This is a genomic window from Streptomyces sp. NPDC000134, from assembly GCF_042899225.1.
GTDB lineage: Bacteria > Actinomycetota > Actinomycetes > Streptomycetales > Streptomycetaceae > Streptomyces.
In genome coordinates this window covers 1-113,078 of record NZ_JBIAZN010000006.1, presented here as the reverse complement: position 1 = coordinate 113,078, position 113,078 = coordinate 1, and the positions used below count along the sequence as shown (strand labels likewise).

The 113,078-nt window shown below is 71.3% G+C and carries 103 protein-coding genes (1 of these 103 running past the window's edge); 44 read left to right on the top strand and 59 right to left on the bottom strand.

The window, feature by feature from the left end:
• Positions 1-1,463: the 3' portion of an alpha/beta hydrolase gene (locus ACFY32_RS11185; protein ID WP_390673977.1), read on the top strand. The gene continues 40 nt to the left of window position 1, outside the view; only the last 1,463 of its 1,503 coding nucleotides appear in the window; its start codon lies off the left edge, out of view; its stop codon occupies positions 1,461-1,463.
• A 65-nt stretch (positions 1,464-1,528) separates the two neighbouring features.
• Here ACFY32_RS11185 and moeZ read toward each other — a convergent pair whose 3' ends face one another.
• From moeZ to ACFY32_RS11150, 7 genes are all read right to left on the bottom strand, one after another.
• Positions 1,529-2,707: an adenylyltransferase/sulfurtransferase MoeZ gene (moeZ, locus tag ACFY32_RS11180; RefSeq protein ID WP_359196644.1), complete on the bottom strand. Its 1,179-nt coding sequence runs from the start codon at positions 2,705-2,707 to the stop codon at positions 1,529-1,531.
• A 63-nt stretch (positions 2,708-2,770) separates the two neighbouring features.
• On the bottom strand, positions 2,771-2,914 hold the full coding sequence (locus ACFY32_RS11175; protein WP_390673976.1) for a hypothetical protein: 144 nt from the start codon (positions 2,912-2,914) through the stop codon (positions 2,771-2,773).
• Positions 2,902-3,969, bottom strand: coding sequence for an NAD-dependent epimerase/dehydratase family protein (locus ACFY32_RS11170; protein ID WP_390673975.1), 1,068 nt, complete (start codon positions 3,967-3,969; stop codon positions 2,902-2,904). The genes ACFY32_RS11175 and ACFY32_RS11170 overlap by 13 nt, the downstream gene beginning before the upstream one ends.
• 252 nt (positions 3,970-4,221) lie before the next feature.
• The gene (locus tag ACFY32_RS11165) at positions 4,222-5,622 is read right to left on the bottom strand and encodes a hypothetical protein (RefSeq protein WP_390673974.1); all 1,401 of its coding nucleotides are present in this window, start codon (positions 5,620-5,622) and stop codon (positions 4,222-4,224) included.
• The gene (locus ACFY32_RS11160) at positions 5,619-7,343 is read right to left on the bottom strand and encodes a DUF3492 domain-containing protein (RefSeq protein WP_390673973.1); all 1,725 of its coding nucleotides are present in this window, start codon (positions 7,341-7,343) and stop codon (positions 5,619-5,621) included. Before ACFY32_RS11160 ends, ACFY32_RS11165 begins: the two co-directional genes overlap by 4 nt.
• A 261-nt stretch (positions 7,344-7,604) precedes the next feature.
• The gene (locus ACFY32_RS11155) at positions 7,605-9,116 is read right to left on the bottom strand and encodes a DUF3152 domain-containing protein (protein WP_390673972.1); all 1,512 of its coding nucleotides are present in this window, start codon (positions 9,114-9,116) and stop codon (positions 7,605-7,607) included.
• An 8-nt stretch (positions 9,117-9,124) separates the two neighbouring features.
• The gene (locus ACFY32_RS11150; protein ID WP_390673971.1) at positions 9,125-10,165 is read right to left on the bottom strand and encodes an alpha/beta fold hydrolase; all 1,041 of its coding nucleotides are present in this window, start codon (positions 10,163-10,165) and stop codon (positions 9,125-9,127) included.
• A 229-nt stretch (positions 10,166-10,394) separates the two neighbouring features.
• Here ACFY32_RS11150 and ACFY32_RS11145 point away from each other — a divergent pair, with 229 nt between their 5' ends.
• The 4 genes from ACFY32_RS11145 (at position 10,395) to ACFY32_RS11130 (ending at position 12,326) form a co-directional block, all read left to right on the top strand.
• Positions 10,395-10,619 (top strand): hypothetical protein, encoded by a 225-nt coding sequence (locus tag ACFY32_RS11145; protein ID WP_359196662.1) that lies wholly within the window; start codon positions 10,395-10,397, stop codon positions 10,617-10,619.
• Between the two features lie 196 nt (positions 10,620-10,815).
• Positions 10,816-11,460 carry a TetR/AcrR family transcriptional regulator gene (locus ACFY32_RS11140; protein WP_359196665.1) on the top strand — a complete coding sequence of 215 codons (645 nt, stop codon included), beginning with the start codon at positions 10,816-10,818 and terminating at the stop codon, positions 11,458-11,460.
• Between the two features lie 177 nt (positions 11,461-11,637).
• Complete coding sequence (locus tag ACFY32_RS11135) at positions 11,638-11,865, top strand: DUF3107 domain-containing protein (RefSeq protein WP_359196668.1); 228 nt, start codon at positions 11,638-11,640, stop codon at positions 11,863-11,865.
• Positions 11,866-12,056: 191 nt separating this feature from the next.
• Positions 12,057-12,326 carry a hypothetical protein gene (locus tag ACFY32_RS11130; protein WP_359196671.1) on the top strand — a complete coding sequence of 90 codons (270 nt, stop codon included), beginning with the start codon at positions 12,057-12,059 and terminating at the stop codon, positions 12,324-12,326.
• Between the two features lie 76 nt (positions 12,327-12,402).
• On the opposite strand, the gene ACFY32_RS11125 is transcribed toward ACFY32_RS11130, so the two are convergent.
• Positions 12,403-13,155, bottom strand: coding sequence for a ferritin-like fold-containing protein (locus ACFY32_RS11125; RefSeq protein ID WP_359196674.1), 753 nt, complete (start codon positions 13,153-13,155; stop codon positions 12,403-12,405).
• Positions 13,156-13,670: 515 nt separating this feature from the next.
• On the opposite strand from ACFY32_RS11125, the gene ACFY32_RS11120 reads away from it, so the two are divergent.
• Positions 13,671-16,196, top strand: a complete 2,526-nt coding sequence (locus tag ACFY32_RS11120; protein WP_390673970.1) for a DEAD/DEAH box helicase — start codon at positions 13,671-13,673, stop codon at positions 16,194-16,196.
• A 203-nt stretch (positions 16,197-16,399) separates the two neighbouring features.
• Positions 16,400-17,266 carry an alpha/beta hydrolase gene (locus ACFY32_RS11115; RefSeq protein WP_359196680.1) on the top strand — a complete coding sequence of 289 codons (867 nt, stop codon included), beginning with the start codon at positions 16,400-16,402 and terminating at the stop codon, positions 17,264-17,266.
• Here the strand turns inward: ACFY32_RS11115 and ACFY32_RS11110 are convergent.
• On the bottom strand, positions 17,263-18,159 hold the full coding sequence (locus ACFY32_RS11110; RefSeq protein ID WP_359196683.1) for an NYN domain-containing protein: 897 nt from the start codon (positions 18,157-18,159) through the stop codon (positions 17,263-17,265). The two genes, ACFY32_RS11115 and ACFY32_RS11110, sit on opposite strands and share 4 nt — an antisense overlap.
• 248 nt (positions 18,160-18,407) lie before the next feature.
• Between ACFY32_RS11110 and ACFY32_RS11105 the strand changes: the two genes are divergently transcribed.
• Complete coding sequence (locus ACFY32_RS11105; protein ID WP_359196686.1) at positions 18,408-18,560, top strand: hypothetical protein; 153 nt, start codon at positions 18,408-18,410, stop codon at positions 18,558-18,560.
• 63 nt (positions 18,561-18,623) lie between these two features.
• On the opposite strand, the gene ACFY32_RS11100 is transcribed toward ACFY32_RS11105, so the two are convergent.
• The 3 genes from ACFY32_RS11100 to ACFY32_RS11090 form a co-directional block, all read right to left on the bottom strand.
• Positions 18,624-19,229 carry a MarC family protein gene (locus ACFY32_RS11100; protein ID WP_359196689.1) on the bottom strand — a complete coding sequence of 202 codons (606 nt, stop codon included), beginning with the start codon at positions 19,227-19,229 and terminating at the stop codon, positions 18,624-18,626.
• Positions 19,230-19,282: 53 nt separating this feature from the next.
• Positions 19,283-20,140, bottom strand: a complete 858-nt coding sequence (locus ACFY32_RS11095; RefSeq protein ID WP_390673969.1) for a PHP domain-containing protein — start codon at positions 20,138-20,140, stop codon at positions 19,283-19,285.
• A gap of 83 nt (positions 20,141-20,223) precedes the next feature.
• A complete protein-coding gene (locus ACFY32_RS11090; protein WP_359196695.1) occupies positions 20,224-20,865 on the bottom strand; it encodes a DUF6758 family protein in 642 nt (213 codons plus the stop codon).
• 179 nt (positions 20,866-21,044) lie between these two features.
• Here ACFY32_RS11090 and ACFY32_RS11085 point away from each other — a divergent pair, with 179 nt between their 5' ends.
• Positions 21,045-22,295, top strand: coding sequence for an MFS transporter (locus tag ACFY32_RS11085; protein WP_359196698.1), 1,251 nt, complete (start codon positions 21,045-21,047; stop codon positions 22,293-22,295).
• A 30-nt stretch (positions 22,296-22,325) separates the two neighbouring features.
• Here ACFY32_RS11085 and ACFY32_RS11080 read toward each other — a convergent pair whose 3' ends face one another.
• Positions 22,326-22,910, bottom strand: coding sequence for a suppressor of fused domain protein (locus ACFY32_RS11080; protein ID WP_359196701.1), 585 nt, complete (start codon positions 22,908-22,910; stop codon positions 22,326-22,328).
• Between the two features lie 500 nt (positions 22,911-23,410).
• On the opposite strand from ACFY32_RS11080, the gene ACFY32_RS11075 reads away from it, so the two are divergent.
• Both ACFY32_RS11075 and ACFY32_RS11070 read left to right on the top strand, forming a co-directional pair.
• Positions 23,411-24,526 carry a magnesium and cobalt transport protein CorA gene (locus ACFY32_RS11075; RefSeq protein ID WP_359196704.1) on the top strand — a complete coding sequence of 372 codons (1,116 nt, stop codon included), beginning with the start codon at positions 23,411-23,413 and terminating at the stop codon, positions 24,524-24,526.
• Between the two features lie 22 nt (positions 24,527-24,548).
• Entirely contained in the window at positions 24,549-25,061 is a 513-nt protein-coding gene (locus tag ACFY32_RS11070; RefSeq protein WP_359196707.1) for a hypothetical protein, read from the top strand.
• 201 nt (positions 25,062-25,262) lie between these two features.
• Here the strand turns inward: ACFY32_RS11070 and ACFY32_RS11065 are convergent, their stop codons facing one another.
• A complete protein-coding gene (locus ACFY32_RS11065; RefSeq protein WP_390673968.1) occupies positions 25,263-26,009 on the bottom strand; it encodes a hypothetical protein in 747 nt (248 codons plus the stop codon).
• A 222-nt stretch (positions 26,010-26,231) separates the two neighbouring features.
• On the opposite strand from ACFY32_RS11065, the gene ACFY32_RS11060 reads away from it, so the two are divergent.
• Genes ACFY32_RS11060 through ACFY32_RS11050 form a run of 3 tightly spaced genes read left to right on the top strand, consistent with a single transcriptional unit; the run spans position 26,232 to position 29,311 of the window.
• Positions 26,232-27,533, top strand: coding sequence for a magnesium transporter MgtE N-terminal domain-containing protein (locus ACFY32_RS11060; protein ID WP_359196712.1), 1,302 nt, complete (start codon positions 26,232-26,234; stop codon positions 27,531-27,533).
• The gene (locus tag ACFY32_RS11055) at positions 27,523-28,134 is read left to right on the top strand and encodes a DUF1003 domain-containing protein (protein ID WP_390673967.1); all 612 of its coding nucleotides are present in this window, start codon (positions 27,523-27,525) and stop codon (positions 28,132-28,134) included. The genes ACFY32_RS11060 and ACFY32_RS11055 overlap by 11 nt, the downstream gene beginning before the upstream one ends.
• A gap of 43 nt (positions 28,135-28,177) precedes the next feature.
• Complete coding sequence (locus ACFY32_RS11050) at positions 28,178-29,311, top strand: Mrp/NBP35 family ATP-binding protein (protein ID WP_390673966.1); 1,134 nt, start codon at positions 28,178-28,180, stop codon at positions 29,309-29,311.
• Positions 29,312-29,359: 48 nt separating this feature from the next.
• Here ACFY32_RS11050 and ACFY32_RS11045 read toward each other — a convergent pair whose 3' ends face one another.
• The 5 genes from ACFY32_RS11045 to sigE form a co-directional block, all read right to left on the bottom strand.
• Positions 29,360-30,031: a hypothetical protein gene (locus ACFY32_RS11045; protein WP_359196720.1), complete on the bottom strand. Its 672-nt coding sequence runs from the start codon at positions 30,029-30,031 to the stop codon at positions 29,360-29,362.
• Positions 30,032-30,247: 216 nt separating this feature from the next.
• Positions 30,248-30,679, bottom strand: coding sequence for a sec-independent translocase (locus ACFY32_RS11040; RefSeq protein ID WP_390673965.1), 432 nt, complete (start codon positions 30,677-30,679; stop codon positions 30,248-30,250).
• Between the two features lie 147 nt (positions 30,680-30,826).
• Positions 30,827-32,671 carry a trypsin-like peptidase domain-containing protein gene (locus ACFY32_RS11035; RefSeq protein ID WP_390673964.1) on the bottom strand — a complete coding sequence of 615 codons (1,845 nt, stop codon included), beginning with the start codon at positions 32,669-32,671 and terminating at the stop codon, positions 30,827-30,829.
• 94 nt (positions 32,672-32,765) lie between these two features.
• The gene (locus ACFY32_RS11030) at positions 32,766-33,752 is read right to left on the bottom strand and encodes an anti-sigma factor family protein (RefSeq protein WP_390673963.1); all 987 of its coding nucleotides are present in this window, start codon (positions 33,750-33,752) and stop codon (positions 32,766-32,768) included.
• Positions 33,749-34,534 carry an RNA polymerase sigma factor SigE gene (gene sigE, locus ACFY32_RS11025; protein WP_359196732.1) on the bottom strand — a complete coding sequence of 262 codons (786 nt, stop codon included), beginning with the start codon at positions 34,532-34,534 and terminating at the stop codon, positions 33,749-33,751. Before sigE ends, ACFY32_RS11030 begins: the two co-directional genes overlap by 4 nt.
• Positions 34,535-34,647: 113 nt before the next feature.
• Between sigE and ACFY32_RS11020 the strand changes: the two genes are divergently transcribed.
• Positions 34,648-35,346: an O-methyltransferase gene (locus tag ACFY32_RS11020; RefSeq protein ID WP_359196934.1), complete on the top strand. Its 699-nt coding sequence runs from the start codon at positions 34,648-34,650 to the stop codon at positions 35,344-35,346.
• 102 nt (positions 35,347-35,448) lie between these two features.
• On the opposite strand, the gene ACFY32_RS11015 is transcribed toward ACFY32_RS11020, so the two are convergent.
• Positions 35,449-35,616, bottom strand: a complete 168-nt coding sequence (locus ACFY32_RS11015; RefSeq protein ID WP_003966491.1) for a DUF3117 domain-containing protein — start codon at positions 35,614-35,616, stop codon at positions 35,449-35,451.
• 376 nt (positions 35,617-35,992) lie between these two features.
• Here ACFY32_RS11015 and ACFY32_RS11010 point away from each other — a divergent pair, with 376 nt between their 5' ends.
• Positions 35,993-36,796, top strand: coding sequence for an enoyl-CoA hydratase-related protein (locus tag ACFY32_RS11010; protein ID WP_359196735.1), 804 nt, complete (start codon positions 35,993-35,995; stop codon positions 36,794-36,796).
• A 3-nt stretch (positions 36,797-36,799) separates the two neighbouring features.
• Here the strand turns inward: ACFY32_RS11010 and ACFY32_RS11005 are convergent, their stop codons facing one another.
• Positions 36,800-37,384, bottom strand: coding sequence for a DNA-3-methyladenine glycosylase I (locus tag ACFY32_RS11005; protein ID WP_359196737.1), 585 nt, complete (start codon positions 37,382-37,384; stop codon positions 36,800-36,802).
• On the bottom strand, positions 37,381-37,737 hold the full coding sequence (locus ACFY32_RS11000; RefSeq protein ID WP_359196937.1) for a DivIVA domain-containing protein: 357 nt from the start codon (positions 37,735-37,737) through the stop codon (positions 37,381-37,383). The genes ACFY32_RS11005 and ACFY32_RS11000 overlap by 4 nt, the downstream gene beginning before the upstream one ends.
• Positions 37,738-37,882: 145 nt before the next feature.
• On the opposite strand from ACFY32_RS11000, the gene folP reads away from it, so the two are divergent.
• Positions 37,883-38,743, top strand: coding sequence for a dihydropteroate synthase (gene folP, locus ACFY32_RS10995; protein ID WP_359196739.1), 861 nt, complete (start codon positions 37,883-37,885; stop codon positions 38,741-38,743).
• A gap of 193 nt (positions 38,744-38,936) precedes the next feature.
• On the opposite strand, the gene ACFY32_RS10990 is transcribed toward folP, so the two are convergent.
• Together ACFY32_RS10990 and dapE are read right to left on the bottom strand one after the other, a co-directional pair.
• Positions 38,937-39,695 carry a TIGR00730 family Rossman fold protein gene (locus ACFY32_RS10990; RefSeq protein ID WP_359196742.1) on the bottom strand — a complete coding sequence of 253 codons (759 nt, stop codon included), beginning with the start codon at positions 39,693-39,695 and terminating at the stop codon, positions 38,937-38,939.
• Between the two features lie 110 nt (positions 39,696-39,805).
• Positions 39,806-40,885, bottom strand: coding sequence for a succinyl-diaminopimelate desuccinylase (gene dapE, locus ACFY32_RS10985; RefSeq protein WP_390673962.1), 1,080 nt, complete (start codon positions 40,883-40,885; stop codon positions 39,806-39,808).
• A gap of 84 nt (positions 40,886-40,969) precedes the next feature.
• Here dapE and ACFY32_RS10980 point away from each other — a divergent pair, with 84 nt between their 5' ends.
• Positions 40,970-41,974: a heavy metal transporter gene (locus tag ACFY32_RS10980; protein WP_390673961.1), complete on the top strand. Its 1,005-nt coding sequence runs from the start codon at positions 40,970-40,972 to the stop codon at positions 41,972-41,974.
• A 313-nt stretch (positions 41,975-42,287) separates the two neighbouring features.
• Positions 42,288-42,728, top strand: coding sequence for an ATP-binding protein (locus ACFY32_RS10975; protein WP_359196750.1), 441 nt, complete (start codon positions 42,288-42,290; stop codon positions 42,726-42,728).
• A 70-nt stretch (positions 42,729-42,798) separates the two neighbouring features.
• On the opposite strand, the gene ACFY32_RS10970 is transcribed toward ACFY32_RS10975, so the two are convergent.
• Complete coding sequence (locus ACFY32_RS10970) at positions 42,799-43,890, bottom strand: bifunctional succinyldiaminopimelate transaminase/glutamate-prephenate aminotransferase (RefSeq protein WP_390673960.1); 1,092 nt, start codon at positions 43,888-43,890, stop codon at positions 42,799-42,801.
• A 108-nt stretch (positions 43,891-43,998) separates the two neighbouring features.
• Positions 43,999-44,319 carry a ferredoxin gene (gene fdxA / locus ACFY32_RS10965; RefSeq protein ID WP_003973842.1) on the bottom strand — a complete coding sequence of 107 codons (321 nt, stop codon included), beginning with the start codon at positions 44,317-44,319 and terminating at the stop codon, positions 43,999-44,001.
• A gap of 141 nt (positions 44,320-44,460) precedes the next feature.
• Here fdxA and ACFY32_RS10960 point away from each other — a divergent pair, with 141 nt between their 5' ends.
• Positions 44,461-45,525, top strand: a complete 1,065-nt coding sequence (locus tag ACFY32_RS10960) for a GNAT family N-acetyltransferase (protein ID WP_359196756.1) — start codon at positions 44,461-44,463, stop codon at positions 45,523-45,525.
• Positions 45,526-45,555: 30 nt separating this feature from the next.
• On the top strand, positions 45,556-46,410 hold the full coding sequence (locus ACFY32_RS10955; protein ID WP_359196759.1) for a transglutaminase-like domain-containing protein: 855 nt from the start codon (positions 45,556-45,558) through the stop codon (positions 46,408-46,410).
• Between the two features lie 242 nt (positions 46,411-46,652).
• Here the strand turns inward: ACFY32_RS10955 and ACFY32_RS10950 are convergent, their stop codons facing one another.
• From ACFY32_RS10950 to ACFY32_RS10935, 4 genes are all read right to left on the bottom strand, one after another.
• Positions 46,653-48,842: a hypothetical protein gene (locus ACFY32_RS10950; RefSeq protein WP_390673959.1), complete on the bottom strand. Its 2,190-nt coding sequence runs from the start codon at positions 48,840-48,842 to the stop codon at positions 46,653-46,655.
• A gap of 155 nt (positions 48,843-48,997) precedes the next feature.
• Complete coding sequence (locus tag ACFY32_RS10945) at positions 48,998-49,420, bottom strand: DUF6113 family protein (RefSeq protein WP_359196764.1); 423 nt, start codon at positions 49,418-49,420, stop codon at positions 48,998-49,000.
• Positions 49,417-50,280: an N-acetyl-1-D-myo-inositol-2-amino-2-deoxy-alpha-D-glucopyranoside deacetylase gene (mshB, locus tag ACFY32_RS10940; protein WP_390673958.1), complete on the bottom strand. Its 864-nt coding sequence runs from the start codon at positions 50,278-50,280 to the stop codon at positions 49,417-49,419. Before mshB ends, ACFY32_RS10945 begins: the two co-directional genes overlap by 4 nt.
• Positions 50,281-50,334: 54 nt before the next feature.
• The gene (locus ACFY32_RS10935) at positions 50,335-50,529 is read right to left on the bottom strand and encodes a hypothetical protein (RefSeq protein ID WP_189872779.1); all 195 of its coding nucleotides are present in this window, start codon (positions 50,527-50,529) and stop codon (positions 50,335-50,337) included.
• 188 nt (positions 50,530-50,717) lie between these two features.
• Here ACFY32_RS10935 and ACFY32_RS10930 point away from each other — a divergent pair, with 188 nt between their 5' ends.
• Positions 50,718-52,871: a prolyl oligopeptidase family serine peptidase gene (locus tag ACFY32_RS10930; RefSeq protein ID WP_390673957.1), complete on the top strand. Its 2,154-nt coding sequence runs from the start codon at positions 50,718-50,720 to the stop codon at positions 52,869-52,871.
• A 172-nt stretch (positions 52,872-53,043) separates the two neighbouring features.
• On the opposite strand, the gene ACFY32_RS10925 is transcribed toward ACFY32_RS10930, so the two are convergent.
• The 5 genes from ACFY32_RS10925 to ACFY32_RS10905 are packed head-to-tail and all read right to left on the bottom strand — an operon-like array spanning position 53,044 to position 58,604.
• Entirely contained in the window at positions 53,044-54,102 is a 1,059-nt protein-coding gene (locus tag ACFY32_RS10925; RefSeq protein ID WP_390673956.1) for an ABC transporter ATP-binding protein, read from the bottom strand.
• Positions 54,095-55,069, bottom strand: coding sequence for an ABC transporter ATP-binding protein (locus ACFY32_RS10920; RefSeq protein WP_359196777.1), 975 nt, complete (start codon positions 55,067-55,069; stop codon positions 54,095-54,097). Before ACFY32_RS10920 ends, ACFY32_RS10925 begins: the two co-directional genes overlap by 8 nt.
• Positions 55,070-55,075: 6 nt before the next feature.
• Positions 55,076-56,053 carry an ABC transporter permease gene (locus ACFY32_RS10915; RefSeq protein WP_390673955.1) on the bottom strand — a complete coding sequence of 326 codons (978 nt, stop codon included), beginning with the start codon at positions 56,051-56,053 and terminating at the stop codon, positions 55,076-55,078.
• Positions 56,046-56,969, bottom strand: coding sequence for an ABC transporter permease (locus tag ACFY32_RS10910; RefSeq protein ID WP_359196783.1), 924 nt, complete (start codon positions 56,967-56,969; stop codon positions 56,046-56,048). Before ACFY32_RS10910 ends, ACFY32_RS10915 begins: the two co-directional genes overlap by 8 nt.
• A 6-nt stretch (positions 56,970-56,975) precedes the next feature.
• Positions 56,976-58,604, bottom strand: coding sequence for an ABC transporter substrate-binding protein (locus tag ACFY32_RS10905; protein WP_390673954.1), 1,629 nt, complete (start codon positions 58,602-58,604; stop codon positions 56,976-56,978).
• Between the two features lie 451 nt (positions 58,605-59,055).
• Here ACFY32_RS10905 and ACFY32_RS10900 point away from each other — a divergent pair, with 451 nt between their 5' ends.
• The 5 genes from ACFY32_RS10900 to ACFY32_RS10880 all read left to right on the top strand — a co-directional run bounded on the left by ACFY32_RS10900 (position 59,056) and on the right by ACFY32_RS10880 (position 65,160).
• The gene (locus tag ACFY32_RS10900; RefSeq protein ID WP_359196788.1) at positions 59,056-60,084 is read left to right on the top strand and encodes an ABC transporter permease; all 1,029 of its coding nucleotides are present in this window, start codon (positions 59,056-59,058) and stop codon (positions 60,082-60,084) included.
• Between the two features lie 79 nt (positions 60,085-60,163).
• Entirely contained in the window at positions 60,164-61,927 is a 1,764-nt protein-coding gene (locus ACFY32_RS10895; RefSeq protein ID WP_390673953.1) for an ABC transporter substrate-binding protein, read from the top strand.
• A gap of 98 nt (positions 61,928-62,025) precedes the next feature.
• A complete protein-coding gene (locus ACFY32_RS10890; protein WP_359196794.1) occupies positions 62,026-63,006 on the top strand; it encodes an ABC transporter permease in 981 nt (326 codons plus the stop codon).
• Between the two features lie 46 nt (positions 63,007-63,052).
• The gene (locus ACFY32_RS10885; protein ID WP_359196796.1) at positions 63,053-64,090 is read left to right on the top strand and encodes an ABC transporter ATP-binding protein; all 1,038 of its coding nucleotides are present in this window, start codon (positions 63,053-63,055) and stop codon (positions 64,088-64,090) included.
• Positions 64,091-64,116: 26 nt separating this feature from the next.
• Positions 64,117-65,160, top strand: coding sequence for an ABC transporter ATP-binding protein (locus ACFY32_RS10880; RefSeq protein WP_390673952.1), 1,044 nt, complete (start codon positions 64,117-64,119; stop codon positions 65,158-65,160).
• A gap of 141 nt (positions 65,161-65,301) precedes the next feature.
• On the opposite strand, the gene ACFY32_RS10875 is transcribed toward ACFY32_RS10880, so the two are convergent.
• The 7 genes from ACFY32_RS10875 to ACFY32_RS10845 all read right to left on the bottom strand — a co-directional run bounded on the left by ACFY32_RS10875 (position 65,302) and on the right by ACFY32_RS10845 (position 76,609).
• Positions 65,302-66,417: an ABC transporter ATP-binding protein gene (locus ACFY32_RS10875; protein ID WP_390673951.1), complete on the bottom strand. Its 1,116-nt coding sequence runs from the start codon at positions 66,415-66,417 to the stop codon at positions 65,302-65,304.
• Between the two features lie 10 nt (positions 66,418-66,427).
• On the bottom strand, positions 66,428-67,489 hold the full coding sequence (locus ACFY32_RS10870) for an ABC transporter ATP-binding protein (protein WP_359196805.1): 1,062 nt from the start codon (positions 67,487-67,489) through the stop codon (positions 66,428-66,430).
• A 14-nt stretch (positions 67,490-67,503) separates the two neighbouring features.
• On the bottom strand, positions 67,504-68,481 hold the full coding sequence (locus ACFY32_RS10865) for an ABC transporter permease (protein ID WP_359196808.1): 978 nt from the start codon (positions 68,479-68,481) through the stop codon (positions 67,504-67,506).
• 100 nt (positions 68,482-68,581) lie between these two features.
• Positions 68,582-70,375 (bottom strand): ABC transporter substrate-binding protein, encoded by a 1,794-nt coding sequence (locus ACFY32_RS10860; protein ID WP_359196810.1) that lies wholly within the window; start codon positions 70,373-70,375, stop codon positions 68,582-68,584.
• 39 nt (positions 70,376-70,414) lie between these two features.
• On the bottom strand, positions 70,415-71,458 hold the full coding sequence (locus ACFY32_RS10855) for an ABC transporter permease (RefSeq protein WP_359196813.1): 1,044 nt from the start codon (positions 71,456-71,458) through the stop codon (positions 70,415-70,417).
• A 681-nt stretch (positions 71,459-72,139) separates the two neighbouring features.
• On the bottom strand, positions 72,140-74,056 hold the full coding sequence (gene typA, locus ACFY32_RS10850; RefSeq protein WP_359196816.1) for a translational GTPase TypA: 1,917 nt from the start codon (positions 74,054-74,056) through the stop codon (positions 72,140-72,142).
• Positions 74,057-74,179: 123 nt separating this feature from the next.
• Entirely contained in the window at positions 74,180-76,609 is a 2,430-nt protein-coding gene (locus tag ACFY32_RS10845; RefSeq protein WP_390673950.1) for an ABC transporter substrate-binding protein, read from the bottom strand.
• A gap of 308 nt (positions 76,610-76,917) precedes the next feature.
• Between ACFY32_RS10845 and ACFY32_RS10840 the strand changes: the two genes are divergently transcribed.
• The 4 genes from ACFY32_RS10840 to ACFY32_RS10825 are packed head-to-tail and all read left to right on the top strand — an operon-like array spanning position 76,918 to position 80,772.
• Positions 76,918-77,208 (top strand): hypothetical protein, encoded by a 291-nt coding sequence (locus ACFY32_RS10840; protein WP_390673949.1) that lies wholly within the window; start codon positions 76,918-76,920, stop codon positions 77,206-77,208.
• Positions 77,209-77,228: 20 nt separating this feature from the next.
• Positions 77,229-78,062, top strand: a complete 834-nt coding sequence (locus tag ACFY32_RS10835; RefSeq protein WP_390673948.1) for a hypothetical protein — start codon at positions 77,229-77,231, stop codon at positions 78,060-78,062.
• Entirely contained in the window at positions 78,062-80,002 is a 1,941-nt protein-coding gene (locus tag ACFY32_RS10830; protein WP_390673947.1) for a fumarate reductase/succinate dehydrogenase flavoprotein subunit, read from the top strand. Before ACFY32_RS10835 ends, ACFY32_RS10830 begins: the two co-directional genes overlap by 1 nt.
• The gene (locus tag ACFY32_RS10825; protein WP_390673946.1) at positions 79,999-80,772 is read left to right on the top strand and encodes a succinate dehydrogenase/fumarate reductase iron-sulfur subunit; all 774 of its coding nucleotides are present in this window, start codon (positions 79,999-80,001) and stop codon (positions 80,770-80,772) included. Before ACFY32_RS10830 ends, ACFY32_RS10825 begins: the two co-directional genes overlap by 4 nt.
• On the opposite strand, the gene ACFY32_RS10820 is transcribed toward ACFY32_RS10825, so the two are convergent.
• From ACFY32_RS10820 to ACFY32_RS10790, 7 genes are all read right to left on the bottom strand, one after another.
• Positions 80,750-81,970 (bottom strand): hypothetical protein, encoded by a 1,221-nt coding sequence (locus ACFY32_RS10820; protein WP_390673945.1) that lies wholly within the window; start codon positions 81,968-81,970, stop codon positions 80,750-80,752. The genes ACFY32_RS10825 and ACFY32_RS10820 overlap by 23 nt on opposite strands.
• Positions 81,971-82,064: 94 nt before the next feature.
• The gene (locus tag ACFY32_RS10815; RefSeq protein ID WP_390673944.1) at positions 82,065-84,743 is read right to left on the bottom strand and encodes a SpoIIE family protein phosphatase; all 2,679 of its coding nucleotides are present in this window, start codon (positions 84,741-84,743) and stop codon (positions 82,065-82,067) included.
• 280 nt (positions 84,744-85,023) lie between these two features.
• The gene (locus tag ACFY32_RS10810) at positions 85,024-85,431 is read right to left on the bottom strand and encodes an ATP-binding protein (protein ID WP_390673943.1); all 408 of its coding nucleotides are present in this window, start codon (positions 85,429-85,431) and stop codon (positions 85,024-85,026) included.
• Positions 85,432-85,653: 222 nt separating this feature from the next.
• Positions 85,654-86,079, bottom strand: coding sequence for a (deoxy)nucleoside triphosphate pyrophosphohydrolase (locus ACFY32_RS10805; RefSeq protein WP_390673942.1), 426 nt, complete (start codon positions 86,077-86,079; stop codon positions 85,654-85,656).
• 10 nt (positions 86,080-86,089) lie between these two features.
• Positions 86,090-86,293 (bottom strand): SPOR domain-containing protein, encoded by a 204-nt coding sequence (locus ACFY32_RS10800; RefSeq protein WP_390673941.1) that lies wholly within the window; start codon positions 86,291-86,293, stop codon positions 86,090-86,092.
• 337 nt (positions 86,294-86,630) lie between these two features.
• Entirely contained in the window at positions 86,631-87,383 is a 753-nt protein-coding gene (locus tag ACFY32_RS10795; protein WP_359196847.1) for a GntR family transcriptional regulator, read from the bottom strand.
• 162 nt (positions 87,384-87,545) lie between these two features.
• Positions 87,546-88,646 (bottom strand): DUF4190 domain-containing protein, encoded by a 1,101-nt coding sequence (locus ACFY32_RS10790; protein WP_390673940.1) that lies wholly within the window; start codon positions 88,644-88,646, stop codon positions 87,546-87,548.
• A gap of 385 nt (positions 88,647-89,031) precedes the next feature.
• Here ACFY32_RS10790 and ACFY32_RS10785 point away from each other — a divergent pair, with 385 nt between their 5' ends.
• Complete coding sequence (locus tag ACFY32_RS10785; protein WP_359196852.1) at positions 89,032-89,493, top strand: DUF3237 domain-containing protein; 462 nt, start codon at positions 89,032-89,034, stop codon at positions 89,491-89,493.
• A gap of 9 nt (positions 89,494-89,502) precedes the next feature.
• On the opposite strand, the gene ACFY32_RS10780 is transcribed toward ACFY32_RS10785, so the two are convergent.
• Positions 89,503-89,928: a MarR family winged helix-turn-helix transcriptional regulator gene (locus ACFY32_RS10780; RefSeq protein ID WP_359196855.1), complete on the bottom strand. Its 426-nt coding sequence runs from the start codon at positions 89,926-89,928 to the stop codon at positions 89,503-89,505.
• 180 nt (positions 89,929-90,108) lie between these two features.
• Between ACFY32_RS10780 and ACFY32_RS10775 the strand changes: the two genes are divergently transcribed.
• The 6 genes from ACFY32_RS10775 to ACFY32_RS10750 all read left to right on the top strand — a co-directional run bounded on the left by ACFY32_RS10775 (position 90,109) and on the right by ACFY32_RS10750 (position 96,384).
• Positions 90,109-91,020, top strand: a complete 912-nt coding sequence (locus ACFY32_RS10775; protein ID WP_390673939.1) for an SDR family oxidoreductase — start codon at positions 90,109-90,111, stop codon at positions 91,018-91,020.
• Position 91,021: 1 nt separating this feature from the next.
• Complete coding sequence (locus tag ACFY32_RS10770; protein WP_390673938.1) at positions 91,022-91,906, top strand: amidohydrolase family protein; 885 nt, start codon at positions 91,022-91,024, stop codon at positions 91,904-91,906.
• A 14-nt stretch (positions 91,907-91,920) separates the two neighbouring features.
• Positions 91,921-93,435 carry a long-chain fatty acid--CoA ligase gene (locus ACFY32_RS10765; RefSeq protein ID WP_390673937.1) on the top strand — a complete coding sequence of 505 codons (1,515 nt, stop codon included), beginning with the start codon at positions 91,921-91,923 and terminating at the stop codon, positions 93,433-93,435.
• 15 nt (positions 93,436-93,450) lie between these two features.
• Positions 93,451-93,909 (top strand): MaoC family dehydratase, encoded by a 459-nt coding sequence (locus ACFY32_RS10760; RefSeq protein ID WP_390673936.1) that lies wholly within the window; start codon positions 93,451-93,453, stop codon positions 93,907-93,909.
• Between the two features lie 204 nt (positions 93,910-94,113).
• The gene (locus ACFY32_RS10755) at positions 94,114-94,977 is read left to right on the top strand and encodes a DUF1963 domain-containing protein (RefSeq protein ID WP_390673935.1); all 864 of its coding nucleotides are present in this window, start codon (positions 94,114-94,116) and stop codon (positions 94,975-94,977) included.
• Between the two features lie 285 nt (positions 94,978-95,262).
• Complete coding sequence (locus tag ACFY32_RS10750) at positions 95,263-96,384, top strand: FAD-dependent oxidoreductase (protein ID WP_390673934.1); 1,122 nt, start codon at positions 95,263-95,265, stop codon at positions 96,382-96,384.
• 74 nt (positions 96,385-96,458) lie between these two features.
• Here the strand turns inward: ACFY32_RS10750 and ACFY32_RS10745 are convergent, their stop codons facing one another.
• Positions 96,459-96,818, bottom strand: a complete 360-nt coding sequence (locus ACFY32_RS10745; RefSeq protein WP_359196875.1) for a helix-turn-helix domain-containing protein — start codon at positions 96,816-96,818, stop codon at positions 96,459-96,461.
• A gap of 98 nt (positions 96,819-96,916) precedes the next feature.
• Between ACFY32_RS10745 and ACFY32_RS10740 the strand changes: the two genes are divergently transcribed.
• Positions 96,917-97,756, top strand: coding sequence for an enoyl-CoA hydratase/isomerase family protein (locus ACFY32_RS10740; RefSeq protein WP_390673933.1), 840 nt, complete (start codon positions 96,917-96,919; stop codon positions 97,754-97,756).
• Positions 97,757-98,040: 284 nt separating this feature from the next.
• Here ACFY32_RS10740 and ACFY32_RS10735 read toward each other — a convergent pair whose 3' ends face one another.
• Both ACFY32_RS10735 and ACFY32_RS10730 read right to left on the bottom strand, forming a co-directional pair.
• On the bottom strand, positions 98,041-99,225 hold the full coding sequence (locus tag ACFY32_RS10735) for a tyrosine-type recombinase/integrase (RefSeq protein ID WP_390673932.1): 1,185 nt from the start codon (positions 99,223-99,225) through the stop codon (positions 98,041-98,043).
• On the bottom strand, positions 99,200-99,766 hold the full coding sequence (locus ACFY32_RS10730) for a hypothetical protein (RefSeq protein ID WP_390673931.1): 567 nt from the start codon (positions 99,764-99,766) through the stop codon (positions 99,200-99,202). The genes ACFY32_RS10735 and ACFY32_RS10730 overlap by 26 nt, the downstream gene beginning before the upstream one ends.
• A 121-nt stretch (positions 99,767-99,887) precedes the next feature.
• On the opposite strand from ACFY32_RS10730, the gene ACFY32_RS10725 reads away from it, so the two are divergent.
• The 3 genes from ACFY32_RS10725 to ACFY32_RS10715 all read left to right on the top strand — a co-directional run bounded on the left by ACFY32_RS10725 (position 99,888) and on the right by ACFY32_RS10715 (position 101,124).
• The gene (locus tag ACFY32_RS10725) at positions 99,888-100,049 is read left to right on the top strand and encodes a helix-turn-helix domain-containing protein (protein ID WP_390673930.1); all 162 of its coding nucleotides are present in this window, start codon (positions 99,888-99,890) and stop codon (positions 100,047-100,049) included.
• Positions 100,050-100,165: 116 nt separating this feature from the next.
• A complete protein-coding gene (locus ACFY32_RS10720) occupies positions 100,166-100,324 on the top strand; it encodes a hypothetical protein (protein ID WP_390673929.1) in 159 nt (52 codons plus the stop codon).
• Positions 100,325-100,461: 137 nt separating this feature from the next.
• Positions 100,462-101,124, top strand: coding sequence for a hypothetical protein (locus ACFY32_RS10715; protein ID WP_390673928.1), 663 nt, complete (start codon positions 100,462-100,464; stop codon positions 101,122-101,124).
• 532 nt (positions 101,125-101,656) lie between these two features.
• Here the strand turns inward: ACFY32_RS10715 and ACFY32_RS10710 are convergent.
• The 5 genes from ACFY32_RS10710 to ACFY32_RS10690 all read right to left on the bottom strand — a co-directional run bounded on the left by ACFY32_RS10710 (position 101,657) and on the right by ACFY32_RS10690 (position 111,302).
• Positions 101,657-103,651: an ATP-binding protein gene (locus tag ACFY32_RS10710; protein WP_390673927.1), complete on the bottom strand. Its 1,995-nt coding sequence runs from the start codon at positions 103,649-103,651 to the stop codon at positions 101,657-101,659.
• 170 nt (positions 103,652-103,821) lie between these two features.
• Positions 103,822-104,544: a M48 family metallopeptidase gene (locus ACFY32_RS10705; RefSeq protein ID WP_390673926.1), complete on the bottom strand. Its 723-nt coding sequence runs from the start codon at positions 104,542-104,544 to the stop codon at positions 103,822-103,824.
• Positions 104,531-107,644 (bottom strand): type I restriction endonuclease subunit R, encoded by a 3,114-nt coding sequence (locus ACFY32_RS10700; RefSeq protein ID WP_390673925.1) that lies wholly within the window; start codon positions 107,642-107,644, stop codon positions 104,531-104,533. The genes ACFY32_RS10705 and ACFY32_RS10700 overlap by 14 nt, the downstream gene beginning before the upstream one ends.
• Complete coding sequence (locus ACFY32_RS10695; protein ID WP_390673924.1) at positions 107,641-108,873, bottom strand: restriction endonuclease subunit S; 1,233 nt, start codon at positions 108,871-108,873, stop codon at positions 107,641-107,643. Before ACFY32_RS10695 ends, ACFY32_RS10700 begins: the two co-directional genes overlap by 4 nt.
• Positions 108,870-111,302 (bottom strand): type I restriction-modification system subunit M, encoded by a 2,433-nt coding sequence (locus tag ACFY32_RS10690; protein ID WP_390673923.1) that lies wholly within the window; start codon positions 111,300-111,302, stop codon positions 108,870-108,872. Before ACFY32_RS10690 ends, ACFY32_RS10695 begins: the two co-directional genes overlap by 4 nt.
• Positions 111,303-111,675: 373 nt before the next feature.
• On the opposite strand from ACFY32_RS10690, the gene ACFY32_RS10685 reads away from it, so the two are divergent.
• Entirely contained in the window at positions 111,676-112,050 is a 375-nt protein-coding gene (locus tag ACFY32_RS10685) for a hypothetical protein (RefSeq protein WP_390673922.1), read from the top strand.
• Between the two features lie 243 nt (positions 112,051-112,293).
• Positions 112,294-112,566: a hypothetical protein gene (locus ACFY32_RS10680; protein WP_390673921.1), complete on the top strand. Its 273-nt coding sequence runs from the start codon at positions 112,294-112,296 to the stop codon at positions 112,564-112,566.
• On the opposite strand, the gene ACFY32_RS10675 is transcribed toward ACFY32_RS10680, so the two are convergent.
• Complete coding sequence (locus ACFY32_RS10675) at positions 112,559-112,849, bottom strand: hypothetical protein (RefSeq protein ID WP_390673920.1); 291 nt, start codon at positions 112,847-112,849, stop codon at positions 112,559-112,561. The genes ACFY32_RS10680 and ACFY32_RS10675 overlap by 8 nt on opposite strands.
• Positions 112,850-113,078: the final 229 nt, after the last annotated feature.

The window sequence follows — 113,078 nt, the reverse complement described above, 5'->3', positions numbered from 1 at the left end:
CGGCACTGCTGACGGCGGGCTGCGGCGGCGGCTCCTCCGACGACGGGAAGGACCGGGGCGGGGACGACGGGCCGCTGACGGCCCAGCGGCTCGACTGGGGGCGCTGCGAGGCCACGACGGACGCCCCCGCGCCGGGCGGCGACTGGCAGTGCGCCACGCTCGACGTGCCGGTGGACTGGGCCGAACCGGACGGCGAGCGGATCGGCCTGGCCCTGATCCGCGCCAAGGCCCGCGGCGAGCGGCGCGAGGGCTCGCTGCTGTTCAACTTCGGCGGCCCCGGCGGCTCGGGCGTCTCGACGATGCCGTCGTACGCCGGCACCGTGTCCTCCCTGCGCGAGCGGTACGACCTGGTGAGCTGGGACCCGCGCGGCGTGGCCGCCAGCGAGGGCGTCCGCTGCCGCGGCGACAAGGAGACGCAGGCCGCCGAGTCGGTCGACGTCACTCCGGACACCCCGGCGGAGGAGCGGGCGTTCCTGAGGGACGCCGCCGACTTCGCCAAGGGCTGCGAGCGGTCCGCGGGCAGGCTGATGGCGCACGTCTCGACCACGGACACCGCCCGCGACATGGACCTGCTCCGCCAGGTGCTGGGCGACCGGAAGACGCACTACTTCGGCATCTCCTACGGCACCGAACTCGGCGGGGTCTACGCCCACCTGTTCCCGGAGAACGTGGGGCGGATGGTCCTGGACGCGGTCGTGGACCCGACCGCCGACACCATCGGGCACGCCGAGCACCAGGCGAGGGGCTTCCAACGGGCGCTGGACGACTACCTGCGCTCCACCGGCCAGGACCCCGAGCGGGGCTCGCGGAAGATCGCCGGCCTGCTGGACCGGATCGACGCGGAGCCGCTGCCCACCTCGTCCTCGGGGCGGGAGCTGACCCAGACGCTGGCCCTCACCGGGATCGTGCTGCCCCTCTACAGCAAGGAGAGCTGGCCGGCCCTGACCAGTGCGCTGGCGGCCGCCGAGGACGGCGACGGTTCGGAGCTGCTGGCGCTGGCCGACGGCTACAACGAGCGGGACCCCTCGGGGCACTACGGCACGACGACCCACTCCCAACGGGTCATATCGTGCCTGGACGACAAGCAGCGGCCCACCGTGGAGGAGACCAGGAAGCTGCTGCCCGGGTTCGAGCGGATCTCCCCCGTGTTCGGCGCCTTCCTGGGCTGGGACACGGCCGGCTGGTGCCACGACTGGCCGGTGCCCGGTCAGTACGAGACGCCCGAGGTGAGCGCGCCGGGCGCGGCCCCGGTGCTGGTGGTCGGCAACACGGGCGACCCGGCGACCCCCTACGAGGGGGCCCGCAGGATGGCGGACGAGCTGGGCGAGGACGTGGGCGTGGTGCTCACCTGGAAGGGCGAGGGGCACGGTGCCTACGGCAGCGGGAGCGACTGTGTCGACTCCACGGTCGACGCCTATCTGCTGGACGGGACCGTGCCGGAGGACGGCAAGATCTGCTCATGACGACGGCGGGGGCCGCCGGCGCCCGTGGCACCGGCGACCCCCGTCCGCGGAGCGGAGCCGTGGTCTCAGTAGACCGGCTTGTCCGGCTCGATCTGGTTGACCCAGCCGATCACGCCGCCGCCGACGTGGACGGCGTCCGAGAAGCCGGCCGACTTCAGGACCGCGAGGACTTCCGCACTGCGGACGCCCGTCTTGCAGTTCAAGACGATCTTCTTGTCCTGCGGGAGGCTCTCCAGCGCGGTGCCCATGAGGAACTCGTTCTTCGGGATCAGCCTGGCGCCCGGGATGGACACGATCTCGAACTCGTTGGGCTCGCGGACGTCGATCAGCTCGAGGTTCTCGCCTTCGTCGATCCACTCCTTGAGCTGCTTGGGAGTGATCGTGGAGTCGGCGGCCGCCGCCTGGGCCTCGTCGGAGACGACGCCGCAGAAGGCCTCGTAGTCGATCAACTCGGTGACGGTCGGGTTCTCGCCGCAGACCGCGCAGTCGGGGTCCTTGCGGACCTTGACCTGGCGGTACTGCATCTCCAGGGCGTCGTAGATCATCAGACGGCCGACCAGCGGTTCGCCGATGCCCGCGAGGAGCTTGATGGCCTCGTTGACCTGGATGGAGCCGATGGACGCGCACAGCACGCCCAGCACGCCGCCCTCGGCGCAGGAGGGGACCATGCCGGGGGGCGGGGGCTCCGGGTAGAGGCAGCGGTAGCAGGGACCGTGCTCCGACCAGAAGACGGATGCCTGTCCGTCGAACCGGTAGATCGAGCCCCAGATGTACGGCTTGTTCAGCAGCACGCAGGCGTCGTTGACCAGGTAGCGGGTCGCGAAGTTGTCCGTGCCGTCGATGATCAGGTCGTACTGGCCGAAGATGTCCATCACGTTGTCGGCCTCGAGCCGCTCTTCGTGCAGGACCACGTCCACGTACGGGTTGATGCCCTTGACGGTGTCGCGGGCGGACTCGGCCTTGGAGCGGCCGATGTCGGACTGGCTGTGGATGATCTGGCGCTGCAGGTTCGACTCGTCGACCTCGTCGAACTCCACGATGCCGAGGGTGCCGACGCCCGCGGCGGCGAGGTACATCAGCGCCGGCGAACCCAGGCCGCCGGCGCCCACACAGAGCACCTTGGCGTTCTTCAGCCGCTTCTGCCCGTCCATCCCGACGTCCGGGATGATCAGGTGGCGGGAGTACCTGCGGACCTCGTCTACGGTGAGCTCAGAGGCTGGCTCGACCAGGGGTGGCAGCGACACGGGGACTCCGTTGGTCGGTCAATCATTACGGTTGTTCTCCCCGTAACACTGCCACGCGCTTTTTCATTCCGAGACACCCGTCCCGACCTGCGAGACGATGTCGTCCCAGTAGCCGGGCACCGCCTGTCTTTTGGGCAGGGCGTTCCGGCCGGGGGCGCCGAGGCCGGTGCGGGCGACGGCCGTCCTGGTGCCGGTCAGAGACGGCACGCGGCCTCCATCCAGATGTCGGCGAGGGATTCCTCCAGGTTGATGCGGGGGCGCCAGCCGAGCCGGTCGCGGGCGGTGCGCACGTCGGCCTGCTGCCAACTGCCGCAGCCGTCCGGGTACGGGTACGCGACCGGGATGACGTGCTCGGGGTCGGCGCGGTGGCCGAGGGCGTCCATACGGTGGTGGCCCATGCCGTCGACCCGGTGGCCCATGCCGTCGACGCGGTGGCCGAGGCCGTCGGTGCGGTGGCCGGCGGATTCGCCGCGGGGGTGGCCGATGGTGGGCCGGAGGGCGCCGGGCGGGTTGTCGAGTTCGTGCAGGGCGCCGCCGTAGCCGGCCACGCGGGCGAGGGTGGTGGCGGCGTCGCGGAGGCGGACGGCACGGCCGGAACCGATGTTGATCACGCCCTGGGCGGCGGAGAGGGAGGCGGCGTGCACGGCGCGGGCCACGTCGCGGACGTCGACGAAATCGCGCTGGGCGCCGAGGCCGCCGAGGCGGAGTTCGCCGTCGCCGGACTGCATGGCGCGGCGCATGGCCTCGGCGAGCCGGCCCAGCGGCGAACCGGCGGGGGTGCCGGGGCCGGCCGGTGAGAAGACGCGGAGGACGACGGCGTCCAGGCCGGAGCCGAGGACCAGTTCGGTGGCGGCGAGTTTGCTGACGCCGTAGGGGCCGCCGGGGCGCGGGACGGCGTCCTCGGCGGTGGAGGAGCCGGGCTGGCTGGGGCCGTACTCCGAGCTGCAGCCGATCTGCACCAGGCGGGCGCCGCAGCGGCTGCGGCGCAGGGCCTCGCAGACGGTGGCGACGGCGACGGTGTTGTGCCGGGTCAGTTCGCGGGCACCGCCCCGGGTGGTGCCCGCGCAGTTGATGACGACGCCGGGGTGGACCGCGTCGAGGAAGCGGGTGAGGGCGCCGGGGCTGCCACTGGCGAGGTCGAAGCGGACGTCGGCGTCGTCGCCGCGGCCGAGGGCGGTGAGCTGGACGGCGGGGTCGGCGAGCAGACGGTCGGCGACGAAGCGGCCGATGTAGCCGTTGGCTCCGATCAGCAGGACTCTCATCGGACGGCTCCCGGGGCCGAGGTTTCGGGTCGGGAGGTGGTCATGTGGGGTTCTCCTTCAGGGGAGTGATGCGGGGTTCGTCGGCACGGGGGCCGGGCTCGGGAGGGGGTGGGCAGGTTGGGGCGGGTGCGGCCCGGCGCGGAAGGGCGAGTGCGGCCCGACGCGGAAGGGCAGGCGCCGTCCGGCGCGGAAGGGCGGGTGCCGTCCGGCGCGGAAGGGCAGGTGCGGCCCAGCGCGGAAGGGCGGGGCCGGTCACGGTCCGGGCTCCGGTCGCGCGTGGGCCGAGGCTCTGGTGAGGCGCCGGGCCGCGTGGCCCAGCAGGACAAGGGCCCCGGCACCGCAGGCGGCGGTCGGGACGCTGCCGGGGCCCCAGGCGGTGACGAGCGCCTCGACGGGGATGGCCAGCGGGCCGCAGTGCGGGAGGCGGCCGGCGAAGAGACAGGCCAGGGCGGTGGCCTCGGCTGCCGCGGCGGCGGTGAGGACGAGTGCGGGGGCGCGGACGAAGCCGTGCGCGGCGAGCAGACGGGCCGCCAGCAGGAGGGCGCCCAGGGTGAGGACCTCCGGGTAGGCGGGCTCCTCGCCGAGGACGGCACCGGTCAGGGTGAGGAGGGCGGCCAGGGCGCCGAGGAAGAGGACGAAAGTGCCGAACAGCAGGGGCCGTACGGAGGCGGCGAACTCTTTCAGGCCGCGGCTCGTCGCCAGTTTGCGGCGGGCGCCGGTGGTGAACAGGTGGGCGCACCAGATCGCCGGCGCGCAGGCCGCGGCGAGGGCCGGCACGGGGGCGACGGTGACGGGCCAGGGTCCGTCGGCGGCGCCGGTCGGCAGACCGTCGGGGCCGCCGCCGAGGGCCGCGTCGAGGAGTCCGTCACCGAGGGCGGCGTACGCGGCGAGCCAGCAGACCCAGAGCCCGGTGTGGTCGTCGGTGCTCCGCAGCGGCCCGCGTCGGAGCGCCGCGCGCAGAGCCAGCAGGACGGCGAGCGCACCGCCGACGGCGGTGCAGAGGCGGAGCTGCCCTTGGGTGAGGCGCAGTCCGGCGACCGTCGCGGCGCACAGCAGTCCGGGGAGGAGGGACAGGACGGCCCAGGCGGCACGCGGGGGCGCGGGGTGGTCGGAGTCCGCCGAGGGCCCGCGGGTTCCCGGGGCCGCCGGGGTGTCGGCGCCGCGCGGGGCACGGGCGTACATCTCCTCCGCGAGGGAGAAGACGTCCCGGTGGCGGAAGCGGTTGGCGGTCCGGTCGGTGATGCCGTGCGCCTCCAGGCCGGCCGCGATCTCCAACGGGTCCACGGCCCGTTCGCACAGGTCACGGTGCCGGTGCAGCAGCGCCTTCACGGGGTCCGCGCCGAGTCGATGGACGGCCCCGGGCCGCCGCGTCCCGGCGTCCCGCGCCGCCACGTCGGGACGACCGGGAGCCCACGCTGCCGCGTCGGGACCGGCACCGGTGTTCGCGTCCGGCCCAGGCTTCACCGCCGGAACCACCTCCCGCGCCACCCCCGGCCCCGAGTCGGCGAAGGAGTGCGGACCCCGGCCCGCGACCGGGCCCGAGCCCAGGTCCGAACCCCCGTCGAGATACGCCCGCGACCGCTCGTCCCACGCGCCGGGGCTGCTCGGGGCGCCCGGCCGGTCGACGTCACCGAACCCGCCGCCTCCGCTCACCGGACCGCCTCCGTAGCGGAGACCGGGTCCGTCGGCCGGACCGGCGGGTCCATGGCCCAACCGGGGCTGCTCCGGGGAACGAGAGGGTTCGTCGGCTCGGTCCAGCGGCCGGGGAGGTGGGCCTCGGCGGGCGCGGCGAACGGAACGGGTTCGCCGGTGGCGTCGAGGAGGGCGCGGCGGATCGGGGTGCGCGAGAGGATCTCCAGGTAAATGCCGTGAAAGGCCGCGATGTTCTGCTCGACGGTGAACAGTTCGAGGGCGCGGGCGCGGGCGGCGGCGCCCAGTCGCGCACGGCGCGCGGGGTCGCGCAGCAGCGATACGCACGCCTGCGCGAGCGCCCTCGGATCGCGCGGCGGTACGACGAGCCCGGTGCCGCCGATCACCTCCACCACCGCGCCGACGTCCGTGGACACCGTCGCCCGGCCGCAGAACATGGCCTCGACCAGGCCGACGGGGAAGCCCTCGACGACGCTGGAGAGGACGACCAGGGCGCCGGCGGCGTACGCGTCGGCGGCGGACGGCAGTTCCGGGCCGCCGATCTCCTCGAAGGACACCGGGCTGCGGCCGACGGTGTGCGGGCCGCCGGCCTCGTCGGGGAAGAGCCGCGCGGCGAGCGTCCGGCAGTGGGCGAGGTAGGCGGCGCCCTCGGGACCGTCGGGGGCGCCGACGATCCGCAGGCGGGTCCCGGGTCGCGCCTTGCGGATCTCGGCGAAGGCGTGCAGGAGGGACACCAGGTCCTTGGCGGGTCCGACGCGGCCGACCCACACGAGGGCGTCCGGGTAGGCGGCGCTCTCCTGGGCCTCCCCCACCTCGGCGAAGGGGGCCGCGTCCATCCCCGGGTAGACGGTGCGGAGCTTGGCGCGGTCGGCTCCGCAGCGTTCCTGCCAGCGGCGGGCGTGCCCGTTGCCGGGGGTGACGACGGCGGCCCGCCGGTAGGTCTCGGCGGCGAGCCGGCCGTGGAAGGCGGCCAGCAGCGCGCGTACGGCGGGGGTGGTGCGGGGCGCGGTCAGGTAGTGCGCACGGAGCCGCACGCCGTACTCGGTGACCAGCAGGGGGACGCCGAAGAAGTGCCGGGCGAGCAGGCCGGGCAGCGCCGCCGGGCCGCCCGAGGCCGCGTGGCACAGGTCGACCGCGCCGAGGCCGGCGTCGTCGTACCAGTCGAGGGAGAGGGGGCGCAGGGCGCGTTCGAGGTGCGCGGCGACGGCGAGCAGGTCGGGGACGCGCGCCTCGCGTGCCGGGCGCTGGGCGCCGGGGGCGCGACAGGCGCGCTCCAGGGCGCGTACGGCTGTCTCGGAGCGGAGCGCGCCGACCAGGCCGCCCTCGTCGCGGGCGAGTTCGGCGAGCCCGTAGAGGGCGTTGGCGAAACGGTCCGCCTCTACGGCCGACGCGTCCCCCGCGACCCCGGTGGGGCCCGCCGGGCCGGTCGCCGCGGTTCCGCAGAGGACGGCGGCCAGGTCGCCGTAGCACTCGGTGAAGCGCCGGCGTGCGCGCCGGCCGTACCCGACCCCGTCCTCCTCGGCCGTCCACAGCGGCGCGGTGCGCACCCGGCTGACCTGCGGCGGCAGCGGGACCCAGCCTTCGTCCTCCTGGCGCTCACCGCGGCTGAGCGCGTAGACGTCGAACTCGTGCCGGTCGAGCCCGCGCACGAGCCGGTCGCACCAGAGTCCGGCGTCACCGCTCACATACGGATAGCCACCCTCGGTAATCAATCCGATGCGCACGCGTGCACCCCCGATCTCCCGTATGGAAAGCCGCCGTTGGTCCGGCGACTCGCAGCGGGACGAACGTAAGCGGACATGGCGGGGGCGTGCTGGACGGTTGTCCGTCGCACCACCGGAAGGGGTGAACGGTCGTGACTTTCCGGCGCGGAGCGCGTTCGGCCGCGCTAGGCAATCACACAGTCACCGGACGTGACGTTCCGGCCAGGGCATGGGCCGCGCACCGCCCTGGCACCAGCCCGGCCCGGCCCGGCGCGCGGCGGCTCAGTTGTTCGGATACGGCCAGGGGTTGGCGCGGCAGCGGACCCCGTCGTACTCCAGGAACTTGGTCTGCTGCTGCATGACGGGCGCGAGATCGCCGTCCTTGTCGCAGGTCACGTGGTTGTGGCCGAGACGGTGACCGACCTCGTGGTTGATCAGCATCTGGCGGTACGCGTAGATCTTCGCGTCGCCGTACGTCTTGGCGCCCCGCGCCCACCGATAGGCGTTGATCATGACGCGTTCGGTGGCGGCCGAGTCACAGGAGACGTTGTCGACGGTGGTGTCCAGCCCGGACTTGGCGCACCAGTCGGCGGTGGTGCCCGGACTCGCGAGCGTGATCACGAAATCGGGGTGCCCGGAGTGGACGCGCTCGAACGTACGGGCGCCGCTGTGGGCCCAGCTCCGGTCGTCGTTGAGCGTGTCCTGCACGGCACGCGCGAAGAGTTGGCCGTCCAGGCCGAGCCCCTGTTCCACGTCCACGCGGTAGGTGAACTTCTGCCCCTTCCCGGGCGCCTTGGCGATCCCGGGGACCGCGTCGAACTTCCCCGGGCCCTTCAGACCGGCGCTGAGCGGGTAGGTCCGGCTCATTTTCTGCGCGTACGTCAGCGGTGCCTCGGCGCCGGTCGCGCCGGGCCCGGTCACCGCGGACCGGCTCACGCCCGGCGCGGGGACGTGGACGTCGCGCGCCTGGCCGGGGGTCGTCCGGGACCGTACGCCGTCGGCGCGCCCGTCGGTGACCTGTCCGGCGACGACGATCGCCAGCACGGTGGTGACGGCGGCGGCCGCGATGCCGGTGAAGGTACGCGCCTTGCCGCCCTTGTCCGCGTTGGGTGCTCCCGCGTACGCCCCCGCGGGCGGCGCGTCACCGGCGCCGCGCGCCGTGCCGCGGGTGCGGACGGCGTCTTCGGCGGCGCTCCGGTCGGTGGCGGTGGTGCGGGGGCCGGTGGGGGCGCGCGGGGGCGTGCGGGTCGCGAAGGCGTCGTCGTCCGCCCCGAAGGCGTCGAGGTAGTCCTGCCGGGGCACGCCCGGTACGGGCGCCCGCCGCTGCCGCGGAACCGGCGCGCCGGTCGCCTGGCCCGCTCCCGCGTCGGCCCGCCCCCTCAACTCGCCCCAGCCGCCGCCGGTCTCGCGCTGCTCCGGATGCCCGCCGCGCACCTGCGGCACCCCACGCGCGGGGGTACCGTCCGGGAATCTCGGCGCCCCGTGCGGCGGAGTGCCGTCCGGCATCCGCGGCATCCCCCGCGCCGGAGTGCCGTCCGGCACCCGCGGAACCCCCCGAACGGGGGAACCGTCAGCCCTCCGAGGCGCGCCGGTCGCACCAGGCGCGCCAGCCGTGCCAGTTGCCCCAGGAGCACCGGGCCTACCCGGTCCCCCACGAGCAGCCGGCGTCCCCTCGGGTCCCCCCGCCCCCCGTCGCTCGCGTGGTGCGGGAGTGTCCGCGGTGTCGCCGCCCTCGGCCCCCCGGGAGGTCCTGGAGACCTTCGGGGCCGGTCCGCGGCGGCTGTGGCGTCCCACGTCGCGCCTCAGCCTCCTGTGCTGTCGTCGGCGTACCTGTCGTCGGCGTGCCTGTCGTCGGCGTGCCTGTCGTCGGCGGCGGCGGTGTCCGCCGATTCGCCGACGTCCGCGAGGAGTTCGCGGAACGCCGTGGCCACCGTACCGGGATACTCCATCATCGCGACGTGCCCGGCGTCCGGCAGGGTCAGCAGCCGCGAGTCGCGGAAGGCGCGGGCCGCCCGCTGGGCCATGCGATGGCCGACGAGCTTGTCCCGGCCACCATAGATGAGCAGTGTCGGCGCGAGAACCCGCCCGGCCTGGCGCCACAGCCCGTGCTGGCCGCCGACCGTGTAGGCGTTGACTATCCCCCGCGCGGAACGTGCCATCGCGTCCCAGAAGTACGGCAGCCGCTGCCGTCGTTCCATCTCCTCGACCGCGTGCCGGATGCTCTCCTCGGGCACCCGTCCGGGGTCGCCGTAGCACAGGGCCAGCACGCCGCGGACTCGCTGCTCGGCGGTCCAGTCCCGGCTGATCCGGGTGAACAGCGGCACCACCCCGGGCAGCGCCAGCAGCCCCGTCGGCACGGCGGTGCGCTGCACCCGTATCTCCGGGAGGGCGGGCGAGACCAGGGTCAGTGTCCGCACCAGGTCGGGGCGGACCGCGGCCACCCGGGTCACGACCGCGCCGCCGAGCGAGTTGCCGAACAGGTGCACGGGTCCGCGTCCCGACGCGTCGAGGTAGCGGATCACCGCACGCGCGTGTGCCGTGATCGAGTAGTTGCCGTCGTCCGGCGGCGGGGAGTCGCCGAAGCCGGGCAGGTCGACGGCCTCGTTGTCGAGGACGTCGTCCAGCAGGGGCATCAGCGCCGACCAGTTCTGCGAGGAACCGCCGAGGCCGTGCACGTACAGGGCGGGCGGCAGTCCTTCGCGGCCCGGTGTTCTCGACCGCACCGTCAGGGTGATGCCGGGCAGGCGCACCGACCTCAGCCGCTCGCCCTCCGCGATCCGGACGGCCGCGGCCCGCGGCAGCACGGCGTCGGGCGGCACGGACGGCAGCTCAGTCGAAGACATACGAAAATATTACGAGACGATCACGCACTTGGTTCACGTGTTCGACATCACAACGGTGGTGCCGAGTGGCGCCGGGCGGGTACTGAGGGTCACACACGCGCCCGCCGGTCCCGATGACATGGCGTCCGGACCGCATGGCATCCGGATCGGGTGTCTCCTAGGCTCGGACAGAGGGCACCCGCGTGTGGTCCCTGCATTCCCAGGGACGTTCGCATGAAAGGAGCCCAGCATGGCCATCGACCCCACCGACCCCGACACCTTCCGGGACGACGCGGCACAGGAGCCCCCGGAGGTCGGCGTCGAGGCGCCCGACGCCGACGCCGCGGAGCAGCAGGCGGACATCGCGCCGGACCGCGACGACCCGCTGACCGGTGTGGACCCCGACCGCGCCAGCGAGGCCGACCTCGCGGAGCAGGCCAGGGTCGTCACCCTCGACGAGGACGACTACCGCTGAACCGCCCGCGGAAGGCGCCGCCCGTCGCAAGAAGAGGCCGATCACTGCCCGGCGTGGACCGACCTGAAACCAATTGGGTGGCTATCGCCGCCGTCCGGTCCGTGAAATTCTGCGCTCGCACCGCGCGCACCAGGGTTACCGAAAAGTACGATGGCGGCGCGGCGCACACCGCACTTGGACGACTTTGGGAGGCGGCGTGACAGCCATCGAGCAGACAGAGGCGGTACGCCCGCGGGGCACACGCCTGCCGCGCCGTGCCCGACGCAACCAGCTTCTGGGCGCCGCGCAGGAAGTCTTCGTGGCCCAGGGCTACCACGCGGCCGCGATGGACGACATCGCCGAGCGCGCCGGGGTCAGCAAGCCGGTGCTCTACCAGCACTTCCCGGGCAAGCTCGACCTCTACCTCGCGCTGCTGGACCAGCACTGCGAGTCGCTGATCCAGTCCGTGCGCAACGCGCTGGCCTCGACGACCGACAACAAGCAGCGCGTCCGCGCCACGATGGACGCCTACTTCGCGTACGTCGAGGACGACGGCGGCGCCTTCCGCCTGGTGTTCGAGTCGGACCTGACCAACGAGCCCGCCGTGCGCGAGCGCGTCGACAAGGTGACCAACGAGTGCGCCGAGGCGATCTGCGAGGTCATCGCCGAGGACACCGGCCTCTCCCGCGCGGAGTCGATGCTGCTGGCCTCGGGCCTCGGCGGGCTCGCGCAGGTGGTGGCCCGCTCCTGGCTGCACAGCGACCGCAGCGTGCCGCGCGACCAGGCGGTGCAGTTGCTCGCCTCGCTGGCCTGGCGGGGCATCGCCGGCTTCCCGCTGCACGGGACCGACCAGCCGCACTGAGCCTCCGGAGCCGTCAGCCGCACCGAGCCCACCGGAGCCGTCCGGCCGGTCTGTTCCCGCCGGCTGTTCGCTCGTGGCGTTCTCGGGCGGAGCGTGTACGTCCCCTCACCGGGCTAATGTGTGCTGGGTACGGCGCGGAAGGTCGCGCACTTCACTGACCGTCGGAGGGACATAGCCGTGGAGGTCAAGATCGGCGTGCAGCACGCGCCGCGCGAGATCGTTCTGGAGAGCGGTCAGAGCGCCGATGAGGTCGAGCACGCGGTGGCCGAAGCGCTGGCCGGCAAGTCGCAGTTGCTGAGCCTCGTGGACGAGCACGGCCGCAAGGTGCTGGTCCCCGCCGAGCGCCTCGCGTACGTCGAGATCGGTGAGCCGGCCCCGCGCAAGGTGGGCTTCGGCGCGCTGTAGCAGTCGCGTCATCGGACGGGAAGGGCCCGGCGGTCGAGCACCGCCGGGCCCTTCCGTCTGCTTCGCGGCGCCGCCGTCCGCTTACACGAACGGGGCACAACTCCCCCACAGGGGATGATTGCATTCCGCAGGTCAGGGGTATGACGACTGGGACCGTTCGGGCAGGCCGGCCGCGTGGGAGGGACCCCGACATGCTCCTGGAAGTGCTCTTGGCCGCGATGCTCGGCCTGGCCCTCGCCTGGGCCGCCGTCCACCGCCTGCCGCACCGTCTCCCGGCCCGCGTCCTCGTCCTGCCGACGGGCGTCGCCGGGGCCCTGTTCGGGGCGTTCGTCACGCACAGCGCGCTCGGTGCGGGCAGTCTGCTGGTGGTCCTGCTGGGCTCGGCGGTCGTCTCCTCGGCCTCCCTGTCGCTCCTGCTGCGCCCCGCGGGCAGGCTCCGCGGCCGATCGGCCACCGCCTGACCGGCCGCGGGCCCCCGTCCGACCGAGCATCCGCCGGAAGGCCCGCACCGCACACCGGTCCGGGCCGCGCCTTTCCTCAGGCCGCGAGGCCCAGGGCCGCCATCCGCTTGGTGTGGGCCTCGGTGATGCGGGAGAACATGCGGCCGACCTCCGCCAGGTCGAAGCCGTCCGCGACCCCGCCCACCAGCATCGTCGACAGGGCGTCCCGGTCGGCGACCACCCGCTGGGACTGCGACAGGGCCTCGCCCATCAGCCGCCGCGCCCACAGCGCCAGCCGCCCGCCCACGCGCGGCTCCGCGTCGATCGCCGCCCGCACCTTCTCCACGGCGAAACCGGCGTGCCCGGTGTCGTCCAGCACCGCCAGCACCAGCTCGCGGGTGTCGGTGTCGAGCCGGGCCGCGACCTCCCGGTAGAAGTCGCTGGCGATGGAGTCGCCGACGTACGCCTTGACGAGCCCCTCCAGCCAGTCCGAGGGGGCCGTCTGCTTGTGGAAGCCGTCGTAGGCGGCGACGAAGGGCTCCATCGCGCCCGTGGGCTCCTCACCGATCTCGGCGAGCCGGCCGCGCAGCCGCTCGAAGTGGTGGAACTCCGCCGACGCCATCTTCGCCAGCTCCGCCTTGTCCGCCAGCGTCGGCGCCAGCTTGGCGTCCTCCGCGAGCCGTTCGAACGCCGCCAGCTCGCCGTAGGCCAGCGCGCCGAGCAGATCCACGACCGCGGCGCGGTACTGCGGGTCGGCGGAGGCGCTCGCCCAGTCCCGGGCGGCGACCCCGGTCCGCGGGGCGGGGGCGGAGGCTTCGGCGGCGGTGCCAGGCTTGTCAGAGCTCGTCATGCAGCGCACAATAGCCCGCCCGTCGCGGGACGGAAGGGCCTGGTCAACCACTGGTCGGCCACTCGCCGGCCGGTGTGACGACGACTACGTGACGAATTCGGCCATCGCGTGTGCGCGAATCCGGGGTATGGTGGTAATGCGCCTGCCGAGTATGTGACGTACGGGTACGTGACGTCTTCGACGGGCCGCAAGCATGAGGATGCCCGGTCGGAGGCCCGATCGGCTCCGACCCGACAGCCCTCCCGGCCGTCCACCACGGTGTGGACGGCAGCCCGGAGGGGGACCCTCAGCGGTTCGAGCGCTAGAGCGTCGGCAGAGGTCCCGTGTCCACGGCTGGCCCCTGAGGCAAGCCGACGTCCCCGGCACGGTCCGGCACGACCCCCGCGCTCGCCTCGCACCGCGCACACAGAAGAGGCAGCACCCTGACTACGACGTTCCGATCCCTCGGAATTCTCCCCGAGACCGCCGAAGCCCTCGAAGCCGTCGGCATCGTCAACCCGTTCCCCATCCAGGAGATGACGCTCCCCGTGGCCCTGACGGGCACGGACGTCATCGGCCAGGCCAAGACCGGCACCGGCAAGACGCTGGGCTTCGGCCTGCCGCTCCTGGAGCGCGTCACCGTCCCCGCCGACGTCGAGGCCGGCCGCGCCGCCCCCGAGGCGCTCACCGACGCCCCCCAGGCCCTCGTCGTCGTGCCCACCCGCGAGCTGTGCCAGCAGGTCACCAACGACCTGCTGACCGCCGGCAAGGTGCGCAACGTGCGGGTCGTCGCGATCTACGGCGGCCGGGCGTACGAGCCCCAGGTCGAGGCCCTCAAGCAGGGCGTCGACGTGGTCGTCGGCACCCCGGGCCGGCTGCTGGACCTGGCGGGCCAGAAGAAGCTGAACCTGAAGCACATCAAGTCGCTCGTCCTGGACGAGGCCGACGAGATGCTCGACCTGGGCTTCCTGCCCGACGTCGAGAAGATCATCAACATGCTGCCGGCCAAGCGCCAGACCATGCTGTTCTCGGCGACCATGCCGGGCGCGGTCATCGGTCTCGCCCGCCGCTACATGTCGCAGCCCACCCACATCAGCGCCACCTCGCCGGACGACGAGGGCACCACGGTGGCGAACACCAAGCAGTTCGTCTACCGCGCGCACAACATGGACAAGCCCGAGATGGTCGCGCGCATACTGCAGGCCGAGGGCCGGGGACTGGCCATGGTCTTCTGCCGCACCAAGCGCACCGCGGCCGACCTCGCCGACCAGCTCCAGCAGCGCGGGTTCGCGGCCGGCGCGGTCCACGGCGACCTCGGCCAGGGCGCCCGCGAGCAGGCGCTGCGCGCCTTCCGCAACGGCAAGGTGGACGTGCTCGTCTGCACCGACGTCGCCGCCCGCGGCATCGACGTCGAGGGCGTGACCCACGTCATCAACTACCAGTGCCCGGAAGAGGAGAAGACGTACCTGCACCGCATCGGCCGCACCGGCCGCGCGGGCGCGAAGGGTACGGCGATCACGCTGGTCGACTGGGACGACATCCCCCGCTGGCAGTTGATCAACAAGGCGCTGCGGCTCGACTTCAACGACCCGCCGGAGACGTACTCCACCTCCCCGCACTTCTACGCCGAACTCGGCATTCCCGACGGCACCAAGGGCCTGCTGCCCCGTGCCGAGCGCACCCGCGCCGGGCTGGCGGCCGAGGAGCTGGAGGACCTGGGCGAGCCCGGTGGCCGCGGGGCGCGTGGGCGCGGTGGCCGGGGCGGCCGGGACGAGTCCCGTCCCGCCGACCGCGAGCGTCCGGCCCGTACGCCGCGCAGCCGCCGCCGTACGCGCGGCGGAGCCCCGCTGGACGCGGCGCCGGCCGAACCGACCGCCGCCGCTGCCGCTCCGGTGGAGGAGGCGGCCGACGCGCCGCGCACCCTGCGCCGCCGCCGTCGTACGCGCGGCGGAGCCCAGCCCCAGGCCCAGTCGCCGGTGACGGCCGCGACGCCGGCCGACTCTCCCGCGCCGGAGGCCGCCGAGGCGGCTCTGGCCACGGCGGAGGGTTCGGTTCCGGAGTCCGTCGAGGTCGCCGAGGCGAAGCCGCGCCGCCGCCGTACCCGCAAGTCGGCGGAGACGCCGGCCGAGGCACGGGAGACGGCACCGGTCCTGGACGAGGCCCCGGCCGCCGAGGTCGTCGCGCCGGTCGGGGAGGCGCCCGTCGCCGCCCCGCGCCGCCGCACCCGCAAGGCGGCGGCGGAAGCCGCCGTCGACACGGCCGAGGGCACGACCGCCGAGGCTCCGGAGCCCGCGCAGCCGCGCCGCACCCGGAAGAAGACGGCCGCCGCGCCGGCCACGACCGAGGCCGCCGCCGACGCGGTGGACACGGCCGAGGGCGCGGAGACCAAGCCCAGGACCCGCCGCACCCGCAAGACCGCCGCCACCGCCGAGACGGCCACCGCCACGGCGGAGACGGCCACCGTCACCGCGGAGACCACCGCCGGCATCCCGGCGCAGGCCGCGCAGGAGCCGGAGGCCGCCCCGCGCCGCCGCACCCGCAAGGCCACGGCCACCGCCGAGGCGGCTGTCGACACGGCCGAGGGCACGGAGGCCAAGCCCAAGGCCCGCCGCACCCGCAAGGCCGCGGCGGCCCCGGAGACGGCGGCGGACACCGCAGCGGACACGGCGACCGCCGAGGCCAAGCCGCGCCGCACCCGCAAGGCCACCGCCACCGCCGAGGCGGCTGTCGACACGGCCGAGGGCACGGAGGCCAAGCCCAAGGCCCGCCGCACCCGCAAGGCCGCCGAGGCCCCGGAGACGGCGGCGGACACCGCAGCGGACACGGCGACCGCCGAGGTCAAGCCGCGCCGCACCCGCAAGGCCACCGCCACCGCCGAGACGGCGGCCGGCATCCCGGCGCAGGCCGCGCAGGAGCCGGAGGCCGCCCCGCGCCGCCGCACCCGCAAGGCCACGGCCACCGCGGCGGAGGCGGCCACCGAGGGCGCGGAGGCCAAGCCCAAGGCCCGCCGCACCCGCAAGACCGCGGCGGCCCCGCAGTCCACGGACACCGTGGAGGACTGACCCGGGGAGCCCCTCTCCCACCCGTCGGCCCGGTTCCGCCCCCAGCGGAGCCGGGCCGACGGCGTTCTCCGCTCCCCCGCGCGAACCCCCGAGCGAACCCGCGAGCGTCACCGCCCGGCGCCCCTCACCAGGCACTCCAACGCGCCCGCCCCTCCCCCCAACCCGCCCCTCCCCGCCCGATTCCCGCCCGATACGCTCACCCCGTGAGCAGTAACGCCGCCTTCGCCCCGCCGCCCGACGCGCGTGCGTACCCGCTGCGGACCGCCCGGGGTGAGTTCGCCGTCGTCGATTCGCCCGTGGCCGACGGGGTGGAGGCGCGGGGGACGGTGCTGATGCTGCCCGGGTTCACGGGGAGCAAGGAGGACTTCACGCTGCTGCACGAGCCGCTCGCGGCGCGCGGGTACCGTACCGTCGCCGTCGACGGGCGCGGCCAGTTCGAGTCCGGCGGGCCCGAGTACGACGAGTCCGCGTACGCCCAGCCGGAACTGGCCCGGGACGTGCTCGCGCAGGCCGCCGCGCTCGGCACCCCGGTGCATCTGCTCGGGCACTCGCTCGGCGGGCAGATCGCCCGCGCCGCCGTACTGCTCGACCCGGCGCCCTTCCGGTCCCTCACCCTGATGTCCTCGGGCCCGGCGCGGATCTCGGCCTCCCAGCGACAGCGCGTGAAGCTGCTGCGGGACGCGCTCGCGGTGATGACGATGGCCGAGGTGCTGGAGACGGTGCGGGCCATGGGTCCGCCCGAGGAGGTCGGCGGCCCCACCCGGGGACCGGACGAGGAGGAGCACCTGCGGCGCCGCTGGCTGGGCACGAAACCCGCGCAACTGCTCGCCAGCGGACGCCAGTTGTGCACCGAGCCCGACCGCGTCGCCGAACTGGCCGCCGTACCACTGCCCATGCACGTGCTGTCGGGCGAGCGTGACGAGACCTGGCCGGTGCCGCTGCTGGACGACATGGCCGTACGCCTCGGCGCGCGCCGGAGCGTCATCGCCGGCGCCGAGCACTCCCCCAACACGGACCGGCCGCTGCCGACCGCCGCCGCCCTCGCCGACTTCTGGGACGACAGGCCCTAGTACTGCGTCTGCACGTACTCCCAGAACCCGTCCCGCAGCGCGCGCCGCAGGTCGGCCTGGCCGCGCAGGGAGTACTGGAGCAGCCCCTCGGCCTCGACCAGCAGGTCCTGGTCGACCGAGCCGGGCAGGTAGGGGTGGCCGGGGAGGAGTTCGGCGAGGGCCTCGCGGCCCCGGGCGGCCAACCACTTCGCGCCGATCTGCGCGCCGACGAAGCGGACGTCCTCCCGGGCCGGCCGGGCCAGGCCGGTGCCCTCGTACGCGGCGACGGTGCGCCGGGAGACGTACGGCTTGAAGAAGTCCAGGTCGAAGGTGCGCTGGCTGTCGACCTCCCAGAGCAGCGGGTCGGCCTGGTTGCGGCCCTCGGGGGCCTCGACGCCCCAGAGGTGGACGCGGGCGCCGTACCCCTGGGCGGCCTCGACGGCGGAGACCAGGTCCTCGTCGCCGCCGAGCAGGGCCGCGTCGCTGATGGCGCGGTGCCGGGCGAGGGACTCCAGGTCGGAGCGGATGAGGGAGTCGACGCCCTTCTGCTGGTTGTTGGCGTTGAGGTTGCCCAGCCGGACCTTCACGTCGGGCAGTTCGGCGATGGACTGCTGCTCGGCGGTGTGGATGCGGCGCCGGGCGCCGTCGTACCAGTAGACGCGGAGCAGTCTGCTGTCCGCGAAGATGGTGCGGGCCTTGTCGATGAGGGCCTCGATGAGTCCCTCGGCGTCCAGGTCGAAGGCGCGCCGGTCCTCGGTTCCGGCGACCAGCCGTCCCGCCGCCGCGTAGAGGTATCCCGCGTCGACGAAGATCGCGTGGGTCGAGGGCGTCTTCGCCACCTCGGCGAGCATGCGCTGGAGCAGCTCGTTGGTGTGGTCGATGCGGGCGCGCAGGGACGCGAGGTCGTCGTTCATTGCCTCCTATTGTCCCGGTGGTCACGCTGCGAACACAACCGGTCCCGGTCGGTCTTGATCGAATGGGACAGCACACCGCGCGGGCTGTACTTACCCGTTAGTAGTTAGACGTTCGAAAAATTTCTTTAGCGTAGGGAATGTTCGTAACACGAACCCGGTTGACTACGTACGTGCACCCCGGGCACCGATGATCCGGGCGCGCACCCAGTAGTTCTCCTCAGGAGGATGACCAGAACAAGGGAGAGGCCATGCGCTTCGAAATCATGCGACTCGACGATGTCGACGGAACGCCCGTGGACACCACCGTCGTGGACGCCGCCTCTGTGAACCGCATCGTTCAGCAGGCCGCCGCCGTCGGGCAGCGCCTGTGGATCCGCCCGGCCGGGACCTCGGCCTCGTAGCGCGGACCGCCCGCACCCGTACCGGGACCCCCGCACGCGCCTCGCGTGCGGGGGTCCCGTGCGTCAGGCGCCCTGGATCACCTGCGTGATCCCGTTGATGATCTGCTGCACGGCGATCGCGGAGAGCATCATGCCCGCGAGCCGGGTCACCAGCACCACACCGCCGTCCTTGATGACGCGGATGATCAGCAGCGAGTACCGCATCACCAGCCAGAGCACCACGTGGATGGCGAGGATCGCCGACCAGACCGACACCTGGGTGGTGACGCTGTGGGCCTTCTGCACGGCGAGGATGACCGAGACGATCGCGCCGGGCCCGGCGAGCAGCGGCATGCCCAGCGGTACGAGGGCGACGTTGACGTCCTTGGTCTGCTTCGGCTCGTCGGTCTTGCCGGTGAGCAGGTCCAGCGCGATCAGCAGGAGGAGCAGCCCGCCCGCGATCATCAGGGCGGGCACGGAGACGTGCAGGTAGTTCAGGATCTGGTGGCCGAGGAGCCCGAACACGGTGATCACGCCACCGGCCACGCAGACGGCCTGGAGGGCCATGCGCCGCTGTACCGCGCCGGGCCGGCCGGCGGTCAGGGCGAGGAAGATCGGGGTGATCCCCGGGGGGTCCATGATGACAAAAAGGGTCAGGAAGAGTGAGCCGAAGACGGCGACGTCGAACATGAGTGAGCTACTGGCCTTGCGGTGGTACGGGTGCGAACGGGCGGGGCGGGGTCTCAGGCTCCGCCGGCTCCGGGCACCGGGAAGGCGCCGAACGCCCGCCGCGTGATCTCCCCGTACACCTCGGGGTCGGTCGTGTACTCGCCGAGGACGCAGGTCTTGCGGCTGCCGTGGTAGTCGCTGGACCCGGTGACCAGCAGTCCCAGCTCCTTGGCGAGGCCGCGCAGCCGCGCCCGGGTGTCGGGGTCGTGGTCCATGTGGTCGACCTCGATGCCGTCCAGCCCGGCGGCGGCCAGCTCGGCGATCCTCGGCTCCGGGACCGTACGCCCGCGCTTGGCGGCGGCCGGGTGGGCGAAGACGGCGACGCCGCCCGCGCCCTTGATCATCCGGATGGCGTCGAAGGGGTCGGTCTCGTGCTTCTCCACGAAGGCCCGGCCGCCGTCGGCCAGCCAGTCCTCGGTGAAGGCGTCGCCCACGGTGGGGACGACGCCGAGTTCGACGAGGGCCGAGGCGACGTGCGGCCGCCCGACCGAACCGTCCCCGGCGATCCGGGCGACCTGCTCCCAGGTGACCGGCACGCCCAGTTCGTTGAGCTTGGCGACCATGCCCCGGGCGCGCGGCACCCGGTCGTCCCGGACCAGCTCGCGCTCGGCGAGCAGCGTCGGCTCCTCGGGGTCGAAGAGGTAGGCCAGCATGTGCATGCTGACGCCGTCGATCCGGCAGGACAGTTCGGCGCCGGTGACCAGCGTCAGCCCCTCGGGCAGCGCGGCGATCGCCTCGGCGTGCCCGCGGGTGGTGTCGTGGTCGGTCAGCGCGACGACGTCCAGCCCGGCCGCGGCGGCGTTGCGCACCAGCTCGGCCGGGGTGTCCGTCCCGTCGGACGCGGTGGAGTGGCAGTGCAGGTCGATGCGCACGGCGGACTCCAGAGGACGACGGGGGGAACGGGACGCTCAAGGATAACCGGACAACCGCACTGCCCAACTGTCCGGCGAGGGCGCTACGGCTCCAGCAGCCTCGGCGACAGCGCCCCGCACGGCACCAGCTCCACCTCGGCCCCGGCGTCCCGCAGGTCCGTCAGCACCAGTTCGTCGTACATCAGCAGTCCCGACTGCTCGGGCCAGACCACGGCCCACAGCCACATGCCGAGCGCCTCGCCGGCGAAGACGGCCCGGTCGGGCGGGGCGCCGGAGACGTGCCAGAGCGGGGTGGGGCGGCCGGCGGCGAGGACCTTGGCCTGGGGCGGCTTCTCGACGTCCATGCAGGGGCCGGGGTCGGGGCCGTCGATGCCGGCGTACCGGGCGCCGAGGCCGACGCCGAGTTCCTCGGCGACCAGGATCAGCTCGCCCATGCCGCCGACGGGACCGGGGCCGGAACAGGCCACCGCCGTCGCGCGTCCGCCGCTGCGGTCGTCGCCCGCGCAGGCCACGCCCGTGAAGAGCCAGCCGACCGGCAGCGGCCAGGGCATCCACACCGGTACCTGGGTGCGGTGCACCACGACGTCCAGGGCTTCGACACTGGGCGGTATCACGGGCTGGACCGGATGCACACCGCCGTGCAGGTCGCAGTGCCAGGCATCGGCGAAGAGACCGGGAGCCCTGACCCGGCCACCGCACTTCGGGCAACTGGGTTCGCCCCTCATAGCGCCCCACGGTCCTACCCCGGCTTCCTCCCGTCAAGGACGATCACCCATCCGGGCGGCGGCCCCGGTCGGCCGCCGACCGGCGGGAACTAGATGCATCTTGCACTAATTAGTCGATCTAACTTATCGTGTGCAAATACCAACCATCTCCCCGCCGGAACGTCCCGATTGGAGCCAGCATGGACCCCTTCGACGCCGGGGCGGGCAGCATCCTGCGGCAGCCCAAGGCCGTGTGGGCGACGGCCGGCGCGTCCGTCGTCGCCTTCATGGGCATCGGACTCGTCGACCCGATCCTGCCGTCCATCGCCGAGGGCCTGGACGCCACCGCCAGTCAGGTCTCCCTCCTGTTCACCTCCTACTTCCTGATCACCGCCGTCGCGATGCTGGTCACCGGGTTCGTCTCCAGCCGGATCGGCGGCCGGAAGACCCTGCTGCTCGGCCTCGCCTTCGTCGTGGTCTTCGCGGGCCTGGCGGGCACCTCCGACACGGTCGGCCGGCTCGTCGGCTACCGGGCCGGCTGGGGCCTGGGCAACGCGCTGTTCGTCTCCACCGCGCTCGCCGTCATCGTCGGCGCGGCGGCGGGCGGCAGCGCCGCCGCGATCCTGCTGTACGAGTCCGCCCTCGGCCTCGGCATGGCCTGCGGCCCGCTGCTGGGCGCGCTGCTGGGCGACGCCAGTTGGCGCTACCCCTTCTTCGGCACCGCGTTCCTGATGGCCGTCGGCTTCCTGTGCATCACGGCGTTCCTCAAGGAGCAGCCGAGGCCCGCCCGGAAGACCTCGCTGCTCGACCCGCTCAGGGCGCTCGGCCACGGCGGCCTGGCCTCGGCCGCGGTCTCGGCGTTCTTCTACAACTACACGTTCTTCACCGTGCTGGCCTTCACGCCGTTCGTGCTGGACATGACGCCGTACAGGTCCGGTGCGGTGTTCTTCGCCTGGGGTGTGCTGCTCGCCGTGTTCTCGGTGCTGGTGGCGCCGCGGGCGCAGGCGCGGTACGGCTCGCTGAGGGTGCTGGGCGGCTCACTGGTGCTGCTCGCCGCGGACGTGCTGGTCCTCGGCTACGGCGGCCACACCGCGGCCGTCGTCTGCACGATCCTGTCCGGCGCCTTCATCGGCGTGAACAACACCGTCTACACCGAGCTGGCCCTCGGCGTCTCGGACGCCCCGCGTCCGGTGGCGAGCGCCGGCTACAACTTCGTGCGCTGGTTCGCCGCCGCGGCGGCCCCGTACTTCGCGCCGAAGATCGAGGAGTGGACCGACGTCCACGTCCCGTTCGTGGTGGCGGCGGTCACCGCGGTGCTGGGCGCGCTGGTGGTCCTCGTACGGCGCCGGGCCCTCACCCTGCGGGCCGAGGAGCTGGAGCCGGGGCACGCGGCCGAGGACGGGGTCACGGTCTTCGCCGACCGGGCCGGCGCGGCCGGGCGCGTCAACTGACCGGCCTCCACCGGCCGTTGGTGACCTGCGTCACTCCAGCGGTACGGACCGGCGGACGGGGTCGCGCAGGTCCGTGCCGTGGCTCAGCCAGCGCTCCTGGAGGGCCGCCGCGCCGTGCACCCGCTTCCAGGCGGCCTCGTTGGGCGTCATCGGCAGCAGCGGCAGGAACCGCACGGGGTCCAGCGGCGCGGCCAGCTCCAGGTCCTCGACCAGGCCGCCCGGCTCGGCCACCAGCACCGAGGTGAACGGGGCGCCCGGCCACAGCGGCTCACCGACGTCCAGCGAGGCACCGGGAGCCACGACCACGCCCTCGACCTGCGGGGACGCGGCCAGCACGGCGAGCGGGCGGAGCACCTTGTCGGTGTCGGCGCGCCCCGCGCGGACCGTCAGGACCAGCTCGGCGCGGGGCCCGGCGACCGGGTCGGCGAGGAGCGCGGCGGGGTCGGCCATGGGAGCGGCGGACATGCCGAGGGTGGCGTACCGGACGAGTTCCCCCTCGCCGAAGCGGAGCACCTCGATGCGGTCCGTGCCGAGGAAGGTGACCGCCGCCCGCGCGTCCGGCTCGCCCAGCGCGCCGCGCAACCGGGCCTCGACCAGAGGAAGAACATCAGCCATGCGGCGAGCATAGAACTCGTCGTGAAGAGGCAAAGCGGCGCCTTGACACACGGAGCGGCTGATACTCTGAGCCGGTGGTTCGGGGCAGCACGCAGAAGCGTCCTGATCAAGCCCCGACGCTGTGAAGAAGACTCCCCTACGGGGAACCCCGCTAAACGAGGGGGAATCAACCGTCCCTCACGAGGGACCGGCCGGAGGAGGTGGGGCTGGCATGGACCGAAGTCGACCGTGCAGTACCACCCGCTCTTCCGGCCGCTGACGCGCCGCACCGCGTTCCCCGGTTCCCCCGGTTTTTCCCCGGTCGCGGCCTCAGGTCAGTCGCGCGCTTTCCCGCGGAAGAGCACTTCGTCTCGTAGTGAACCAGCAGCGAAGCCCGCCACCGCGACGGTGGGGTGCTCCCCGCTTTGTGGACGCGCCAACAGCGTGGTCTGGACGTCCTCATTCCGGGTGGTTCCACCCGTCGCCGGCGCCGTTCGCTGCCCGTAGCGAAGGAGCCTGCCATGTCGATGATCCGTGACCTGCGCGCCGCGGTCCGCCCGTCCCGCGTCTCCCTGCGCAAGGACACCGGTGCCTACGACACCACCCGCGACCCGGCGACGGCCTCCGCCGTCGTCGACTGCGCCGTCTACCGCGACGGCCGGCGCCTTCGCACCGAGGCGCCGCTCGGACCGCACGAGGCGATGCGCCTGGTGCGCCGCGACGGCGGGTTCGTCTGGATCGGCCTGCACGAGCCGACCGAGGACGAATTCGCCGGTATCGCCCGGGAGTTCGGGCTCCACCCGCTGGCCGTGGAGGACGCCGTCCAGGCCCACCAGCGGCCCAAGCTGGAGCGCTACGACGACTCCCTGTTCACCGTCTTCAAGACGATCCACTACATCGACCACGACCGGCTCACCGCCAACAGCGAGGTGGTGGAGACCGGTGAGGTCATGTGCTTCACCGGCCGGGACTTCTTCATCACCGTCCGGCACGGCGGGCAGGGCTCCCTGCGCGCCCTGCGCCACCGCCTCCAGGACGACCCCGAGCTGCTGCTCAAGGGTCCCTCGGCGGTGCTGCACGCCATCGCCGACCACGTCGTCGACGGGTACATCGCGGTCGCCGACGCCGTGCAGGACGACATCGACGAGGTCGAGACCGAGGTCTTCTCGCCGGGCCGCAAGGGCAGCCCGCGCGGCACCGACGCCGGGCGGATCTACCAGCTCAAGCGCGAGGTGCTGGAGTTCAAGCGGGCGGTGTCGCCGCTGCTGCGGCCCATGCAGTTGCTCAGCGAGCGGCCGATGCGGCTGATCGACCCGGACATCCAGAAGTACTTCCGGGACGTCGCCGACCACCTCGCCCGGGTCCAGGAGCAGGTCGTCGGCTTCGACGAACTGCTGAACTCCATCCTCCAGGCCAACCTCGCCCAGGCGTCCGTCGCGCAGAACGAGGACATGCGGAAGATCACCTCATGGGCGGCGATCATCGCCGTACCGACGATGGTGTGCGGGGTGTACGGCATGAACTTCGATCACATGCCCGAACTGCACTGGCGGTTCGGCTATCCGGTGGTCCTCGGCGTCACCGTCGCCATCTGTGTCGGCATCCACCGCGCGCTCAAGCGCAACGGCTGGCTGTGAGCCGCCTCGCTAGGCTGGGCCCATGACAAGCGAGCTGCTCCAGCGGGCCCTGATCGAGGAGGCCACCAAGAAGTCCGGTCTCGTCTGGGTCGGGGCCCCCGGCGTCCCGGCCCGCGCGCTGTGGCACGTCTGGCACGAGGGCGCGGCCTGCGTGGTCGGCGACGGCCCCGGCGAGCAGCCGCTGCCGGGGCTGGCCGACGGCGGTACCGCCGAGGTCACCGTGCGCAGCAAGGACAAGGGCGGCCGGCTGGTCACCTGGCCGGCGCGGGTGGTGGAGCTGGTCTCGGGCTCCGAGGCATGGCAGGCGGCGGTCGCGGAGCTGAAGGGCAAGCGGCTCAACGCCCCCGACGGCGAGGCGGCGGTGCGGCGCTGGGCGCGGGAGTGCCGGGTGCTGCGGCTGGAGCCGGCCGGCGCGACCGCGCCGCTGCCCGACGGGTCGCTGGCCGAGGCCCCGCTGCCGACCCCGGCGACGACCCGCGCCCCGGTCCCGGCGGCCCTGCCGAAGCTCCTGTTCAAGCGCCGCGGACGCGGGTAGCCGGCCGGCGTCCAGAACCTGTCGTTCGGATCGGGTCGCAGGGAATCCGCTGCGCCTCGTCATGCATGCCGGTGAACGGGGCCAGGTGCGTGCGGATGCGAGGCGGAGGCGGGCGGCGACGCGGAGCGTCGACAACCGACGACAACGCCGCGGACGCGCGTGCCGGGCCCCGCGTCCGCGGGCTGATCCGAACGACAGACCCTAGGACGTCGGCAGTTCCTTGCCGTAGTCCAGGGTCTCGTCCTGGGGCGGCTCGGCCAGGCGGAAGTCCTTGTTCCACTCCGAGAAGCGCAGCGTGCCCGCGCTGCCCGCGCGCACCAGCTTCAGCGGGTACGGCGTGCCCTCCAGGGAGACGTCCAGCGAGCCGCCCGAGCCCTGGCCGCCGCTGATCCGGACGGTGCGCACGCCCGCCTGCTCGTGCCGCCCGTCCGTCTTGACCGTGCCGTGCAGCGTCAGCAGCCCGTCCAGGAGGACGTCCTTGTCCGTGAACCCGCTGAACTTCTGGTACGAGGGGTCGCCCTGCGGCACCTTCACGTACTTGCCGGCCAGCTTGTCCGCCGCGGCGGCGTCCGCGTCCCCGGCGTCATGGCTCCAGAAGCCGGCGTCGGCCTTGAGGAAGAGCTGCTCGCCGATCCGCAGCAGCCGGAACGTCGCCCCCTTGGAGGTGACCGACCCGGTGCCGCCGTCGGACTTCAGCCGCATGTCGAGCGTGTACGTGCTGCCGCGGGTCGACACCGTGCCGTGCAGCCGGACCGCGTCGGCGGCGTCGGCGGCGGCCCGGGTCTTCGCCTGGATCTCGGCGGCGGACAGCTTGCCGACGCCGTTGGTGCCCGCGTCCGGGTCCTCGCCGCCGCCGCATCCCGTCAGGCCCGCTCCCGTCACGGCCAGCGCGCACGCCACGCCCGCCAGAGCGGCCCTGGGGGTTCGGCGCCGGGAAGTCGCAGTCACAGGTGGGGCTGCCTTTCTGACGGAGGTCCGATGCGGCGTACGGCAGCGTACCGGTGCCGTGAGCGGCCGGCGGTGCGGGTCCGTCCGGACCGGCCGCCAGGGCGGACCCGTACGGTACGGGCTAGCCTGAAGGCCGTCCGAGCGGGCAATTCGGTAAAGGGACACCACACGCACCAGCCCTAACGCGTCACGCGTGACCGTCAGAGAAAAGGAGCCGCGGCCATGGCAGCGGGCGCCCCCCGGATCTTCGTCTCGCACCTCGCCGGCGTCGCCGTCTTCGACCCCAACGGCGACCAGGTGGCCCGGGTGCGCGACCTGGTCGTCATGCTCCGCGTGGGACGCAAGCCCCCGCGGCTGCTGGGCCTGGTCGCCGAAGTCGCCACCCGGCGCCGCATCTTCCTGCCCATGACCCGGGTCACCGGCATCCAGTCCGGGCAGGTCCTCAGCACCGGCGTGCTCAACGTGCGGCGCTTCGAGCAGCGGCCCACCGAGCGGCTGGTCTTCGGCGAACTCCTGGACCGCCGGGTGACGCTCACCGAGACCGGCGAGGAGGTCACCGTGCTGGACCTGTCGGTGCAGCAGTTGCCGGCCCGCCGGGACTGGGAGATCGACCGGGTCTTCGTCCGCAAGGGCCGCGGCGGCGCCTTCCGGCGCAGCAAGGGCGAGACGCTGACCGTGGAGTGGTCGGCGGTCACCGGGTTCTCGCTGGAGGAGCACGGGCAGGGCGCCGAGAACCTGCTGGCCACCTTCGAGCAGTTGCGCCCCGCCGACCTGGCCAACGTGCTGCACCACCTGTCCGCCAAGCGCCGCGCCGAGGTCGCCGCCGCCCTCGACGACGACCGCCTGGCCGACGTCCTGGAGGAGCTGCCCGAGGACGACCAGATCGAGATCCTCGGCAAGCTGGCGGAGGAGCGGGCCGCCGACGTCCTGGAGGCGATGGACCCCGACGACGCCGCCGACCTCCTCGGCGAACTGCCGGAGCAGGACAAGGAACGGCTGCTGAGCCTGATGAAGCCGTCCGACGCCGCCGACATGCGGCGGCTGATGGCGTACGAGGAGCACACGGCCGGCGGTCTGATGACGACCGAGCCGATCGTGCTGCGCCCCGACGCCACCGTCGCCGACGCCCTCGCCCGCATCCGCAACCCCGACCTGTCCCCGGCGCACGCGGCCCAGATCTACGTCTGCCGGCCGCCCGACGAGACCCCGACCGGCAAGTATCTGGGCACCGTCCACTTCCAGCGGCTGCTGCGCGACCCCCCGTACACCCTGGTCGGCTCGATCATGGACGACGGCCTCCAGCCGCTGGCACCGGACGCGGCGCTGCCGGTGGTCGCCGGGTTCTTCGCCACGTACGACATGGTCGCGGCGCCCGTGGTCGACGAGTCCGGGTCGCTGCTGGGCGCGGTCACCGTGGACGACGTACTGGACCACATGCTGCCCGACGACTGGCGGGAGACCGAGTACCACCTGGACGAGGCGGACGGCGGGACGGACGGGGAGGTGCGTGCCGATGGTGCCTGAGCGGGAGACGGCCGCGCGGGAGCGGGCGGTGTCGGGGGCGACGGCCGCCTCGCGCCACCGCGGCCTCCGGCTCGACCAGCCCCGGGCGCCGCGCCGCAGGCTGCTGCCCGAGTGGGACCCGGAGGCGTTCGGACGGCTGTCGGAGCGGATCGCGCGGTTCCTGGGCACCGGGCGGTTCATCGTCTGGATGACGGTCGTCATCATCGTCTGGGTGGTGTGGAACATCGCCGCCCCGGCCGAGCTGCGGTTCGACGAGTACCCGTTCATCTTCCTGACGCTGATGCTCTCGCTCCAGGCCAGCTACGCGGCCCCGCTGATCCTGCTCGCGCAGAACCGGCAGGACGACCGGGACCGGGTCAACCTGGAGCAGGACCGCGCGCAGAACGAGCGGTCCATCGCGGACACCGAGTACCTGACCCGCGAGATCGCCGCGCTGCGCGCCGGGCTCGGCGAGGTGGCGACCCGGGACTGGATTCGCTCGGAGCTGCAGGATCTGGTCAAGGAGCTGGAGGCCCTGCGGGAGGAGCACCGCCCGGGAAACGCAACATTCCCGGCGGACCCGGCGCAACGGCCGCGGGGACGTGACGCAGACGACCGCTGACGGGCTTACCGGGGCCCGCACCGGGCGCCGTACCATCGTCCTTATGGCTACGGAAGACGCGGTGCGCGAAGCACTGGCGACGGTGAACGACCCCGAGATCAACCGGCCCATCACCGAACTCGGCATGGTCAAATCGGTGGAGATCGGCGCGGACGGGGCGGTCGCGGTCACCGTGTACCTGACGGTCTCCGGCTGCCCGATGCGGGACACCATCACCCAGCGGGTGACCGAGGCCGTCTCGCGGGTCGAGGGCGTCACCCGCGTCGACGTCACGCTGGACGTGATGAGCGACGAGCAGCGCCGCGAGCTGGCCGCCGCCCTGCGCGGCGGGCAGACCGAGCGCGAGGTGCCCTTCGCCAAGCCCGGCAGCCTGACCCGGGTCTACGCGATCGCCTCCGGCAAGGGCGGCGTCGGCAAGTCCTCCGTCACCGTGAACCTGGCGGCGGCGATGGCGGCCGACGGCCTCAAGGTCGGTGTCGTCGACGCCGACATCTACGGCCACAGCGTGCCCCGGATGCTGGGCGCCGACGGGCGGCCCACCCAGGTCGAGAACATGATCATGCCGCCTTCGGCCAACGGGGTGAAGGTGATCTCCATCGGCATGTTCACCCCGGGCAACGCCCCGGTGGTGTGGCGCGGCCCGATGCTGCACCGCGCGCTCCAGCAGTTCCTGGCCGACGTGTACTGGGGCGACCTCGACGTCCTGCTGCTCGATCTGCCGCCCGGCACGGGCGACATCGCCATCTCGGTGGCCCAGTTGGTGCCCAACGCCGAGATCCTGGTGGTGACGACGCCTCAGCAGGCGGCGGCCGAGGTGGCCGAGCGGGCCGGCGCGATCGCCGTGCAGACCCACCAGAAGATCGTCGGCGTGGTGGAGAACATGTCGGGGCTGCCCTGCCCGCACTGCGGCGAGATGGTCGACGTCTTCGGCACCGGCGGCGGCCAGACGGTCGCCGACGGCCTGACCCGCACCACCGGCGCCTCGGTCCCGGTCCTCGGTTCCATCCCGATCGACGTGCGCCTGCGCGAGGGCGGCGACGAGGGCAGGCCGGTCGTCCTGTCCGACCCGGACTCCCCGGCGGGCGCGGCCCTGCGCGCGATCGCCGGCAAGCTGGGCGGGCGCCAGCGCGGGCTGTCGGGCCTGTCGCTGGGGATCACTCCGCGGAACAAGTTCTAGGAATGTGCTCGGGGGCGCGGGCCCGTTGCGACGCCGGCGCCCCTCACCTCACGCGTACGCCCCGATGTCCTTCACCACGGCGAACGCCAGCCCGTACGCGCTCATGCCCCGCCCGTACGCCCCGAGGTGCACGCCCTGCTCCGTGGACCCGGCGAGCACCCAGCCGAACTCCGACTCCCGGTAGTGGAACGGCGTCGGCACCCCGTCCACGGGCAACGACAGCGTCGTCCAGTCCGGTCCGTCGAGGTCGTCGGCGAGCACCCACGCCGTCTCCGTCTGCTGCTCCAGCCAGTCGTCCCGCAGCGAGTGGTCCATCTGCCCCGGCCAGGTGAACGACAGCAGCCCGACCCCGGCGAGCCAGGCCGCCGAGGACACCGAGGTGGCCTCCAGCAGCCCCGTGCCGTCCGGGCTGCGCCGTACGGGGTGGGCGGCGACCGTGACGACGACCGCGAACTTCTCCTTGGCCTCCTGCTCACCGCCGGCCGTGTGCTCGTTGCGCACCGAAGGCTCGTCACCGTGGCCGATCGCCCCGTGCTCCACGGCCCCGTCGGCCGCCGTTCCGACCTGCATCAGCCAGCGCGGCCCGGTGAACGCCTCGTCGAGTCCGTACCAGGGGAAGGGCGCACGCAGGTAGCCGTCGACCGTGCGCCGGGCGGAGGGGGACTGTTCTCCGCCCTCCGCGGCCGGCGTCTGCGCGACTGCCCGACTCGTCGTCTCCATGTGCCCGGACGCCTCCTCGCTCTCGTCGGACCTGGCACGGCCCGCCCCCCTTCGGGCGACTCGTCCGGTCCGCACAACAACTCGGCAGCATAGCCACCCCGGCGCGGGCAACCGGGAAACCGCCCGGCGCGTGGGTCGCGCGGGCGGCGTGTTCCGGCCGTGTACGCCCCGACCTGGGCGTGACGCACGTCACACCGACTGGGCCGGGGGGTGAGGTCAGGTGGCGTCCGCGTCGAAGGGCGGGCGGTCGTCGGGGGCGGGGCTCTCCGGCTTCTTGACCATGTCGACCCGGCCGCCGGAGGAGGCGGCGGCGGAGGTGTCGGAGTCGCGGCCCTGGACGGCGTCGGCGACCTCGGCCATCTCCTTCTTCAGGTCGAAGCCGTTACGGATCTCCTTGAACCCCAGGTCGTCGTTGTCCAACTGCTTGCGGATGAACGTCCTGGGGTTGAGGTCCTCGAACTCGAAGTCCTTGAACTCGGGACCCAGCTCCTGCCGGATGTCCTGCTTGGCGCTCTCCGAGAACTGACGGATCTTGCGGATGGTCCGCGTCACGTCCTGGATGACCTTGGGGAGCTTGTCCGGACCGAACACGAGCACGGCGAGGACGATGAGCGTCACCAGCTCTAGCGGTCCTATGTCATTGAACACCTGAAGCTCCTTGGGATGTCCGGGCCGCATCCACGGTACCCGCCCGTGCCGTCCCACCGGTACAGTCGCGCCCCGCCCATGTGCGTGTACGCGGCCGCTTTCCGGATTGTTTGCCTTTCCGGCCTCTTGCGTTGCTCGCGGAGCCGGTCAGTCGCCGTCCGCGGAGCCGAGCACCAGGGAGACCTTCCTCACCTCGCCGTCCCGCTCCAGGGTCAGCTCCAGGCGGTCGCCGGGGCGGTGGGCGCGGGTCCGGACGATCAGTTCCTCCCCGTTGTGGACGCGGCGGCCGTCGACCGCGGTGATCACGTCGCCCGCCCGCAGGCCGGCCCGGTCACCGGGGCCGCCCTCGGTGACCGGCGGGCCGCCGTCGCCGCCCCGGGCGCCGACGCGGGCTCCGTCGCCGGTGTAGCCCATGTCGAGGGTGACGCCGATGACGGGGTGGGTGGCGTGACCGGTGTCGATCAGTTCCTCGGCGACGCGCTTGCCCTGGTTGACGGGGATGGCGAAGCCGAGCCCTATCGAACCGGCCTGGCCGCCCTCCGGGTCGGCGCCGCTGTCGGCCGAGCGGATCGCGGAGTTGATGCCGATGACGCGGCCCCGGGAGTCGAGCAGGGGGCCGCCGGAGTTGCCGGGGTTGATGGGGGCGTCGGTCTGGAGGGCGTCGACGTAGGACACGTCGCTGCCGTCGGCCTCCTCGCCGCCCGCCGTGATGGGCCGTTCCTTGGCGCTGATGATCCCGGAGGTGACCGTGTCCGCCAGGTCGAAGGGGGCGCCGATGGCGACGACCGGGTCACCCACCTGGACGTTGTCGGAGTTGCCGAGCGGCACCGGGGTGAGGCCGCGCACGCCGCTCACCTTGACGACGGCGAGGTCGTACCCGCTGTCGCGGCCGACGACGGTGGCCTCGGCGGTGTCGCCGCTGTGGAAGGTCACGGATATCTCGCCGCCGGTGCCGGCCGGCGCCACGACGTGGTTGTTGGTGAGGATGTGGCCCCGGGTGTCCAGCACGAAGCCGGTGCCGGTGCCCGCTTCCCCGGCGCCGCTGACGTGCAGGGTGACGACGCCCGGCAGGGCTCTGGCGGCGATCCCGGCGACGCTGTCCGGGTCCCGCCCGGCGGGCTCCTTCCCGGCCTGCGGCAGCTCCACGGCGCCGAGCCCGCCGTTGCGCTCCAGGTAGGCGCCCACCAGGCCGCCGACGGCCCCGGAGACGAGCGCGAGCAGCACGGCGAACCCGGCGATCGTCTTCCGCGTCCGGCCCCGCCCACGCGGCGCCGCCGGCGTGCCGCTGTACCCCGGGGACCCCGCGGCGGCCACGGCCCAGGGGTCGTACCGCCGCCAGGGGTCGGGGGCCGGGGGTACGCCGGGCGCCGGGGGCGGGCCCGGGGCGGGGGGCACCTCGGCGGGCAGCGGCGTCCCCCGCGCCGGGAGCCCGTCGGCGGGCGGGGGCGTGGTGGGGTGCTGGACCGGCGGCGCGGGGGCCCAGGGGCCCGGTTCGCCGTACGGCGGGGTGCCGTAGGGGTCGGGGTCGTGCAGCGGACGGGGGCGGCCGTCTCCGCCCGGCACGCCGGTACGCGCCTCTTCCGCGACGGGCGGGGCGTCGGTACGCGCCTCGGCGGCGGTCGGGGCCTCGACACGCGCCCCCTCCACGCCGGCCGGGGCTTCCGTACGCGCCCCCTCGCCCACGGGCGGGGCCCCAGTAGGCGCCCCCTTCACGTCGGCCGATGCCTCCGTACAGGTCCCCTCCACGCCGGCCGGGGCTTCCGTACCCGCCCCCTCCACGCCGGCCGGAGCTTCCGTACGCGTCCCCTCCCCGCCGGTCGGCGTCTCCGTGCCCGCGTCCTCCCCGGCGGACGGGTCCGGGCCGGCCAGGCGGAAGTCGGTGTCCGTCTCGGGCGGGCGGGGACGGGCCAGTGCGAAGTCGCCCTCGGGGTCGGTGCCGTCCGGGCGGGGACGGCTCCACCACTTCGCCTTCGGGGGCTTCTCCTCGTTCATCTTCTCCCCAGACCTGGCCGCGGCACGGCTCGTCGACTGCGCGCCCGATTCAATCAGGTCGGGCCGCCGCCGCGCAGCGCCGCGCAGCGCCTGATCAGGAGGCGGACGGCGACGGCGACGCGGGCGGAGCGGAGACGGTCGCCCCGAGCAGGCGCGGCGGCCTGAGGTCGGGATCGGCGAACCAGGACGAGGTGACGGCGATCGGCGGCACGGCCTCCAGCGGACGTATCAGCGGGGACATCGCGACCGCGCCGGCCATGACGGGCGCCGTCAGGGTGCGTACGGTCCGCTCGTCGCGGCCCCCGGCGGGCGACGGCACGCCCGGCAGCAGCGGCGCGGACACCTCGGTCGGGGCCACGGCGGCCTCGCCCAGCGCCTGCTGACCGCCCTGGGCCTGCCCGAGCAGCGGGCCGACCCCGCGGCGCCGCTGGCTCTCCGGTGCCGTGGCCGCCCCGGTGCCCTGGGTGCGGGCCGGGACGACATTGCTGCCGGTCCCGGAGCCACCGCGGGCCTCCGCGGTGGAGTCCGGCGGGCCGGCGGTGACCCCGCCGAGGGCGATCGCCGCCAGCGACACCGCGCCGGCCGCGGCGAACGCGAACCGCAGCCCGCGCGAGGCCGACCGCTCGGACTCGTGCCGCCCCACGTCGTGGAACCGGAAGCCGCGCGCCGGGGAGGCGGGCGGCAGCACGGGCGGATGCGCCCGCGAGGGCACGTAGTCGAAGGCGAACCGGTCGCCCCGCCTGGCCTCGAACGCGCCGGAGCCGCCGAACCGGCCGGACAGGTCCGGCAGCCCGGACAGCCCGTCGCCGTCGGACGAGGAGCCGCCGTCGCCGCCGCCGGGGAGTCCCTGGAGGCGGGCCAGCAGGCTCTCGGAGGGGGCGGGCGGGGCGGCCTCCGCGAAGACGTTCTTCAGCCGGCGCTGGGCGTCGACCTCCGCCTTGCACTTCGCGCAGGTCGCCACGTGCGCCAGTACGCGCTCACGCGCGTCATGACCGAGCTCGCCGTCCACCAGGGCGGAGAGTCGGTCTCCCAGATGCTGCTCTGCGAGGTGTCCCTCGGATTCCGGCCGTGAACCGCTCACGCGCTCGCGCCCCCTCCTCCCAGTGCCGGGACGCGGGCCACGAAGGAGCGGCGTTCGGCGCGCGCCTCGGGGGAGCGGTGCGCGAGTGCCTTGCGCAGTTGGGAGCGGCCGCGGTGAATCCGGGAGCGGACGGTGCCGAGCTTCACGCCGAGGGTGGCGGCGATCTCCTCGTACGACAGTCCCTCGATGTCGCACAGGACGACGGCGGCGCGGAACTCGGGCGCGAGGGTGTCCAGCGCCTGCTGGACGTCGGCGTCGAAGTGCGCGTCGTTGAAGACCTGCTGGGGGGAGGGCTCCTTGCTGGGCAGCCGCTCGGCGGCGTCCTCGCCGAGGGCGTCGAAGCGGATGCGCTGCTTGCGGCGGACCATGTCCAGGAACAGGTTGGTCGTGATGCGGTGCAGCCAGCCCTCGAAGGTGCCCGGCGTGTACGTCGACAGGGAGCGGAAGACGCGGACGAAGACCTCCTGGGTGAGGTCCTCGGCGTCGTGCTGGTTGCCCGTCAGACGGTAGGCGAGCCGGTAGACGCGACCGCTGTGGGTGCTGACGATCTCCTCCCAGGTGGGCGGAGTCCACGCCTGCCCGTCCGCGTCGGTGGAGAAGGTCGCGGTCCGGTCCTGACCGGCCCGGTGGCCGGCGGCGTGGCTGTGGTCAGCAGCGGTGTCGTTCACGGATTTCGGCCTGCCCGCCGATCCGAGGAAGCGCCTGAGCACTCCGCCCCGATCCACAGGAACGGCCGCACCTCCCCTTTTGGCTCCGGTGGTGTCCAGTGGAGCCCCTACCATAGCCACCTCGCCCGTTAGCTCCGGATAAGCGGTTTTACGGGAATTTGATCTGGACCGGTCCGGCTCGTGCCGACCCGGGCCGCTTTCCCCGCACTCCCTAAACGACCGGTCCCATCTGCGGGTTCCCGACGCCAACGGATACAGTCACGCCGAGGCAACCACGGGGACAGGAGAGGGTCATTACCGGCAACCGGCAGACGAGCTGGGCGTTCGCCGACGCCTATGTCGCCGAGGACGACGCGCTGTCCTGGGCCCGCGACCGGGCCCGCGAGGCCGGCCTGCGCTCGGTGGCGCCGGGCACGGGCGCCGCGCTGCGGCTGCTCGCCGCCGCCGTGGACGCCAAGGCCGTCGCGGAGATCGGGACCGGCTGCGGTGTCTCCGGTATCCATCTGCTGCACGGCATGCGGCCGGACGGGGTGCTCACCACGGTCGATCCGGAGCCGGAGCACCAGCAGTTCGCCCGGCAGGCGTTCCGGGCCTCGGGGTTCGCCAGCAACCGGGCCCGGTTCATCCCGGGCCGCGCGCTGGACGTGCTGCCCCGGCTGGCCGACGCCGGGTACGACCTGGTGTTCTGCGACGGCGACCGCCTGGAGTACCTCGACTACCTCGCCGAGTCACTGCGGCTGCTGCGGCCCGGCGGGCTGGTGGTGTTCGAGGGCGTCTTCGCCAACGGGCGGACCATCGACTCCGGTCCGCAGCCCACCGAGGTGCTGCGGCTGCGCGAACTGCTGCGGGCGGTGCGGGAGAGCCAGGAGCTGGCGCCGTCCCTGCTGCCGGTGGGCGACGGACTGCTCTGCGCGGTCAAGCGCTGATCCCCTGGCGTCAGCCCCCTGACCAGGGGCGATGCCGGAATGACAGGCGCCCCGGCACCGCGTGGGCACCGGGGCGACTGAACCTGTATGGTCGCTTGCGCGTCAGCCGACGACCTTCTTGAGGGCGTCGCCGAGCGCGTCGGCCTCGTCAGGGGTCAGCTCCACGACGAGCCGACCGCCGCCTTCGAGCGGAACGCGCATGACGATGCCCCGCCCCTCCTTGGTCACCTCGAGCGGGCCATCACCCGTCCGCGGCTTCATGGCCGCCATGCTCGTTCCCCTTCCTGATACCAGCTCATCGTCAAGGCCGACGGCCCGCGAGGGCACGCGCTCCCGCACGGGGGACACGCGACACCGGCATCGAACACATTGCTCCAGGCCATTATCCCGCATCGCAGGACCCGATGACCAACATCGGTCGGCATCGCTTGGGCAACGCACGCGTGCAAAACCACTCAATTCGGCGATGTGGCTGCGATACTGCCCGCCCGCGCTCACTTCTGCCGAATGACTGCGGACCGGAATTCTTTGACGCAGCTCACACCCGCGCCCCCGCGCGTTCCCGGTGATCTCCGTCATGCTGTCCTCCAGACAGGGACGTACCGACGGGTACGTCCGCGCATCTGCGACGCGGAGGGGATACGCCATGGCCGACACCGTGCTCTACGAGGTGAGCGACGGGCTCGCGACGATCACGCTGAACCGCCCGGAGGCGATGAACGCGCTGAACGTCGAGACCAAGGTCGCCCTCCGGGACGCGGTGCGCGCCGCGGCGGCGGACGAGGCCGTGCGGGCGGTGCTGCTGACCGCGGCCGGGGACCGGGCGTTCTGCGTGGGCCAGGACCTCAAGGAGCACATCGGGCTGATGGCCGGGGACCGGGAGCGGGGCTCGGGGCGGACCATGAGCACGGTGCGGGAGCACTACAACCCGATCGTCCGGGCGCTGGCCGAGGCGCCCAAGCCGGTGGTCGCCGCGGTGAACGGGGTGGCGGCCGGGGCGGGCTTCGGGTTCGCGCTCGCTGCGGACTACCGGATCGTCGCGGAGACGGCCGCGTTCAACACCTCCTTCGCCGGGGTGGCGCTCACCGCCGACTCCGGCGTCTCCTGGACGCTGCCGCGGGTGGTCGGCCCCGGCCGCGCCGCCGATCTGCTGCTCTTCCCGCGCAGCATCAAGGCCCAGGAGGCGTACGACCTGGGCATCGCCAACCGTCTCGTGCCCGCCGCCGAGCTGCGCGCCGAGGCGGAGAAGACGGCCCGCGCGCTGGCCGAGGGCCCCACGGTGGCGTACGCGGCACTGAAGGAAGCGCTGGCGTACGGGCTGACGCACTCCCTGGCCGAGACCCTGGAGAAGGAGGACGAGCTGCAGTCCCGGGCGGGCGCCTCCGAGGACCACGCGATCGCGGTGCGGGCCTTCGTCGACAAGCGGCGGCCGAAGTACCTGGGCCGCTGAGCCTCACGCCCGGCGGGCCACGCACTCCGCCAGGTGGTCGTCGACCAGACCGCAGGCCTGCATCATCGCGTACGCCGTGGTCGGGCCGACGAAGCGCAGGCCCCGCTTCTTCAGCGCCTTGGACAGGGCGGTCGACTCGGGCGTGACCGCCGGGACGTCGGCGAGGGTCTTCGGCGCCGGGCGGGCGGCCGGGTCCGGGGCGTGGGACCAGATCAGCTCGTCCAGCTCGCCCGGGGCCCAGTCGGCCAGCACACGCGCGTTGGCGAGGGTCGCGTCGATCTTGGCGCGGTTGCGGATGATCCCGGGGTCGGCGAGCAGCCGTTCGCGGTCGGCGTCGGTGAAGGCGGCCACGGCCGCGATCTCGAAGTCGGCGAAGGCGGCGCGGAAGCCGGAGCGGCGGCGCAGGATGGTGATCCAGGACAGCCCGGACTGGAAGGCTTCCAGGCTGAGCCGCTCGAACAGGGCGTCGTCGCCGTGGACCGGGCGGCCCCACTCCTCGTCGTGGTAGGCGACGTAGTCCTCGGTGGACAGGGCCCAGGGGCAGCGCGCGGCGCCGTCCGGACCGGTGAGGGCGGTTGCCGTGCTCATCGCTGCTCCTCCTGGCTCTGCGGCTGCTCCACGGGCCCGGCGTGGACGGCGGCGCGGGCCCCGGCCAGCGCGGACTCCAGGTCGGCGATGCGGGCGTCGCGTTCGGCGAGTTCGGCGCCGAGCCGGGCGAGGGCGTCGTCGACGTCCGCCATACGGTAGCCGCGCACGACGAGCGGGAAGCGCAGGCTCTCCACGTCGGCGCGGGAGACCGGGCGGTCGGGGGAGAGCGCGTCCTGGAGCCGCTCGGGGTCGGCGTCGGGCAGCGGTCCGCTCTCGCCGCCGCCGATCACGGCGAGGGTCACCGCGGCGACCACGACGGCGAGCGCGACGACCAGGAACAGGAACATAACCATCGCTGGGGCCCCCACGGTCGGATGATCGAATGGATCGGAGTCGGGTGTGTCAGGTCGATCGTGCCATGCGAGTCTGACAGCCGGGGCCGGCAGGCGGCCCCGGGCGGGACGCCCGCACAGGACGTACGAGAAGAGGTCTCAGGGGATGCTCAGGCTGGGCAGGCGCGAGTTCGCGGCGCACGAACCGGTGATCATGGCGATCGTCAACCGGACCCCGGACTCCTTCTACGACCAGGGCGCCACCTTCCGCGACGAGCCGGCCCTCGCGCGGGTGGAGCAGGCGGTCGCCGAGGGCGCCTCGATCATCGACGTCGGCGGGGTCAAGGCCGGGCCCGGCGACGAGGTGAGCGCCGAGGAGGAGGCGCGGCGCACGGTCGGCTTCGTCGCTCAGGTGCGGCGGCGCTTCCCGGACGTCGTGATCAGCGTGGACACCTGGCGGCACGAGGTCGGCGAGGCCGTCTGCGAGGCGGGCGCGGACCTGCTGAACGACGCGTGGGGCGGCGTCGACCCCAAGCTCGCCGAGGTCGCGGGACGCCACGGGGCGGGCCTGGTCTGCACCCACGCCGGCGGCGCCGAGCCGCGCACCCGGCCGCACCGGGTGACGTACGACGACGTGATGGCCGACATCCTGGAGGTGACGGTGGGACTGGCCGAGCGGGCGGTGTCGCTGGGCGTGCCCCGGGAGTCGGTGCTGATCGACCCGGGGCACGACTTCGGGAAGAACACCCGGCACAGCCTGGAGGCGACGCGGCGGCTCGGGGAGATGGTGGACACCGGCTGGCCGGTGCTGGTCTCCCTGTCGAACAAGGACTTCGTCGGCGAGACGCTGGACAAGCCCGTCAAGGAGCGGGTGCTCGGCACCCTGGCCACGACGGCGGTCTCGGCGTGGCTCGGCGCGCGGGTCTACCGGGTGCACGAGGTGGCCGAGACCCGGCAGGTGCTGGACATGGTGGCGGCCATCGCGGGCCACCGCCCGCCGGCGGTGGCCCGGCGGGGGCTGGCCTAGGGCCTGTCGTTTGGATCAGGTCGCAGGGAATCTGCTACGCCTCGTCGTGCCGGTGAGCGGGGCCTGGTGCGTGCAGATGCAAGGCGGAGGAGGGCGGCAACGCGGAGCGTTGACAACCGACGACAACGCCGCAGATGTGCGTGCCAGGCCCCGCGTCTGCGGGCTGATCCGAACGACAGGCCCCAGGACCGGGTCAGCGTCCGGCTTCCTTGGAGACCAGGGCGACCGCCTCGTCCACGTCGTCCGTCAGATGGAACAACAGCAGGTCCTTCTCGGCCGCCTTGCCCTGCGCGATCAGGGTGTTCTTCAGCCAGTCGACGAGTCCGCCCCAGTACTCCGTGCCGAACAGGACGATCGGGAAGCGGGTCACCTTCCGGGTCTGCACCAGGGTGAGCGCCTCGAAGAGTTCGTCGAGGGTGCCGAGGCCGCCGGGCAGGACGACGAAGCCCTGCGCGTACTTGACGAACATCATCTTGCGGACGAAGAAGTACCGGAAGTTCAGCCCGATGTCGACGTACTTGTTCAGGCCCTGCTCAAAGGGCAGTTCGATGCCGAGGCCGACCGAGATGCCCTCGGCCTCGCAGGCGCCCTTGTTGGCCGCCTCCATGGCGCCGGGCCCGCCGCCGGTGATCACCGCGAACCCGGCCTCCACCAGGCCCCGGCCGAGCCGCACCCCGGCCTCGTACTCGGGGCTGTCCGCCGGCGTGCGGGCGGAGCCGAACACGCTGATGGCCGGCGGGAGTTCGGCGAGCGTGCCGAAGCCCTCGATGAACTCGGACTGGATGCGCAGCACCCGCCAGGGGTCGGTGTGCACCCAGTCCGTGGACTCCCGCTCGTCCAGCAGCCGCTGGTCCGTGGTGCTCGCCTGCACCTGGCCGCGCCGCCTCAGGACCGGACCCAGGCGCTGCTCGTCCGGCGGCTGCTGCTTTCCTGCGGGGTTGCCGGTGGCCATGGCTGCTCCCTGTCCTCGTGCGGTCGTTCCACCTCAGCGTAGATCTCCGCGGGTTACGTACGGGGGTCCTCAGCATGTCCCCCGGGCAGCGGTCCAAACCAGCGGCGCGCTTACGCGGTCAGCCAGGCCCGCAGCCGCTCCTCCCCGGCCAGCACCTTGGCCACCTCCACGCGCTCGTCCCGCTTGTGCGCCAGGTGAGGGTTGCCGGGGCCGTAGTTGACCGCGGGGACGCCGAGGGCGGAGAACCGGGAGACGTCCGTCCAGCCGTACTTGGGCTGCGGGGTGCCGCCGACCGCCTCGATGAAGGCCGCCGCCGCCGGGTGGGAGAGGCCGGGCAGGGCCGCGCCGCTGTGGTCGTCCACCACGAACTCCGCCACCTGGCAGTCCGCGAACACCTCGCGGACGTGGGCGAGGGCGTCCTCGGGCGTGCGGTCGGGCGCGTAGCGGAAGTTGACGGTGACCGTGCACTCGTCGGGGATCACGTTGCCGGCCACTCCCCCGGTGATGCCGACCGCGTTGAGGCCCTCGCGGTACTCCAGGCCGTCGATCACCGGGCGGCGCGGCTCGTAGGCGGCCAGCTTGGCGAGGACCGGGGCGGCCGCGTGGACGGCGTTGGCGCCCATCCAGCTCCGCGCGGAGTGCGCCCGCTCGCCGGTGGTCCTCAGCAGTACCCGCAGCGTGCCCTGGCAGCCGCCCTCGACCTGCCCGTCGGACGGTTCGAGGAGGACCGCGAAGTCGCCTTCGAGCCACTCCGGACGGGCCTCGGCGACGTGCTTGAGGCCGTTGAGGTCGGCGGCGACCTCCTCGTTGTCGTAGAAGACGAAGGTGAGGTCCCGGTTGGGGTCCGGGACGGTGGCCGCGATCCGCAACTGCACGGCGACGCCGGCCTTCATGTCGCAGGTCCCGCAGCCCCACAGCACCCCGTCGTCGTCCAGCCGCGAGGGCACGTTGTCCGCGATCGGCACGGTGTCGATGTGCCCGGCGAGGATCACCCGCTCGGCGCGCCCGAGGTCGGTGCGGGCCACGACGTTGTTGCCGTACCGGTCGACCGTGAGGTGCGGCAGGGCGCGCAGCGCGTGCTCGATCGCGTCGGCGAGCGGCTTCTCGGAGCCGCTGACGGAGGGGAAGTCGACCAGCCGGGCGGTCAGCCCGGCGGCGTCCAGCGTGAGGTCAAGCGGGGTGTCGGCCATGGCGTCGACCCTAGCGCCCTGCCCTTGCGGGCACGGCTCACGCCCTGCGCGCCGGGAAGGCTGCCCTCCAGTACCTTGTTACGCGTGCTTCAGCCGTCCCCCACCCGCAAGAAGCCCGGCCGGCTCCTCCGGTTCGCGTCGGCCCTCGTGGTCCTGCTCGCGGTCGCCGGCTACCTCGTGGTGCAGTACGTCACCGGAGGCGCGGCCCGTACCCGCTGCACGGTCGTCTCCGCCGGCGACGACGGCGTGCGCCACGAGTTCACGCCGGAGCAGGCGGTCAACGCGGCCACCATCACGGCCGTCGGCACCACCCGCGGCCTGCCCGAGCGGGCCATAACCATCGCCCTCGCCACCGCCCTGCAGGAATCGGCGCTGCGCAACATCGGCCACGGCGACCGCGACTCCCTCGGCCTGTTCCAGCAACGGCCCTCGCAGGGCTGGGGCCGCCCGGCACAGATCATGGAACCGACGTACGCGGCGGGGAGGTTCTACGACCACCTGGTCAAGGTGCCCGGGTACACGAAGCTGCCGCTGACCGTCGCGGCCCAGCGCGTGCAGCGCAGCGGCTTCCCGGACGCGTACGCCAAGCACGAGCCGGACGCCGCGCTGCTCGCCGCCGCCCTGACCGGCCGCTCCGCCGCCACCCTGACCTGCACGGGCCTGCCCGCCACCAGCACCCGGGCGAAGGGCCCGGACGCCGTACGGGCCGCGCTGGTACGGGACTTCGGGCGCGAGGTGCTCCAGCCGGCCGGGGCCGAGGTGAGCGGGCAGGCGACGGCGGCGCCCTCCCCGTCGGCCTCCCCGTCGGCCTCGCCGGGCGGCTCCGTCGGGCGGGTGGTGACGCTGCCGGTCGCCGCGGGCCGGGGCGCGGAGTCCGCGGCCGAGGTGCGGCGCCGGGGCTGGCAGTTGGCGCACTGGGCGGTGGCCAACGCCTCCGCGCTGCACATCGAACGGGTCGCGTACGCCGGCCGCGAGTGGACCGCCGGGAGCACGGGCACCCGGTGGCGTACCGCGCCGGCCACCGGCTCCGGCGCCCAGGGCGCGGAGCGGGGCACCGGATCGGTCCGGATCATCACCGCCCGGCAGTAGTTCAGCCGTACGACGTATCACTCTTCCGCATGACGCGCCCGGCGGGCCGGCGCCGGGCCGCGCGGGATTTCGTGCCGCCGCTCGCGAATCCGCCGAATCCCTTGGAAACAGCGGGCTGTAAGGATTCGGCGGACTTTCCGACCGGTAGCCATTTGCCCGTTTTTCCGGGCACCCGATAATGCGACGCATTGCCAACTCTTTACCTTGTCGCGCCGCAACCTTCGCGGACTTCGAGCGGTAGTCACTGCGTCCGGGCCGGGCCGGTCGAGCACGGCAGGACCTCACCACGTTGACTTCCCGTCGAAGGAGCATCATGTCCCTCCCCCTGACCCGCCGGATCGCCCGTGCCGCGCTGCTCGTCGCTGCGGGAGCGGCCGCCGGGGTCGGTGCGGCCGGCTCCGCCAGCGCGGCCCCGGAGCTGCCGGCCACCCCGAACCTGGCCGGACTGACCGCCCTGGACGGTGCGAACGTCGGCGCCACCGTGGACTCGGCCGCGCAGAACGTCACCAAGACCGCGGGCGAGACCGGTGGCAACGCCGTGAAGAAGGCGGTGCCGGCCGCGGGCAAGACCGGTGGGTCGGTCGTGAAGCAGACGACGCCGGCCGCGCAGAAGGCGGCGGGCGACGCGGCGGGGGCGGCCGGGGACATCGTCGGCGACACCGCGAAGACGGCCACGAAGGGCGGGCTGCCGACGGACGCCGTGGGCAAGGGGCTGCCGGGGTCGCTGCCGGTGCAGGGGCTGCCGCTCGGCTGATCCTCTTGTCGCGGCGGGGTCCGGGGTGCTTCCCGGGCCCCGCCGCCGTGTGTTCCCGCCCCGGCGGCGGTCAGAGGCGGGAGGCCGCCGCCGTCACGCGTTCGTCCGTCGCCGTGAGGGCCACGCGCACGTGGCGGGCGCCCGCCGGGCCGTAGAAGTCGCCGGGGGCCACCAGGATGCCCAGCTCGGCGAGGCGGGCGACGGTGTCCCAGCAGGACTCGTCGCGGGTGGCCCACAGGTAGAGGCTGGCCTCGCTGTGCTCGATGCGGAAGCCGTGCCGCAGCAGGGCCGCGCGCAGGGCGGTGCGGCGGGCCGCGTACCGCTCGCGCTGGACGCGGACGTGCTCGTCGTCGCCGAGGGCCGCCACCACGGCCGCCTGGGTGGGCGCGGAGGTCATCATGCCGCCGTGCTTGCGGATCTCCAGCAGCGGGCCGAGCACCGCCGGGTCGCCGGCGAGGAAGGCCGCGCGGTAGCCCGCCAGGTTGGACCGCTTGGACAGGGAGTGGACGGCGACCAGGCCGTCGTAGGAACCGCCGTTGACGTCCGGGTGCAGGACCGAGACCGGGTCGGCCTCCCAGCCCAGCTCCAGGTAGCACTCGTCGGAGAAGACCAGGACGCCGTGCTCGCGGGCCCAGGCGACGATCCGGGTCAGCTCGGCCCGGGAGAGCACCCGGCCGGTCGGGTTGGACGGGGAGTTGAGCCAGAGCAGCCTCAGCCCGGCCGGGTCCAGCTCGGTCGGGTCGTCGTATGCCACGTACTCGGCGCGGGCCAGCCGGGCGCCCACCTCGTACGTCGGGTAGGCCAGGCGCGGGAAGGCCACCCGGTCGCCGGGGCCGAGGCCCAACTGGACCGGCAGCCAGGCGACGAGTTCCTTGGAGCCGACGATCGGCAGCACGTGCCGGTGGGTGACGTCCCGGGCGCCCAGGCGGCGCCCGACCCAGTCGGTGATCGCGTCGCGCAGTGCCGGGGTGCCCCACACGGTCGGGTAGCCCGGCGAGTCCGCGGCGTCGACCAGGGCCTTCTGGATCAGCTCGGGGACCGGGTCGACCGGAGTGCCGACCGAGAGGTCGACGATGCCGTCCGGGTGGGCCTCGGCGGTCGCCTTGTAGGGCGCCAGCTTGTCCCAGGGAAAGACGGGGAGACGGTCGGTGACTGCGGACACGGTTACTGGCTCACTTTCCTCGGTACGGCAAACGCCTCGGTCCCGCCCGGCACCGATCGGGGTCGATCGGGCCGGGCGGGACCGAGGCGGCGCGTGTGCGGGCCGCTCTTACTGGTTCTGCGGCGGCAGGGCCGCGACGAAGGGGTGGTCGCGCTCGATCAGCCCCAGCTTGCTGGCACCACCGGGCGAGCCGAGCTCGTCGAAGAACTCGACGTTCGCCTTGTAGTAGTCCTTCCACTCCTCGGGAGTGTCGTCCTCGTAGAAGATCGCCTCGACCGGGCAGACCGGCTCACAGGCACCACAGTCGACGCATTCGTCCGGGTGGATGTACAAGGACCGCTGGCCCTCGTAGATGCAGTCGACCGGGCACTCCTCGATGCACGCCTTGTCCTTGACGTCGACACAAGGCTGCGCGATGACGTAGGTCACGCTGTCGTTCCTCCTCGATACGGGCGCTGGCGGGCCTCCTCAGGCTCCGCCGCCTGGCGCGCGGGAGCGCGGCGTCGTCGATGCCCGCACCTAGTATCTCCGTTCTTGGGCACGATCCGAACAGGAGGGGTGGACAGACCTGTGGAAATCTCTGCCGCCGGCCGTCTCGAAGTCCGTATCAGCGCCGCTGACGTGGGCAAACGGGTGTCGGTGCGGCGGTTGGCCGCGCCGGACGCGCCGGGCGGGAAGTTCACCGACACGGTCGGCGTTCTCACATCCTGGGACGACGGTGTGCTGCTGATCACACGCAAGGACGGCGAGACGGTACGGATCGAGGCGTCCGCGCTGGTCGCGGGCAAGGTCGTGCCGTCCGCGCCGGCCCGCCGCCGGGGTCCGGCCGCCTCCTACGAGGAACTCGCGCGGGTCGCCGCGCGGGGCTGGCGGCCGGTGGAGAGCGAGCGGCTCGGCGAGTGGGAGCTGCGGGCCGCGGCCGAGCCGGTGCCGCAGGGGGCGGGTGCGCGGCGGGCGGCGGCCGGGCGGCGGGCGGGCTTCACCCGGCGGGCCAACTCGGTGCTGCCGCTCGGTGATCCGGGCCTGCCGCTCGACGACGCGCTGACCGCCGTACGCCGCTGGTACGCCGAGCGCGGGCTGCCCGCGTACGTCCAGACCGCCACCGGCGCGGCGGGCACCCAGGAGTGGCTCTGCGTGGAACTGGAGCGGCGGGGCTGGACGCGGGAGGTGAGCGCCGAGCTGTGGACCGGCGCGCTGGCGCCGGTCGCGGACCGGGCCGAGGCGGCCGGGGTCGTACTGTCCCGGACGGCGGACGAGGCGTGGCTGGCGCGCTACCGGCGCACCGGCGTGAGCGAGGTGGCCCTGCGGGTCCTGGGCTCCGGTCCTTCGGTGTGGTTCGCGAGCGTACCCGGTGCGGCGGGGGCGCCCGCCGCGATCGGCCGGTGTGTCGTGGACGGGCGGTGGGCCGGGTTCGCGGCCGTCGAGGTGGCGCCCGAGCGGCGCCGCGCGGGGCTGGCGACCGCGGTGATGGCCGCGCTGGCCCGGCGGGCGCTGGACGAGGGCGCCTCGGCGGCCTGGCTCCAGGTCGAGACGGACAACACCGGGGCCCGGGGCCTGTACGCCGGGATGGGCTTCGCCGCGCACCACGCGTACCACCATTACCGCCAGCCGGACGACGCCCGGACGGACCGCTGACCGATCGTCGCGAAAGGGCACGACCCAGCCATGTGTTCCCCCTGTCCCCCGCCGCCCGAGCGCGCCGCCGAGGTGCGGCGCCGGTTCGCCGAGGAGGCCCGGTCCGAACGGCCCGATCTGGCCGCGCTGTGCCTGCTGATGGGCGCGGCGGCGGACGGGACGCTGGACGACGCCGGCATCGACGCCGCGCAGATGGAACTGGACCGGCTCGCCGGGCAGGTGCCGTACCGGCCGGGCGGGGCGCGGGAGTGGGCGGTGGCGGTCCGGGAGGTGCTCGGCGACCGGGGCGGGTTCCACGGCTCGGCCGCGGACTACCGGAAGCTGGAGTCGTCGCTGCTGCACCGGGTGCTGGAGCGGCGGCGCGGGCTGCCGATCCTGCTGTCGGCGGTGTGGATGGAGGTGGCCCGGCGGGCCGGGGCCCCGGTGCACGGGGTGGCGCTGCCGGGGCACTTCGTGGTCGGGTTCGGGGCGACCGCCGCCGAGCGGGTGCTGGTGGACCCGTTCGACGGGGGCCGGGTGCTGACCGGGACGGACGCGGAGCTGCTGGTGGCGCAGGCCACCGGGGCGCCGCTGGACGCGTCCGCGCTCACGCCGGCCGATCCGCTGGACGTGCTGCTGCGGATGCTGAACAACGTCCGGGCGTGGGCGGCGGCGCGGCCGGAGCGGTCGGACGTGGCGCTGTGGGCGCTGGAGCTGGCGCTGCTGCTGCCCGCGCATCCGGCGCGACTGCGGTACGAGCGGGCGCGCCTGCTGGTGCGGCGCGGGGACTTCCTGGCGGGGGCGGCGGAGCTGGAGGCGTACGCGGAGGTCGTGGCGGCGGTGGACCCGGCGGCCGGGCAGCGGGTGCGGCGGGAGGCGTTCGCGGCGCGGGCGATGCTGAACTGACGGGCCCGGCCGGGGGTCCGGGCGCGGGCTGGTCGGGGGGGGGGGCCCCGCCCCCCCGGGGGGGGGGGGGCCCCCCCCCCCCCCCCCGCCGGGGGGGGGGGGGGGCCGCGCCGCCCCCGGGGGGCGGGGGGGGGGGGGGGGGGGGGGGCGGGGCCGCGGGGGGGGGGGGGGGGGGGGGGGGGGGGGGGGGGGGGGCGGGCGGCCGCGGCGCGGGGGGGGCCCCCCCCCCCCCCCCCGGCCGCTCAGCTCGGGTCGGTGTCGATGATCGCCACGCGGTCGGTGGTGCTGATCAGGGCCTGCCGGAGGGCGGCGTAGACGTCCTGGGGGGTGACGGGGGTCTTCTCGCCGTTGGCGCGGGCGATGGTGACGCCGTCGAACGTCTGGCCGTACAGCTCCTCCAGGGCGTCCAGGTCCGGCTTGTCGACCAGCTTGCCGTCGACGGCCGTCACCCGGAGGAACTTCCACAGCGACTTCTGCGGGCTCATCAGGATCGTGTGCGCCGCGTCGGTCTGCACGGTCACGGGGGCCGACATCGCCGGTTCGGCGAACTCCTTCATCATCCGGTCGACCTCGGCCTTGGTGACCTCGGGCTGCTGGGCGGTGGTCGGCAGGTCGACCGGGCCGGCCGCGCCGGTCTCGACCTGGCCGCGGTACGCCTCCTCCACCGCGTCGGTCGACCTGGCCACGTCGATGCCCTTGCCCGCCTTCGGGTACACGGGCACCGCCCGGCCGGACTCGAACCTGATCGTGCCGTCGGCCATCGAACCGGAACCGCCGGACGCGTCCTGGAGGGCGGCGTGCAGCTTCTCCTCGTCGACCGGCATGACCGGGTCGACGACGCGGTGGTTGCCGAAGAGGGAGCCGATCACGGAGACCGGGTTGTAGTCGCTCCTGGCGGCCGCCGCGACGGTGGCCTGCGTGTCGAACTGGAGGCCCGCCTGGTCCGGCTTGAGCGCGACGCTGTCGCCGTCCACCGAGAGCTTCAGCGGCTTGTCGACCCGGCCCTCGAAGGCGGTGTCGAGCTTCTCGACGGCGTCGTCCCGGGTGCTGCCGCCGATGTCGACGCCGAGCACGGTGGTGCCCTTGGGCACGTCGGAGTGGTTCATCAGCAGGCCCGCGCCGTAGGCCAGGCCGCCCGCCAGGACCAGGGCGCCGACGAGCAGGGGGAGCTTGCCGCGGCCCTTCCTCTTCACCGGCTTCACCGGCTTCGCGGGGCTGGCCGGGGGCGGCGTGACGGGCTCCGGAATCCTCGGCGGCGCCGGGGCGAGCGGGCCGCCGGTCGCCGGGCCGCCCCGCGACGGCGTGTTCCGGTCGGTCGGTACGACGGGGATGCCGCTGGTCAGGGTGTCCCCGGAGACGTTGCCCGGGGTGCCGTAGGCGACCCCGCCCGGCGGCTCGGGGACCGGCTGCTGCGGGGTGAGGATCGCGGTGTCGTCGCTCAGGCCGCCGCTCGGGGGCGGGGTCAGCCGTCCGGTCCCGGTGGCCGGGCCGCCGGTGGGGCCGGCCGGGGCCTGGGGGCCGCCGTACGCGCCGGTCGGGGTGCCCGGTCCGTTCTCGGCGAAGTACGGCAGGTCGTCGTGGCGCGGCCCGGGTCCGCCGTCGGGGCCCGGACGGTTGCCGGGGCCGGTGCCGCCGGGGCCGACGCCGTTGCCGCCGACGCCGTTGCCGTTGCCGCCGCCCAGCGGGCCGGCGGACAGGGCCTCGGTCACGTCGAAGGAGCCGGTGCCGCCGCCGTGTCCGGGCGCCACGGGTCCGCCGGTCGCGCCGGGGAGACCGGCGCCGTTGGTGCCGCCGGGCCGGGAGCCGCCCGGCATGTTCATGGAGCCGACGACGCCGCCGGGCCGCGCCCCACCGGCCGCGCCGGCACCGGGAACACCGGGTGCACCCGGAGCGCCGGCAGCCGGTCCGGCGGGCCCACCGGCCGCACCGGTCCCACCGGTCCCGCCCGGCACACCGAGCGCGCCGGCACCGGACGTCCCCGCCGGGCCGGAACCCCCGCCGGGGGCCGTCCCGTTCGCGGTCCCGGGGGCGCCGCCCTTGGCCGGGGCGGACCTGCGGGGCGCGAACCAGTCGCTGGTCGGCTTCTCCTCCGCGTGGCGCGCGGGCTCGGCCGGCGTCTCGGCGGTGCCCGCGGGCGTGTCCTCGCCGGGCGGGGGGGTCTCGGGCTCCGGGTCGCCCGCGCCGCCCTCCCCTTCACCGACCGGCTTGCGCATCACGACGGGCGGGATGGGCCGGGACCCGGGGATGTTGATCCGGATGCGGGTGGTCAGCGTCGTCTCGGTCTTGCGGTCCTCCGGCCGGGTGGCCGAACGGCCCGCGTCCGTACCGGTGTCGGAGCCCGCCGGCGTCCCGTAGGGCGGGGTGCCCGACGGGTAAGCGGCTCCACCGCGTCCGTGGGGTCCGGAGGACGGACTGTCAGTTTCACGACTCAAGGCAGGTTCTCCCGGTTGGCTCCGCCGCCCGTCACACCTGAAAGCGGGCGGCTCGGCGGCGCGCACCACCATACTGGCCACTTCTGACGCTTATCCCATGACCGCTGGGGAAACACCCCCCGGTCCCGCGTACCCGCGCCAGGGCAAGTGGTGCGTCACTTGGCAAGTCGGACGGCGTCGTCGTTCGGTTGCCGCACCGGCGCGAGGGTGGCGCACATCACAGCCACGGCGATGCCGCCGAGCAGGAAGAGATACGAGCCGCTTCCCGCGGCGAAGACGAAGTCGCCCTCGGGGCGGCTGGTGGTGAGCAGCACCACGACGAGGGCCCAGCCCGCGGCGGGCGCGACGGCGGCGCCCCGGCGGCCGAAGGCCCGCGCGGCGCCCAGGCAGAGCCCGGCCTCGGCGGCCAGGGCGAGCAGCAGCCCGCCCGGGAACCAGCCGGGCTGCACGAGCGCCCCGGCCACGCCGGTGACGGCGCCGAGGACGAGGAGGGCGAGGTACAGGACGGCCCGGCCGGCGGACGGCGGCCGGAACGGCCTTGCCGGCGCCGGGGTTCCCGCGGTGCCGCGGGCGCTCACGACGCCTCCTCGATCCCGGCGAACAGGTCGCTCCCGCGGGCGTCGGGGGCGGGGGCGCCCACCAGTTCGTAGTACTCGGTGGTGAACAGCGGCTGGGCCAGGTGGTTGGAGAGCGCGAAGTACGGTTCGGCGACCTCGATCTGGGTGGCGTGGGCGCGCATCGCGGCGGCCTTGGCGGCGGCGTACGGGGTGCCGTCGGCGACGATCTGCACGGCGATCCGCTCCTCGCCGACGACGCCGGGGACGTCGTCCACGGTGGCGGCCTCGGGGAAGGGCAGGCCGGGCAGGTCCTCGCCGAGCCGGGCGAAGGCGGCGGCGGCCACCGGGCGCGGGACGCGGTTCCAGTAGATCCGGGCGATGCCGCAGCCCGCCTCGGCGGCGAGTCCGGCGGCGCGCATGGCGACGCGGTGGGCCTGGATGTGGTCGGGGTGGCCGTAGCCGCCGTCCGGGTCGTAGGTGACGAGGACCTGCGGGCGCACCTCGCGGATCACGTCGAGCAGCAGGGCGGCGGCCTCGTCCACGTCCGCCTGCCAGAAGCAGGCCGGGTCGTCGTTGTCGGCCAGGCCCATCATCCCGGAGTCGGCGAACCGGCCGGGCCCGCCGAGCAGCCGTACGTCCGCCACGCCGAGCGCGCCCATCGCGGCCCGCAGCTCGCCCAGGCGGTGCTGCCCGAGGGCGGCCCCGCCGAGGTGCGCGAGGGCGGGCGGGACGACCTCGCCCCGTTCGCCGAGGGTGCAGGTCACCAGCGTCACCTGGGCGCCCTCGGCCGCGTACCGGGCCATGGTGGCGCCGTTGACGATCGACTCGTCGTCCGGGTGCGCGTGCACCAGCAGCAGACGCCGGGCGGGCTGTTCCTTCATGGTCCCCACCCTACGAGGCGCCTTCCGCTTCCCCCGAACCCGGCGCGACGTCCGTCAGAAGTTGATGCTCCCGATCATCCCCGCGATGTTCGACGTCAGCTCACTGATCGTGGGCGCGATCGTCGACGAGGCGAGGTAGAAGCCGAGCAGCATGCAGACGATGGCGTGGCCCGCCTTCAGCCCTGACTTCTTGATCAGCAGGAAGACGATGATCGCCAGCAGCACCACCGCCGAAATCGAGAGTGCCACGGCGGCTCACCTCCAAATAGCCCGGGGACAACGGGGGGTCTGACGCGGTCGAAACCTTGGGGCAGATAAATCCGCACAGCGAGCAGCAGGTTGATACCCACTGTGCGCTAGTGATCATAACTATCCGTACGCGCGCATCGATCGGCGCACAGCCGCACAAGGGGGCGCATGGCCAATATGGTCAGGGCATGACGACCGAGGCTGACTCCTTCCCCAAACGGCACGCCCGCACCCAGCGGTTCACGCTCGGCGCGCCGCGTTCGTACACCGTGGCGCCCGACGGTTCCCGTGTCGTTTTCCTGCGTTCCGCTTCGGGCACGGACCGGGCGAACGCGCTGCTGGTACTGGACCCGGCGGACGGCACGGAGCGGGTGGCGGCCGACCCGCGCGCCCTGTTGGGCGGCGCCGAGGAGCATCTGCCGCCCGAGGAGCGGGCCCGGCGCGAACGCAGCCGGGAGGGCGGGGCCGGCATCGTCGGCTATGCCACCGACGCGGCCGTGGAGTTGGCGTCTTTCGCCTTGTCAGGGCGGCTTTTCACGGCCGGGCTGCGGGCCGGGACGGCGCGTGAACTCCCCGTCGCCGGACCGGTGGTCGACCCGCGCCCCTCCCCCGACGGACGGCATGTCGCGTACGTCGCGCGGGGCGCCCTGCGGGTGGTGGGCGCCGGCGGCGGGGGTGACCGGGCGCTGGCCGAACCGGAGGCGGAGGGGGTGTCGTACGGGCTGGCGGAGTTCATCGCCGCCGAGGAGATGCGGCGCGACCGGGGGTTCTGGTGGGCCCCGGAGTCGGACCGGCTGCTGGTGGCGCGGGTGGACGACACGCCGGTACGGCGGTGGTGGATCGCCGACCCCGCCCACCCCGAGCGTGATCCACACCACGTCGCGTACCCGGCGGCGGGGACCGCCAACGCCGAGGTCCGGCTGTTCGTCGTCGGCCTGGACGGCACGCGCGTGGAGGTCGGCTGGGACCGGAAGCGGTACCCCTATCTGGCGCGAGTGCACTGGTCAGCGGCGGGTGCGCCGCTGCTGCTCGTACAGACGCGCGACCAGCGTGGCCAGGTGTTCCTGGCGGTCGACCCGGAGTCCGGCGGCACCCGGATGGTGCACGCGGACGAAGATCCAACTTGGCTTGAACTGTTCCCCGGAGTGCCCTGCTGGTCCCCCTCCGGACAGCTCGTCCGGATCGCCGACGAGGGCGGCGCACGGGTCCTCGCGGTCGGCGAACGCCCGCTCACCGGAGCCCAGTTGCACGTCCGCGCGGTGCTGGACGTCGGCGAGCACGACGTGCTGATCTCGGCGTCCGCCGGCGAGGAGGCGGCCGAGCCGGAGATCGGCGAGGTGCATGTGTACCGGGTCAACGAGCTGGGAGTGGAGCGCGTCTCGGCGGAACCCGGCGTGCACTCGGCGGTGCGCGCCGGCGGCGTGACCGTACTGGTGTCGGCCACGCCGGACCGGCCGGGCGCGCACGCCCGGGTGCTGCGCGAAAACGTCCGAAAGGAGACGGGTGCGCCGCCGGCCGGGGGCCGGGGGACGGCGGTGACCGTCACCTCGTACGCCGAGGACCCCGGCATGTCCCCTCGCGTGACCTTCACGACGGGGGGCGCACGGCATATTCCGTGCGCCGTGCTTATGCCAACGGACTACCACGGTGACACCCTCCTGCCCGTGCTGATGGACCCCTACGGTGGCCCGCACGCCCAGCGGGTGGTCGCCGCGCACAACGCCCACCTCACCTCGCAGTGGTTCGCCGACCAGGGCTTCGCGGTGGTCGTCGCCGACGGCCGGGGCACGCCGGGCCGGTCGCCCGCCTGGGAGAAGGCCGTCCGGGACGACATCGCCGCGGTCGTCGTCCAGGACCAGGTCGACGCGCTGCACGCGCTCGCCGCCGACTTCCCGCTCGACCTGGGCCGGGTCGCCATCCGGGGCTGGTCCTTCGGCGGCTATCTGGCCGCCCTCGCCGCGCTGCGCCGCCCGGACGTCTTCCACGCGGCGGTGGTGGGCGCCCCGGTGACCGACCTGCGCCTGTACGACACCCACTACCAGGAGCGTTACGTCGGCCTCCCGGACGAGCAGCCCGAGGTGTACCGCCGCAACTCGGTGATCGACGACGAGGGCCTGGTGGACGCCGCCGAGCCACACCGCCCGATGATGATCATCCATGGCCTGGCCGACGACAATGTGGTGGTCGCCCACTCGCTGCGGCTCTCCTCGGCCCTGCTGGCCGCCGGCCGGCCGCACGAGGTGCTCCCCTTGTCCGGGGTCACCCACATGACCCCGCAGGAGACGGTCGCGGAGAATCTGCTGCGACTCCAGGTCGACTTCCTCAAGCGCTCCCTGGCGTAGCCGCTCCGGTCCCGGGCCCGGCTCCGCCCCCGGGCCCGGCAAAGCGGTTCAAACCCGGACGAACTTCGTTAACACACCGGCAACTTGGCGGAAGCGGTACCGATATACGGACGCGACAAGCTGTGCAGCGTACGGCCGTGCGGGTGCCGTAAACGGGCCGGGGTGCGCCATGTCACCCCGGCCCGTTGCCGTGTCCGCCGGCCCCCTCGGTCGGCACGATCCGCTTCTCCTCCGCGAAGTGGCAGGCCGAGTCGTGCGCCGCGGGCCCGCCGCCGGGCCGGAACACGGCGGGCACCGCCAGCTCCGGCACCTCCAGCGCGCAGCGCTCCCGCGCCTTGAAGCAGCGGGTGCGGAAGCGGCACCCGGAGGGAATGCTGGTCGGCGAGGGCACGTCACCGGTGAGGATGATCCGCTCCCGGTACTCCCGCGCCTCGGGGTCGGGCACGGGGACGGCGGAGAGCAGTGCCTGGGTGTAGGGGTGGGTGGGGTGGTCGTAGATCTCGGTGTCGCGGCCGGTCTCCATGATGCGGCCGAGGTACATCACGGCGACCCGGTCGGAGATGTGCCGGACGATGGACAGGTCGTGGGCGATGAAGACGTAGGAGAGGTCGAATTCGCTCTGGAGCCGGTCGAGCAGGTTGATGACCTGCGCCTGCACCGAGACGTCGAGGGCGGAGACGGGTTCGTCGGCGACGATGATCTCGGGGCGCAGGGCGAGACCGCGGGCGATGCCGATGCGCTGGCGCTGGCCCCCGGAGAACTGGTGGGGATAGCGGTTGACGTACTCGGGGTCGAGGCCGACCACGTCGAGCAGTTCCTGGACCCGGCGGCGCCGGTCGCCCTTGGGGGCCACCTCGGGGTGGATGTCGTACGCCTCGCCGATGATGTCGCCCACGGTCATACGGGGGTTGAGGGAGGTGTAGGGGTCCTGGAAGACCATCTGGATGTTGCGGCGGACCGCCTTCAGGGCCTTTCCCGACAGGCGGGTGATGTCCTCGCCCTTGTAGCGGATCTCGCCGGCCGTCGGCCGTTCCAGGTTGACCAGCATCTTGGCCACCGTGGACTTGCCGCAGCCGGACTCGCCCACGATGCCGAGGGTTTCGCCGCGGTCGAGGTGGAAGTCGACGCCGTCGACGGCCTTGACCTCGCCGACCTGCTTCCTGAAGAGGACGCCGCTGGTGAGGGGGTAGTGCTTGACCAGGCCGCGCACGAGGAGGATGGGCTCAGTCATCGAGGCACTCCCTCCAGAAGTGGCAGGCGCTGCCCCGGGCGTCGTTCACCTCGTACAGCGGGGGGACGTCGGTGCGGCAGACGTCCCTGGCCATGGGGCAGCGGGGGTGGAAGGCGCAGCCGGGCGGGATGCGGGTGAGGTTGGGCGGCAGGCCCTTGATGGCGTACAGCTCCCGGCCCTTGTGGTCCAGGCGGGGGATGGATTCGAGCAGGCCCCGGGTGTACGGGTGCGCGGGGGCCTTGTAGATGTCGTGGACGGGGGCGCTCTCCACGATCCGGCCCGCGTACATCACCGCGATCCTGTCGGCGACGTCGGCGACCACGCCGAGGTCGTGGGTGATGAGGATCAGGCCCATGTGGAACTCCCGCTGGAGTTCCGCGAGCAGCTCCATGACCTGGGCCTGGACGGTGACGTCCAGGGCGGTGGTCGGTTCGTCGGCGATGATCAGCTTAGGTTCCAGGGCCATCGCCATGGCGATCATGATGCGCTGGCGCATCCCGCCGGAGAACTGGTGCGGGTACTGCTTCACCCGCTCCCCGGCGCCGGGGATGCGGACCCGGTCCATCAGCTCGACGGCCCTGGCGCGGGCGTCCTTCCTGGACATGCCCCGGTGCACGGTGAACATCTCGCCGAGCTGGTCGCCGACGGTGAGGACCGGGTTCAGCGAGGACAGCGCGTCCTGGAAGATCATCGCCATCTCGGCGCCGCGCACCCTGCGGCGCTGCTCCTCCTTGAGCCTCAGCAGGTCGCGGCCCTCGAACAGGACCTCGCCGCCGGTGATCCGGCCGGGCGGGGTGTCGAGGATGCCCATGACCGTCTGGGCGGTGACGGACTTGCCGGAGCCGGACTCGCCGAGCACGGCGAGGGTCTCCCCCGCGTCCACGCCGTAGGAGACGCCGTTGACGGCCCTGGCCACGCCGTCCCGGGTGTGGAACTCCACGTGCAGGTCACGCACTTCGAGCAGCATGGCGGCTCACCTCAGCTTCGGGTCGAGGGCGTCGCGCACCGCGTCGCCGAGCATGATGAACGCCAGGACGGTGATCGCGAGGGCTCCGGAGGGCCAGAGCAGGGCGTGCGGGGCGTTGCGGATGTAGGGCGCGGCGGCGGAGATGTCGATGCCCCAGGAGACGCTGGGCGGCTTCAGGCCGACGCCGAGGAAGGACAGGGTCGCCTCCAGCGAGATGTAGGTGCCCAGCGCGATCGTCGCCACGACGATGACCGGGGCGACCGCGTTGGGGGTGATGTGCCGCAGCAGCAGCCGGGAGTTGGAGGCGCCGAGCGCGCGGGCGGCCTGGACGTAGTCGTGCTGCTTGGCGGTGATCACCGAGCCCCGGGCGATCCGGGAGATCTGCGGCCAGCCCAGCAGCACGATGAAGCCGATCACCGGCCAGACCGTGTTGCTGGTGATGACGGAGAGCAGCACCAGGCCGCCGAGGACGACCGGGATGGCGAAGAAGACGTCGGTGATCCTCGACAGCACCGAGTCCCAGAAGCCGCCGAAGAACCCGGCGAGCCCGCCGAGCACGCTGCCGAGGACCGCGACCCCGAGCGTGGACAGGACGCCGACCGCCACCGACGTACGGGCGCCGTAGACGGTGCGGGTGTAGACGTCGCAGCCCTGGCCGTCGTAGCCGAAGGGGTGGCCGGGCCCGGGACCGTCCTGGGCCCTGGCGAGGTCGCACTGCAGGGGGTTGCCCGAGGCGATCAGGGACGGCCACAGGGAGATGACGAGCAGGAACAGGATGACCAGGGCGGAGATCAGGAAGACCGGGTTGCGGCGCAGGTCGTGCCAGGCGTCGGACCAGAGGCTGCGGGGCCGCTCCCGCGGGCCGCCGGTCCCCTCGGGGCCCGCCGGGGTCAGGGTCGCCGCCTCGCTCGCGCCGAGGTCCATCTGCCCGCCCATGCCGGTGCCGGCCACGGCGCGCTCCGGTTCGTAGGGCTGCTCAGGCATAGCGGACCCTCGGGTCGAGTACGGCGTACAGCAGGTCGACGAGGAGGTTGGCGACGAGGAAGACCAGGACCAGGACGGTGACGAAGCCGACCACGGTCTGCGTGTTCTGGCGCAGGATGCCCTGGTAGAGCTGGTAGCCGACGCCGTGGATGTTGAAGATGCGCTCCGTCACGATCGCGCCGCCCATCAGCGCGCCCACGTCGGTGCCGATGAAGGTGACGACCGGGATGAGGGAGTTGCGCAGCAGATGCCGGACGACGACCCGGCGGCGCGGCAGGCCCTTGGCGATGGCGGTGCGCACGTAGTCGGCGCGCCGGTTCTCCGCGATGGAGGTCCGGGTGAGGCGGGTGACGTACGCCAGTGAGACCGAGGCCAGGACCAGGCCGGGGACGATCAGCTCGTCCAGCGGGGCGTAGGAGGAGACCGACGGGCGAATCCACTCCCACTTCACGCCGAGGAGGAGCTGGAGCAGCAGCCCGGTGACGAAGGTGGGCACGGAGATGACGACCAGGGTGAGGACCAGCACGGCGGTGTCGACCGGCCGGCCGCGGCGCAGTCCGGTGATCACACCGAGGACGATGCCGATGACGATCTCGGCGACGATCGCCACCACGGTCAGCCGGATGGTGACCGGGAAGGCCGTGCCCATCAGCTCGGTGACCGGCTGGCCGTTGAAGGCGGTGCCGAAGTCGCCGGTGAAGACGTTGCCCATGTAGGTCAGGTATTGCCGCCACACCGGCTTGTCGAGGCCGAACTCCCTTCTGAGCTGGGCGGCGGTGGCCGGGTCGCACTCCCGGTCGCCGCAGAGCCCCGCGATGGGGTCGCCCATCACGTTGACCATGAGGAAGATCAGCAGGGTGGCCCCGATGAACACCGGGACCATCTGGAGCAGGCGTCGGATCACATACCGGCCCACGGCGGATCAGCTCACCTTGATCTCGTCGTACACCGGGACGCTGAACGGGTTGAGCTTCACGTCGGAGAGCCGGTCCGAGTAGCCGGCGCTGCCGTTCTGGTACCAGAGCGGGATGGCGGCCATGTTGTCCCGGACGACCTCCTCGGCCTGCTGGAAGGTCTTGATCGCCTTTCCGGTGTCGGTCTCGGAGTTGGCCTTGTCGACCAGGTCGTCGAACTTCTTGTCCGACCACTTGCCGTCGTTGGAGGAGGCGTTGGTGTAGTACAGCGGCTGGAGGAAGTTCTGGATGAGCGGGTAGTCCATCTGCCAGCCGGCCCGGAAGGGGCCGCTCATCTTCTTGCCGGTGATCTGGTTGCGGAAGTCCGCGAAGGTGCCGACGGGGTTGCCGACGCACGCCTTGTCGTTGCCGAGGGCGTTGTTGATGGAGTTGCAGACCGCGTCGACCCACTGCTTGTGGGAGCCGGTGTCCGAGTTGTACGTGATCTTGACCTGGCCGCCGGGGAGTCCGCCGCCGTCCCGGATCAGCTTCTTCGCCTCGTCGGGCTTGTAGGCGCACGCGTCGCCGCACAGCCCGTCCTGGAAGCCGCCGTCCTTGCCGAGCACGGGTGAGGTCCAGTCGGTGGCCGGGGTGCGGGTCCTGTGGAAGATCGTCTCGGTGATCTGCTCGCGGTCGATCGCCATGGACAGGCCCTTGCGGACCTTCGCCGAGCCGCTCTTGTTCCACTCGCGGTCGTAGAACGGGAAGGCGAGGGTCTGGATGATGCCGGCCGGGGCGTTGATGTACCGGTCGCCGAGGTCGTTCTTGACGTTCTTCAACTGGGCGGCGGGGACGTCGTCGACGAGGTCGAGGTTGCCGGCCATCAGGTCGGTGTAGGCGGTGTTGTTGTCGGTGTAGACCTTCAGGTCGACGCCGCCGTTGCGCGCCTTGTCGTCGCCCGGGTACTGCTCCCACTTGCGCAGGGACATCTGCGAGCCGCGGGCGTAGCTGTCGACCCGGTACGGGCCGTTGCCGACCGGTTTCTTCAGCCAGTCGTCGTGGTGGTCGAAGAAGGCGCGGGGCAGCGGTGCGTACGCCGGGTAGCCGAGGGTGTCGGGGAAGGTCGAGAACTTCTGGTTGAGCTTGACGGTGAAGGTGCGCGGCCCGGTGGCCTTCAGCCCGGAGAGGGTGTCGGCGCTCTGCTTGCCGCCGTCCTCGGGGTGGGCCTTGTCGTAGCCGTCGATGTAGCTGAAGAAGTAGGCGTTGCGCTGGTTGTTCTTCAGACTCGCGCCGTAGTTCCAGGCGTCCACGAAGGAGCGGGCGGTGACCTTCTCGCCGTTGCTGAAGGTCCAGCCGTCCTTGACGGTGACGGTGAAGTTCTGCGAGTCGGAGGTCTCGATCTTCTCGGCGAGCATGTCCTTGGCCTCGCCGGTGTCCGGGTCGTACCGCTGTAGGCCCCGGAAGATCATGTCCAGGACCTTGCCGCCCTGCACCTCGTTGGTGTTGGCCGGCTCCAGCGGGTTCTGCGGGTCGCCCCAGGAGGAGCTGAGCACCGCGCCGCTGTCGCCGCCGCCGTCACCGCCGCCCCCGCAGGCCGTCACCGCGAGGGCTGCCGCCGCCGCGGTGACGGCCCATCCGGCGTGCGTCGCTCCGCGCATGGGGTGCCTCCTCGTCCGCTGATCCCTTACCGGCCAATATCACGCCAAAGGGTGCATGCCGCACACCCACGGGGTCCTTTGGAGGAACCCGCCAGTGGAAGGAGCGGCTCCGCGGGGGCGCCGAAGCGGAGGCTCGCCGTCCGAAGGGAACGATCTTGGACTTCCGCGCAACAGATCAACGCGATCCGATGCCGAACCGTTGGATTGTTACCCCAAGGTGTACACATTTCGACACCTCGGCGTCCGCATAACGAACGTCTCGCCGGAATCGTCCAGTTGGTCCGACTTAAGACACAGGAGCATCACAGTGCGCTACACGCGTAGCTACGGAATCACCAAGCAAAGGCAAAGAAGGTAAAGAGAAACTCAAGGTGACCTAGTTTTTATTGACCTTGAACGAATTGCGTTGAAAAAGTCCGCTCATCAGACCCTCCCCTGGGCCAGGAGCACCATGACCCCCCCAACTCCATCAGCGGCTGCCCCGCTCGAGGTGACCGACGAGAGCGCTCCCGCGTCGCCCGCGCCCGCCACCCCCAAGGGCAACGAGAGCCGCTCCCCCGGGCGCCTGGCCTGGACCCGCTTCAAGCGAGACAAGACGGGCGTCGTCTCCGCATGCATCGTGATCTTCTTCTTCGTGATCGCGCTCGCGGCCCCGCTCATAGCCAAGCTCTACGGCAAGGACCCGTACACCACGTACGCCAGTCAGCGCCCGGAACTGCTCAACGCCTTCTCGTACCCGGCCGGAGCCAACGGCGGGATGAGCTCGGAGTTCTGGTTCGGCATCGAGCCCCAGCTCGGCCGGGACGTCTTCACCTTCCTGCTCTACGGCATCCGCACCTCACTGGGCATCGCCCTGGCGGCCACCCTGCTGACCTGCCTGGTGGGCGTGGTGGTCGGCATCACGGCGGGCTACCTCGGCGGCCGGACGGACTACTTCGTCGGCCGGGTCATCGACATCCTGCTGTCGTTCCCGTCGACCCTGTTCTTCATCGCGTTCATGCCGGTCGTCTACGGCCTGTTCGTCGCGGACGACGAGAACATCCCGACCTCGCTGCGGGCCGTCTCGCTCATCCTGGTGCTGTCGGTCTTCGGCTGGGCCTCCCTGGCCCGCCTGCTGCGCGGCCAGGTCCTCGGTCTGCGCGAGCGGGAGTTCGTGGAGGCGGCCAAGGTGACCGGCGCCTCCCCGTGGCGGATCGTCTTCAAGGAGCTGCTGCCCAACCTGTGGACGCCGATCATCATCCAGTCCACGCTGATGCTCCCGGCGTTCGTGACCGCCGAGGCGGGCCTGGCCTTCCTCGGGGTCGGCATCATCGACCCGACCCCGGACTGGGGCGTCATGATCCAGCGCGGCGCCCAGTTCTACACCGAGGACATCACCTTCATGCTCTTCCCGGGCCTGTCCATGGTGATCTTCGTCCTCGCCTTCAACCTCCTCGGCGACTCGGTGCGCGACGCCCTCGACCCGAAGTCCAAGCGCTGACCTCTCCGCTCCATCCGGCTCGTTCGACGCCGTCCGGCCGGCCGTCCCGTTCCCTTTGCCCTCTTCTGGCAGGTGCCCTATGTCTTTCTCCCGTAGAAATTTCCTCATCGCCACCGGTGTGGTCGCGGCCTCGTCCTCGGTCCTGACCGCCTGCGGCGGTGGCGGTGGCGGTGGCGGCGGCTCCGCGTCGGACACCCCCAAGGTGACCGGCTCCAAGACCATGGAGATCCCGGTGGGCACCAAGGCGGACTCCACCGGCCCGGCCCCCGAGGTCAAGGGCGCGGTCAAGGGCGGGACGATCTACTCGCTCGAACAGTTCGACATGGACCACATGGACCCGGCGCAGATCTACGTCTCCACCGAGGCCGCCATCACCGTGCCGATCATGCGCGGTCTGACCGGCTACAAGATCGACGACAAGGGCGGCGTCACCCTGGTCGGCGACGCGGCCACCGACCCGGGCACCCCGAAGGACGGGGGCAAGACGTGGGTCTTCACCCTGAAGGACGGCCTGAAGTGGGAGGACGGCTCCGACGTCACGATGGATGACGTCCGCCACACCTTCGAGCGCCTCTTCGCCTCGTTCGTCACCGAGGGCCCGCGCTACGTCCAGCAGTGGCTGGTCGGCGGCGACAAGTACAAGGGCCCCTACGAGGGCAAGCACCTCGACTCCATCGAGGTCGACGGCAAGACCATCACCTTCCGCCTCAACGAGCCGCGCGGCGACTTCAACTACACGCTCGCGATGCGCGGCTACGCCCTGGTGCCCGAGAAGCAGGACACCAAGGAGAAGTACGACAAGCAGCCGTTCTCCTGCGGCCCGTACCGCATCGAGAGCCGCAGCGTGGGCAAGTCGCTGACGTACGTGCGCAACGAGCACTGGGACCCGGCCACGGACCCGATCCGCAACGCCTACCCGGACAAGTTCGCCTTCTCCTTCGGCTTCCAGCCGCTGGCGGCGACCGACCGCTACATCGCGGACAAGGGCAACGACCAGTACGCGGTGCCGATCTTCAACGAGGTCGCGGCCGAGCGCGTCGCCCAGGTGCTGACCGACGCCGAGCTGAAGAAGCGCGTGCTGACGGCGGTCGACACGGTCACCTACTACTGGCCGATCAACACCACCCGGGTCACGGACGTCAAGGTCCGCCAGGCCATCAACTGGGCCTGGCCGCACCAGCAGCTCCAGACCATCCGCGGCGGCGCGTCCGTCACCGAGATCGCCACCACGATCCTCAGCCCGGTCACCCCCGGTTACGAGAAGTTCGACCTGTACGGCACCACCAAGAAGCCCGGCGGCGACCCGGCCAAGGCCAAGGCGCTGCTGAAGGAGGCCGGAAAGCTCGGCCAGAAGCTGGTCATCGCCTACCAGCAGTCGGACAACTCGGTGAAGCAGGCCGTCGCGATCAAGAACGCCCTGGAGGAGGCCGGCTTCACGGTCGTCAACAAGCAGGTCGACAAGTCGACCTTCTACACCCAGATCGGCAAGATCGACAACGGTTACGACGTGTTCGCGGCGGGCTGGAGCCCGGACTGGCCGAACGGCTACTCCGTCTTCTACCCCTGCTGGAGCGGCGAGAACATCGGCAACGGCCGCAACAACTACGCCCAGTTGGACGACACCGGCGTCAACAAGGCGATCGACGCCGCCTCGGCGATCACCGACCCGGAGAAGGCCAACAAGGCGTGGGCCGCCATCGACCGCCAGATCATGGAGCTGGCCGCCGTCGTGCCCGACTACCACTCCATCCGCAACTGGATGTACGGGTCCAAGGTCGGCAACGTCGTCTACGACGCCGGCAACACCTGCGTCGCGCTCTGCAAGCTCTACGCCAAGAAGTAGCGCGCCCCCACGGGGGCGGCCGTCCCGCACGGCCGCCCCCGTGGCCCACCCCCCTCCAACACCCCGGCGACGGCGCCCCGTCCGGAAAGTCACGCCCCATGCTCCGCTTCCTAGTCCGCCGAGTCTTTGGCGCGATGGTCATCCTGCTGATCATCAGCGCCGTCACCTTCTGGCTCTTCTACGCAGTTCCGCGTGACCCCGCGATGATGTCCTGCGGCAAGAACTGCACGCCGGAGAATCTGGAGCAGATCCGGAAGAACCTGGGCATCGACGAGTCGATCATCATGCAGTACTGGCACTGGCTCGTGGGCATCTTCGCCGGACGCGACTACGGCGGGTACGGCTTCTGCGACGCGCCCTGCCTCGGCTACTCGTTCGCCAACAACGAGCCGGTCTTCGGCACGATCATGAACCGGATGCCGCTGACCCTGTCGCTGGCCTTCGGCTCCGCCGCCTTCTTCCTGCTCATCGGTGTCGGCGCGGGCATGCTCGCCGCGCTGAAGCAGGGCAAGTTCCTGGACAAGTTCGCCAGCTCCGTGTCGCTGCTCGGCTCCTCGCTGCAGATCTACTTCGTCGGCTACATCGCGATGTTCTTCCTGGTCTCGCAGCTCGGCATCTTGAGCCAGCCGTCGTACACGCCGCTCACCGAGAACCCGGCCGCCTGGGTCTCCGGGCTGCTGCTGCCGTGGCTGGTGCTGTCCATCATCTTCACCGCGAACTACACCCGTATGACCCGCTCCCAGATGGTGGAGCAGCTCAGCGAGGACTACGTCCGCACCGCCCGCGCCAAGGGGCTGTCCCGCGCCAACGTCTTCTTCCGGTTCGCCTGGCGCGGCGCGATGGGTCCGATCGTCACCCTCTTCGGCATCGACCTCGGCACCCTGATCGGCGGCGCCATCATCACCGAGTCCGTCTTCTCCCTCCAGGGCGTCGGACGGCTCGCGGTGCAGGCCGTGGACCAGAGCGACCTGCCCATGCAGTTGGGGGTCACCGTCCTGGCGGCCGGCGCGATCGTGTTCTTCAACATCGTCGTCGACGCCGTGTACGCCCTCATCGACCCGCGTATCCGGCTCGCCTGACCTCCGCCGGCAGTTCCCCACCCCCCGCATCATCTGGAGCGTCCCCGTGACGAGCACCGATCAGCAGCCCTTCCTCTCCGTCAAGGACCTCAGGGTCCACTTCTCCACCGAGGACGGCATCGTCAAGGCCGTCGACGGGCTCTCCTTCGACATCGCCAAGGGCAGGACGCTCGGCATCGTGGGCGAGTCGGGTTCCGGCAAGTCCGTCACCAACCTGACCATCCTCGGCCTGCACGACCGGCGCAGCACCGCGATCGAGGGCGAGATCGTGCTCGACGGCAAGGACCTGCTGACCGCCTCCGAGCGGGAACTGGAACGCCTGCGCGGCAACAAGATGTCCATGATCTTCCAGGACGCGCTCGCCTCGCTGTCGCCGTACCACACCGTCGGGCGGCAGATCGGGGAGACGTACCGCAAGCACACCGGGGCGTCGAAGAAGGAGGCCCGGGAGCGGGCGGTGGAGATGCTGCGGCGGGTGGGTATCCCGCAGCCGGACGTGCGGGTGGACGACTACCCGCACCAGTTCTCCGGCGGTATGCGCCAGCGCGCGATGATCGCCATGGCGCTGGTCTGCGACCCGGAGCTGCTGATCGCGGACGAGCCGACCACCGCGCTGGACGTGACCGTGCAGGCCCAGATCATGGACCTGCTCAAGGACCTCCAGCAGGAGTTCGGCACGGCGATCGTCTTCATCACCCACGACCTCGGGGTCATCGCCGACATCGCCGACGACGTGCTGGTGATGTACGGCGGCCGGTGCGTGGAGCGCGGGACCAAGGAGGAGGTGCTGCGCGACCCGCAGCACCCGTACACGCTGGGCCTGATGAGTTCCATGCCGAGCCTGGACGGTCCGGTCGACGTGCCGCTGTCGCCGATCCCCGGTTCGCCGCCCTCGCTGCTCAACCCGCCCTCCGGCTGCCGCTTCCACCCGCGGTGCCCCTTCGTGGAGCAGGTGCCGGGCGGGCGGTGCGCCACCGAGCGGCCGCTCCTCGAGGTGGTGGACGGGCGGGGTTCGGCCTGTCACCTCACGCCGGCGCAGCGCCGGGACCTCTTCGCCGACTACGCCGGAACCCGGCACAACTGACGTACACGAGACGGGACTTCACCATCATGAGCAACGCGACACCGCTCCTGGACGTCAGCGGTCTGACCAAGCACTTCCCGATCAAGGGCGGCTTCCCGATCCCGCGTACGGTCGGTGCCGTGCGGGCCGTCGACGGGCTGGACTTCCAGGTCGGCGAGGGCGAGAGCCTGGGCCTGGTCGGCGAGTCCGGCTGCGGCAAGTCGACCACCGGGCGGCTGATCACCCGGCTGCTGGAGCCGACCGCCGGGTCGATCACCTACCGGGGGCGGGACATCACCCACGCCGGCCGCAAGCAGCTCGCGCCGGTCCGGTCCGAGATCCAGATGATCTTCCAGGACCCGTACGCCTCCCTCAACCCCCGCCAGACCGTCGGCAAGATCATCTCCGGGCCGATGGAGATCAACGGGATCAACCCGTCCGGCGGCCGGGAGAAGCGGGTCCGGGAGCTGCTGGAGATCGTCGGTCTCAACCCCGAGCACTACAACCGCTTCCCGCACGAGTTCTCCGGCGGCCAGCGCCAGCGCATCGGCGTGGCGCGGGCGCTCGCGCTGGAGCCGAAGCTGATCGTGGCCGACGAGCCGGTCTCCGCGCTCGACGTGTCGATCCAGGCGCAGGTGGTCAACCTGCTCCAGAAGGTGCAGCAGGACCTCGGGATCGCCTTCGTCTTCATCGCCCACGACCTGGCCGTCGTGCGGCACTTCTCGCAGCGCGTCGCGGTGATGTACCTCGGTAAGATCGTGGAGATCGCCGACCGCGACGACCTGTACGGCAACCCGCGCCACCCCTACACGCGGGCCCTGCTGTCCGCCGTGCCCGAGGCCACGGTGGACGACACGCCCCGGGAGCGCATCCGGCTCGTCGGTGACGTGCCCTCGCCGATCAACCCGCCGTCGGGCTGCCGGTTCCGCACCCGCTGCTGGAAGGCGACGGAGAAGTGCGCGAGCGAGGCGCCCCCGCTGGTGCGGGTGGAGGGCAACCGGCCCGGTCACCTGACCGCGTGCCACTACCCCGAGACGCCGGAGACCGTGCCCGGTCCCCGGCTCGCCAAGGACCCCGAGGCGGCGGCCTGACAACACCCCTTTTCCGTCGGCCGCCTCCTTTGCGGAACGGACTTTCACCGGCCCATTGACCCGAGCCCATGAACGTCCGCTCCGGGGGAACGAGGGCCCGCGCCTTTCCGGCGCGGGCCCTCTTTTCATGCCCTCGCGTCCTCAGTTCCTGTCCGTCTGCTCCAGCGCCGCCAGCGCCGGGTCCAGCACGATGTCCTCCCTGCGGTCCGTGATCGTCGGGTCCTCCGGGAAGTGGCAGGCCGTCAGGTGCCCCTCCCGGTTGCCCTCGATGCGGACCAGCGGGGGCACCTCGGCAGCGCACTTGTCCTGCGCCTTCCAGCAGCGGGTGCGGAAGCGGCAGCCCGAGGGCGGCGAGACCGGCGAGGGCACGTCGCCGGCGAGCCGGATGCGCTCCCGGTTCCGCTCGGCGCCCTCGGTCAGCGTGACCTCGGGGACCGCGGACAGCAGGGCGTGGGTGTAGGGGTGCCGGGGCCGGGTGTAGATGGAGTCGCGGTCGCCGATCTCGATGATCTTGCCGAGGTACATCACCGCGACGCGCTGCGAGAAGTGCCGTACCACGGCCAGGTCGTGGGCGATGAACAGGAACGCGATGCCCAGTTCCCGCTGCACCTTCTGGAGCAGGTTGACCACCTGCGCCTGGATCGACACGTCGAGCGCGGAGACCGGCTCGTCGGCCACGATCAGCTTGGGGTCCAGCGACAGTGCGCGGGCCACGCCGATGCGCTGGCGCTGGCCGCCGGAGAACTCGTGCGGGAAGCGGTTGTAGTGCTCGGGGTTGAGGCCGACGATCTCCAGCAGCTCCCGGACCCGCTTCTCCCGGCCGCCGGGCGGGTTGATCCCGTTGATCTCCATCGGCCCGGAGATGATCTTGCCGACGGTCTGGCGCGGGTTCAGCGAGGAGTAGGGGTCCTGGAAGATCATCTGGATCTCGGACCGGACCGGCGCGAGCTGCTTGCGGCCCGCGTGCGTGATGTCCCGCCCCCGGTAGGTGATCGACCCGGCGGTCGGCTCCAGCAGCCGGGTGATCAGCCGCCCGGTGGTCGACTTGCCGCAGCCCGACTCCCCCACCAGGCCGAAGCTCTCGGCGACGCCGATGCTCAGGTCGATGCCGTCGACGGCCTGCACCTGGCCGACCGTCCGCTTGACCGGGAAGCCTCCCCTGACCGGGAAGTGCTTGGTCAGGCCGCTGACTTCGAGCAGGGGTTCCCGCTCCCCCGTGGTCCCGCGCGGGGCGGGGAGGACGAGGTCTTCCTTCATGTCTCCTCCTTCAGCCCAGCCGGGGCTTGATCTCTTCGACGAAGATGGTCCGCTTCTGCTCGGCCGTGAGATGGCACGCCGAGGAGCGGTCCGGGCCGAGCAGCGGGCGCTCGGTGACGCAGCGGTCGCCCTCCACCCGGTCCCGGAAGACGCAGCGCGGGTGGAAGCGGCAGCCGGAGGGCGGGTCGAGCAGCGAGGGCGGGGTGCCCGGGATGGGCGCCAGCGGGGCGCTGAGGTCGGAGTCCAGCCGGGGCATGGAGTTCAGCAGGCCCCAGGTGTACGGGTGCCGGGGCGAGTGGAGCACCTCCTCGACCGTGCCGCGCTCCACCGCGCTGCCCGCGTACATCACCATGATGTCGTCGGCCATGTCGGCGATGACGCCGAGGTCGTGGGTGATGAAGACGATCGCGGAGCCGAACTCCTGCTGGAGGTCCTTGAGCAGGTCCAGGATCTGGGCCTGGACGGTGACGTCGAGGGCGGTGGTCGGCTCGTCGGCGATCAGCAGGTCGGGGTCGCAGACCAGGGCCATGGCGATCATCGCGCGCTGGCGCATACCGCCGGAGAACTGGTGCGGATAGTCCTTGGCGCGCTGCGCCGGGTTGGGGATGCCGACCTTGCCCAGCATCTCCACCGCCCGCGCCCAGCCCTCCTTCTTGGAGGCGCCGGTGTGCTTGATGAACGGCTCGGCGATCTGCCGGCCCACCGTGTAGTACGGGGACAGCGCGGTCAGCGGGTCCTGGAAGATCATCGCGACCTTGTTGCCGCGCAGCCTCTCCATCTCCTTCTCGGTGGCGGTGACGAGTTCCTTGCCGTCCAGGACGATCTCGCCGTCGATCGTGGTGGTACGCGGGTTGTGCAGGCCCAGGATGGTCAGGTTGGTCACGGACTTGCCGGAGCCGGACTCGCCGACGATGCCCAGGGTCCGGCCGCGCTCGACGTCGAAGGAGAGACCGTCGACCGCCCGGACGACCCCGTCCTCCGTGGCGAACCGCACGCTCAGGTCCCGGACCGAGAGGAACCCCTCCGGCCCGGTCCCGGCCGGCACTCCCTCGGCCTTGGTCACTGTGGTCACGGTGGTTCCTCTTCCTAGGAAAGCCGGACGCGCGGGTCGATCCAGGCGTACGCGATGTCGGTGAGGATGTTGAGGATCAGGATGGCGAAGGCGCCGACGAGCATGACGCCCATGGTCATCGGCAGGTCCTTGTGGACCGCCCCGTCCACCGCGAGCCGCCCGATGCCCTGGAGGGAGAAGGTCAGCTCGGTGACGACCGCGCCGCCGAGCAGGCTGCTGAGGTCGATGCCGAGGATGGTGACGATGGGGATCAGCGACCCGCGCCAGGCGTAGCGGAAGAAGACGTACCGCTGGGACATGCCCTTGGCGCGGGCGGTGCGCACATGGTCCTCGGCCAACTGCTCGATCAGCGAGGCGCGCGCCATACGGGTGTACTGGGCGGTGAAGATGGTGGCCATCACGACCATCGGGATGGAGAGCCCGACCAGCCAGCCGACCGGGTCCTCGGTCAGCGGGACGTACTTGGGGTCCTCCATGATGCCCGAGCCGTAGACGAAGATCATCAGGGCGATCGGGCCGAGGAAGTAGATCTGGAACGAGCTGAGGACCATGGAGGCGCCGGTGGCCACCTTGTCCACGGACGACCCGCGGCGGAAGGCGGCGAGCATGCCCGCCCCGAGCCCGACGACCAGGAAGACGACCGTCGCGCCGACGGTCAGCGACAGGGTCAGCGGGAAGCGGTCCTTGATGGTGTCCCACACCAGGTCGCTGGAGTAGAAGGACTGGCCGAGGCAGGGCGCCGGGCAGTGCTCCCCGGGGAAGTCGCGGCCCACCACGATCCCGGACATGAAGTCCCAGAACTGCTGGGCGAGGGGCAGGTCGAGGCCGAGCGCCTGGCGGATGTCCTCCAGCCGCTGGGGGGAGCAGTCCTTGCCGCAGGACAGGGACGCGTAGTCGGACGGCGCGGCGACGAACAGGAAGAAGGTGGCGGCACCGATCAGGAACAGGGTGACGGCGGCTCCGACCGTACGCCGGATGATGAACTGAAGCATGGCGGGTGGGCTGCTCTCTGCGGAGGTGGTCGGGGGAGGTAGCGGAACCCCGGGGGTGCGCTCCGCCTGGTGCGCACCCCCGCCAGTCAGCCGTGCGGCGTTACGACTTCAGGAAGAGCTGGTTGACGTCGATGTAGCTGGACTCGGTGCTGTACCGCGCGCCGCCGATGTTCGAGCCGTAGAGCTGGAACTGCTTCGTGTACCACAGCGGAGCGCCCGGGTTGACCTGCTCCAGGAGGTAGTGGTGCGCTTCCTTCCAGGTGGCCTCGGCCTCCTTCGGCTCCTGGACGAGCGCCTTCTTGATCAGTTCCTGGACCTTGGGGTCGTCGACGTGCGAGTAGTTCGGCGACCCGTCGGCGACCTGGTCACCGTCGTAGATCGGCGTGACGACCGTGCCGGGCGACGGCCAGTCCTGGCCCCAGCCGGTGATGTAGACGTCGTAGGGGTTGTCCAGCTTGCCGATCTGCTCGTAGAAGCTCGCCGAGTCGACCTCCTTGGAGACCACGTCGAAGCCGGCCTTGGTCAGCGCGTCCTCGATGGCGACCTTGTGCTTCTGGCCCGCCTCGTTGTTGCGGTAGGCGTGCACGATCTTCTTCTCGGCGGCCGGGACGTCCTTCAGGAGTTCCTTGGCCTTCGCCAGGTTGCCCGCCGGCGTCTTCAGCCGGCCGTACGGGTCGTAGTCGGCCTCGTAGCCCGGCAGGGTCGGGGCGAACAGGTTGGGGGCGACGTCACCGCCGTACGCGCCGCCCTCGCCGGCGATCAGCGACTTGGAGTTGACCGCGTAGGTGATGGCGTCGCGGACCTTCTTGTTCTTGACCCGGTCCAGGTTGAAGCTGAGCGCCATGACGTAGGGCTGGTAGCCCTTGATGGTGCGCTTGTTGACGGCCGGGTCGCCGACCACGTCCTGGATCTGGGTGGACTCCACCGCGCCGGTGAGCTGGATGGCGTTCTTGGAGTCGCCCTGGTCGGATATGAGCCGCTTGGTCTGGGTGGACTCGGTGACACCGAAGTCGAAGTCGTACCCGTCCACGTACTGGTGGCGCACCGAGTCGGTCTTGGGGTCCCAGTTCTCGTTCTTGACGAGCTTGAGGGACTTGCCGACCTTGTACTCCGAGATCTTGTACGGGCCGGTGGCGACGGGCGCCTTGTCGTACTTCTCCTTGGTGTCGCCCTCCTCCGGCACCACGCTGTAGCCCGGCATGGCCAGGGTCTGCGGCAGGTCGGGGCGGGCGGTGTCGAAGTGGAAGACGATCGTCTTGTCGTCCGGGGTGTCCAGGACCGAGTCCGGCAGGTGCTTGTCGCCGAAGCCGCCGTCGGGCAGCGCCTTGCGGTAGTCGGCGCCGCTCAGCCAGGTCTGGAGGTAGGTCGGGCCGTCGAAGATGAACTTGGCGTACTGGCGCTCGATGGTGTGCCGGATGTCGGCGGACGTGATCGGGTTGCCGTTCTGGTCCTTCACCCCGTCCTTCAGCGTGAACGTCCAGGTCTTGCCGCCGTCGGAGGACTTGCCGGAGTCGGTGGCGAGGTCGCCGACGACCGAGACGTTGCCCTTGCCGTCCTCCTGGAAGTTGGTCAGGCCCCGGAACAGCAGGTTGGCCACCTGGCCGGCGTCGGAGACGTAGATCTGCCCCGGGTCCAGGTGGGTCAGGCCGGCCTCCTGGTAGACCTGGATGATGCCGCCGCTCTTGGCGCCCGGCACCTCCTCGGCCGGACCGGTGGAGGCGGCGGCGTCCTCGTAGGCGACCGCCTTGGACTGGACCGCGGCCTCCTTCTGGTCCTTCTTGGAGTCCTTGCCGGAGCTGCCGCCCTTGTTCTCCGAGCATCCGGTGAGCACGAGCGAGCCTGCCGCCAGCGCGACCAGCACGGCTCGCGCGCTGCGGGAGTTGAGCGTGTTCATGTGGTGATGCACCTGCCTGTCGGAGTAGTTGACCACGTCTTACCGTCCTGACTTGGGGTCGAGCGCGTCCCGTACGGCGTCTCCGAGGAGGTTGAAGCACAGGACGAACACCACCAGGGCGACACCCGGGAAGAACATGAACGCCGGGTCCTGCTCGGCGACCTTGGCTCCGGTGGCGAACATGCGTCCCCAGTCGGGGGTCGGCTCGACGAAGCCGACGCCGGCGAAGGAGAGGAACGCGATGGTGAGGATGGTGTTGGGAAGCTGGTACGTGAACTGCACCAGGATCGGTGAGACCACGTTCGGCAGGATCTCCTTGCGGACGATCCGCCAGGGCGAGGCGCCGGCGACCTTGGCCGCCTCGACGAACTCCCGCTCCCGCAGCGACAGCACGGTGGACCGCACCAGGCGGGCCATGGACATCCAGCCGAGCAGCCACAGCACGATGAGGATCGCCAGCGCCCGGAAGTAGGTCGGCGTCTCGTCCCGGGGATCGACGAAGAACGCGGTGACCACCGGCATGAAGGCGATGAAGAACAACTGCTGCGGGAAGGAGAGGAAGAAGTCGGTGATCCGGCCGAGGAAGAAGTCGGTACGGCCGCCGAAGTAGCCGCCGACCAGGCCGATGACGACGCCGGTCGTCATCAGCAGGGTGCTCACGCCCAGCGCCATGTAGAGCGAGGTGCGCATGCCGTAGAGCAGCATGGTGAACACGTCCCGGCCGAACTGCGGCTCGACGCCGAACCAGTGCTCCCCGGAGACCCCGCCGAAGTAGCCGAGCGGCAGCCCGAAGTCGTCCAGGACCGGGTTGCCGTTGACGTACTCGGGGTCCTGCCCGTACAGGGTGTACGGGTCCTTGCCGTAGAGCGCGGAGATCACCGGGGCCAGCGCGGCGATCACGAAGTAGCCGAGGACCACCCAGGCGCAGATGACACCGGTCCGGTCGCGCTTGAAGCGCAGCCACATCAACTGCCCCGGAGAGCGGCCTTCCAGCTTCTTGGCCTCGCCCTTCGTCTCCGGCTCCGGTGCACCGTCCACGACGGCCGACGTCCCGCCGCCCTCGATGTCGATAGGACTTGTCACAGTTCGCCCATTTCACAGGTGTGGGTGTGCCGAACCGGCGGCCCGCGCGGCAACGCGCGGTCGCGGAACGGATCGTGAGAAAGCGTCAGGGCGCCCCGAGGAAGGCGGGGAAACCCGCAGCCGGACGCGCGTAGCCGGAAGGCCGCACGCCCACGGCCGGACGAGAACTCAGGGACGGTCGCCGTGACAGCGTGTACGGACGGCGAGGGCGGAACGCGACCGGGTGTGCGACTGTGACCGTATGACCCACCGGGCGTGCATGGCACCGCGCATGGGACTCCTCCTCGTGACTTCACGTGTTCACCGACGGGAGGGGGCACACGTCCCGCTTCCGACACCCCTGACGGAAGACCGGACACCCCCTGGTGCTCGTGAGTCGGCGCTGTCCCCACAGCGCGAGACCCATTGACCCGAGCGCTACGCGGCTAACTATCTGCCATGAGCAGAAGAAGCGACCACCGTCTTTAAATCTCAATTCAGTCACAGCTCACGGCTGGATCTTCCAAAATCTGGACAAACTGTTCGTGACGAGAAGGCCGCGAAACGGACGTGTTACATGGCTATCGGGCGCCGTTCACCGGATGCCGGACGCCCGCTCCCGCAAGGGGGTCGAGAAAAGGGGTTGCGAAAAGCCCGGGTGCCCCCGCAGTGGGGGCACCCGGGCTTTTCGGGCGGTACGGATCAGTTGTGCTTGGCGCGGCTCGCGGCGCGGGCCCGCTCGCGGGCGTCCAGGTTCACCTTGCGGATGCGAACGGCCTCCGGGGTGACCTCCACGCACTCGTCGTCGCGGCAGAACTCCAGCGACTGCTCCAGCGAGAGCTTGCGCGGCGGGACGATCGACTCGGTCACATCGGCCGTGGACGACCGCATGTTGGTGAGCTTCTTCTCCTTGGTGATGTTGACGTCCATGTCGTCGGCGCGCGAGTTCTCGCCGACGATCATGCCCTCGTACACCTCGGTGCCGGGCTCGACGAAGAGCACGCCGCGCTCCTGGAGGTTCGTCATCGCGAACGCGGTGACGGCGCCGGACCGGTCGGCGACCAGCGAGCCGTTGTTCCGCGTGGTCAGGGTGCCGAACCAGGGCTCGTGGCCCTCGTGGATGGAGTGCGCGATGCCGGTGCCACGGGTCTGGGTCAGGAACTCGGTGCGGAAGCCGATCAGACCGCGGGAGGGGACGACGAACTCCATGCGGACCCAGCCGGAGCCGTGGTTCGACATGTTGTCCATCCGGCCCTTGCGGACGCCCATGAGCTGGGTGACCGCGCCCATGTGCTCCTCGGGGACGTCGATGGTCATGCGCTCGACCGGCTCGTAGGTCTTGCCGTCGACCTCCTTGGTGACGACCTGCGGCTTGCCGACCGTCAGCTCGTACCCCTCGCGGCGCATCTGCTCGACCAGGATGGCCAGCGCCAGCTCGCCGCGGCCCTGCACCTCCCAGGCGTCGGGGCGGTCGGTGTCCAGGACGCGGAGCGAGACGTTGCCGATCAGCTCGCGGTCCAGGCGGTCCTTGACCTGGCGGGCGGTGACCTTGCGGTCCTTGACCGCCGCCTTGTTGTCCGCGCCCTTGCCGGTGGCGCCGCGGCCGACCAGCGGCGAGGTGTTGGTGCCGATGGTCATGGAGATCGCGGGCTCGTCCACCGTGATCAGCGGCAGCGGAATCGGGTTCTCCGGGTCCGCGAGGGTCTCGCCGATCATGATGTCGGGGATGCCGGCGACCGCGCAGATGTCACCGGGGCCGGCCTTCTCGGCGGGCTTGCGGGTGAGCGCCTCGGTCATCATCAGCTCGGAGATCCGCACGTTCTGCGTGGAGCCGTCGCGCTTGAGCCAGGCGACCGTCTGGCCCTTCTTCAGCTCGCCCTGGTGCACGCGCAGCAGCGCGATACGGCCGAGGAAGTTGTCGGCGTCCAGGTTGGTGACGTGCGCCTGGAGCGGGGCGCCCTCCTCGTAGGTGGGGGCGGGGATGTGCTCCAGGATGGTGGAGAAGAACGGCTCCAGGCTGGTGGAGTCGGACGGGACCGTGCCGTCCTCCGGCTTGGTCAGCGAGGCGACGCCGTCCCGGCCGCAGGCGTAGACGATCGGGAACTCGATCTGCTCCTCGTCGGCGTCCAGGTCGAGGAAGAGGTCGTAGGTCTCGTTGACCACCTCGTCGATCCGGGAGTCCGGGCGGTCCGTCTTGTTGATGCACAGGATGATCGGCAGCCGCTGCTGGAGCGCCTTGCGGAGCACGAAGCGGGTCTGCGGCAGCGGGCCCTCGGAGGCGTCGACGAGGAGGACCACGCCGTCCACCATCGACAGGCCGCGCTCGACCTCGCCGCCGAAGTCGGCGTGGCCGGGGGTGTCGATGATGTTGATGGTGATGACGTCCCCCCCGTCCTTCGGGTGGTACTTCACCGCCGTGTTCTTCGCCAGGATCGTGATGCCCTTCTCACGCTCCAGGTCGTTGGAGTCCATCATGCGGTCGTCGACGGCTTCGAGCTGGTGCGCGGCGAAGGCACCGGCCTGCTTGAGCATTCCGTCGACGATCGTGGTCTTGCCGTGGTCGACGTGGGCGACGATGGCGACGTTGCGGATGTCGTGACGCGTAACGGACACAGCCATGGTGCGGCGTACTCCCGGAGTGGTGAGGACGGCCAGGTCGCTGCGCTGGCCTCGCCGGGCTGCTGACGCCTCGGCCTTTTCCCCTCCATGGTACGGGGCCGGGAGCAGTGGGGGCCCGCACCCCTAGGCGGCCGGGCTTCCGGAGCCCTCCCGGGGCCCCGGTCCCCGGGCGCCCTTCTTGCGGAAGCCCAGGTCCTCGTAGGCCGGCGTCGCGAAGCCGAAGGCGCCCGCGTTGGCGAGGTCCTCGCGGGCGACGGTGAGCTGGGGGCGCTGGTAGAGGGGGAGGGAGCCGGCCGCCGCCCAGATCCGGGAGTCGGCCTTGCGCAGCAGGGTGCGGGCCTCCTTCTCGTCCAGCGTCCCGATGGCTTGATCGAACAACTGGTCGACCTGGTCGGTGCCGACCCGGGTGTAGTTCTGCTCGACGTTCAGGGAGCCGTCGGCGGCCGGGACGGGCTTGGCGTAGATCGGCCGGGCGTCGGTGGCGGGGAACGGCGAGGCGGGCCAGGAGTACAGGGCGAGGTCGTAGGCGCCGGAGGCGATGTGGTCCTTGAAGTAGCTCTCGTCGGACACCTTGCTGATCTCGGTGCGGACGCCGATCCGCGCCAGCATGCCGTCGATGCGGTCGGCGACCGTGCGCAGCGTGCCGGAGCCGGGGCCGGAGGGCAGCACGAAGCGGAGGGTGAGCGGCTTGCCGTCCTTGGCCAGCGGGGCGGCGGCCGGGCCGCCCGGGGCGGCGGTGCCCCGGGGGGCGTAGGCGCCGGGGGCACCGCCGCCCCGCGCCTCGGTCTGCTCCCCGCTCTGCCGTTCGCCCTCGCGCTTCTCGGCGCTCTTGCGATCGTGCCGGTCGGCTCCGCGGCCGCGGCCGCCCTCGCGGTCGCTCTTACCGCCGTCGCGGCCGCCCTCGCGGTCGCTCTTACCGCCGTCGCGGTCGCCCTCCCGGCCACCCTTACCGCCGTCGCGGTCGCCCTCCCGGGCACTCCCGGCGCCCTCGGCCTTGCCCGCGCGGTCGCCCTCGTCCTTGCCCGTGCGGTCGCCGTCGTTCTTGTCGTCGTCCTCGCCGACGATATACGTCCCGTCGTCGCCGCCCGGGGAGTTCTCGTCGGCGCGTTCGGCGCCGGCCGCCTTCTCCCCCTTCTTCCGTTCCCGCACCGGGCCCCCGGGGACCCAGCCCGCGTCGGCGAGCAGGGCGCGGGCCTCCTTGACGTCCGGTTCGCCGAGCGCGCCGCTGCCGTCGGCGTAGCCGGGCTGCCCGGCGAGCGCGAGGTGGCTGCCCAGCGGCTCGGCGGGCAGGCCGAGCGGGCCCAGGACCGTCTCGGCGAGCTTCTCGCGGTCCACCGCGCGGGCGACGGCCCGGCGGACCCGTTCGTCGGCGAGCGGCCCGCCGGCGCCGTTGAGGGCGAGCTGGGTGTAGGCGGGCTCCAGCGACTTGCGGACCTCGAAGCCGCGCAGGGCGGCCCGCCGGCGTTCGGTGCGGGCCCACGCCTCGCTGCGCTCGGCGCGGGCGAGCGTCTCCTCGTAGGCGGCCTCCTCGTCGGAGCCGTGGGCGACGGCCCAGGAGCGCAGGGCGTCGGCGGAGGACCGCCCGCCGGGGCCGGGCAGCGGCGCGCTGCCGGGACCGGACAGGGGCGCGCCGCCGGGTCCGGCCAGGGGGTTGCCGGCGGCGGCGTGCGGCGGCGCGCCGGCCCGGCCGACCTCGCGGGCGGTCTCCGGGTCCACCTCGGCCAGGTCGAGGGTGCCCGCGGCGAGCGCGGCCAGCCGCTTCCCGCGCGGCACCGCCCGCAGCACGATCGAGGACAGCTTGGCCGGCTCGCCCCACCAGCGGGGGTTGCGGGCCAGGACGATCTCGTCCTCGTCGCGGTCGGTGCGCTGCACGGCGAACGGCCCGGCGGTGACCTCCAGCTCGCGCCGGGCGCGGTCGTTGAAGGCGTCCGGGGTGCCCATGACGTCCTTCGGGTACAGCGGGGTGAACAGCGAGCGCCAGTCGGCGTAGGGGCGGCTGAAGGTGACCTTGACCTCCAGGTCGCCGGCGCCGCGCTCGATCTTCTCGATGCGGTCGTACCCGGCGTTGCGGGCGGTCCAGTAGGCCGCGTCCCGGCCGGACAGGGCCCGCCACTGGGCGGCGAAGTCGGCGGCGCCGATCTCGCGGCCGTCGCTCCACACCGCCTGCTGGTTGAGCTTGTAGAGGACGACCTGCTTGGGCTCGGTGCCGACGACCTCGGCGGATTCCAGGTAGTCGGGGTCGCGCACGGGCCGCCCGGCCGCGTCGGTGCGGAACATCGCGGGCAGCACGGCCTGGGCGACACGGCCGGTGGTGGCGTCGGCGTCCGACTGGAAGGTGTTGAAGGTGTCCGGCACGGTGTCGACGGCCCAGCGCAGGGTGCCGCCGTCGGCGACCCGGGCGCGGGCCGCGGCGGCGATGTCCGGACCGGCGAGCGGCTCGCCCGCCGGGTCGTCGGAGCTGCACCCGGCGAGGGCGGGGACCGCGAGCACGCCCGCGGTGAGGAAGGCGACCGAGCGCGTGACCGCGCGGGGTCCGACGCCGACGTGGGACATCTCTGCTACCTCCGGAAAGCCGCGGGCGTTCTGATCCCTTATGGCGGTATATGGAGTTGATCATTTGTATCCAGATGTATGCGGCCACTGAAGGGGAAAGGATTCGGCAACACAGGGCGACACGACGGCCGCGCTCCGTAAGCCCACCCGTCCGGCGCAGTGCACCGGCCAGTGCGCCCGCACGCCCCGGCCAATCGACGCACGTCCTCTTCACAGGGACAGGTGTGACGGGCGACACTCGCAGGCGCATGAACGTCGCCCCCCAGGCCGGCCCCCGCGGCCGTGTCCGACGGAAGTGAGGACACGCCATGTCCGTGCACGACGAACTGACGACGATGCAGCGCTGCCTCGACGACCTGTCGAGATCGATGAGCCGGCTGGAACAGCAGATGGGGGCCGACGGCCTGGAGGTCCGGCGGGTCCGGCACGACGCCGGGCACCTGCGCGAGAGCGTGGCGCTGCTGCGGGAGGCCGCCACCGCCCAGGACACCCCGCGACGACCGGACCTCGTCACCATCTCCGACGCCCCGTACGACCTCTCCCTGTGGACGGACTCGGACGACGAGGGTCTCGGCGCCCGCGACCGCCGCGCCCCCTGAACCCCGACCGGAGTCGATCAGTGGCCACTGGCACGGAACCCCCAGGCACCGACCCCCGTCCCCGGGGCGGCGTCCACACCCCGACGCGCGCCGCCATCGCCGCCCCGCACCTGCGCACCGACCGCTGGTGGCTGGCCCCCGCCGTCACGGCGGCCGGCCTGCTCGCGTTCGTCGTCTACTCGACGTGGCGGGCCTTCGCCGACGCGCACTACTACGCCGCCCCCTACGTCTCGCCGTTCTACTCCCCGTGCCTCGCCGAGCGCTGCGCGCCGATGCGCACGGGCCCCAACTGGGAGCTGCTGGGCCCCTGGTGGGGCGTCTCCCCGGCGATCATCATCCTGATCTTCCCGCTCGGCTTCCGCCTGACCTGCTACTACTACCGCAAGGCGTACTACCGCGGCTTCTGGGCGTCCCCGCCGGCCTGCGCGGTCGCCGAGCCGCACAAGAAGTACACCGGCGAGACCCGCTTCCCGCTGATCCTGCAGAACGTCCACCGCTACTTCTTCTACGCGGCCCTCCTGGTCGCCCTCGTCCTGACCTACGACACGGTGCTCGCCTTCCGCGACGAGCACTACGCGTGGGGCCACATGGGCCTGGGCACCCTGGTGTTCCTGGTCAACATCGTGCTGATCTGGGCGTACACCCTGTCCTGCCACTCCTGCCGGCACATCGTCGGCGGCAAGCTCAAGCACTTCTCCAAGCACCCCGTGCGCTACCGCGCCTGGCGGTGGGTGGGCCGCCTCAACGCCCGGCACATGCAGCTCGCCTGGGCGTCCCTGGTGAGCGTGGCCCTCGCCGACCTCTACGTGTACCTGGTCGCGTCCGGCGCCTTCGACGATCCGAGGTTGTTCTGATGACCGTGGTCGACCGGCAGGAATGGGACGTCGTCGTGGTGGGGGCGGGCGGCGCGGGCCTGCGCGCCGCCATCGAGGCGCGCGAGCGGGGCGCCCGTACGGCCGTCGTCTGCAAGTCGCTGTTCGGCAAGGCGCACACCGTGATGGCCGAGGGCGGCATCGCGGCGGCGATGGGCAACGCCAACGAACGCGACGACTGGAAGGTGCACTTCCGCGACACCCTGCGCGGCGGCAAGTTCCTCAACCAGTGGCGGATGGCCGAGCTGCACGCCCAGGAGGCGCCCGACCGGGTGTGGGAACTGGAGACCTGGGGCGCCCTGTTCGACCGGACGAAGGACGGCCGGATCTCGCAGCGCAACTTCGGCGGCCACGAGTACCCGCGCCTCGCCCACGTCGGCGACCGCACCGGGCTGGAGCTGATCCGCACCCTCCAGCAGAAGGTCGTCGCCCTCCAGCAGGAGGACCACCGGGAGACCGGCGACTACGAGTCCCGGCTGAAGGTCTTCCAGGAGTGCACGGTGACCCGGGTGCTCAGGGACGGCTCCCGGGTCTCCGGCGTCTTCGCCTACGAGCGCGAGTCCGGCCGCTTCTTCGTGCTGGAGGCGCCCGCCGTGGTGATCGCCACCGGCGGCATCGGCAAGTCGTTCAAGGTGACGTCGAACTCCTGGGAGTACACCGGCGACGGCCACGCGCTGGCGCTGCTGGCCGGGGCGCCCCTGCTGAACATGGAGTTCGTGCAGTTCCACCCCACGGGCATGGTCTGGCCGCCCTCGGTGAAGGGCATCCTGGTCACCGAGTCGGTGCGCGGCGACGGCGGGGTGCTGCGCAACAGCGACGGCGAGCGGTTCATGTTCCGCTACATCCCGGACGTCTTCAAGGAGAAGTACGCCGAGACCGAGGCCGAGGCCGACCGCTGGTACGACGACCCGGACCGCAACCGGCGGCCCCCCGAACTGCTCCCCCGCGACGAGGTGGCCCGCGCCATCAACACGGAGGTCAAGGAGGGCCGTGGCTCCCCGCACGGCGGGGTCTTCCTCGACGTGTCGACGCGGATGCCCGCCGAGGTGGTCAAGCGGCGGCTGCCGTCGATGTACCACCAGTTCAAGGAGCTGGCCGACGTCGACATCACGGCCGAGGCGATGGAGGTCGGGCCCACCTGCCACTACGTCATGGGCGGCATCGCCGTCGACTCCGACACCGCCGCGGCGCGCGGGGTGCCGGGGCTGTACGCGGCCGGTGAGGTGGCCGGCGGGATGCACGGCTCCAACCGGCTCGGCGGCAACTCGCTCTCCGACCTGCTGGTGTTCGGCCGCCGGGCGGGCCGGTACGCCGCCGAGTACGCCACCGCGACGGGCGCGGCCCGGCCCGGGGTGGACGGCGCCCAGGTCGACCTGGCCGCCGCGGAGGCCCTGCGGCCGTTCTCCGCCGAGGCCGGGGCCGCGGGGCCCGCCGGCGGCCCGCCGGAGAACCCGTACACCGTGCACCAGGAACTCCAGCAGACGATGAACGACCTGGTCGGCATCATCCGCCGCGAGGCCGAGATGAAGCAGGCCCTGGAGAAGCTCGCGGAGCTGCGGGTACGGGCCCGGCGGGCCGGCGTGGAGGGCCACCGCCAGTTCAACCCGGGCTGGCACCTCGCCCTGGACCTGAGGAACATGATGCTGGTCAGCGAGTGCGTGGCCCGCGCGGCGCTGGAGCGCACCGAGTCGCGCGGCGGCCACACCCGCGAGGACCACCCGTCGATGGACCGCAGGTGGCGCAACGTGAACCTGCTGTGCCGGCTGGCCGACCCGACCGGCGGGCTCGCGGCGACCGACCCGGTGCGCGGCCAGATCGCCCTGGACCGGGAGACCACCGACCCCATCCGCCCGGACCTGCTCGCCCTCTTCGACAAGGAGGAGCTGGTCAAGTACCTCGCCGAAGAGGAGCTGTACGAATGAGCGGCTACCAGGCCCGCTTCAAGGTGTGGCGGGGCGACGCGGCGGGCGGCGGCCTGACGGACTTCAGCGTCGAGGTGAACGAGGGCGAGGTGGTCCTCGACATCATCCACCGCCTCCAGGCCACCCAGGCCCCCGACCTGGCCGTGCGCTGGAACTGCAAGGCCGGCAAGTGCGGTTCGTGCTCGGCGGAGATCAACGGGCGGCCCCGGCTGATGTGCATGACCCGGATGTCGGTCTTCACCCGCGAGGAGACGGTCACCGTCACCCCGCTGCGGACCTTCCCCGTCGTCCGCGACCTGGTGACGGACGTCGGCTTCAACTACACCAAGGCCCGCGAGGTCCCGTCGTTCGTGCCGCCGGCCGGCCTCGGGCCGGGCGAGTACCGGATGATGCAGGAGGACGTGGACCGGTCGCAGGAGTTCCGCAAGTGCATCGAGTGCTTCCTGTGCCAGGACACCTGCCATGTGGTCCGTGACCACGAGGAGAACAAGACGGCGTTCGCCGGGCCGCGCTTCCTGATGCGGGTGGCCGAGCTGGACATGCATCCGCTGGACGCGGCGGCCGGGTCCGGCCTGGACCGCAAGGCCGCCGCCCAGGACGAGCACGGCCTCGGCTACTGCAACATCACCAAGTGCTGCACCGAGGTCTGCCCCGAGGGCATCAAGATCACCGACAACGCGCTGATCCCGCTGAAGGAGCGGGCCGTGGACCGCAAGTACGACCCGCTGGTCTGGCTCGGTTCGAAGATCAGGCGGCGCCGGGAGAGGTGACCCAGTCCGCGCGGTACGCCGCCCAGTCCGCCTCGGTCGCGGCGAAGTCGACGTACAGGGCGACGCCGAAGCGGGCGCGGCCGGCGTCCGTGCGGGACAGGCCGAGGCGGACGCCCCGGACGGCGGCGGGGACGGTCTCGGCGTGCGCCCAGTGGCCGAAGCGGTTCTCGTGGTAGAAGGGCAGGCCCATCAGCAGGTCGGTGCCGTCCGGGGTGACCTCCAGGGCGAGCGAGGTCTGCTGGGCGACATAGCCGCCGTAGGTGCCCTCGGTGGGCTGCATGGTGTCGTACGACATCACGGCGATCTGGCCGACGCGGCGGGCGACCTGCCCGAAGTACTCCTGCGACCACCACTTGGGGTGGCCGGTGAGGGCGCCGGCGACGGCGTGCAGGGCCGGGAGCGGGTCGATCTGGTGGGCGGCGACGGACAGGACGGCGTCGCGGGCGGCGGTCGTCGCGCGGACCTCGTCGAGCAGGGCGAGGTAGCCGGGGTCGCCGGAGTGCGCGGGCTCCAGGTCGAGGTGGACGCCGTCGAAGCCCTCGGCCAGGACCCGCCGGGCCGAGCCCGCCACGGCGGCGCGGGTGGCGGGCCGTTCCAGTCGCATGCCGTCGGGGCTCTCGGTGGCGAGGACGTCGCCGAGCCACGCCTGGACGCGGACGCCGGGCAGCTCCCGGTGTACGGCGCCGGTCAGCCACCGCGCCTTCGGGTACAGCGTCCGGTCCAGGGTGCCGTCGTGCTCCAGGGGGCCGGTGTGGACGTACAGGTCGCGGATGCCGGTGCCGTCCAGGCGGCGGGCTAGCGCGGCGAGGTCCGCGTCCGTCTTCCGCCCGTCGACCCAGGCGTGACCGAGCCAGACCGCGTCCCGGTGCCGGGTGCGGGTGCCGTCGGCGGGGTCGCCGGTGCAGTTGATCCGCAGGGCGGCCTCGGCGGCGAGCGGCGGCAGCAGGAGGACGAGGACGAGCCCCAGGACGACCCGGCGGAGGAGGCGGAGCCGGCGGCGGGCCGTCCCGGCGGGGGGTGCCTGCTCCGCCTCGGCGGCGGTCCCGTCGGCGGACGCGGGTTCGGGGGCGGCGGGCTCCGGGGCCGGTCCGTCGTCCTGCCGCGGGGCCGGTCCGTCGTCCTGCCGCGCGGCCCGTACATCGTCCTGCCGCGCGGCCGGTACGCCGTCCGGGCCGGGGTCGTTCGTCGCCCGTGTCACTCGTGTCACCCGTGTCACCCGTGTCGCCTCCGTGTCGCCCGTCGTCGGTGCAGGCGAGGACGGCTCGTACGGGCGTTCTGGTTCCGCTCCGGGGTCAGAACAGGCTCAGCAGGGCCTCCGCCGGGTCGGTCAGGCCGGTCTCGCCGCCCGGCAGGGGCAGCTCGAACCAGACCGTCTTGCCGCGCGGGGTGCGGCGGGAGCCCCAGGCCGCGCTGAGCAGGCCGACCAGTTGCAGCCCGCGTCCGCCCTCGTCGGTGTCGCGGGCGCGGCGGCGGCGCGGCTGGACCAGGCCGGAGTCCCAGACCTCGCAGACCAGGGTGCGGTCGAGCAGCAGCCGGAGCCTGATCTCGCCCTCGCCGTACCGCAGGGCGTTGGTGACCAGTTCGCTGACGAGGAGTTCGGTGGTGTCGACGAGCGGTTCCAGGTCCCAGCTCAGCAGCCGGGCGCGGGCGTACTCGCGGGCCCGGCCCACGCTGCGCGGCTCGCGCGGCAGCGTCCAGTCGCCGACCGAGTCGGCGGGCAGTCCCTGCACCCGGGCCATGAGCAGGGCGATGTCGTCCTCGCCGTGGTGGCTGTCGAGGGTGTTGAGGACCCGGTCGCAGACGTCCTCCAGGTCCCGGTGGGTCTCGGCGCGGTGCGCCGGGGCGTGGGCCGGGTCGGTCAGCGCGCCGACGAACGCCTGGAGCCCCTCGTCCAGGGGGTGGTCGCGGCTCTCGACCAGCCCGTCGGTGTAGAGGGCGAGCAGCGCGCCCTCGGGCAGTTCGACCTCGACCTCCTCGAAGGGCTCGCCGCCGACGCCGAGCGGCAGTCCGGGGGGCACGTCCAGCATCAGCGCGTTCTCGCCGGGCTCGACGAGGACCGGCGGGAGGTGGCCGGCGTTGGCGAAGGTGCACCGGCGGGTCACCGAGTCGTACACGGCGTACACGCAGGTGGCGAGGTAGACCTCGGACAGGTCGGCCTCGCGGGGGCGGCGGGCGGCCCGGGTGGCCTGCTGGACCCCGGTACCGAGGGCCTGGGCGGGGCCCCCGGGGGCGCCGAGGCCGCGGGCGATCTCGTCCAACTGGGCGAGCACCTCGGCCGGTTCCAGGTCCAACTGGGCCAGGGTGCGCACGGCGGTGCGCAGTTCGCCCATCGCGACGGCGGCGCGCAGTCCCCGGCCCATGACGTCGCCGACGACGAGGGCGGTGCGGTGGCCGGGCAGCTCGATGACGTCGAACCAGTCGCCGCCGACCTCGCTGGGCCGGCCGGTGGCCGCGTTGCCCGGCAGGTAGCGGCAGGCGATGTCGAGGCCGGACGCCTCGGGGTCGCCGGGCGGCAGCAGGGACCGCTGGAGGATGAGGGCGCGTTCGTGCTCGCGCCGGTAGAGCCGGGCGTTGTCGATACAGACGGCGGCGCGGGCGGCCAGCTCGACGGCGAGGTCCCGGTCGCGGTCCCCGAAGGGCTCGCTGCCCTTGGTCCGGGCGAACTGCACCAGCCCGACGACGGTGTCGTGGGCGACCATCGGCACGGCCAGCGTGGACTGGACGAGCCCGCCCTCCTCGGCGGGGACGCTGCGCGGCCGGGCGGTGCGCAGGGCGACGGCGCAGGGCGAGTGGAACGGGTAGTGGTGGACGGCGCCGACCCCGACCCGCTCCCCGGTGCCGAGGAAGGGCGCGTCGGACACGGCGCTGGCGTAGGCGACCCGGCGCAGTTCGGCGCTGCCGTCGGCCAGGCCGTGCGGGGTCTCGTCGCCGGCCAGCAGGCCCTGGTAGAGGTCGACGGTGGCCAGGTCGCAGAAGCCGGGGACGACCACGTCGAGGAGTTCGCGGGCGGTGGTCTCCAGGTCGAGGGAGTTGCCGATGCGGGCGCCGGCCTCGTTGAGAAGGGCGAGATTGCGCCGGGCGGCGGCGGCCTCGCGGGCGGCGGCGCGGCGGGCGGTGATGTCGGTCCCCAGCCAGGCGACGCCGATGGGGCGGCCGGAACCGCTGTGCACCCGGTACATGTTGACGGACCAGTGGCGGCGGTCCTCGGAGCCCGGGATGAAGCCCGTGACGTGCATGTCGGTGATGGATTCGCCGGTCTCCAGCACCCGGCGCAGGGTGGCGGAGACCCGCTCGGCCTCGGCGCGCGGCAGATAGTCGTGGACGCCCTTGCCGCGGTGGTCGTCGGGCTTGCCGCCGAAGAGGGAGGCGAACCGCTGGTTGGCTCGGCGCACCCGCAGATCGGGGTCTATCAGCAGGAACCCGAACGGGGACTGACTGAATATCGCCTGGGAGGCGGCGAGGTCCGTCTCGATGGTCCGCAGGGTGCGGACGTCGACGACGATGCAGACGGCGGCCTTCTCCCCGTCCGGTGTCCGGGTCGGCATCACGTAGACCTCGGCGAGGCCGCGCTTGCCGCGGCGCCCGTGCCCGGCGTCCGGTATCCGGAACGGGACCACGCCGGTCCACTCGCGCCCGTCGAGGATCTCGGCCATCTTGCGCTGGCCGCGCTCGCGCAGGTCGGGGTCGATGAAGACCTCGAGGGGGTCCATGCCCACGGCGCGGTCGGCGGCTATGCCGAAGAGGTGCTCGGCGCGCAGGCTCCACTGGTCGATCAGCCCGTCCGGGCCGATGGAGAAGGAGGCGACCTTGATGTAGTCGTAGATCGAGCCGGGCGGGCTGCTCTGCCACATGGCGTCGCCGGGCGGCGTCGTTCCCGGCACGGTGTCCGCCGCGTCGCCGCTCGCGGACCCGTCCCGGGCGCCGTCCGGCGCGTACGCGGACTCCGTGGCCCTCGCTGGTATCTCGCTCACGCGAACCGTCCCCTCCAGCTCACCGCGTCCGGCACCGGTCACCGGGGGCGGCTGCCCGCAGTATCCAGCACTACGGGGCCGCACAACACGGTGTTCACGATCACAGCACGATCCCGACGGTTTTCGGTCCGGTCCGTGACCACACTCCCAGTCTTCTAACCAGCGGACACGGCATCGAATCCCGCACGTCGGCACCGGTCTCGGGCCGGTTCCGCCGGGTGTACGGAACCTGGCCCGGTGTCGACCCCGCCGGACACGGAGCGTGACGAGCGGTGACCGGTCAGCGGGGGACCGCGAGTTCGAACCAGACCGTTTTGCCGGGGTCTGCGGGCCGGGTCCCCCAGCGGCGGGCGGCGGAGGCGAGCAGCCGCAGGCCCCGGCCGCCCTCGTCCTCGGGCCGGGCGGCGCGGACGTGAGGCGGGTCCGGGAGGGTGTCGGAGACCTCGACGCGCAGCACGCCGCCCTGCGGGCCGGGGCGCACCAGGCGGACGCCGATGGGGCCGGTGGCGTGCCGCAGGGCGTTGGTGACCAGCTCACTGACGAGCAGCGCGGCGATGTCGCCGAGGCTGTCCAGGTGCCATTCGCCCAGCCGGTCGCGGACCAGGGAGCGGGCGGCGCGCACGGCGCCCGGCTCCGCGGGGAAGGTCCACTCGGCACAGTCGTCGTCGGTGTCGGTCACGCAGAACACTTCCCCGGCCGGTCGACCCGCCCCGCATGTCCGTTTTCATGGGGTTAAGGGGCACATACCCGAAATCCAGTGCGGGGTACCGTCCGGGGTGGCACGCAGGGGTGCACCGTGGCACGGACGGCGTACGGGACGCGCGCCTCCGGTTTCCGGCGGCGCCGGGGCGTCCGGACCGCGCGCCTCATACGCCGGGTGAGCCGCCGGGGCGCCCCGGCGGGGGCGGCCTCACCCGCCGGGCGGGCCGCCGGCCGGTTCCGGGCCGAGGTGCGCGAGGGTGGCGCGGACGGCCGGTACGTCGGCCGCCAGCCAGGGGACGTCCCAGATCTCGCCGGGGGTGAGCCAGCGCAGCGCGTCGTGGTCCTCCAGGGGCGCGGGAGCGGCGGAGCCCGGCAGCAGGGTGGCGGTCCACACGTGCAGGACGTACGGGGGCTTCAGCGGCCACCGGCCGGGGACGCGCTCGCCGGGGCGGGCGTCGACGCCGAGTTCCTCGCGCAGTTCGCGCACCAGGGCGACGTCGGGGCTCTCGCCCTCCTCCACCTTGCCGCCGGGCAGTTCCCAGCGGCCGGCCAGCTCGGCGGGGGCGCTACGGCGCGCGGCGAGCAGGCGGGCGCCGTCCAGCAGGGCGGCGCCGACCACGATCCGTTCCGTCATGCGCCGGAGCCTACGGCAGGGGCCGGCCCGTCCCGTAGGCGCCGTTCTGGGCGACGCGCTCGACCCAGTAGAGCTGTTTGTGGCCGCGGGTGTCGAGGCTGTCGGCGATCTTCTGGGCCTCGGCCCGGGTGGCGTATCTGCCGACGCGGTAGCGATTGCCGTTGTCGTCCTGCCGGTAGACGAGCCAGGGCAGGGTGACCGTGCTGTCGCTCATCGAGCCTCTCCCCTTCCCGCTCGCGACCCGGGCCGCGCCCCGCCCGCCGGGGAAACCGCAATCCGCATATGCCCGAGCGTACGCCCAACCTTTACGCTGCGAATACGGCTTTTCACGAAGAGGTAGACAACCGGCCGGAATGCGGAGGGCGCGCGACGACGTACGCGCCGTCGGCCGCAGCCGGTGCGTCGGGTCGCGGGCACGCCGGAGCCGCCGGGGTCACCTGCGACGACGGCCGGAACCCCGCACCGCCGGACGGCACCCGCGCCCCGGCTCGCGCCCCCGCGGGGAGCGGGGGAGCGTGCCCCATCTCACACCGGGCCCCGCGGAGCCCCGGTCACTTCACCGGCAGGTGGTACGCGACCCGGTAGCGGTCGGCCGGGATCACCACGTCGGCGGTCTCCACCGGGCGGCCCGAGGCGTAGAAGGTGCGCTGGACGACCAGGACGACATGGCCGGGGACGCCGCCCAGGGCGTGCAGTTCCTCGGCGAGGCCGGGGCGGGCGCCGACCTCCTCGGTGACGTTGTCCACGACCACGTCGATGGCGGCCATGCGCTCGACCACGCCCATGCCGCCGAGCGGGCCCTCCTCGGGCAGCATCACGGGCGTGCGCCCGGTGACGGCGAGGGGCTCCCAGGAGGTGGAGAGCATCATCGCCTCGCCGCCCTCCCGGAAGACGTACCGCGTGCACATCACGCGGTCGCCGGGCTCGATGGCGAGGCGCTCGGCGACGGCGTGGCTCGCCTCGGTCTGCTCGCTGCGCGACTCCCAGGTGCCGCGCGCCTCGGCGTCGGCCTGCTCCTGCCGGAACGGCGTGGCCCCGCCGGCCGGCCGGTATCCGGAGCGGGCGATCCGCTTGGGCACGGGCCGCTCGCGCACATAGGTGCCCGAGCCGGAGCGGCCCTCGACCAGGCCCTCCGCCATGAGGACCTTGCGCGCCTCCAGGGCGACGGTGTCCGAGACGCCGTACTCCTCGCGGATGCGGGCCTGGGACGGCAGGCGGGTGTGGGGCGGCAGCAGCCCGTCGACGATCTTCTTGCGGAGATCACCCGCGACACGCAGATACGCCGGCTGCTCACCGAATGTCACTGGCCGCTCTCCCATCAGGTTGTACAGACAGCAACAGCCTGGCAACCGTAGGTTGTGCGAGGCAAGCAAAGGCCAGAGAACCACTCGATGTGATGACTTGTGCCGCCCAGGGTCTTTACGCAGGAACTTTCTCCCCGCTATAGGAGACGGCTGCAGGAGACGTCACACCTCCATGCCGCCGCCGTCGCCTCCCGGGTCGCCGGTGTCCTCGTACGACGGCGGGGTCGTCGCCAGCCCCAGGGCCTTGCGCGCGGTGACCGCGTCGGCGGGGTCGATGAGGTCGTACCCCTTGTCGTAGTGCTCGTAGAAGGTGTCCGCGTCGGCGGCGCCGGCCGCCCGCCGCCACTGGGCGCGGGCCCGGTCCAGGCCGTCGGCGAGGTCGGCGACCGGCCGCTCGGCGCCGGCGGGCCAGGTGCGCCCGCGCAGCAGCTCGGCCCGCTCGGCGAGGGCGTCCGCGACCCGCCCGGCCCAGGCCCGGTGGCCGGGCAGGTCGTCCTCGACGTACTCGGCGCCGGGCTCGGACTCCAGGGCGGCGTCGAGCACGGCGTCCGCCTCCAGGTAGGCGACCTGGTCGGCGTCGAGGGTCGTGCCGTCGTTGCGCAGCGAACCGGTGAGGGAGCCCCGCTCGTCGGTGCTGCCGAACAGGCAGGTGATCTCCCGGTCGCCGAGCCGCCAGCTCTGCCGGGTCGGCGTGAGGTAGTAGACGTCGACGTCGGCCGGGAGGGCCCAGGCGTCCATCGCGTACTCGCCGTCCAGGGCGTAGCACCGCTCGTCGGCGGAGCGCGTGACCTCGTCGTCGCCCGGGTAGGAGCCGTCGGGCAGGTCGAAGGAGGCGAAGACCTCGCCGTCGTGCTCCCCGGCGCAGGGCACCGTGTCGATGTCGTAGGTGATGCCTTCGAGGGAGCCGCCGGGCGTGTCGAAGCACTGGCCGGTGGTGAGGGAGTAGGCGGTGCCCTCGCCGTCGGCCGCCTCGCGCAGGCCGTCCCAGAAGGCGGACGCGCCGCCGGTGGCCAGGACCGCCGCCCACAGCGCCAGGCCGAGCGAGGACAGCACGGCGCCGCCCACCGCGAGTGCCTTGCCCCGCTCGCCCCGCCGCTTGATCTGGCTCAGCGCCACCAGGCCCAGGACCAGTCCGACGGCCGGCAGGAAGCAGAGCGCGCCGAGCACCAGGGCGGAGATGGCGAGGCCGTTGACGGGCGCGGGGCGCGGCGGGGCGTAGTAGGGGTGGCCCCAGGCCGGATGGGGCGGCGGCGGTATGGACACGGGTACCGTGCTCCTGACTCGGGCGGCGGCGCGCGGGCGTCCGCGTGCGACGGGGGCCGTACGGCACATCGGTACGGCTGGCCGAATCGTACGGGCGCGCCGGGACGGCGCCCGCCGGGGTCGGTCGCCAAGGCCGGGCGCCAAGGCCGGTCACCCAGGTCGGTCGCCGGAACCGATCGCCGAGGCCGGTCACCCAGGTCGGTCGCCGGAACCGATCGCCGAGGCCGGTCACCCAGGTCGGTCGCCGAGGCCGGTCGCCGGCCGGGCGTCCGCCGCGGCGGCGGCCCGGGTGATCCGCTCGGGCGTCCAGCCGGCCCGGTCCCCCACGGCGGGGACACCGCGGTGGCCCCCGGGCCCCTCTTCCGACAGAAACCGGAGAACCGTCATGTCCTTCGCCCCCGCACTCGACTTCGTCTTCGAGATCCGCGTCGAGGTGGCCGGTCCGCTGCACATCGGCCACGGAGACGGCGAGCGGACCGCGTTCGTCCCCATCACCGGCGGCAGCGTGGACGGCCCCCGGCTCCGCGGCTCGGTCCTGCCGGGCGGCGGGGACTGGAACAGTACGCGCGGGCAGGTGAGCGAGCTGGAGGCGCGGTATCTGATCCGGGCCGAGGACGGCGCGGTGATCGACATCGTCAACCGCGGCTACTACCGCCCCGACGCCGGCGGCCCCGACCAGTTCGACGGGGAGCTGCGGGTCGCCGAGGCCGGTCACTACTTCCGGACGTCACCGGTCTTCCGCACCGACGCGCCCGCCCACCGCTGGCTCGCCGAGACGGTCTTCGTCGGCCTCGCCCGCGCCGAGGGCGAGCACCTCATCGTGATCCGCGTGTACGCGCTGCGGTAGCCGCCGGCCTCAGGACAGCGCCCGCCAGGCGTGCTGGAGGGTCTCCCGGAACCGCTCGACGTCCTTGTCGCCCAGGCCGTCGGTCATCCGCTCCTCCAGCGCGCGGGCGGGCCCGGCGTACTCGGCCAGCAGCCGCCGCCCCGGCTCGGCGAGCAGGATGAGGCGCTCGCGGCGGTTGCGCGGGTTGGGCTCGCGGCGGATCAGCCCGCGGCTCTCCAGCCCCCGGACCATGTCGGCCATGGTCTGGGCGGTGACGAAGGAGTCGCGGGCCAACTGGGCGGCGGAGATGCCGTCGTGCCGCTCCAGCACCGTGAGGGCGGTGTACTGCAGGGCGGTGATGCCGGCGGGCTTGAGCAGCTCCTCCAGGCGGGCGCGCACCACCAGCTCCGCCCGCTTGATCAGGTAGAGCAGCGAGGTCTGCGCGGGTCGTTCCATGTCGTCCGTTCCCTCCTGGTGGCCACCGGGCGCCGTCGGGGCGGCGGCGGGTCCAGCCTAAGCCATTGACAGGAATCCTGTTGGTTGAGAAGACTGCGTTCATCAGGATTCCTGTCGGTCCCCGGCCGTCCGCGCCGGTGCCCCCGGCAGTCGTCGCCCTGCGCACGAGAGGCATCCGCCATGGATCTGCACGGGAAGGTCGCCGTCGTCACCGGGAGCGGGCGCGGCCTCGGGCTGGGATACGCCCGCGCGCTGGCCGCGTCCGGCGCGGCCGTCGTCGTCAACGACCTCGACCGGACGGCGGTGGACGCCGCCGTCACCGGCATCCGGTCCGCCGGGGGCCGGGCGGCCGGGGTGGTCGCCGCGGTCGGCGACAGCGCCGCGGCCCAGGCCCTGGTGGACACTGCGGTGGCCGAGTTCGGGCGCCTGGACGTGCTGGTGACCAACGCCGGCATCCTGCGCGACCGGGTGCTGTGGAAGATGACCGACGAGGACTTCGACGCGGTCGTCCGGGTCCATCTGCGCGGCACCTTCACCTGCGCCCGCGCCGCCGCCGTACGGATGCGGGAGCAGGGCACCGGCGGACGGCTGGTCCTGATCTCCTCGCCGGCCGGGCAGCGCGGCAACTTCGGGCAGACCAACTACGCCGCCGCCAAGGCCGGCATCGTCGCCATGGCCCGCACCTGGGCACTGGAACTGGCCCGCGCCGACATCACCGTCAACGCGGTGGTGCCGGTCGCCGCCACCGAGATGACCCGGACCATCCCGGCGTTCGCCCCGCTCATCGAGGAGGCCGAACGCACCGGCCGCCCGCTGCCCGGGTGGCTGCGCGAGGGCGAGGGCCTGGGCACCGTCGAGGACGTCACCGGGCTGATCACCTTCCTCGCCTCCGACGAGGCCAAGGACATCACCGGCCAGGCGATCGGCGTCGGCGGCGACCGGCTCGCCCTGTGGGCGCACCCGAAGGAGAAGGCGGTCGCCCTGGCCGACGGCGGCTGGAGCGCGGAGGCCATCGCCGCGCACTGGGCGTCCGGCGTCGGCGCCGAACCCGAGACCTACGGCATCCCCGCGCCGCAGGCCCCGGAGGCGTGACATGAGCGGCCTCGCGCTCGACCTCGACCGGCTCACCGCCATCGACGTGCACACGCACGCGGAGATCTCCAAGGACGGCCACGGCGCGCTCAGCCCCGAACTGTTCGGCGCCTCCGAGACGTACTTCAAGGCGCACGGCCACCGGCAGCCGACCATCGAGGAGATGGCCGCCCACTACCGCGAACGCCGCATGGCGGCCGTGGTGTTCACCGTCGACGCGGAGCACGCCACCGGGCACCCGCGGATCTCCAACGAGGAGGTCGCGGAGAGCTGCGCCGCCCACCCGGACGCCCTCATCCCGTTCGCCTCGATCGACCCGCACAAGGGCCGCGCGGGGGTGCGCGAGGCGCGGAAGCTGGTGACGGAGTACGGCGTGCGCGGGTTCAAGTTCCACCCCAGCATCCAGGCGTTCTCCCCCGACGACCGGCTCGCCTACCCGCTGTACGAGGCCATCGAGGAACTCGGCGTGCCCGCCCTGTTCCACACCGGCCAGACCGGCATCGGCGCCGGTGTGCCGGGCGGCGGCGGCATCCGGCTGAAGTATTCCGACCCGATGCTGGTCGACGATGTCGCCGTCGACTTCCCGGAGCTGCGGATCATCCTGGCCCACCCGTCGTTCCCCTGGCAGGACGAGGCGCTGGCGGTGGCCACCCACAAGCCGTACGTGTACATCGACCTGTCCGGCTGGTCGCCGAAGTACTTCCCGCCGCAGCTCGTGCGCTACACCAACAGCCTGCTCAAGGAGAAGGTCCTCTTCGGCTCCGACTATCCCGTCATCACGCCCGACCGGTGGCTCGCGGACTTCGCGAAGCTCGACATCAAGCCCGAGGTCCGGCCGAAGGTCCTGAAGGAGAACGCCGCCCGTCTGCTCGGCCTGCTCAGGTGAGGGAAGGAGTCGCCGTGTTGAACCAAGGCATCGGATCATGGTCGGCACGCCGGGCCCGCAAGACCCCCGACCGGATCGCCCTCGTCCACGAGGAGGGCACCTGGACCTACCGCGACCTGCACGAACGCGTCCTGCGCCTGGCCCACGCGCTGCGCGCCTCGGGGGTCGGCCGGGGCGACCGGATCGCCTACCTCGGCCCCAACCACCCGACGTTCCTGGAGACCCTGTTCGCCACCGGCGCCCTCGGCGCGGTCTTCGTCCCCCTCAACACCCGGCTGACCGCCCCGGAACTGGCGTACAGCCTCGCCGACTCCGGCAGCACGGCCCTGATCCACGCGGCGGCGCAGGACGAGGCGGCACGCGGGGCGGCGCGGGAGGCGGGCACGCCCTGTCTGCTCCCCCTAGGCCCCGCCTACGAAGACCTGCTGGCCGCCTCCGCCCCCGCCACCCCCCTCGACGAACCGGTCTCCCCCGACGACCCCTGCATGATCATGTACACCTCGGGGACGACGGGCCGCCCCAAGGGCGCCGTCCTCACCCACGCCAACATCACCTGGAACAGCGTCAACGTCCTCGTCGACACCGACCTGGCCGGCGACGAGGTCACCCTGGTCGTGGCCCCCCTGTTCCACACCGCCGGCCTGAACATGACCTGCCTGCCCACCCTCCTCAAGGGCGGCCGGGTGATCCTGCACGGCGCCTTTTACCCCGACCAGGTCCTGCACACCATCGAGACCCACCGCGTGACCTGCATGTTCGGCGTCCCCACGATGTACGACGCGATGGCCGCCCGGCCCCGCTGGGCGACCACCGACCTGACCAGCCTGCGCACCCTCAACTGCGGCGGCGCCCCGGTCCCCGCCCGCACCATCGCCGCCTACCTCGCCCGCGGCCTCGCCTTCGCCCAGGGGTACGGCCTGACCGAGGCGTCCCCCGGGGTCCTCTACCTGGACGCGTCACAGACCTCGGCGAAGGCGGGCTCGGCCGGCGTCCCGCACTTCTTCACCGACACCCGGCTGGCGCTCCCCGACGGCACCGACGCCGCCCCCGGAGAGCGCGGCGAGATCCTCGTCCAGGGCCCGCACGTCATGACCGGCTACTGGAACCGCCCCGCCGACACCGAGGCCGCCTTCACCGACGGCCGCTGGCTGCGCACCGGCGATGTGGCCCGCACCGACGCCGACGGCTACGCGTACATCGTCGACCGCGTGAAGGACATGTACGTCTCCGGCGGCGAGAACGTCTACCCGGCCGAGGTCGAGGACGCCCTGCTCACCCACCCGGCCGTCGCGGAGTGCGCGGTCATCGGCGTCACCGACCCGGTCTGGGGCGAGTCCGGCCGGGCGATCGTCGTCCTGCGCCCCGGCACCGACGTGACGGAGACCGACCTCCTGGACCACCTCCGCGCCCGCCTGGCCAAGTACAAGATCCCCAAGTCCGTCGTCCGCGCGGACACCCTCCCCCGCACGGCCTCCGGAAAGCTCGTCAAGCCCGCCCTGCGCAGGGCGTACGGCGACCCGGTCTCCTAGTCAGAGAGGCTCCCCATGCCCACCACCGTCCACGGCCTCGACGGCCTGAAGTCCCTCACCGGCACCGACCTCGGCCGCACCGACTGGCGCGAGATCACCCAATCCCGCGTCGACACCTTCGCCGACGCCACCGACGACCACCAGTGGCTCCACGTCGACCCCGAACGCGCCGCCCGGGGCCCCTTCGGCGCCCCCATCGCCCACGGCTACCTGACCCTGTCCCTGGTCATCCCCCTCTTCGGCGAACTCCTCGACATCACCGGCATCACGATGAGCGTCAACTACGGCCTCGACCGCGTCCGCTTCCCCGCCCCGGTCCGGGTCGGCGCGAAGATCCGCCTGCACGCCGCGGTCGGCACGGTGGAGGACGTCAAGGGCAACGGCGTCCAGATGCCCCTGACGTTCACGGTGGAGATCGAGGGCGAGCCCAAGCCGGCGTGCGTGGCGGAGGTGGTGTACCGGCATTACGCGTGAGGGGCGGGTGTCATCGGCTCGGACGTCGAACCCGAACACCTGGCCAAGCGCTGTGCCCTGCGGTACCGCATCGGCGGCGCCGTCCGACCGCCGGGAAGCCTTCGGGGGTCTGCTCGTGGCGCCCTGTCGTCGACCGCCAACGGGCGTGCCCCGCACGGGAGATGCGTCGACGCCGCCCTCCGCTTCGCTCGGTACGGTGCGCCCATGACATCTGCGATACGGGACCGGTTCCGTCCCTTCCGTGAAGAAGCCGAGGTCCAAGGCGTGCCGGCCGACGATGTGGAGCGGTGGCTGGCCACAGCCCGTCCCTGCGCCACCCTGGCACTGTCCGACGACGACACCGGACCGGTCGTGGGACGGTTCGGCGGCCCCCTGCTGCTTCCGGCCGACACCCCGGACCCCGGACACCCCTTCGTGGCCTCGGTCGACCTCGCCGCACTGCCGGCCGACGCGACGGACCTCCCCTTGCCGCCCGACGGCCGGTTGCTGTTCTTCGCCCTGCCCGAGCCCGGGGAAGACACTTCCATGGGCACCGTGATCCACGTGCCGGCCGGCGCGGCCGTCACACGTCGGGATTCGAACGCCTGGAACCTGGCGAACATCGCCGGGGACGACAGGGTGTTCGCGAGCTATCCGCAGGGGCCGCTCCGGGCGCGGGCCGACGTGTCGCTCCCTCACCACCAGTTCATCGTTCCCCCCGGTGAGGAGGAAGCCGTATACCTCCCCGGGCATCCCCACTGCTCAGAACTCGTCGACATATGGGAGAACACCAAAAACCTCATCGCTCCCTCGGCGCAGATGCAGATCGGAGGATACGCGGACGAGGAGGCCGTGGAGTTCGACCCGGTCGACGTCGCGGCGTCCCTCGCGGCGCGGGCGGTGGACGCCGGCCACTGGGACGGTCCCGTCTCGGACGACGTGGCCGACTGGGTGCTCCTCGCCGACTGGTACGCCGGCAGGGACGTGAAGGGGCGGGAAGGCGCGACCGTCCACTGGGTGATCCAGCGCGAGGACCTCGCGGCCCGACGCTTCGAGCGCGTGTTCACCACCGTCTTCTGGAACCCCTGAGCAGGCCATGACGGGGGCGAGAGGTTCTGGGCTGTCCGCGGCGGCTTTGCGGGTTGGGCAGAGGCCGTCCGCGGGTGGTGCGGGTACCGGTCCAGCACCTCAGCCGCCGGGTTATGGTCACAGCGTCGCGAAAAACGATGTGCCGCGGGTCCACCCGCCGGGCATCGCGCATACATCGATGCAGATGGTTCTGATCGGTGAGCGTCTCCTGCCGAGACCGGACATCCCGTCCGCTCACGGCGCTGACAATCGCCGACGCGTGTCGGCGCTACAGAGGAGCGCAGCATGCAGAAGACCATCGCCATTGTCGGAGCGGGACTGGGCGGGCTGACGCTCGCCCGGGTACTCCAGGCTCACGGCATCGCCGCGACGATCTACGAGGGTGAGGCTTCGGCGACGGCCCGCGCACAGGGCGGCTTGCTCGACATCCACGAAGAGACCGGACAGGTCGCGCTTCGCGCAGCCGGTCTGTACGACGAGTTCCTCACTCTGGTCCGACCGGGCGAGGACGCCAAGCGCGTGGTCGACCGGCACGGCACGATCCTTCTCGACATGCCTGCGGACCCCGGTTCGGCCCGTCCAGAGGTGGATCGCGGCGAACTCAGGCGCCTGCTCATCGACTCGCTCGCGCCCGGGACGATCAAGTGGGGTCACAAGCTCGCCTCGATCCGGCGCCGTCCGGAGGGCGACTACGCCCTCACCTTCACGGAAGGTTCCGCCACGCGCGCCGACATCGTCATCGGCGCGGACGGTGCCTGGTCGAAGGTGCGACCGCTGCTCACCCTCGCCGAGCCTCTCTACAGCGGAACCTGCTTCATAGAGATCGCCTTCGCCTCGGGCGGCCAGAACCATCGGGCGAGCGTGGCCGCGATCGGCAGCGGCACCCTGATGGCGGTCGCGCCGGACAAAGGCATCATCGCCCACCGCTACCCCGACGGGCACGTGCGCGGATACGTGGCGCTGAACAAGCCCGAGACGTGGATGAGGTCGATCGACTTCGGCGACCCGTCCGCCGGCCTCCGTCAAGTCGCCGACGAGTTCGACGGCTGGTCGCCGCTGCTCACCGCCTATGTGACGCAGAGCTGCGCGGAACCCCAGCTCCGACCCATCTACGCCCTTCCCGTCGGGCTTCAATGGGACAGGGTGCCCGGCGTCACGCTCGTCGGCGACGCCGCGCACCTGATGTCGCCCTTCGCCGGCGAAGGCGCGAACCTCGCCATGTACGACGGTGCCGAGCTGGCGAGCGAGCTGGTCGAGCAACCCGACATCGAGGCCGCGCTCACCGCCTACGAAGAGCGGCTGTTCCTGCGTGGTAGCGGCGCCGCAGGCCGCTCGGCGCGGAATCTGGAGATCTTTTTCGGCCGGGAAGCACCGCACAGCGTGGTCACTCTGTTCGATCACTCCTGATACCCCGGTCCGGGTTCGCCATCTTGCCGCGCCCCCGCGGGGAACAGACCACCCACCTGGCGTGGGCCTCGGCTCTAACTGCGCGTATGCCGCTGGTCGTAGCGGGAGCGGGAGGCGTCCACTGTGTCGAGGTGATTGCCCACCCACCTCAGCAGGGTCTGCAGAGGGTCCTGGAGGGTGCGCCCCAGAGGGGAGATGCGGTACTCGACCGCCACGGGCTCGGTGGACAGGATCACTCGCTCGATCACGCCGTTGCGTTCCAGTCGCCGCAGGCATGCCGTCAGAGATTTCGGGGTGACCGCGGGCAGGTGCTGGCGAAGCTCGTTGAAACGCCGGGGGCGATCGCACAAGGCGTCCAGCACCAGCAGCGACCACTTGTCGAAGAGCTGGTCGAGCAGTTGTCGACCGTTGTCACCGAGCTCTATGTGAGGCACGCCGGTCTCCTCGAAGATACCTGATTTCGTTGCAGTGTACAGGAACTACTAGATATACATCAGATATCTAGTAGCTCGATCCGTGAGGAAGGCTCCCGATGTCCGACACGTACTCGACCCTGCACGTCTCTGTCACCGACGGTGTGGCGTATGCCGTCATCGACAACCCTCCCATCAACCTGCTCGACGCCGCCCTCATGACGGACCTGGACCGGTTCACGGGCGCCATGTCCGCCGCCACCGACGTCCGAGTGATCGTTTTCGACAGCGCGGACCCGGACTTCTTCATCGCGCACGGAGACATGCGCATCGCCGAGGACCCTCAGTCGTTCGCGGCGCTCGCTGTCGCCCCGGAGCAGGACCCCTCCTTGAACCCGATGATGCGCCTGCACGAACGCATCCGGACCCTGCCGCAGATCACCATCGCCAAGCTGCGCGGGCTGGCACGCGGAGGCGGTGCGGAACTGCTGTCCGCGATGGACATGCGGTTCGCGGCTCGCGAGCATGCCGGCTTGGCTCAGCCGGAAGACACGATGGGCATCATCCCGGGCGCGGGAGGCACCGTCTATCTGCCCGGCCTCGTCGGCCGCGCACGCGCGCTGGAGATCATTCTCAGCGGCCAGTTGGTCGATGCCCCGACCGCGGAACGGATCGGCTGGGTGAACCGGGCCGTGCCGGCTGCCGAGCTCGACCACGTCGTCGACACCCTGGCCGCCCGCATCGCCGCCCTGGCGCCCGACGTTGCCCGCGCCACGGTCGAGGCGGTGGACGCCGCAGCGGTGTCCACCGCCGGTGGCCTGGCCACGGCGAACGAACTGTTCGGCCGACTTGTCAGCACTCCCGACGCGGGCCGCCGCGGAGAGGCGGCACTGGCCGCCGGCGCGCAGACCCGGGACGGAGAGCGCCGCCTGGAGGCCCTGATCGACGGCCTAGCCTGAAGCAGCCATGACCTGATGGCCGCCCGCGCCCACGGAGTGACGCAGGCATGCTCGACCAGGCAGATCCTCGTGCAGTAGGGACGGGCAGGGGCCCGACCCCGAAGAGTCGGACCCCTTGTGACCTGTACGTCTGCCAGATCAGCGATGTAGTGATGTGTCACCCGCTACACGTTGAACCGGAACGTTCATGGAACCCCTTCCTTCCCAGTGTTCCCAAGGGTTTCTGCCCCTCGAAGGGGCGCAGGGTCAGCACCAAGTCAGCACCGTGTCGCCGGGTCAGCACGTCATGCCGCCACTGCGACGGCGCGTACCGGCGACGGCCGAAGCGCCTGCTGCATCACGTCCCGGCACCGGTCCCACGCCTCCGGCACCAGGTGCCCGTACGTGTCGATGGTCGTCTTGATGTTCCGGTGACCGAGCCAGCGGCTCACTTCGTGGATCGGAACGCCGTTCGCGAGCGCCGTCGAGGCGAAGAAGTGGCGCAGCGAGTGAGGGGTGTACTTCGGCTTCATGTCCGAGGTGACCACGCCCCCCGCCGCGCACGCCTTCCGCCAGTGGTAGCCGTACGTCGACGCCGTGGGAATCTTCCCCTTGCCCCGCTCACGCGGTGCGAACAGCGCCTCTACGCCGTCGACCTCGACCGTGCCCCAGCGCTTCAGGTGGTTGCCGATCTCCTGGTCAAGGAACGTCGGCGTGGGCACGTCCCGGTACTCGTCCGCCGTACGGTGCTTGAGCGGCACGAAGCGGGTCACGCAGTCACCCTGATTCGCCTTGGCGCTGATCTGCCGGCGCAGCCGCAGGAAGCCCTCTCGCTGGCAGTCTGAGGTCAGCCCGAGAGCCTCGCTGATACGCAGCCCAGCACTCGCCTGGAGCCACACCGTGAGCCGGTACTGATCGGACATGGCGGCAGCGATGGCGTACACCTCCGCGAGCGTCGGTATCTCGTCCGGGTCGACGGCGGCGCCTGCCGTCTTGATCGGCGGCACCCCGTCGCACGGGCTCTCGTATATGCGCCGTTCCTTGACGGCGGTCGCCATCATGGCGCGCAGGATGTTCATACGGTCGTTGACTGTCGATGCCGACAATCCGCCGCTCACCATGGCTGTCTGAAGCTTCTTCACATCCGGGATGGTGACGCTGGCGAGGGTGCGGGCACCGAGCGCGGGAACCAGGTGGTTCGAGATGAAGCCCTGGTAGTTCCGTCGGGTCGACTCGTTCACCTGGTGCTGCGCGAGCCACTCTTCCGCCCACTTGCGCATGGAGATCTGCCCGAGCTGGTGGTCGGTGTAGACCCCGGCCCGCTTGTCGTTCTCCGCCTTGACGCCGAAGCTCTCGGCCTCCCGCTTCGTGGGGAACGACTTCTCCCGCTGACGCCCCGTCCGCCCACCGGGCTCGCGGTACCGGACTGTCCACAGGTGCGCGCACCGGGTCTTGTTCCGGCAGTCACACTTCTTCAGTACCTGCGCCACTCTTCATCTCCCTGAGCACCTCGTCGGCCTTCTCCGTCAGCTGTCCGCCCGCCTTGCCCTCGACCTTGGTCAGGAAGCCGCGCTTCCGTGCAGCGCGCAGGTGCCCCTTGAGCGTGGCCTGCTTGATGTTCGTAATCTCCTCAAGCGCCTGGATCGGGGCCCGCTCGCCGATCTCGACGACCCGCACATAGACCGCCGAGAGCATGGCCAGGTACCTATCGGTGACCCCTCTGGGCGCGTCGGCGAGCCACCCACGCAGGAGTCCTGCTTCCTCCTCCACGGCCTGGTCAATACCGGTCGGAGCTGCGTCGAGCATCTCCACGAACGATCTGGTGTCGATCTGCCGGAGCACCGTGCTGGACAGGCCGCGGGCGATCTCCTGCGGGTCGCCGTCTTCGTGAGGCTCGATCCGAATCTCCTGCGGCCCACCGCCCACGGAGTCGGCTGGCCGCCACATCGTCACCTTCCATGAGCCGATACGCCGGCGAATCTCGATGCCCGCACGCGACGGCGGACCGTCAGGGCTACGTGTGATCTCCATGCGAGGAACGTACGAGCCTATTCAACCCCAGTCAAGTCTAGATGTGACGCATCCGGCTTTGACAGAACCAGGTGTATTGCTCAGGATGATGCCGGTACGACGAACCGAAGGAGATCCGTCTTTGCACCACAACCGCCTGATGACCGTTGACGAACTGGCTGAGTACCTGGGCAAGAAGCCCGCCTGGATCTACAACAACCACCGGAAGGTCGGCGGCAGCCTGCGCTTCCGCATGTCCGAGGTCGACCGCTGGCTCGACCGGGAGTGCCCGGCCTCGGCCTGACCTGCGGTCCTCTCATCTGTACCCGACCGAATGGAGGTCACATGATCCCGCCACCCGGCGGGAGACAGCGGCGCACACCTGTGCCGCTCCGCTCAAAGTAAGGACGGCCACGCACGGTGGGAGCCATCAAGGACAAGGGGCGGCAGCTCCACGAGATCGAGCGGGTCCCCTACGAGGACGCGTTCCTGATCGGCGACCTCCTCACCACCCGGACAACATTGCTGGCGGGTGAGCCCAAGGCGGGCAAGACACTGCTCAGCGCGGGCATGGCATAGCCCTGCTCAACGGCGAGCCGACGTGCCTCGGCCTGCCGGTACATCGAAGAATCGACCACATCGTCTACGGCCTGACCGACGACGGCGCGGCGGAGGAATTGAAGGAGCGGCTGGACGGTGCCGTACCGGACGACTCTGTGACCATCTTCCCCGTCCGGGACGCGGGGGACTCCGGCTACTGGAAGGGCATCTACGAAGACCTCGCGGACATCAGGCCGGGCCTGTTCGTCCTGGACAACATGCTCGGCGCGCTCGCACCGGGTGAGGACATCTCATCCCCGGTGACAGCGCAACGGTTCGGGCACAGCTTGCGTCCGATCACGGACATGGGCATCCCCGTGCTGGTGGTGACGCACACCCCGAAGGGAACGGCGGAGGGAATGAGCGTCGCATCCTCGCCCATCGGCGGACGGGCGATCGCGGCCGGCGCTCGCGGCATCATCACCTTGAGGAACTCCGGCAAGCGCGGGCGGCGCATCGAAGTCAAGATGAATCGCGCCCGGGAAGACCTCAACCTCGACGTCACCGTGCACCGAGCCAGCGCGACAAGCGAGGTCCCTGTCTGGGAGCGGGCGAGGCCCCAGATCAAGGCCGTCGACATGCCGAAGGCGAAGCCCTGGGACGAAGTGCTCGCAGCGCGGATCATCGAGGAGCAGCCGGAGGAGACGAACTACAGGCCGCTCGCCCAGCGGTACGCCCCGACGGTCGGCAAGAGCGTGGAGACCATTCGCCCCAAGCTCAGGGATGCCCTGGAGTACGTTGACGGGCGCTGGACCCGGAGGCGCTCCGAGCCCGCCTGATCCGTGGTGGTGGTGATGCAGCCCCCTTACAGGAAGTGTCACCACCACCAGCTACCTCGCTCCGCTCGGCAAGCCTCGCTCCTCCTTCTACTTATGTAAGTACGTCAGGATCTCTGGACACTGGCGGCCTGTGGCCGACCAGCACGCAGGCCACTGGGGGACTACGAAAGCCCGAGGCCTCGAAGCCCGCCAGACAAAGGCAGCGGCTCCCCGAAGGAGCTGTTGAACGAGCAAGACGACTTACGCAAGTACGCGATTGCGTCCAGCGGCGAAGCCGTAAGCCTGTGCAGCGGAGAAGAGCAAGTACGTGAAGCCGTGAAGAAGCCCAACTAGGAAGCGGCCTATCGGCCGTTCTTCGCGTAGACGACTTACGAGGCTCGACTTGCGTACTTGCTCTCGCCGCTGCCTTCCTCGGGGCCGCGGATGCGGCCCACTCGTCAGGAGTCGGTGAGGCTCACGTCCAGTTTCTGACGCCGTTGCTCCCTACCCATGCCGTTCCGCCGTTGCCCTTCACCGCCGTAGGGATGGGGCCTCACGATGTGGCGGCAGCTCCGATCGTTCCGCTGTCCCCCGCCCTGGCCGCGGGCACCGTACCGTCGCCCACCAGATCCATGACCGCGTCAGTGTGTTCCCTGATCAGATAGTCCATGGCGTGCTCGGTCGACGACTGATACTCAAGCTGCTCGCTGTAGAAGCGAAGCCGCTCCTGCGCGTCCTCGATGATTTCGCCCCAGGTGCGTACCCAGATCCGGTACGTGGGCTGGTTGACAGCACATCCAGGCATCCGGTCCTGCTGGTGAGCAAGTTGGCGAAGACCGTCGTCCATGGCATTGCCGACGAGCCAGAAGTCCCAGGTCACCTTGGGGTCCCGGAACCGGTCGTCGTTCATAACCGCTTGCGCATAGCTGTTGATCTGCGTGAACTCGGACATGCCGAGGGTGACACTCGACCTCTTGAGTTCGATCACGAGGTGGTGACGCTCCCCTTTCCGCTGCCGGGCTGCACGGGACAGCATGAGGTCGACGATCCCCCGGCTCCCGTCCTCCCTCAGAACGGGGGCCGGTGCGGGTGTGTCCCGATCGAGAAGACGACAGTGCTGTCTCAGCATCTCGTTCAGACTGCGGTCGCTGACGTGCAGTCCATACTCCTCACCGAAGATCCAGCACTCGTTCTCCAGGATCCGGTGCAGCTCCGTGCGTTCCTTGACCCGCCCCTTGGCCACAGGGTCGAAGACGAGGTGCTCCAGGGCAGACAGGAAATCGAGGCGTCCGGTTGTCGCGGTCGACGCCTTGATCAAGGCGGACAGCGGCGTACGATCCAGCAGCCGACTGAGTTCTGCCTGCTCCTGCTTGGAAAGCGCGAATAGCTCCTCGGCGATGCGCAGCACTTCGCCCGGCTCGTGGGTCAAGACGGAGCGCAGAAGCGCGAAGGACACCTTCTGGGCCCTCTTGCTCGCCGGCAAGTGCCGGACGACCGCGGTCGCCACGGCGTCAAAGGTCTCGCGCTCCGCTCGCTCCTGGTCGTTGGCGGGCTCGCCTGCATACGGGTAGAAGCCTTCCGCACGCCACGAGTCGACGAGCTCACGACGGCGCTCATCGGCTCGGGAACGGAAGTGCTCACGCATACGCTCTCGGGCTTCGGCCAGCACCTCGGCAGCAGGCCCCTCCGGTGTCCAATCGGCGAAGGCGAGGTCGCCGACCGAATCATCCTCGAACCCCGACCAGGACAGGTACGCCGTGAAGTGGAAGCCCGAAGCCTGGATCTCCGGCTTCAGCTGCGCCAAGGACATGCCTCGGCCGTCGCAGAGGAACAAAGCCCGGGAGTACGGACGCGACCATTCGATGATCTTCAACTGGGCCGACGGGTGAGAACTGTCCGGCGGAGCCGCCACCTCGTACGTCTCGACGTGAACCTGCTCAGACGCCGGGTCCAGCCGCGTCCCGTCGTAGGTGATGCAGATGTCCGGGTACGCCTCCAGGTGAAGCGCGAAGGCGGCAGTGAGCGCGGTACGGGCGGCATCCTCGGTCAGCTTCTGGAGGTCCTCCCCGCCGAACGCCTCAAAGACCGTCCCCGTTGCGTCGGCCGTCGGCTCGGGATCGCTGACGTCGAACTCGTCCATGGAGCTGCGCTCGGACTCGATGACCACACGCCGGCGGTCCCCCCGCGCACCGCTGACGCTGGTCCAGCGCACCTCACTGCCGAGCGCGAAGGCCCGGACTCGGCCCCGCCCGTTCTTCCCGTGCAGCACGCGCTTCTTTACCTCACTGACCTGCGTGCGCTTCTTCCAGGACGTACCGATCTGCTCGAAGTAGTCGCTGCACTTCTCCGCCGCGATACCAGTACCGTCGTCGAGCACGGCTACTCGGTCGACTCCGTCGAAGTCGTTGCGCTCAAGTACGACGGTGACGTTCTCGGCATCCGCGTCGAGAGAGTTCCAGATCAGCTCCTCGACAGCTCCCACAGGATGACGAAGCCGGGCAAGCTCCTCAACGTGTCCGCGCCCTACGGTCAACCGAAGCTTCGCCATGGGGTCAGCACCTTTCACGTCAGCGTCATCTCTTAGGGCCTGCGGGGAGGGAGGCAGAACGCTTCCCACGTCATTGTCATTAACTCGGATACCTGATGAACGTCACTCACTGTTTTCGAGCGCCGGACGTGCGTCCACGATCCGCTCCTTCGCCTGCGCGGCCTGGCACGTCACGTCCACAGCTCGTCAGCGAGCGGCTCCGCGTCCAAATCGTCGCGGCGACTGCGCCAGTCCGGCAGGCAGCTGTCCATCAGCCGGGCGAAGCGCGGGCCATGCCCGCGTTCGAGGAGGTGCGTCATCTCGTGGACGATGACGTACTCAAGGGACGCCGGGTGCTTCTTGGCCAACTCGGAGTTGAACCACAGGCGGCCGGTCTCCTGGTTGCACGAGCCCCACTTGGTTTTCATCCGGCGGATGCCCCACCAGGGCACCGAGACGCCGAGCTTCGCCTCCCACCGCTCAATGAGCGGAGGGACGGCGCGTCGGAGCTGCTCTCGGTACCACTGGTCGAGCAGGTCTCGGCGTCCTTGGTCGTCAGTTCCCGGAAGCGCGTACAGGACTAGTCGATCTCCGTCGATCTCCACGTGCGGACGTCCGGGACGTTCAACAACCTTCAGGCGTCGCCTCACACCCCAGCTGTAGTGGGACTCTCCACCGACCATTTCTCGCACGGACTGCCGTCGAGCCGATCGCAGCTCGTCCTGCTGTCGTCTGATCCACGGCAGCCGCTGGATGACGGCCAGCCTGACCTGGTCGTCATCCATCCGCCGGGGTGCCGCCACCCGGACACGGCCCACCGGCGGATAGACACCGATGTGCAGGTTCTTGATGTCCTTGAAGTCCACCTGGACATCGATGCCGAGGACGGTGATCCGCGTGCTAGTGATACTCATGCCTTGCTTTCACCAGTTCGAAGAGCTCATCGAGCCGGTCGAAGTCGTCTGGCAGCGCACGCTTGACCGCGATACGCAGCTTCTTCTCCCTCATTGGGCTACCCACCCAGTTGTGCGGCTTGTTGTGCAGCACCGTGGTGTCGACTTGGATAGCCAGCTGCTGGTCGTCGCGGAAGAAGTCGCACAGCGCTCTGCGCGCGCCGTTGTCAGCCCACTTCGGGTACCGCTCGGCATCGCCTGAGTTCCTGCTTCCAAGATCCGCCGCCGTCTCCAGCAGCTTGGCGAGGTACTCCTCGTACTCGATCGCACCCTTGCGACGTTCCTCGATTATCGCGTCGAGCAGCTGTGACATCTCGTCGAAGTACTTCGGGTTCGTCGCACGCTCGTCGACGATCACCTTGCGCATGTTGTTGGTGATGGTCGCGGCAACGGCTTCGGGGTTGCTCTTGATTCCCGTAGGCAGCTTGTCGACGGCGCCCGCACCCAGTTCGACGATGAGCTGGATGAGTCCGGCGTCCTCGAAGTCAGACACGGTCCTTGACGCGTCCGCCTGGATGTAGGTGTCCAGGAGGAAGCGCATGCCTGCTTCGTACTGCTTGAAGTCGACGTCCTCGCCTGCGCCGAGCTTCACCTCGGCCCGGACGTCCACGTAGTGGCGGACCTCCTTGCGGATGTCCTCGGCGGCCTGCGGCGAGTACTTGGCTGCCTCCATGTCGTTCGCCAGGTTGGCGAAGGCCCGCGTCACCCCTGCGACGGCCTTGTACAGCTCGACACGCTTGGGCTCGTTAGCCTTGAGCTGTGCGGCGTTGCCCTGCTCAGCGGCGCAGAAGTACTGCTGGTACTGGAGTGTGCCTCGGGGCGGCGCGACCGGCTCGCACAGTGCGCGGATACGTTCCAGCGCATCGTCCAGGTCCTTTCGCCCCTTGTCGATACGGTCGCTCAACAGGCCCTCGATGTCCTGCCGCTCATAGGCATCGAACATCCCGGACGTGTAGTCGGTGACGGCGTCCTGAAGGGAGTTGAAGAGGTCGCGGTAGTCGACGATGTAGCCGTACTGCTTGTCATCCCCGTCGAGCCGGTTGACGCGGCAGATGGCCTGGAACAGGCCGTGGTCGCGCATCTTCTTGTCGATGTAGAGGTACGTGGCACTCGGCGCGTCGAAGCCGGTCAGGAGTTTGTCGACGACGATGAGGAGGCGCATACGGCCAGGCTCCTCGACGAACTGCCTCTTGACCTCCTTCTCGAACTCCTCGACCTTCGTCATCGCCACGTCTTCGGGCTCGTTGAAGTGGGCGGCCAGCATCTTCCGGTAGATCTCGTACTTCCGGAGGTTCTCTGTGTGGCCGGCACCGGAGTCCTCCTTGGAGATGTCTCCCGGACTCGGCTTATAGCTGGTGACGATGGCGCATTTGCCGTCGAAGCCCGCCTTGGAGAACAACTCGTAGAACTTACATGCCTGGTAGACGCTGTCACCGACCAGCATGGCGTTCCCGCGGCCGTCCTTCAGACGGTCCTTGGTCTCCATGTCCATCAGGATGTCCTGGACGATCTGCATCGCCCGAGGCTCGGAGGAGACGACCTTCTGCATCGTCCCCCAGCGCTTCTTCAGCTCCGCCTTGGACAGGTCCGTCATGCCCTTGGTCTTGGCCGCGAACCACTTGTCGACGTGCGCGGCAGAGGTCAGCCGCTGGTCGATCGCACGCGCCTCATAGCTCAGGTCGAGTACAACGCCGTCCTTGATGGCCTCGTCGAACCTGTACTCGTGGATGAAGGTACCGAAGGTCTCCATGCTCGTACCCTTGTCCGCCTTGAGCAGGGGCGTTCCCGTGAAGCCGATGAACATCGCGCCGGGCAGCAGGCGCTTCATCGCGGCATGCATCTTGCCGGACTGGGTGCGGTGGGCCTCGTCGATGAAGACGAACAGGTTGCCCTTGGCCTTGAAGTCCTTTGGGACGTTGGCCTTGAGCTCCTCGATGAACTTGTCCTGCGCCTTCTCCTCGTCGCCTACCTTGCCCACAGAGCTGCGGAACTTGTGCACGAGGGAGCAGATGAGCCACTCGGTGGACTTGTTCAAGGTGTCCAGGAGATCCGCGCCGGACTTGGTGCGGTAGATCTTCTCGTTGACGCCGTTGAAGACCTTCTCGATCTGCTCGTCCAGCTCATCGCGGTCGGTGATGAGGAGGACACGGGGGTCCTTCTGGTTCTCACGGATCCACTTCGCCAGCCACACCATCGTGAGCGACTTGCCCGACCCCTGGGTGTGCCAGATGATGCCGCCCTCACGACGACCGATACGTTCCTGTGCCTTCTTCACGCCGAAGTACTGGTTGTGGCGGCACGCCTTGCGGACACCGGAGTCGAACACGGTGAAGTCGTGGACCAGCTCCAGGAGACGCTCCTTGCCGCAGAGTTGAAGCAGGGCGCGATCCAGCGGCCCCTCGTCGGAAGACTCCTCTCCCCCTTCCGCCTCCTCCTTCCACTCCAGCCAGTACTTCTCGGGCGTGTCGATGACTCCGTAGCGCAGCCCTTCGACGTCGTTGCCGGCAAGCACGAGCTGGACCGTCGAGAAGAACGGCCGGATGAAATCTGGCCGTTGGTTGCCGATGGTCTGCCGAATTCCCTCACTCACGGCCACATGGGAACGCTTTAGTTCCAGAGTCGACAGTGCCAGGCCGTTTACGTAGAGCACGATGTCGGGGCGCTTCGTCTGGCGTCCGACGATCGTGACTTCCTCGGCGATGGCGAAGTCGTTCTCATGCGGTTTCTTCCAGTCGATGAGCCAGACCGTCTTATTCTTCTCACTCCCTCCCGGATTGACGCTCACCCCGTAGCGCAGTAAGCCGTACACATCGCGGTTCGCCTCGTACAGGTCTCGGCCACCTCCGAGCGCGGCGGCCTTCTTCAGCTGGTCAATCGCCCTGGTGATGAGGAGGTTGCTGTAGCCCCGCGTACGGAGATTCTCCTCCAACAGCCCGACCTCGATGTTCGAGTTGCGGGCACGGCGCTCATGGTTGCCGAGATAGCGATAGCGCAGCCGCTTCTCGAACAGCCGGATGACACGCTCCTGCGTCTCGCGCTCTACCTGCCCGACATCACTCATGCCTCACCCTCCCCCTGAACTGACAGTCGCGTCCGGCCTGTCAGCAGCTCCTGCATCATGCCGATCTTCTGCTCATGCGCCTTCCCAAGCCTCCTGTGTAGGGCGCCGAGCTCACGGTCGGCATCAATCAGAACCTCAGCCACCGCATCTTGTTCCACACGCTCCGGGATCTTAACGGTGATCTCTGCGAGCGCACGGCTGCTGATATGAACGACGGCATCGCCCTGTCCCGCCCGCGCCTTCTGCTGGGCAACCGCCGGGGAGTTTGCGAGGGTCGCCAGATAGACCGGATTAAAGCCGGAACCCCGGAGGACCACGATGTCGCCACCGGCAACGGCTTCTTGCTCACCCACATAGGCAACGCACATACCGATCTCATCGCGCGTCTCTCCGGAGCCCGCAAAGAGGAGATCTCCCGAGTAGATCGGTAGGGCAGTGGCGGCAACTTCATGACTGACGAACGAGCGAGTGACCGCTGTATAGTTGGCGAATTCCGTGTAGAGCTCTCCGTACCGAATACAGGGAATCCCAGAAGGTCGCACGTCGTCCCGCCGGACACCACGACCTTTGAGGAAGATTCCGAGTTCCCCCAGAGATACCGAGGCCCATGACTCGGCAAATCCAGGAAGGCGCATATTTCCGCTGAGGAGCTGCTGCACAATCCCCTGCTTGACCGCCTGCTTCTTGGCGATCAACTGCCGCAAGGAGAAGATCCTCTCTTCGGCATCATCCAGGGCTTCGGAGATTTCCTTCTGTTCATTGAGCGAGGGAAGATCCACCGGGAATCCCCTGACATCGGATTTTGTGATATTGGGGTCCTTGCGGCTACTACTGGCGACAGTTCGCCAGTAGTCAACCTTGTAATTCAGGAAATGAAGCAAGTACCTGGAGTCTAGACTGTCAGGGTCAGGAAAAATCGCGGTAATCGCTTGGTTGGTTGCGGCAGGAGCGCAAAGGATACCCGTTCGACCAATCTGACTAAACCCTCCGTACATTGCAATCAACACCGTACCGGGGGGATGGATTCGAATCTTCGTATCCGACACTGCGCGACTCGTAATGCACTCACTCGTACGGGAAATGCGCCCGTTATTCAGGTCCATGGTCTTGACCCATGGGATTTCCCCTGCATCGAAATACTCGGCTTGACGCGATCGCGGAGGAGTTTTCCCTGAAGCGAAGCTTGCCAAATCACCAAGAGGGCGGCTTTCCCAATTTTCCCGGCTCACGAGATCCCCATTCCCGCCAGATGCCGAGTGATCCTGGATTCTAGGACTTCCACCCTCGCGGCGAGTGTGCTGGCAGTCTGCGTATAGCGATCGCCAAGCTGCTGAATTCGGTTCACTAGAATAAGTGTTAGCGCCTCGGCTTCGGACGTGACGCGCGCTGTGACCGTGGAACGCCACTTGGCATCCAACACAAGCCCCTGCACATCCGTCTCGGTGAGATCGCCGTACTTCTTCAGCGTGGCAAGATTCAGCGCAGCTTCCGCCTCCTTGGCCGCCTTCTTCGCTACCGCCTCCGCGTCATACAGCTTGATGAGATGTGACAGAGAGGTCACCTCGTCTGCATCCGTACCCTCATGTCGCGCCTTCTTCAAGCGGGCCGAAGCGAGTGCCTTGTTAATCTTTTCGTCGTCCATCGCGTCCGCCAGAAGCCCGCCCTCAACGGCATGCTCCTCGACGTACTCCTCGACCAGGCGACTCGCCTCCTCCCATACCAACATCAGCTCATCGACCTCAGCGCGTTCCTTGGCGAAGTAACGCTCAACGATCAGGCTCGGCGGGAGGAGGTCCATCTTGTACTTCTCAACGCTGCGCCCCGTACCCACCACGAGGTCTGGGGTCTCGGAGAGCTTTCGTTCCTTATCCACCACGATCTTGCGCGGCTTGGCGGCTTCGAGCCAGCCGTCGTTCATGACCATGAAGACGTCATCGTGCATGACGTCGTGCCAATACGTCATGAGCCGTTCGTAGACGTCGTACTCGTCCAGCAAAGGCACTGGTTTGAAACGGGCCAGCAGGTCATCAGCGAGGACGGCGATGAGGTCATTTGGCCGAGTGGTCTCGTCGATCTCTTCGAGCCGCTTGCGATGAGCGGCGAACCACTCAGTGGTGAGTTCCCTGGCCTCTTGGGTGAACTTCTGGAACTCAGGCGAATCAAGGATCGCCTGTTGGACCTTGCTGACGTCGATGGTCAGATCACTGTAGCCGGGACGGTTCGGCTGGAAAAGCTGGTCTCGCAACTGCGGGAAGGCATCCCAGTAGCCGCTGACCGCGTCGAGATCGCGGTCAGGGATGCCACCGTGCAGGTGTGCGTGGAGGTCCTGGATGTCCTCGGGATCGGAGGAGTCGATGTATCGGGGGATGTTGAGGTTGTAGTCGTTCTTCGAATCGGCGATCTCCGACAGCGGAACCATGCGCGAGTAGCGGTCGATCGTAGTCTGCCGCGTGAAGACGTCGACGATTTTGTGGATGTCCTGGCTGCGGAGGCGGTTCTTGTTGCCGTCCTTAATGAAGCCATTGGACGCGTCGATCATGAAGACGCCGGTGCGGCCGACGGCGTTCTCCTTGTCCAGAACGATGATGCAGGCGGGGATGCCGGTCCCGTAGAAGAGGTTCGCGGGGAGGCCGATGATGCCCTTGATGAACCCCTGCTTCAGCAAGCGCCGACGGATGTCAGCTTCGGCGTTACCGCGGAAGAGCACGCCGTGCGGGAGGATGACCGCCGCCTTGCCCGTGCTCTTGAGTGACTTGAGAACGTGCAGCAAGAACGCATAGTCACCGTTCTTCTCCGGCGGCCGGCCGTACTCGAAACGGCCGTACTCCTGCTCCAGCCCGTTGCTCCAGGACTTGAGGGAGAACGGCGGGTTGGCCACCGCGAAGTCGAAGGTCTGAAGCGTGTTCCCGCTGGTGAACCGAGGGCTCGTGATGGTGTCACCCTTGAGGATCTCAGCGTCCTCGTTGCCATGCAGGATCATGTTCATCTTGGACAGCGCCCAGGTGGCGTTGTCCTTCTCCTGGCCGTAGATCGAGATGCCACGTGAGGTCTCGGCGGCGACCTTGAGGAGGAGCGAGCCGGAGCCGCAGGTGGGGTCGTAGACCGTCTGGTCCTGCCGGGTGTCCTTTGTGATTCCAACCACCTTAGCCAGCACCCGGGAGACCTCTGCCGGGGTATAGAACTGGCCCTTGCTCTTGCCGGACTCCGTGGCAAAGTGACGCATGAGGTACTCGTAGGCATCGCCGAGAAGATCGTCGCCCTCGGCTCGGGAGCCTCGAAAGTCAAGGTCACTGAAGATCGCGACCAGCTTCGACAGCCGATCCTGGATCTCTTTGCCCTTGCCGAGCTTCTCCTCGTCGTTGAAGTTGGCGAGGTCGATGACGTTACGCAGGTCGTTAGCCTCGGCGAGCTTGTAGATGATCTTGTTGAAGCGGTCGCCGATCTCTTTGTCGCCCTTGGCGGCGACCATGTCGTCGAAGGAACCACCGGGCGGAACCTCGATGAGACTGTCGGGGTCTGCCTTGGCCTTGTCGGAGACGTACTTCACGAAAAGCAGCGTGAGAATGTAGTCCTTGTACTGACCGGCATCCATGCCGCCGCGCAGCTCGTCGCAGCTCTTCCAGAGCGAGCGGTAGAGGTCTGTCTTCTTGAGGGCCAAGGCTCTTCTTCCCGGTGTGTCATGGCGGTCGCGAGGGCCGCCAACCCTGATGCCTGCGGCGTGACGTACGTCGCGCGGCCGTTTCCAGCCGCCGATGCGAGTTGCAGGCAAGCGCGGCAGCCGAGTCCACGCGGGAAGCGTAGTAGAGAAAGCGGCGGAGTAGCCCTGCAGAGGAAGAGATGCACCTCGCGGCCTACGCCAAGCAGAGCCGCCCCCGGCGGGCGGGCCACAGAGCGAAGACGGCAATCCGCTGCGGCCGCCAGAGGATGCACCTTCGCGAAGACTCGAAGACGTACGAGCGCCACGGAACCTGATCGGGCGATGTCAGGTGATTACCTGACAGGCGAGGGACGGGTCCGGTAGATCTGTGCACGTGACTGACTCCACTCCCAGCGAGCCCATCCCCCAGGACGGCGAGCCGACCTCTTTCGCCAAGGCGAAGGGCTGGATCAGCAAGCACAAGCCGAAGATCCTCGCCGTGGCCGGCACGGTCGGCAGCGCGGCTCTGGCCGTCGCCGTCCTGGCCGCTAAGCATGCCGAGGAACAGAACGCCGCCGCGGGGTCCCAGGACACCGGGTCGGCCGCCGACTCTGCAGAGGAGAAGGAGCAGCGGAACCCGCCCACCAAGCACAACGTCGCCCCGCACAAGAGACGGCTCGCAGACGGCCGCGAGATCGACGTGTCGGGTTACGAGCGGGGCGGCTCCTCGGAAGACGAGGACGAGGACCCCGGCGAAGTCGCGGCCTGAGCGCTTCTCATTCCTGTGCAGTGCCGACGGATGCCCTGCAGAACGGTTGAATCGCCGCTGACCTGCGGCTTCTTTCGCCGCCGGGGGGAGCGCCACAGCTGCCCCGTCGCCCCTGGAACCGTGGCAGAACCCGAGCTGCTAAGACGCGGCGGCCGACGACGGGCCCCTTCGGGGGTCGTACCCCCGCCCCCGCTCGCACCTCTGGCTCTTCACGCCGCCCGCCACCGTCCGTACGATCCGCGCATGATCAAGCTGACGTGGGCCCTGGTGGCCGAGCACGTGGACGAGTGGACCGGGGACGACGCGGCGCAGGGCGCGGCCGTACTCGAAGCCAGGGTGGGGGCCTCGGTCGAGGCGAGCGGCATGAAGCCGGAGGCCGTGCAGCATTGGCGTACGGACTTCCTGACCCCCGTGGTCACGTCGCTGCGCACGAAAGGCGCGGCAGCACTCGCCAGGGGAAAAACATGGAGCCGGGCGGCCGGGCCGGTCATGGCCTGCGCATCCCCGTTCAGCTGAACACAGCCCGTTTCGTGAGCCAGGCAGGCTGATCGGCTCGCCGAGTGGCGCGGAGCCTTAGAGCCGCGATGAAGCTCAGGGCTCCAGCTGTGCGCCTTGCGGAGCGTTCCTCCTTCTCCCGGAGCATCGCCTGGTAGGCCGCCTCCACCTGTTCCGTCGGGAAGCCGAACCTGTTGAGCACCCACCAGACATCCTCGGCCGTCGGATCCGGGGCATTGGCCATCTGTTGTTCGATCCACTCCTCCTTGGTCATCGTCTTCTTCGGCTCGGAACGCTTCGTCATGGGTTTCGTCCTGTTCAATCTCATACGGAGGCCCGTGTCTGTGTCGCGTGCTGGGGGCCGTCGGCGTCGCCTCCAGCGCGTCTGACGGCAACTGAAGCAAGGGACGCTCGGGTCGCCGTCACCCGCCCGCACCACTAGTCTTCTGAGTCAGGAATCCTGTTCAGATGTGTAGGGTTGCCTGGTGGCACGTACTGGGCGGCCGAAGGCCGAGTTGATCCTGTCGGATGCG

Excerpts from the sequence above, each read along its gene's own strand:
- ACFY32_RS11170 (WP_390673975.1), bottom strand. The coding sequence starts at position 3,969 with ATGAGAGTCCTGCTGATCGGAGCCAACGGCTACATCGGCCGCTTCGTC.
- ACFY32_RS11150 (WP_390673971.1), bottom strand. The coding sequence starts at position 10,165 with ATGTCTTCGACTGAGCTGCCGTCCGTGCCGCCCGACGCCGTGCTGCCG.
- ACFY32_RS11145 (WP_359196662.1), top strand. The coding sequence starts at position 10,395 with ATGGCCATCGACCCCACCGACCCCGACACCTTCCGGGACGACGCGGCA.
- ACFY32_RS11130 (WP_359196671.1), top strand. The coding sequence starts at position 12,057 with ATGCTCCTGGAAGTGCTCTTGGCCGCGATGCTCGGCCTGGCCCTCGCC.
- ACFY32_RS11125 (WP_359196674.1), bottom strand. The coding sequence starts at position 13,155 with ATGACGAGCTCTGACAAGCCTGGCACCGCCGCCGAAGCCTCCGCCCCC.
- ACFY32_RS11120 (WP_390673970.1), top strand. The coding sequence starts at position 13,671 with ATGACGCTCCCCGTGGCCCTGACGGGCACGGACGTCATCGGCCAGGCC.
- ACFY32_RS11110 (WP_359196683.1), bottom strand. The coding sequence starts at position 18,159 with ATGAACGACGACCTCGCGTCCCTGCGCGCCCGCATCGACCACACCAAC.
- ACFY32_RS11105 (WP_359196686.1), top strand. The coding sequence starts at position 18,408 with ATGCGCTTCGAAATCATGCGACTCGACGATGTCGACGGAACGCCCGTG.
- ACFY32_RS11100 (WP_359196689.1), bottom strand. The coding sequence starts at position 19,229 with ATGTTCGACGTCGCCGTCTTCGGCTCACTCTTCCTGACCCTTTTTGTC.
- ACFY32_RS11090 (WP_359196695.1), bottom strand. The coding sequence starts at position 20,865 with ATGAGGGGCGAACCCAGTTGCCCGAAGTGCGGTGGCCGGGTCAGGGCT.
- ACFY32_RS11085 (WP_359196698.1), top strand. The coding sequence starts at position 21,045 with ATGGACCCCTTCGACGCCGGGGCGGGCAGCATCCTGCGGCAGCCCAAG.
- ACFY32_RS11080 (WP_359196701.1), bottom strand. The coding sequence starts at position 22,910 with ATGGCTGATGTTCTTCCTCTGGTCGAGGCCCGGTTGCGCGGCGCGCTG.
- ACFY32_RS11075 (WP_359196704.1), top strand. The coding sequence starts at position 23,411 with ATGTCGATGATCCGTGACCTGCGCGCCGCGGTCCGCCCGTCCCGCGTC.
- ACFY32_RS11070 (WP_359196707.1), top strand. The coding sequence starts at position 24,549 with ATGACAAGCGAGCTGCTCCAGCGGGCCCTGATCGAGGAGGCCACCAAG.
- ACFY32_RS11060 (WP_359196712.1), top strand. The coding sequence starts at position 26,232 with ATGGCAGCGGGCGCCCCCCGGATCTTCGTCTCGCACCTCGCCGGCGTC.
- ACFY32_RS11055 (WP_390673967.1), top strand. The coding sequence starts at position 27,523 with ATGGTGCCTGAGCGGGAGACGGCCGCGCGGGAGCGGGCGGTGTCGGGG.
- ACFY32_RS11050 (WP_390673966.1), top strand. The coding sequence starts at position 28,178 with ATGGCTACGGAAGACGCGGTGCGCGAAGCACTGGCGACGGTGAACGAC.
- ACFY32_RS11045 (WP_359196720.1), bottom strand. The coding sequence starts at position 30,031 with ATGGAGACGACGAGTCGGGCAGTCGCGCAGACGCCGGCCGCGGAGGGC.
- ACFY32_RS11035 (WP_390673964.1), bottom strand. The coding sequence starts at position 32,671 with ATGAACGAGGAGAAGCCCCCGAAGGCGAAGTGGTGGAGCCGTCCCCGC.
- sigE (WP_359196732.1), bottom strand. The coding sequence starts at position 34,534 with ATGGTAGGGGCTCCACTGGACACCACCGGAGCCAAAAGGGGAGGTGCG.
- ACFY32_RS11015 (WP_003966491.1), bottom strand. The coding sequence starts at position 35,616 with ATGGCGGCCATGAAGCCGCGGACGGGTGATGGCCCGCTCGAGGTGACC.
- ACFY32_RS11010 (WP_359196735.1), top strand. The coding sequence starts at position 35,993 with ATGGCCGACACCGTGCTCTACGAGGTGAGCGACGGGCTCGCGACGATC.
- ACFY32_RS11005 (WP_359196737.1), bottom strand. The coding sequence starts at position 37,384 with ATGAGCACGGCAACCGCCCTCACCGGTCCGGACGGCGCCGCGCGCTGC.
- ACFY32_RS11000 (WP_359196937.1), bottom strand. The coding sequence starts at position 37,737 with ATGGTTATGTTCCTGTTCCTGGTCGTCGCGCTCGCCGTCGTGGTCGCC.
- folP (WP_359196739.1), top strand. The coding sequence starts at position 37,883 with ATGCTCAGGCTGGGCAGGCGCGAGTTCGCGGCGCACGAACCGGTGATC.
- ACFY32_RS10990 (WP_359196742.1), bottom strand. The coding sequence starts at position 39,695 with ATGGCCACCGGCAACCCCGCAGGAAAGCAGCAGCCGCCGGACGAGCAG.
- dapE (WP_390673962.1), bottom strand. The coding sequence starts at position 40,885 with ATGGCCGACACCCCGCTTGACCTCACGCTGGACGCCGCCGGGCTGACC.
- ACFY32_RS10975 (WP_359196750.1), top strand. The coding sequence starts at position 42,288 with ATGTCCCTCCCCCTGACCCGCCGGATCGCCCGTGCCGCGCTGCTCGTC.
- ACFY32_RS10955 (WP_359196759.1), top strand. The coding sequence starts at position 45,556 with ATGTGTTCCCCCTGTCCCCCGCCGCCCGAGCGCGCCGCCGAGGTGCGG.
- mshB (WP_390673958.1), bottom strand. The coding sequence starts at position 50,280 with ATGAAGGAACAGCCCGCCCGGCGTCTGCTGCTGGTGCACGCGCACCCG.
- ACFY32_RS10930 (WP_390673957.1), top strand. The coding sequence starts at position 50,718 with ATGACGACCGAGGCTGACTCCTTCCCCAAACGGCACGCCCGCACCCAG.
- ACFY32_RS10925 (WP_390673956.1), bottom strand. The coding sequence starts at position 54,102 with ATGACTGAGCCCATCCTCCTCGTGCGCGGCCTGGTCAAGCACTACCCC.
- ACFY32_RS10920 (WP_359196777.1), bottom strand. The coding sequence starts at position 55,069 with ATGCTGCTCGAAGTGCGTGACCTGCACGTGGAGTTCCACACCCGGGAC.
- ACFY32_RS10915 (WP_390673955.1), bottom strand. The coding sequence starts at position 56,053 with ATGCCTGAGCAGCCCTACGAACCGGAGCGCGCCGTGGCCGGCACCGGC.
- ACFY32_RS10905 (WP_390673954.1), bottom strand. The coding sequence starts at position 58,604 with ATGCGCGGAGCGACGCACGCCGGATGGGCCGTCACCGCGGCGGCGGCA.
- ACFY32_RS10900 (WP_359196788.1), top strand. The coding sequence starts at position 59,056 with ATGACCCCCCCAACTCCATCAGCGGCTGCCCCGCTCGAGGTGACCGAC.
- ACFY32_RS10895 (WP_390673953.1), top strand. The coding sequence starts at position 60,164 with ATGTCTTTCTCCCGTAGAAATTTCCTCATCGCCACCGGTGTGGTCGCG.
- ACFY32_RS10890 (WP_359196794.1), top strand. The coding sequence starts at position 62,026 with ATGCTCCGCTTCCTAGTCCGCCGAGTCTTTGGCGCGATGGTCATCCTG.
- ACFY32_RS10880 (WP_390673952.1), top strand. The coding sequence starts at position 64,117 with ATGAGCAACGCGACACCGCTCCTGGACGTCAGCGGTCTGACCAAGCAC.
- ACFY32_RS10875 (WP_390673951.1), bottom strand. The coding sequence starts at position 66,417 with ATGAAGGAAGACCTCGTCCTCCCCGCCCCGCGCGGGACCACGGGGGAG.
- ACFY32_RS10865 (WP_359196808.1), bottom strand. The coding sequence starts at position 68,481 with ATGCTTCAGTTCATCATCCGGCGTACGGTCGGAGCCGCCGTCACCCTG.
- ACFY32_RS10860 (WP_359196810.1), bottom strand. The coding sequence starts at position 70,375 with ATGAACACGCTCAACTCCCGCAGCGCGCGAGCCGTGCTGGTCGCGCTG.
- typA (WP_359196816.1), bottom strand. The coding sequence starts at position 74,056 with ATGGCTGTGTCCGTTACGCGTCACGACATCCGCAACGTCGCCATCGTC.
- ACFY32_RS10845 (WP_390673950.1), bottom strand. The coding sequence starts at position 76,609 with ATGTCCCACGTCGGCGTCGGACCCCGCGCGGTCACGCGCTCGGTCGCC.
- ACFY32_RS10840 (WP_390673949.1), top strand. The coding sequence starts at position 76,918 with ATGTCCGTGCACGACGAACTGACGACGATGCAGCGCTGCCTCGACGAC.
- ACFY32_RS10830 (WP_390673947.1), top strand. The coding sequence starts at position 78,062 with ATGACCGTGGTCGACCGGCAGGAATGGGACGTCGTCGTGGTGGGGGCG.
- ACFY32_RS10825 (WP_390673946.1), top strand. The coding sequence starts at position 79,999 with ATGAGCGGCTACCAGGCCCGCTTCAAGGTGTGGCGGGGCGACGCGGCG.
- ACFY32_RS10805 (WP_390673942.1), bottom strand. The coding sequence starts at position 86,079 with ATGACGGAACGGATCGTGGTCGGCGCCGCCCTGCTGGACGGCGCCCGC.
- ACFY32_RS10800 (WP_390673941.1), bottom strand. The coding sequence starts at position 86,293 with ATGAGCGACAGCACGGTCACCCTGCCCTGGCTCGTCTACCGGCAGGAC.
- ACFY32_RS10785 (WP_359196852.1), top strand. The coding sequence starts at position 89,032 with ATGTCCTTCGCCCCCGCACTCGACTTCGTCTTCGAGATCCGCGTCGAG.
- ACFY32_RS10780 (WP_359196855.1), bottom strand. The coding sequence starts at position 89,928 with ATGGAACGACCCGCGCAGACCTCGCTGCTCTACCTGATCAAGCGGGCG.
- ACFY32_RS10775 (WP_390673939.1), top strand. The coding sequence starts at position 90,109 with ATGGATCTGCACGGGAAGGTCGCCGTCGTCACCGGGAGCGGGCGCGGC.
- ACFY32_RS10770 (WP_390673938.1), top strand. The coding sequence starts at position 91,022 with ATGAGCGGCCTCGCGCTCGACCTCGACCGGCTCACCGCCATCGACGTG.
- ACFY32_RS10760 (WP_390673936.1), top strand. The coding sequence starts at position 93,451 with ATGCCCACCACCGTCCACGGCCTCGACGGCCTGAAGTCCCTCACCGGC.
- ACFY32_RS10755 (WP_390673935.1), top strand. The coding sequence starts at position 94,114 with ATGACATCTGCGATACGGGACCGGTTCCGTCCCTTCCGTGAAGAAGCC.
- ACFY32_RS10750 (WP_390673934.1), top strand. The coding sequence starts at position 95,263 with ATGCAGAAGACCATCGCCATTGTCGGAGCGGGACTGGGCGGGCTGACG.
- ACFY32_RS10740 (WP_390673933.1), top strand. The coding sequence starts at position 96,917 with ATGTCCGACACGTACTCGACCCTGCACGTCTCTGTCACCGACGGTGTG.
- ACFY32_RS10730 (WP_390673931.1), bottom strand. The coding sequence starts at position 99,766 with ATGGAGATCACACGTAGCCCTGACGGTCCGCCGTCGCGTGCGGGCATC.
- ACFY32_RS10710 (WP_390673927.1), bottom strand. The coding sequence starts at position 103,651 with ATGGCGAAGCTTCGGTTGACCGTAGGGCGCGGACACGTTGAGGAGCTT.
- ACFY32_RS10705 (WP_390673926.1), bottom strand. The coding sequence starts at position 104,544 with ATGAGTATCACTAGCACGCGGATCACCGTCCTCGGCATCGATGTCCAG.
- ACFY32_RS10700 (WP_390673925.1), bottom strand. The coding sequence starts at position 107,644 with ATGAGTGATGTCGGGCAGGTAGAGCGCGAGACGCAGGAGCGTGTCATC.
- ACFY32_RS10680 (WP_390673921.1), top strand. The coding sequence starts at position 112,294 with ATGATCAAGCTGACGTGGGCCCTGGTGGCCGAGCACGTGGACGAGTGG.
- ACFY32_RS10675 (WP_390673920.1), bottom strand. The coding sequence starts at position 112,849 with ATGACGAAGCGTTCCGAGCCGAAGAAGACGATGACCAAGGAGGAGTGG.